The sequence below is a fragment of the Oceanobacillus halotolerans genome (genome assembly GCF_010993955.1).
GTDB lineage: Bacteria > Bacillota > Bacilli > Bacillales > Amphibacillaceae > Oceanibacillus_A > Oceanibacillus_A halotolerans.
The window spans coordinates 574249-689591 of record NZ_WIXL01000001.1 but is presented as its reverse complement, the minus strand read 5'-3'; the positions used below and the strand labels follow the sequence as shown (position 1 = coordinate 689591).

At 38.6% G+C, this 115343-nt stretch carries 103 protein-coding genes and 1 pseudogene (2 of these 104 only partly in view); 31 read left to right on the top strand and 73 right to left on the bottom strand.

Annotation, left to right across the window (positions count from 1 at the left end; genetic code table 11):
• The 3 genes from GHC26_RS02955 to GHC26_RS02945 form a co-directional block, all read right to left on the bottom strand.
• Positions 1-1243, bottom strand: partial view of an APC family permease gene (locus GHC26_RS02955; protein ID WP_163969740.1) — the 5' portion only. 164 nt of this gene lie to the left of the window's left edge; the window shows 1243 of its 1407 coding nt (coding positions 1-1243); the start codon lies at positions 1241-1243; the stop codon falls past the left edge of the window.
• A gap of 31 nt (positions 1244-1274) precedes the next feature.
• A complete protein-coding gene (locus GHC26_RS02950; protein ID WP_163969739.1) occupies positions 1275-2615 on the bottom strand; it encodes an aminotransferase family protein in 1341 nt (446 codons plus the stop codon).
• 433 nt (positions 2616-3048) lie between these two features.
• Positions 3049-3393 (bottom strand): DUF3006 domain-containing protein, encoded by a 345-nt coding sequence (locus GHC26_RS02945; protein ID WP_163969738.1) that lies wholly within the window; start codon positions 3391-3393, stop codon positions 3049-3051.
• Between the two features lie 545 nt (positions 3394-3938).
• Between GHC26_RS02945 and GHC26_RS15845 the strand changes: the two genes are divergently transcribed.
• From GHC26_RS15845 to GHC26_RS02935, 3 genes are read left to right on the top strand one after another with little or no spacing between them, the layout of a single operon-like run.
• A complete protein-coding gene (locus GHC26_RS15845) occupies positions 3939-4289 on the top strand; it encodes an MBL fold metallo-hydrolase (RefSeq protein WP_226376828.1) in 351 nt (116 codons plus the stop codon).
• Between the two features lie 3 nt (positions 4290-4292).
• Positions 4293-5183 carry a helix-hairpin-helix domain-containing protein gene (locus GHC26_RS02940; RefSeq protein WP_226376836.1) on the top strand — a complete coding sequence of 297 codons (891 nt, stop codon included), beginning with the start codon at positions 4293-4295 and terminating at the stop codon, positions 5181-5183.
• A 2-nt stretch (positions 5184-5185) separates the two neighbouring features.
• Positions 5186-5452, top strand: coding sequence for a DUF3006 domain-containing protein (locus tag GHC26_RS02935; protein ID WP_163969737.1), 267 nt, complete (start codon positions 5186-5188; stop codon positions 5450-5452).
• Positions 5453-5496: 44 nt separating this feature from the next.
• Here the strand turns inward: GHC26_RS02935 and GHC26_RS02930 are convergent, their stop codons facing one another.
• The 10 genes from GHC26_RS02930 to GHC26_RS02885 all read right to left on the bottom strand — a co-directional run bounded on the left by GHC26_RS02930 (position 5497) and on the right by GHC26_RS02885 (position 19451).
• The gene (locus tag GHC26_RS02930) at positions 5497-6759 is read right to left on the bottom strand and encodes a metal-dependent hydrolase family protein (RefSeq protein ID WP_163969736.1); all 1263 of its coding nucleotides are present in this window, start codon (positions 6757-6759) and stop codon (positions 5497-5499) included.
• Between the two features lie 28 nt (positions 6760-6787).
• On the bottom strand, positions 6788-7990 hold the full coding sequence (locus tag GHC26_RS02925) for a hypothetical protein (RefSeq protein WP_163969735.1): 1203 nt from the start codon (positions 7988-7990) through the stop codon (positions 6788-6790).
• A gap of 396 nt (positions 7991-8386) precedes the next feature.
• Positions 8387-9178, bottom strand: coding sequence for a putative hydro-lyase (locus GHC26_RS02920; RefSeq protein WP_163969734.1), 792 nt, complete (start codon positions 9176-9178; stop codon positions 8387-8389).
• A 340-nt stretch (positions 9179-9518) separates the two neighbouring features.
• Positions 9519-10646, bottom strand: a complete 1128-nt coding sequence (locus GHC26_RS02915; protein ID WP_163969733.1) for an NAD(P)/FAD-dependent oxidoreductase — start codon at positions 10644-10646, stop codon at positions 9519-9521.
• A 474-nt stretch (positions 10647-11120) separates the two neighbouring features.
• Positions 11121-12914 (bottom strand): S9 family peptidase, encoded by a 1794-nt coding sequence (locus GHC26_RS02910; RefSeq protein ID WP_163969732.1) that lies wholly within the window; start codon positions 12912-12914, stop codon positions 11121-11123.
• Positions 12915-12999: 85 nt separating this feature from the next.
• Positions 13000-14610 (bottom strand): glutathione ABC transporter substrate-binding protein, encoded by a 1611-nt coding sequence (locus tag GHC26_RS02905; protein WP_163969780.1) that lies wholly within the window; start codon positions 14608-14610, stop codon positions 13000-13002.
• 28 nt (positions 14611-14638) lie between these two features.
• Positions 14639-15925: an amidohydrolase gene (locus tag GHC26_RS02900; RefSeq protein ID WP_163969731.1), complete on the bottom strand. Its 1287-nt coding sequence runs from the start codon at positions 15923-15925 to the stop codon at positions 14639-14641.
• Between the two features lie 296 nt (positions 15926-16221).
• Complete coding sequence (locus GHC26_RS02895) at positions 16222-17658, bottom strand: M20 family metallopeptidase (protein WP_163969730.1); 1437 nt, start codon at positions 17656-17658, stop codon at positions 16222-16224.
• Positions 17659-17684: 26 nt separating this feature from the next.
• A complete protein-coding gene (locus GHC26_RS02890) occupies positions 17685-18935 on the bottom strand; it encodes a M20 family metallo-hydrolase (protein WP_163969729.1) in 1251 nt (416 codons plus the stop codon).
• Positions 18936-19007: 72 nt separating this feature from the next.
• Entirely contained in the window at positions 19008-19451 is a 444-nt protein-coding gene (locus tag GHC26_RS02885; RefSeq protein WP_163969728.1) for an Lrp/AsnC family transcriptional regulator, read from the bottom strand.
• A 181-nt stretch (positions 19452-19632) separates the two neighbouring features.
• Here GHC26_RS02885 and GHC26_RS02880 point away from each other — a divergent pair, with 181 nt between their 5' ends.
• Positions 19633-20772 carry an amidohydrolase gene (locus GHC26_RS02880; protein WP_163969727.1) on the top strand — a complete coding sequence of 380 codons (1140 nt, stop codon included), beginning with the start codon at positions 19633-19635 and terminating at the stop codon, positions 20770-20772.
• A 574-nt stretch (positions 20773-21346) separates the two neighbouring features.
• On the opposite strand, the gene GHC26_RS02875 is transcribed toward GHC26_RS02880, so the two are convergent.
• The 5 genes from GHC26_RS02875 to GHC26_RS02855 form a co-directional block, all read right to left on the bottom strand.
• Complete coding sequence (locus tag GHC26_RS02875) at positions 21347-22051, bottom strand: LutC/YkgG family protein (protein WP_163969726.1); 705 nt, start codon at positions 22049-22051, stop codon at positions 21347-21349.
• On the bottom strand, positions 22048-23475 hold the full coding sequence (locus tag GHC26_RS02870; RefSeq protein ID WP_163969725.1) for a LutB/LldF family L-lactate oxidation iron-sulfur protein: 1428 nt from the start codon (positions 23473-23475) through the stop codon (positions 22048-22050). Before GHC26_RS02870 ends, GHC26_RS02875 begins: the two co-directional genes overlap by 4 nt.
• Positions 23476-23512: 37 nt before the next feature.
• A complete protein-coding gene (locus GHC26_RS02865; RefSeq protein ID WP_163969724.1) occupies positions 23513-24232 on the bottom strand; it encodes a (Fe-S)-binding protein in 720 nt (239 codons plus the stop codon).
• Between the two features lie 664 nt (positions 24233-24896).
• Complete coding sequence (gene nhaC / locus GHC26_RS02860; protein WP_163969723.1) at positions 24897-26300, bottom strand: Na+/H+ antiporter NhaC; 1404 nt, start codon at positions 26298-26300, stop codon at positions 24897-24899.
• A gap of 398 nt (positions 26301-26698) precedes the next feature.
• Complete coding sequence (locus GHC26_RS02855; RefSeq protein ID WP_163969722.1) at positions 26699-26938, bottom strand: 2-oxo acid dehydrogenase subunit E2; 240 nt, start codon at positions 26936-26938, stop codon at positions 26699-26701.
• Here GHC26_RS02855 and GHC26_RS02850 point away from each other — a divergent pair.
• A complete protein-coding gene (locus tag GHC26_RS02850) occupies positions 26923-27111 on the top strand; it encodes a TetR-like C-terminal domain-containing protein (protein WP_163969721.1) in 189 nt (62 codons plus the stop codon). The genes GHC26_RS02855 and GHC26_RS02850 overlap by 16 nt on opposite strands.
• Before the next feature lie 54 nt (positions 27112-27165).
• Here GHC26_RS02850 and GHC26_RS02845 read toward each other — a convergent pair whose 3' ends face one another.
• The 14 genes from GHC26_RS02845 to GHC26_RS02785 form a co-directional block, all read right to left on the bottom strand.
• Positions 27166-27543 carry a hypothetical protein gene (locus GHC26_RS02845; protein WP_163969720.1) on the bottom strand — a complete coding sequence of 126 codons (378 nt, stop codon included), beginning with the start codon at positions 27541-27543 and terminating at the stop codon, positions 27166-27168.
• Entirely contained in the window at positions 27522-27740 is a 219-nt protein-coding gene (locus GHC26_RS16160; protein WP_404821758.1) for a hypothetical protein, read from the bottom strand. Before GHC26_RS16160 ends, GHC26_RS02845 begins: the two co-directional genes overlap by 22 nt.
• Positions 27741-28080: 340 nt before the next feature.
• Positions 28081-29487, bottom strand: a complete 1407-nt coding sequence (locus tag GHC26_RS02840) for a hypothetical protein (protein WP_163969719.1) — start codon at positions 29485-29487, stop codon at positions 28081-28083.
• Between the two features lie 181 nt (positions 29488-29668).
• Positions 29669-31021 (bottom strand): M20/M25/M40 family metallo-hydrolase, encoded by a 1353-nt coding sequence (locus GHC26_RS02835; RefSeq protein ID WP_163969718.1) that lies wholly within the window; start codon positions 31019-31021, stop codon positions 29669-29671.
• Positions 31022-31072: 51 nt separating this feature from the next.
• Entirely contained in the window at positions 31073-31840 is a 768-nt protein-coding gene (locus GHC26_RS02830) for an SDR family NAD(P)-dependent oxidoreductase (protein WP_163969717.1), read from the bottom strand.
• 86 nt (positions 31841-31926) lie between these two features.
• On the bottom strand, positions 31927-32808 hold the full coding sequence (locus GHC26_RS02825; protein WP_163969716.1) for an alpha/beta fold hydrolase: 882 nt from the start codon (positions 32806-32808) through the stop codon (positions 31927-31929).
• 60 nt (positions 32809-32868) lie between these two features.
• On the bottom strand, positions 32869-33714 hold the full coding sequence (locus GHC26_RS02820) for a M55 family metallopeptidase (RefSeq protein ID WP_163969715.1): 846 nt from the start codon (positions 33712-33714) through the stop codon (positions 32869-32871).
• Between the two features lie 108 nt (positions 33715-33822).
• The gene (locus GHC26_RS02815; RefSeq protein ID WP_163969714.1) at positions 33823-35001 is read right to left on the bottom strand and encodes a M24 family metallopeptidase; all 1179 of its coding nucleotides are present in this window, start codon (positions 34999-35001) and stop codon (positions 33823-33825) included.
• A complete protein-coding gene (locus GHC26_RS02810) occupies positions 34979-35989 on the bottom strand; it encodes an ABC transporter ATP-binding protein (RefSeq protein ID WP_163969713.1) in 1011 nt (336 codons plus the stop codon). Before GHC26_RS02810 ends, GHC26_RS02815 begins: the two co-directional genes overlap by 23 nt.
• Entirely contained in the window at positions 35990-36976 is a 987-nt protein-coding gene (locus tag GHC26_RS02805) for an ABC transporter ATP-binding protein (protein WP_163969712.1), read from the bottom strand. It abuts the gene before it with no gap.
• Positions 36977-36993: 17 nt separating this feature from the next.
• Positions 36994-37899: an ABC transporter permease gene (locus GHC26_RS02800; RefSeq protein WP_163969711.1), complete on the bottom strand. Its 906-nt coding sequence runs from the start codon at positions 37897-37899 to the stop codon at positions 36994-36996.
• Between the two features lie 9 nt (positions 37900-37908).
• On the bottom strand, positions 37909-38826 hold the full coding sequence (locus GHC26_RS02795; RefSeq protein ID WP_163969710.1) for an ABC transporter permease: 918 nt from the start codon (positions 38824-38826) through the stop codon (positions 37909-37911).
• Positions 38827-38917: 91 nt separating this feature from the next.
• Positions 38918-40477 carry an ABC transporter substrate-binding protein gene (locus GHC26_RS02790; RefSeq protein WP_163969709.1) on the bottom strand — a complete coding sequence of 520 codons (1560 nt, stop codon included), beginning with the start codon at positions 40475-40477 and terminating at the stop codon, positions 38918-38920.
• A gap of 14 nt (positions 40478-40491) precedes the next feature.
• The gene (locus GHC26_RS02785) at positions 40492-40923 is read right to left on the bottom strand and encodes a MarR family winged helix-turn-helix transcriptional regulator (protein WP_163969708.1); all 432 of its coding nucleotides are present in this window, start codon (positions 40921-40923) and stop codon (positions 40492-40494) included.
• Between the two features lie 211 nt (positions 40924-41134).
• Between GHC26_RS02785 and GHC26_RS02780 the strand changes: the two genes are divergently transcribed.
• The 3 genes from GHC26_RS02780 to GHC26_RS02770 are packed head-to-tail and all read left to right on the top strand — an operon-like array spanning position 41135 to position 45016.
• Positions 41135-42658: a spore germination protein gene (locus tag GHC26_RS02780; RefSeq protein ID WP_163969707.1), complete on the top strand. Its 1524-nt coding sequence runs from the start codon at positions 41135-41137 to the stop codon at positions 42656-42658.
• An 11-nt stretch (positions 42659-42669) separates the two neighbouring features.
• Positions 42670-43779 carry a GerAB/ArcD/ProY family transporter gene (locus tag GHC26_RS02775; RefSeq protein WP_163969706.1) on the top strand — a complete coding sequence of 370 codons (1110 nt, stop codon included), beginning with the start codon at positions 42670-42672 and terminating at the stop codon, positions 43777-43779.
• The gene (locus GHC26_RS02770; RefSeq protein WP_163969705.1) at positions 43754-45016 is read left to right on the top strand and encodes a Ger(x)C family spore germination protein; all 1263 of its coding nucleotides are present in this window, start codon (positions 43754-43756) and stop codon (positions 45014-45016) included. The genes GHC26_RS02775 and GHC26_RS02770 overlap by 26 nt, the downstream gene beginning before the upstream one ends.
• Positions 45017-45335: 319 nt before the next feature.
• Here the strand turns inward: GHC26_RS02770 and GHC26_RS02765 are convergent, their stop codons facing one another.
• Positions 45336-46415, bottom strand: a complete 1080-nt coding sequence (locus tag GHC26_RS02765) for an AbrB family transcriptional regulator (RefSeq protein WP_163969704.1) — start codon at positions 46413-46415, stop codon at positions 45336-45338.
• An 875-nt stretch (positions 46416-47290) separates the two neighbouring features.
• Between GHC26_RS02765 and GHC26_RS02760 the strand changes: the two genes are divergently transcribed.
• Complete coding sequence (locus tag GHC26_RS02760) at positions 47291-48088, top strand: carbon-nitrogen family hydrolase (RefSeq protein WP_163969703.1); 798 nt, start codon at positions 47291-47293, stop codon at positions 48086-48088.
• A gap of 122 nt (positions 48089-48210) precedes the next feature.
• Here the strand turns inward: GHC26_RS02760 and GHC26_RS02755 are convergent, their stop codons facing one another.
• Genes GHC26_RS02755 through GHC26_RS02745 form a run of 3 tightly spaced genes read right to left on the bottom strand, consistent with a single transcriptional unit; the run spans position 48211 to position 50703 of the window.
• A complete protein-coding gene (locus GHC26_RS02755) occupies positions 48211-49332 on the bottom strand; it encodes a PIN domain-containing protein (protein WP_163969702.1) in 1122 nt (373 codons plus the stop codon).
• 43 nt (positions 49333-49375) lie between these two features.
• Positions 49376-50203: a PIN domain-containing protein gene (locus tag GHC26_RS02750; RefSeq protein WP_163969701.1), complete on the bottom strand. Its 828-nt coding sequence runs from the start codon at positions 50201-50203 to the stop codon at positions 49376-49378.
• Positions 50204-50220: 17 nt separating this feature from the next.
• Complete coding sequence (locus GHC26_RS02745) at positions 50221-50703, bottom strand: hypothetical protein (RefSeq protein WP_163969700.1); 483 nt, start codon at positions 50701-50703, stop codon at positions 50221-50223.
• Positions 50704-50986: 283 nt separating this feature from the next.
• Here GHC26_RS02745 and GHC26_RS02740 point away from each other — a divergent pair, with 283 nt between their 5' ends.
• Complete coding sequence (locus GHC26_RS02740; protein ID WP_163969699.1) at positions 50987-51550, top strand: hypothetical protein; 564 nt, start codon at positions 50987-50989, stop codon at positions 51548-51550.
• A gap of 125 nt (positions 51551-51675) precedes the next feature.
• Here GHC26_RS02740 and GHC26_RS02735 read toward each other — a convergent pair whose 3' ends face one another.
• The 3 genes from GHC26_RS02735 to GHC26_RS02725 form a co-directional block, all read right to left on the bottom strand.
• Positions 51676-52830, bottom strand: a complete 1155-nt coding sequence (locus tag GHC26_RS02735) for a PrsW family glutamic-type intramembrane protease (protein ID WP_226376827.1) — start codon at positions 52828-52830, stop codon at positions 51676-51678.
• Positions 52831-52960: 130 nt separating this feature from the next.
• Positions 52961-55144, bottom strand: a complete 2184-nt coding sequence (gene flgK / locus GHC26_RS02730) for a flagellar hook-associated protein FlgK (RefSeq protein ID WP_226376835.1) — start codon at positions 55142-55144, stop codon at positions 52961-52963.
• A gap of 137 nt (positions 55145-55281) precedes the next feature.
• A complete protein-coding gene (locus GHC26_RS02725) occupies positions 55282-56043 on the bottom strand; it encodes a WxL domain-containing protein (protein WP_163969697.1) in 762 nt (253 codons plus the stop codon).
• Positions 56044-56141: 98 nt separating this feature from the next.
• On the opposite strand from GHC26_RS02725, the gene GHC26_RS02720 reads away from it, so the two are divergent.
• Positions 56142-57182, top strand: a complete 1041-nt coding sequence (locus GHC26_RS02720; RefSeq protein ID WP_163969696.1) for a DUF916 domain-containing protein — start codon at positions 56142-56144, stop codon at positions 57180-57182.
• 173 nt (positions 57183-57355) lie between these two features.
• Here GHC26_RS02720 and GHC26_RS02715 read toward each other — a convergent pair whose 3' ends face one another.
• Positions 57356-58393 carry a zinc-binding dehydrogenase gene (locus GHC26_RS02715; RefSeq protein ID WP_163969695.1) on the bottom strand — a complete coding sequence of 346 codons (1038 nt, stop codon included), beginning with the start codon at positions 58391-58393 and terminating at the stop codon, positions 57356-57358.
• Between the two features lie 188 nt (positions 58394-58581).
• Between GHC26_RS02715 and GHC26_RS02710 the strand changes: the two genes are divergently transcribed.
• From GHC26_RS02710 to GHC26_RS02700, 3 genes are read left to right on the top strand one after another with little or no spacing between them, the layout of a single operon-like run.
• Positions 58582-58908, top strand: coding sequence for a hypothetical protein (locus GHC26_RS02710; protein WP_163969694.1), 327 nt, complete (start codon positions 58582-58584; stop codon positions 58906-58908).
• A gap of 37 nt (positions 58909-58945) precedes the next feature.
• On the top strand, positions 58946-59113 hold the full coding sequence (locus GHC26_RS02705; protein ID WP_163969693.1) for a hypothetical protein: 168 nt from the start codon (positions 58946-58948) through the stop codon (positions 59111-59113).
• Positions 59110-59271 carry a LuxR C-terminal-related transcriptional regulator gene (locus GHC26_RS02700; protein WP_163969692.1) on the top strand — a complete coding sequence of 54 codons (162 nt, stop codon included), beginning with the start codon at positions 59110-59112 and terminating at the stop codon, positions 59269-59271. Before GHC26_RS02705 ends, GHC26_RS02700 begins: the two co-directional genes overlap by 4 nt.
• A 70-nt stretch (positions 59272-59341) precedes the next feature.
• Here the strand turns inward: GHC26_RS02700 and GHC26_RS02695 are convergent, their stop codons facing one another.
• The 3 genes from GHC26_RS02695 to GHC26_RS02685 all read right to left on the bottom strand — a co-directional run bounded on the left by GHC26_RS02695 (position 59342) and on the right by GHC26_RS02685 (position 63248).
• Positions 59342-60805 carry a zinc ribbon domain-containing protein gene (locus tag GHC26_RS02695; RefSeq protein ID WP_163969691.1) on the bottom strand — a complete coding sequence of 488 codons (1464 nt, stop codon included), beginning with the start codon at positions 60803-60805 and terminating at the stop codon, positions 59342-59344.
• Positions 60806-61438: 633 nt separating this feature from the next.
• Positions 61439-62446, bottom strand: coding sequence for an ABC transporter substrate-binding protein (locus tag GHC26_RS02690; RefSeq protein ID WP_226376826.1), 1008 nt, complete (start codon positions 62444-62446; stop codon positions 61439-61441).
• A gap of 16 nt (positions 62447-62462) precedes the next feature.
• Positions 62463-63248, bottom strand: a complete 786-nt coding sequence (locus GHC26_RS02685) for a carbon-nitrogen hydrolase family protein (RefSeq protein WP_163969690.1) — start codon at positions 63246-63248, stop codon at positions 62463-62465.
• A gap of 368 nt (positions 63249-63616) precedes the next feature.
• Between GHC26_RS02685 and GHC26_RS02680 the strand changes: the two genes are divergently transcribed.
• From GHC26_RS02680 to GHC26_RS02660, 5 genes are all read left to right on the top strand, one after another.
• Positions 63617-64867 (top strand): Nramp family divalent metal transporter, encoded by a 1251-nt coding sequence (locus tag GHC26_RS02680; protein ID WP_163969689.1) that lies wholly within the window; start codon positions 63617-63619, stop codon positions 64865-64867.
• 20 nt (positions 64868-64887) lie between these two features.
• Positions 64888-65904 (top strand): NAD-dependent epimerase/dehydratase family protein, encoded by a 1017-nt coding sequence (locus tag GHC26_RS02675; protein ID WP_163969688.1) that lies wholly within the window; start codon positions 64888-64890, stop codon positions 65902-65904.
• A 1-nt stretch (position 65905) separates the two neighbouring features.
• The gene (locus GHC26_RS02670) at positions 65906-66964 is read left to right on the top strand and encodes a dihydrodipicolinate synthase family protein (protein WP_163969687.1); all 1059 of its coding nucleotides are present in this window, start codon (positions 65906-65908) and stop codon (positions 66962-66964) included.
• 161 nt (positions 66965-67125) lie between these two features.
• The gene (locus GHC26_RS02665) at positions 67126-68427 is read left to right on the top strand and encodes a GGDEF domain-containing protein (protein ID WP_163969686.1); all 1302 of its coding nucleotides are present in this window, start codon (positions 67126-67128) and stop codon (positions 68425-68427) included.
• Between the two features lie 5 nt (positions 68428-68432).
• Positions 68433-69326: a Gfo/Idh/MocA family oxidoreductase gene (locus tag GHC26_RS02660; protein ID WP_163969685.1), complete on the top strand. Its 894-nt coding sequence runs from the start codon at positions 68433-68435 to the stop codon at positions 69324-69326.
• A 106-nt stretch (positions 69327-69432) separates the two neighbouring features.
• On the opposite strand, the gene GHC26_RS02655 is transcribed toward GHC26_RS02660, so the two are convergent.
• The 4 genes and pseudogenes from GHC26_RS02655 to GHC26_RS02640 all read right to left on the bottom strand — a co-directional run bounded on the left by GHC26_RS02655 (position 69433) and on the right by GHC26_RS02640 (position 73554).
• Positions 69433-70251 (bottom strand): creatininase family protein, encoded by an 819-nt coding sequence (locus tag GHC26_RS02655; RefSeq protein ID WP_163969684.1) that lies wholly within the window; start codon positions 70249-70251, stop codon positions 69433-69435.
• A gap of 24 nt (positions 70252-70275) precedes the next feature.
• Positions 70276-71688: an APC family permease gene (locus GHC26_RS02650; protein ID WP_163969683.1), complete on the bottom strand. Its 1413-nt coding sequence runs from the start codon at positions 71686-71688 to the stop codon at positions 70276-70278.
• A 104-nt stretch (positions 71689-71792) separates the two neighbouring features.
• The gene (locus tag GHC26_RS02645; RefSeq protein WP_163969682.1) at positions 71793-72563 is read right to left on the bottom strand and encodes an IclR family transcriptional regulator; all 771 of its coding nucleotides are present in this window, start codon (positions 72561-72563) and stop codon (positions 71793-71795) included.
• A 251-nt stretch (positions 72564-72814) separates the two neighbouring features.
• Positions 72815-73554, bottom strand: a pseudogene (locus tag GHC26_RS02640) (glucose 1-dehydrogenase).
• 289 nt (positions 73555-73843) lie between these two features.
• Between GHC26_RS02640 and GHC26_RS02635 the strand changes: the two are divergent.
• From GHC26_RS02635 to GHC26_RS02615, 5 genes are all read left to right on the top strand, one after another.
• A complete protein-coding gene (locus GHC26_RS02635; RefSeq protein WP_163969681.1) occupies positions 73844-74764 on the top strand; it encodes a DMT family transporter in 921 nt (306 codons plus the stop codon).
• Between the two features lie 251 nt (positions 74765-75015).
• Positions 75016-76326, top strand: coding sequence for an aspartate aminotransferase family protein (locus GHC26_RS02630; protein WP_163969680.1), 1311 nt, complete (start codon positions 75016-75018; stop codon positions 76324-76326).
• A gap of 92 nt (positions 76327-76418) precedes the next feature.
• The gene (locus GHC26_RS02625) at positions 76419-77795 is read left to right on the top strand and encodes a YjiH family protein (protein WP_163969679.1); all 1377 of its coding nucleotides are present in this window, start codon (positions 76419-76421) and stop codon (positions 77793-77795) included.
• A gap of 285 nt (positions 77796-78080) precedes the next feature.
• On the top strand, positions 78081-79439 hold the full coding sequence (locus GHC26_RS02620; protein WP_163969678.1) for an FAD-binding oxidoreductase: 1359 nt from the start codon (positions 78081-78083) through the stop codon (positions 79437-79439).
• Positions 79440-79778: 339 nt separating this feature from the next.
• Positions 79779-80564 carry a S16 family serine protease gene (locus GHC26_RS02615; protein WP_163969677.1) on the top strand — a complete coding sequence of 262 codons (786 nt, stop codon included), beginning with the start codon at positions 79779-79781 and terminating at the stop codon, positions 80562-80564.
• A gap of 84 nt (positions 80565-80648) precedes the next feature.
• Here GHC26_RS02615 and GHC26_RS02610 read toward each other — a convergent pair whose 3' ends face one another.
• The gene (locus tag GHC26_RS02610; protein WP_163969676.1) at positions 80649-81689 is read right to left on the bottom strand and encodes an FUSC family protein; all 1041 of its coding nucleotides are present in this window, start codon (positions 81687-81689) and stop codon (positions 80649-80651) included.
• Positions 81690-81874: 185 nt separating this feature from the next.
• Here GHC26_RS02610 and GHC26_RS02605 point away from each other — a divergent pair, with 185 nt between their 5' ends.
• Positions 81875-83065 carry a M20 family metallopeptidase gene (locus tag GHC26_RS02605; RefSeq protein WP_163969675.1) on the top strand — a complete coding sequence of 397 codons (1191 nt, stop codon included), beginning with the start codon at positions 81875-81877 and terminating at the stop codon, positions 83063-83065.
• Positions 83066-83405: 340 nt separating this feature from the next.
• Here the strand turns inward: GHC26_RS02605 and GHC26_RS02600 are convergent, their stop codons facing one another.
• The 9 genes from GHC26_RS02600 to GHC26_RS02560 all read right to left on the bottom strand — a co-directional run bounded on the left by GHC26_RS02600 (position 83406) and on the right by GHC26_RS02560 (position 93179).
• Positions 83406-83972: a transposase gene (locus tag GHC26_RS02600; protein ID WP_163969674.1), complete on the bottom strand. Its 567-nt coding sequence runs from the start codon at positions 83970-83972 to the stop codon at positions 83406-83408.
• Between the two features lie 339 nt (positions 83973-84311).
• The gene (locus GHC26_RS02595; RefSeq protein ID WP_163969673.1) at positions 84312-84671 is read right to left on the bottom strand and encodes a hypothetical protein; all 360 of its coding nucleotides are present in this window, start codon (positions 84669-84671) and stop codon (positions 84312-84314) included.
• Positions 84672-84803: 132 nt separating this feature from the next.
• Positions 84804-86156: an FAD-binding oxidoreductase gene (locus tag GHC26_RS02590; RefSeq protein ID WP_163969672.1), complete on the bottom strand. Its 1353-nt coding sequence runs from the start codon at positions 86154-86156 to the stop codon at positions 84804-84806.
• Between the two features lie 577 nt (positions 86157-86733).
• Positions 86734-87846 (bottom strand): aminotransferase class V-fold PLP-dependent enzyme, encoded by a 1113-nt coding sequence (locus GHC26_RS02585; RefSeq protein WP_163969671.1) that lies wholly within the window; start codon positions 87844-87846, stop codon positions 86734-86736.
• 251 nt (positions 87847-88097) lie between these two features.
• Positions 88098-89369: a kynureninase gene (kynU, locus tag GHC26_RS02580; protein WP_163969670.1), complete on the bottom strand. Its 1272-nt coding sequence runs from the start codon at positions 89367-89369 to the stop codon at positions 88098-88100.
• 114 nt (positions 89370-89483) lie between these two features.
• Complete coding sequence (gene mhpA / locus GHC26_RS02575) at positions 89484-91070, bottom strand: bifunctional 3-(3-hydroxy-phenyl)propionate/3-hydroxycinnamic acid hydroxylase MhpA (protein ID WP_163969669.1); 1587 nt, start codon at positions 91068-91070, stop codon at positions 89484-89486.
• 130 nt (positions 91071-91200) lie between these two features.
• Positions 91201-91935: a FadR/GntR family transcriptional regulator gene (locus GHC26_RS02570; RefSeq protein ID WP_163969668.1), complete on the bottom strand. Its 735-nt coding sequence runs from the start codon at positions 91933-91935 to the stop codon at positions 91201-91203.
• A gap of 490 nt (positions 91936-92425) precedes the next feature.
• Positions 92426-92713 carry a DUF6933 domain-containing protein gene (locus tag GHC26_RS02565; protein ID WP_163969667.1) on the bottom strand — a complete coding sequence of 96 codons (288 nt, stop codon included), beginning with the start codon at positions 92711-92713 and terminating at the stop codon, positions 92426-92428.
• A 13-nt stretch (positions 92714-92726) separates the two neighbouring features.
• Positions 92727-93179 (bottom strand): hypothetical protein, encoded by a 453-nt coding sequence (locus GHC26_RS02560; RefSeq protein ID WP_163969666.1) that lies wholly within the window; start codon positions 93177-93179, stop codon positions 92727-92729.
• A gap of 195 nt (positions 93180-93374) precedes the next feature.
• On the opposite strand from GHC26_RS02560, the gene GHC26_RS02555 reads away from it, so the two are divergent.
• Both GHC26_RS02555 and GHC26_RS02550 read left to right on the top strand, forming a co-directional pair.
• Complete coding sequence (locus tag GHC26_RS02555) at positions 93375-93854, top strand: divergent PAP2 family protein (RefSeq protein ID WP_163969665.1); 480 nt, start codon at positions 93375-93377, stop codon at positions 93852-93854.
• Positions 93855-94373: 519 nt separating this feature from the next.
• Positions 94374-95219, top strand: a complete 846-nt coding sequence (locus GHC26_RS02550) for an STAS domain-containing protein (protein ID WP_163969664.1) — start codon at positions 94374-94376, stop codon at positions 95217-95219.
• Positions 95220-95563: 344 nt separating this feature from the next.
• On the opposite strand, the gene GHC26_RS02545 is transcribed toward GHC26_RS02550, so the two are convergent.
• From GHC26_RS02545 to GHC26_RS02525, 6 genes are all read right to left on the bottom strand, one after another.
• A complete protein-coding gene (locus tag GHC26_RS02545; RefSeq protein ID WP_163969663.1) occupies positions 95564-96475 on the bottom strand; it encodes a DMT family transporter in 912 nt (303 codons plus the stop codon).
• Positions 96476-96731: 256 nt separating this feature from the next.
• Entirely contained in the window at positions 96732-99200 is a 2469-nt protein-coding gene (locus GHC26_RS02540) for a molybdopterin oxidoreductase family protein (protein ID WP_163969662.1), read from the bottom strand.
• A 3-nt stretch (positions 99201-99203) separates the two neighbouring features.
• Entirely contained in the window at positions 99204-99620 is a 417-nt protein-coding gene (locus tag GHC26_RS02535; protein WP_163969661.1) for a hypothetical protein, read from the bottom strand.
• Positions 99621-100202: 582 nt separating this feature from the next.
• On the bottom strand, positions 100203-100454 hold the full coding sequence (locus GHC26_RS16155; RefSeq protein ID WP_404821763.1) for an HIRAN domain-containing protein: 252 nt from the start codon (positions 100452-100454) through the stop codon (positions 100203-100205).
• Between the two features lie 107 nt (positions 100455-100561).
• A complete protein-coding gene (locus GHC26_RS02530; RefSeq protein WP_163969660.1) occupies positions 100562-100963 on the bottom strand; it encodes a hypothetical protein in 402 nt (133 codons plus the stop codon).
• A 129-nt stretch (positions 100964-101092) separates the two neighbouring features.
• On the bottom strand, positions 101093-102019 hold the full coding sequence (locus GHC26_RS02525; protein ID WP_163969659.1) for an LCP family glycopolymer transferase: 927 nt from the start codon (positions 102017-102019) through the stop codon (positions 101093-101095).
• Positions 102020-102745: 726 nt separating this feature from the next.
• Between GHC26_RS02525 and GHC26_RS02520 the strand changes: the two genes are divergently transcribed.
• Both GHC26_RS02520 and GHC26_RS02515 read left to right on the top strand, forming a co-directional pair.
• The gene (locus GHC26_RS02520; protein ID WP_226376825.1) at positions 102746-103327 is read left to right on the top strand and encodes a sigma-70 family RNA polymerase sigma factor; all 582 of its coding nucleotides are present in this window, start codon (positions 102746-102748) and stop codon (positions 103325-103327) included.
• A gap of 82 nt (positions 103328-103409) precedes the next feature.
• Positions 103410-104441, top strand: a complete 1032-nt coding sequence (locus GHC26_RS02515; protein ID WP_163969658.1) for a DnaD domain-containing protein — start codon at positions 103410-103412, stop codon at positions 104439-104441.
• Between the two features lie 963 nt (positions 104442-105404).
• Here GHC26_RS02515 and GHC26_RS16150 read toward each other — a convergent pair.
• Entirely contained in the window at positions 105405-105605 is a 201-nt protein-coding gene (locus GHC26_RS16150) for a sigma factor-like helix-turn-helix DNA-binding protein (RefSeq protein WP_404821762.1), read from the bottom strand.
• Positions 105606-105638: 33 nt separating this feature from the next.
• A complete protein-coding gene (locus tag GHC26_RS16105; RefSeq protein ID WP_318936965.1) occupies positions 105639-105929 on the bottom strand; it encodes a sigma factor in 291 nt (96 codons plus the stop codon).
• A 293-nt stretch (positions 105930-106222) separates the two neighbouring features.
• Between GHC26_RS16105 and GHC26_RS02505 the strand changes: the two genes are divergently transcribed.
• On the top strand, positions 106223-106636 hold the full coding sequence (locus tag GHC26_RS02505) for a helix-turn-helix domain-containing protein (protein WP_163969657.1): 414 nt from the start codon (positions 106223-106225) through the stop codon (positions 106634-106636).
• Positions 106637-106929: 293 nt separating this feature from the next.
• On the opposite strand, the gene GHC26_RS02500 is transcribed toward GHC26_RS02505, so the two are convergent.
• The 8 genes from GHC26_RS02500 to GHC26_RS02460 all read right to left on the bottom strand — a co-directional run bounded on the left by GHC26_RS02500 (position 106930) and on the right by GHC26_RS02460 (position 115080).
• On the bottom strand, positions 106930-107637 hold the full coding sequence (locus GHC26_RS02500; RefSeq protein WP_163969656.1) for a cysteate racemase: 708 nt from the start codon (positions 107635-107637) through the stop codon (positions 106930-106932).
• A 197-nt stretch (positions 107638-107834) separates the two neighbouring features.
• Positions 107835-108290 (bottom strand): nucleoside 2-deoxyribosyltransferase, encoded by a 456-nt coding sequence (locus GHC26_RS02495; RefSeq protein WP_163969655.1) that lies wholly within the window; start codon positions 108288-108290, stop codon positions 107835-107837.
• A 604-nt stretch (positions 108291-108894) separates the two neighbouring features.
• Entirely contained in the window at positions 108895-108978 is an 84-nt protein-coding gene (locus GHC26_RS02485) for a hypothetical protein (RefSeq protein WP_264175947.1), read from the bottom strand.
• A gap of 657 nt (positions 108979-109635) precedes the next feature.
• The gene (locus tag GHC26_RS02480; protein WP_163969654.1) at positions 109636-110658 is read right to left on the bottom strand and encodes a carbon-nitrogen hydrolase family protein; all 1023 of its coding nucleotides are present in this window, start codon (positions 110656-110658) and stop codon (positions 109636-109638) included.
• A gap of 23 nt (positions 110659-110681) precedes the next feature.
• Complete coding sequence (locus GHC26_RS02475; RefSeq protein WP_163969653.1) at positions 110682-112190, bottom strand: sodium:solute symporter family protein; 1509 nt, start codon at positions 112188-112190, stop codon at positions 110682-110684.
• Positions 112190-112444, bottom strand: coding sequence for a hypothetical protein (locus GHC26_RS02470; RefSeq protein WP_163969216.1), 255 nt, complete (start codon positions 112442-112444; stop codon positions 112190-112192). Before GHC26_RS02470 ends, GHC26_RS02475 begins: the two co-directional genes overlap by 1 nt.
• A gap of 303 nt (positions 112445-112747) precedes the next feature.
• Positions 112748-114307, bottom strand: a complete 1560-nt coding sequence (locus GHC26_RS02465) for a sigma-54 interaction domain-containing protein (RefSeq protein WP_163969652.1) — start codon at positions 114305-114307, stop codon at positions 112748-112750.
• A gap of 515 nt (positions 114308-114822) precedes the next feature.
• Positions 114823-115080 (bottom strand): nucleoside 2-deoxyribosyltransferase, encoded by a 258-nt coding sequence (locus GHC26_RS02460; protein ID WP_163969651.1) that lies wholly within the window; start codon positions 115078-115080, stop codon positions 114823-114825.
• Positions 115081-115261: 181 nt separating this feature from the next.
• On the opposite strand from GHC26_RS02460, the gene GHC26_RS02455 reads away from it, so the two are divergent.
• Positions 115262-115343: the 5' portion of a SulP family inorganic anion transporter gene (locus GHC26_RS02455; RefSeq protein WP_163969650.1), read on the top strand. Its footprint extends 1181 nt past the window's final position; 82 of the gene's 1263 nt are visible here — the first part of the coding sequence; its start codon is at positions 115262-115264; its stop codon lies off the right edge, out of view.

The following is a 115343-nucleotide window of genomic DNA, read 5'->3' as shown; positions in this document are numbered from 1 at the left end:
AAAGCGTAACTCCTGCTGCCATCACAACCGCTACCCAGCCAATTGTTGCGCCACCTGCAAGTTTGAACGGTCGTTTCATTTCTGGCGCTTTTTTCCGTAAGATAATAAAGGAAATCGCAACCATTAACCAAGCTACCACCAATCCAAGTCCACCTGCATCAACAAGCCAAACAAGTGCTGGTCGACCAAACAATGGAGCAATGGTTGAGAGAATTCCGATTAGCAATATTGCCTTATGTGGTGTATTGTATTTTGGGTGTAACTCACCTAATGATTTCGGGAGCATTCCAGCACGTGCTAAAGCATAAATTGCACGACTTCCACCAACAAAGAAACCAATCCAGCTCGTTAAAATACCACCAATACCACCTAATACTAAAATATTCCCCATCATTCTACTGTCTCCAAATGCTTTAGCCATAGCATCTGCTGTTACCAACTCTGAGCCGCTAACCTCGCCAGGGGTCATAACACGGGAAACACCAAATATGATGGCTATATACCAAACTACAGCTAATATGACAGATATAATCAGTAACTGACCAATTTTCTTTTGTGGTAAATCAATCTCTTCTGCTGCCTGTGGAATGACATCAAATCCGACAAACATAAATGGTGTCATGATGACAACTGTTAACAATCCTGCCATACCATTTTCCACTAATGGTTGCATATTACTCGCGTTACCAGATGCAGTACTTCCCGTAATCAAAAGTACTCCTGCGATTAAAATTAGTAACGTCAAAATAAACGTAATGGCTGTCGAAAGTTTAATGCCTCGATAATTAATCCACGTAATGAGAATGGAACCTGCCATTCCGATCCCAACCCATGTCGCTGTTACATCCCAACCTGATATGGTATACATATAACCTTGACTGTAATTAGGGATCAAATATTCAAATACTGTCGGAAGAGCAACTGCCTCAAAGGCTACAACTGATACATATCCAAGTATGACCGCCCACGTTGTAATAAATGAGGCCACTCTCCCCATTGCCTTATAACTATAGACATGCTCCCCACCTGCTAATGGTAGAGCTGAGGCAAGTTCAGCATAGGTAAGACCTACTAATATCACCAGTAATCCACCGACAGCAAATGCAAGTATTGCGCCAAGTGATCCAGCCTCAGTAATCCATAAACCGGCTGTCACCACCCAGCCCCAGCCAATCATTGCACCAAAAGCAAGTGCAATAACATCCTTGTTGCCGAGGATTTTTACTAATTTTTGATCAATCATACTTCTCCCCCTATTTTCCTCTATTCTATTTTTAGTTTGTAACTAGTTGTGTTTGCACAGCTTTGATTGCATCATATAATTTTTCGATCATGGTATCGATTTCGGATTCAGTCATAATCAAAGGCGGTGCAAAACAAATAATATCGGTGCTATCATAGGTAACTGGTCGGCATATTACACCTCGTTGGTGCAGTCCCTCAATCACTTTAGGTGCTACGTTTAATGATGAAGAAAAATGTTTATTGGTTTCAGGGTCTTCCACTAATTCAACAGCACCTAAAAGACCTTTAGCTCGAACATCACCAACAATATTTAGACCTGACTTTACTTTCTGAAACCCTTTTAGCATCTGTTTACCCATCTTTTGGGAGTTTTCGACTAGACCTTCACGTTCTATTATTTCAATATTTTTTAGTGCCACTGCAGCTGCAGTTGGATGACCACTATAAGTAAAGCCGTGGAATAGCGTACCTTTTGACTTTTCTTTTAGAACATCGTGAATGGCATCAGATACAACAACACCACCTAATGGGATATATCCACTAGTTACCCCTTTCGCAAACGTTATTAGGTCTGGTAGTACATCCCAATGTTCTACCCCAAACATTTTTCCAGTACGGCCAAAACCAGTAATCACTTCATCAGCAATAAATAAGATGCCATATTGATCACACACTTTTCGTACTTCATTAAAGTAATCGACTGGTGGGATTAAAACACCACCCGCACCTTGGACAGGCTCGGCAAGAATGGCAGCGACATTTTCTGCACCATTCTCCTCAATGACCTGAATTAAGGATTCGATTGCTTCTTTTGTTCCTATTTCATATGGAGGTTTTGCATGGATGAAATCTGTCATCATATGACCTGCCATATCCCAAAATTCAGGAATACCTGTAGCACTAGTTGATGCTGCTGCCACCCCATGGTATCCCCGTTTAAGTGAAATGATCTTACGGCGATTTGATTTCCCTTGAATTTTCCAATAGTGGCGAACTAATTTAACAGCGGAATCATTAGACTCTGAACCGCCTGATGTAAAAAAGGTCGCATTGAACCCTTCAGGTGTAATAGAAGCTATTTTCTTTGCTAATTGTATTGCTGGTTCATGACTAAAAGTAGAAAACGCAGAACTGAATGCTAATTTTTCCATTTGTTCTGCTGCTACTTCCGCTAATTCTTTTCGTCCATGACCAATATTTACATTCCACAAGGATGACATCGCATCAATGTATACGCTTCCGTTTTTGTCCGTTAAGTAAATCCCTTCTCCTTTTTCTACAATTAATTTAGGCCCTTTTTCCTGCTGTTGCTGGATCGATGACGTTGGATGAAGAAAGTGTTTTTTGTCTAATTCGATTAAGTTTTTCATTTCGATTCCTCCCTAACATTGTCTTCATTTTCTCTTCAACACATAAAAAATCAGTCATGAAGACAAGAAAGACACAGATAAAGCCTCCTAATCGATAACTGGATTTAATCTAAGAATTGCTCTACTTCTCCAGTAAAGTCATTTAGATTTAGCAGTTAGTAATATAATTTTTTAATTATTTATAATTTAACAAAAATTTTAAACAGAGTCAAGCACATTTGGAAGCTTAACTCATTCGTTGGGGTTTTCGACTCGACAGGATATGGAAAGCTACGACAGCAATACATCGCACAAAGCAAAAGTGCTTTTCTTTTGCGAGGACGTGCCAATACTGACGTTGCGATTGACATGACGTTCTTAGTCAGCCTGCCAGTTAATATGTGATAAATTAGCTATTTCATGATCTTTATTCTTTCACTACAAAATTTCTCCTCTAGTTAGCTATTTCATCTATTAATTTTTTAATTATCTCTTTCCTATTTTCTGTTAATGTATCATCAATAGAAACAACCTTATATTCCCCATTCTCTATTGTTAAGTGGAACCATGTGTTTACTTTACTTCCAGCTGGTAATTGTTCCTTTCTTACGGTAAACTCTGTCTTAAACTCCTCTACTAAAATAACAGCATATCCACCTTCAAAACGGTCTAATACTCCTCTTTGATCACTTGTTATATGGGAAGTATTATCAATGACTATGGGAGAACTACTATTTAATAGAAGTAAGATGGCCAAAACGATAATTCGGAAACGGCGTTTATCTAAATGTATTTTCATTGGCATTTTCCTCTATATTTTTAGGCTGTTTTCTAAAAGATTATTGACGCATTATATAGATGTTGCGACTGCAAAAACAACAAAGAATACGAAAAGGAGCCTATTTTTTATCTTCATTTAAACATCTTTCTGTAATACATGCACATCCATAAAAGATTAAAATACACCTAGTAAATTAGTCCAAAAATAGTATTTTCCAACACAAAAAATAAAAATGAACCTCTTATAAATAGGAAGAACTACATTATATATCAATGTAAAATCGCCAAACCAGACAATATTGTGCCTAGCATTTTTTCCATACATTTGATAAGCTGATGGGTGATAAAGCCCAACTCTGATGAGGGCTCGACGCTCAGGACGTGCTAGTACTGGTGTGGCGATTGATGTGGCGGTTTTAGCCAGTGAGACTCGACAGGTCAAGGAAAGCTACAACAGCGACACATCGCACGAAGGAAAAGTGCTTTTCTTTTGTGAGCATGTCACGTTTTCGTCAGTCTGCCAGTTAACATGGGATAAAATTACAGCTTAGGGGAAGTGTAACCATGCATAAACGTTTTATAGTAGTGTTTCTTTTCACCTTATTATTAGCTGCATGTGGTAGCGGAACATCTGATAATTCGGGGGACGAGCACTCACAATTAGATACATCTACAAATGAAAAAGAAACTATTGAAATAGAAGAGAATGAAACAGAAGCAACAAACGAATCAGATGAAGATGATGAAGCCAAAGAGGTACCGAAACCCTCATCCGATTTAACCGTTCATTATATCGCTGTCGGTCAAGCAGACGCCACACTTTTCCAATATGCAGATGAGGAAAGTTCCTACAATATTTTATTTGATACAGGAGATTGGCGTCGGAATGATGTTATAAACTATTTGGATGCATAAAACATTTCGTCAATAGACTTAATCATCAATAGTCATCCTGATGCTGATCACATTGGTCAATTAGCCGAAATCGTGAATAATTACGAGGTCGGAGAAGTTTGGTTGTCTGGAAATGAGAGCACCTCCCAGACGTTCCAACGCGCACTTGAAGCTGTTTTAGCAAGTGATGCCAGCTACCATGAGCCGAGAACAGGGGAAACATTTGACATTGGTCCGATGCAAATTGATATTTTACATCCTGGGAGCATTTCAGGAAAAGCTAATGAAGAATCGATTGCTGCTAAATTTACGTATGGCGATGTTTCCTTTGTTTTCACAGGGGATGCTGAAAAAAGTGGTGAAAAACAAATGATGGCAAGTGGTATTAATGTGGAGGCAGATATCTTGCAACTTGGTCACCATGGTTCTAATACTTCGAGTGATCCAACCTTTATTGATACAGTTAATCCATCTATTGCCATTTATAGTGCCGGAGCTGATAACACCTATGGTCACCCACATGCTGAAGTGATCTCCTACTTACAAGATTCGGGAATTACCGTATATGGAACTGATGTCCATGGCACAATTGTTGTAGAGACAGACGGAAGTGAGTTTTCTATATTAACAAATAAAGATGGTACGATCAGTCCAGAAAGCACTGGTTCTTCTAATAACGACAGCAGCTCAACCCAGTCAAACGATGGGGAGTCATCAATCGATGGATGTGTCAATATTAATGAAGCAACTGTAGAAGAATTACAGGAAATTACACATATTGGACCTGCTCGTGCTGAAGCTTTAGTAGAACTACGACCATTTCAATCACTAGATGAGCTAACTAATATCAATGGGATTGGACCTGCTCGTATAAAGGACATAAAAGCAGAAGGAATCGCTTGTATAGGAGGATAAGAATGAAAGGCATTGTAGATCGGATAGAAGATAACAATCAAGCTGTTATTTTAATAGAAGAAAAAAACGAACAATTCACTGTTCCTGTGGAGCAGCTTCCACCAGGGGCTAACGTCAACACCTATTTGGAAATAGTAGAACAACATGGTACTTATACCATCCAAGGCATTGATAAAGCTGCAACGGAAAACGAAACGGCCAAAACGAAAGACTTAATGGAAAAACTCCGTGCCAAAGGGAAAGGCAGTAAGTTTAAACGACATGAATAAAAGCCTGTATGGTGTTATCCCACCATACAGGCTTTCTTTTGCAATTATGCCGTCACAGCAGCTTGTGTTTTTTCTTCTTTGACTACTTTTCCGTCTTTGACAACCGTTACAATATTTGCAATGTCTTCTAACGAACTAATGTCAGCAATTGGATCTTCTTTCGTAATCACAATATCGGCTAATTTTCCTTCTTCCACTGTGCCAATACGATCATCCCATCCCATACATTCTGCGGCAACTTTTGTTGTGGCAACAATGGATTCCATCGGTGTCATTCCAATTTTACACATTAGGTCTAGTTCACGTAAGTTTGTACCATGTGGCATGACGCCAGCATCTGTCCCCATGGCTATTTTCACACCTGCTTCATAGGCCTTTGCTGCGCTTTCCTGATGAATTTCAATAACATCACGAGCCTTTTGCACCGCATATTCTGGTAAGTGATTACTGGATTCTGCCGCTTCTAAGACTGAAACAGGAGCCAGTAATGTTGGTACAAGGTATGTTCCATTTTCTAGCATTAGTTCAATTGCTTCATCATCTATGAAAATACCATGTTCAATAGAATGGATGCCTGCACGTACAGCGTTTTTAATCCCTTCATAGCCTTGTGCATGTGCCATTACTTTTACCCCAGCACGATACTCCGCTTCTCGGACAATAATTTCTAATTCTTCTGGGGAGAATTGTGTGAACTCCGGACGATCAGTTGGACTCATCACACCACCTGTCGCATGGACTTTAATAATATCTGCACCAGCACGAAGCATTTCTCTTACTTTTTGATGAACTTGGTCTGGACCATCACATACACCACTCGGCATAGAAGGATAGCTGACCCTTGTAATATCTGTTCCAGAACGCATCCAGGAATCACCATGTCCTCCAGTGATCGTAAGCGGGTTAATACTTACTTGCATTCGAGGACCTTCTACATGTCCGCGCTCAACTGCTTCTTTTACACCAACATCTGTAAATCCTGCATCTCGGACTGTTGTAACACCAGCATTCAATGTATTGCGCATATAGTCAATCGTCTCATAAAACTTCAATGAAAATGGCGTTTCCAACGTTTCTTGGGTTGATTTTTTCTGCATCGTCATGTGTACGTGCGTATCAATCAATCCTGGAAGAATAAACCCATCATTTGCATCAATCACGTTCACATCGCCATCAACTGTTGGCATATCTTCCGCTTTTCCAACCGCGTCAATTTTATTATCCTTCAGTAGTACAGCAGCTCCTTTTACGGGATCTCCACCATTTCCATCAATTAATGTTCCATTTTTGATCAATGTGTAACTCATCAATTATTCACGCTCCGTTTCGATTTTTTTAGATTGTGCCTATTAGAATACTGGCAACAACAATTGATGCGATCGTTACTGTTGTAAAACCACCAACCAACATTGGGGTTAATAATTCATTAAAGATAGCCTTTTCTTCTTTTTCGTCTTTTCCAACACTTCTTGCTACTTCCTCACAAAGAATATAGTCACCAGGAAAACCAAATAACGCTGTCAATGCGACTGGAATTCCTTTGTTTGTATCCCACTTACATAACTTAGAGGCGACATAACCACCAATCATAATCCCTGTTACCCCAACTGCTAAAATAAGAAGAACAGGTGGTAAATAGCCAACAAACATTCCTGGTGTTACATCATTCATAGATGACATAACAAAAACGATTAACAGTGCCATGGTGATTCCAAATGAATTAGCACGTTCCATAATGCTTCCAGTAAAAAATCCAAAGTACGTTCCTGTAATACCAATAGCAAGTGCCCACAGACTATAGCTCAATCCAGTTAAGTTTTCCAGTCCAATTGCCAACGATGCACCGAGAAATACTTGAAATAACAAAATAATATGGGTTTGATATTTCTCAGGCAGTAATGTTTTAGCAGTTGTTTCTTCTTTCTCTTTTTCTTTCTTTTTCACCGTAGTTGCAGCATCTGCCGTTGCCGTCGTTGCAGCTGTCTCTGATTGACTGCGAAGCATTTCTTTTACGGTGTTTCCACGTTTACGTAAGAAATGAGTCGCTAATGGCATCCCTATAAACTTTTGCAATGCGAGAACTAATACTGGAATCGTCACTAAACTTACCATTCCAAGTTCCTGCAAACGTTCAGAAGTTATAATAAATGCAATGATTCCTCCTGTTAATGGTCCAATTCCTACGACTGACTCGGTATAGCCAATAAACGGTGTAACAATTAGGATAACGAGAATAGCCGCAATTGTAATTCCAGATAGTGCAATCAATACTGCCTTATACTGTTCCTTAATTTGTTTAAACGGAATTAATGTTCCCATGTGTGTGATTAATACAGCAGGTAACATCGCAGCAAACGCTGTTAAATTTGCTCGATCTGCTATATCAGCAGGAAATACTCCCGTCCAGAGTAAAATTAAATAACCAAATGCAACAACAAATAGCATTGGGACTCTTGCTCTTGTAATTATCGAAATAAATTCACCAAGTGCGAAAAGTCCGAAAATTAACATTGCAGCAAAAATAGGTTCATCAAACACAATACCACTTCTTTCTCTTATCGTTTTTTATTAAATCCCTCTCTCTACTCTCCTACACGACGACGACAGGCTATCCGTTACAAATTACCTAATTACATTGGTTCACCTCCGTTTCCTAAGTGGAATGGTATTATTTTATATGAAAAGAAAACTCTTTCATATCCTCCTCAATATGCTAAGATGATAAGATTAGAAGTGTTAACTTTCGTTTGCTAATTAACTAAATTGTTAAATGATTTGGATAAATTAGTAATCATTCTATTACTTTCAAATTGGAGTGTCAACCAGATTTTAGTACTTTTTTCAAAAAATTTTGATGAAAGCGTTTTATTCTAATTATTGTCCGATTTGAGTCAGTAGAATAAAAAAATGGAACAAGTATTTGCTCCATTTTTTCTACATCACACCTAATTTTTCATCTTTCCAATCGGTAATAAACATATGTCCTGGTGCATGTGTGATCATAATTTCTGGTCTAGCATGCATGGCAACAGCTTGTGGGGTCACACCACAGGCCCAAAATACGGGGACTTCTCCTTCTTTCACCGTAACACGATCCCCAAAATCTGGCTGGTCCAAATCACTGATCCCTATTGTTTCTGGATTTCCAATATGAATGGGTGCACCATGCACAGATGGAAATCGGCTAGTTACTTGAACCGCACGCGCTATATCTTTTTCCGGGATTGGCCTCATGCTGACGACCATTGGCCCCGAAAAGACACCAGCTGGTTCACAGGAAAGGCACGTTTGGTACATCGGGACATTGCCGTTTTCTTCTATATTGCGAATCTCAATCCCATTTTTCATTAACGCATTCTCAAATGTAAAACTGCAACCCACTAAAAATCCTACCATATCTTGATCCCATAGATCGGTTATATCATATGTTTCTTCAGTTAACACACCATTTCGATATACTCGATACCTTGGAAGATCTGTTCGTAAATCAGCATTAGGTGCAACAATAGGCGGTGTGGAGGAGCCCGGATCTGTGACATCCAGTACTGGACAAGGCTTTGGATTACGCTGGCAAAATAACAAAAAGTCAAACGCTTCTGTTCTCGGTAAAACGACTAAGTTGGCTTGAGTATAGCCACTGCAAACACCTGTCGTTGGTTTGGTCCAATGTCCCTTGCGAATTTTTTCTCGAATGGATGCTGGACTACTAACTTGAACTTGTTGCATCCGTTTCACTCCTATCTTTCATAAAATTTTTCACTACAAAAATTATTATTTATAATGTTACTACATCCATAAGTGCCACTCTTTTCAATATAAGTAACTTTCCTATAATTGTTAATACAAACGATAATAACAAAACAGGAAAAACCCTGGAACTGTATGCCGGGGTTTTTGTGTTTTACTTTTTAATAATAAATATGTTTAGTAAGATGCCAACTAACAGCAGCATGCCTTATAAAGCTAACTCATTCGGTGGGGTTTCCGACTCAACAGGACGTGCTAGTGCTGACGTGGCGATTTTAGTCAGCCTGCCAGTTAACACGTGATAAACTAACCCTATTGATTATACTTTTTCTTGGATTGTAATGGCGCGCATCGGGTCATATGGTGATAGATCAAAAGATACTGATTCATCATTTGCTAAGGAAGCTGCTATTTTTCCAACATATGGTCCCATCGTAAGTCCAGAAGCACCTAGCCCATTTGCCATAATTATGTTTTCCTGATTCGTGATGCTGCCCACTAATGGTAAACGATCTGGACCCATTGGACGAAAGCCGATACGAACCTCTTTTAAGGTGCTATCCTCTAGTCCTGGAGCAACATCTAACGCATGGTCTAGTACCTCAGAAATTCCACCAGGTGTCAGGCGATAATCAAATCCGGCCCCTGTCTCTCGGGTCGCACCTGCTACTACACGTGAGTCATCAAATGCTAACATATAATGACTCGTATGTGGCAGGACAACTGGCCAACTGGACGTATCTGTATGTGATAATGTCATATGCGCGATTTGTCCGCGCTGTGGCTCAATGTTAACTTGAACCCCAATTGGAGTTAACAGTGAGTTGACCCAAGCTCCTGCAGCAACAACAAGTTTATCTGCTTTGATCACCTCACCATTAACCTCAATCCCTGTCACTCTATCTTTTTGTTGTGTAAGTGTTGCCTCACCATTTATACATTTTGCACCATGCTTTTCAGCTGCACGCTTCAAAGACGCTCGCATTAACCTGCCATCGACACGAGCAGCACCAGTTATATAAACAGCTTCAAGTTCTGGATTCAGAGGTGGAAATAAGGCTTGAGCCTCCTCTCCAGTTAGTCTTTCTATATCCCCTGCTTCTGGTGATGATTTCCGTTTTTGTCGTACACGCTCCTCGACATCATCGAGTAACTTTTTGTCTGAACTAACACTTAATGCACCAACTTTTTTATAGCCAACGTTTACTTCTCCATCTGCTTCTAATTGAGCGATAAGATCTGGATAATAAATCGCACCTCGTTTGGCGAGCTCATAGTGATTCTCATCCTCTACCCTTGATATCCAAGGACAAACAATCCCCGCACCTGCTGCTGTTGCATTGCCTTCATGTTGTTTATCTACAAGAACAACTTCTACTTGCTTTTTAGCCAAGTGATAGGCAGCACTTGCTCCAACAATTCCACTTCCAATCACAACAACCTTCATTTTTTCACCCCAATAGTAATTTTCAAAAAATTATAAAGGTTATTATAAAAGGTGTCAAATAATTGATTCAGACTTTTTTGATGCGAGTTTTCTTACACTAAATAATTAAAAAAGCTGCCGAGTGTAGCTTGACATCCTGAAGTTTAATAGAAGACGTCTAAAAAGTGTCCTTATTCCGCTAAATGGGAAAATTAAGCAGGATTTTAAAGGGGTATGAATCCTAGTTCCGTTATATGGCCTAAAACAGTGAAAAATAGAAGGAAAATAGAGTAATAGTGGAATGAGGATTCATCCGAGGCTAAATATGAGGTGTTTTCATTGGAATAGCGGAATGTAGAACCACCTTTATTTTCTGGTAGATCGTCATTCCGCTATTTTATATCAAACTAGTATTTGGTGTGGAAGGAGAGACCAACGAACAACTTTATAATGGTTCCTCCTTCTGTTAACTGCAATCAACAGTTACAATCGAAGTTACAATTTTTCGGACATGAACGACACAATTTTACTGTTCATTTCGATATGGTTTTCGATTTTTTCAGTCTGGTGTCCTTCATCTTCAAATATCATTAATTCAACTTCTTTACCTTGTTCTTTTAAGTCAGCGGTTAGCTGTTCTGCTTCACTTACTGGTACACGTGTATCATTACGGCCATGGAATACTAGAAGTGGTGCCGTGATTTTATCCGTGTGATTTAATGGCGCAATTTCCTCAAAGAAATTCACATCATTCTCTAGGGAACCATATTCTGCTTCACGAAGTTTGCGGCGCCATGGACCTGTATTCTCCAGGAATGTCTTGAAGTGAGAGATCCCTACAATATCGACGCCAGCAGCCCATACTTCAGGGTAATGGGTAACAGCTGCAAGGACCATAAATCCACCATAGCTTCGGCCCATAATGCCGACTTTATCACGCGCTGCACCATGACTCTCGACAAGGTCTTCCACAAGCCACTTCAAATCAGCAACAGCATCCATTCGTTTTCGAACATCATCTAATTGAACATATTTTCGGCCATATCCCATACTCCCGCGTACATTTGGTGCAACCACAGCAAATCCTTGTGCTGCTAAATATTGAATGACAGGATTATACTCGGCCCGGATTTGGTGTTCTGGTCCACCATGTACATACACAACCACTGGCTGTGATTCTCGCTCTTCTCCATAATAAAAGTAAGGAACTTCTAAGCCATCAAAAGATTTGAAATGGTATAATGCTGGCTCAAACCATTGCTTTTCAATCGACTCTGCCTGACCAACATACGTGATTCGTTCTGCCGTATTGGGGCTGATTGCTATTTTATAGACATCCCCAGGCAATACTGGACTTTTTACCCCGACGATAAACTCCTCATCTGTCAGCCAAGAAATTGATGCATAAACACCTTTGGGCAGTACTTCTATCGTTTGAGTAGTCTTTTTCGTAAAGTCAAAAAGACCTAGCGTGGAGTATCCACCTTCATTTACAGTAAACGCAAGCTTTCCTTCACTCGGAGAAAGTTTAATCTCCTCTATATCCCAGTTCTCGACAGTATACACTTCTTTTAATGTAGATGGATTCTCAAAGGTAAATTGGAAGATTCCCATCGTGTCACGGCCAATATCAGAGACTAGGAAACCTCCTTTTCCATCTTTGGTCAGCTGGACAGAGTGGTGTCTTGCCACTACATCATCCGTTCCGATTTTGAAGCGATCTTTTGTGTGGACATCAATAACATAGATGGAGTTGTCGATATTGGAATCAGCAATACTGACGATGATTGCTTTTCCATCTTTTGTCCAGGAGATCGGTGTGCATTTCCCATCATATTCGTAAATGACTTCTTCTTTTTTCGTTTCAACATCAACAACATATAAATCAAAATACCCTAAGTGACGACGATTACTCGTAAATGCGATGCTTTTCTCATCAGGTGACCATCCACCGAATTCATGGAAATGCTCTGTTGAGATCACTAATTCTTCTACATTGGTACCATCATCGGTTAGTAAATAAAATTGTTGTTTTTCATTTCCTTTATGGTCCATTCCGACAATAGTCTTCTCACCAGATGGCGAATGGTAAACGGAAAGAATACGGTCTTCTAAATCAGTATATTGTTTAACCTTTTTCGCAGTTTCATCCCATTTCCAAACTTGTGGTATTCCTGTTTCTTTGGATAAAAAGGTAAAAGCTTGTCTGTTTGGAATAACCGATGGCTGGTATGCACCATGTACGGTTAAATAGTTTAATAGTGTTTCATCTTTCGATTGCTTGGTCATTAAAACACTCCTCTATTAGAATAGATAGATTGATAAAAACTATCACTCCCCGTATTCGACAAAATTCGGGGAGTGACAGGCACCATTATTCTTCGATGTAGGCGTCTTTTAGGTATAGGTATTTGGTTGGTAGTTGAACGAGATCTTTGACTTTCTCACTGACACCTAACAGGTACTCTTGATGAAGCATATAGATCATTGGGGATTCTTCTACCAATAATTCCTGTGCCTCTTTATAAATGCCAAGACGTTCTTCTTCGTCTTGTGCAGTACGTCCATTTTCAATTAGCTCATCTAATTCTGGATTATCGATAAATGTTCTGTTTCCAGGAGGTCCATGATTATCAGAGTGGAATAATGGATACAATCCGTTATCCGCATCAGCTGTTGCATTGGACCAGCCTAGTACAAACATATCATGCTCCCCATTACCAATCTCTTCAAGGTATGCACCCCATTCAAATACTTCTACCTCGATATCGATACCAAATTCATCCAGCTGTGCTTGAACATTCGTTGCCATGTCAATACGTTCACGGCTGTCATTTGTCCAAATCGTTGTAGAGAATCCATCTTCATAGCCGGCCTCTGCAAGCAATTCTTTTGCCTTTTTTGGGTCATATTCAATCCCTTCTATACCATCATCATAGCCAAAGACAGTTGGTGGTAAAGGTCCTTTTGCAGGAAGGCCTACCCCATTGTAAATTCCTTCTAAAATTTGCTCTTTATCAATTGCCATTGAAATCGCCTTACGTACACGTATATCATTAAATGGCTCTTGGTTTACGTTAAATCCAATATAATCTAGAGATACACTATCGGTACGACTTGCATATAATCCCTCCGTTCCTTCAACACGTTCTAAATCTGAAGGACTTAATGGGTTGGAAACATGGGAATCTCCTGTTTCTAACTCAGCAATACGTGTTAAATCCTCTTTTACCACTTTAAAGGTAACAGAATCTAGTTTTGCCTCACCATTCCAGTAGTCTTCATTTTTTACAAGTTTTACATGCTGGCCTGGTGACCATTCTTCAAACTTAAAGTACCCTGTTCCAATTGGGTGCTCATTAATGACACTTCCTGGTTCAGCTCCATCTTCCATTGCTGCATAATCTTCTTCAATTTGTTCTAATGAGACCATGGATGCAACTGGATGCCCAAGATGTGCTGGCAGGCCCCCAAATGGATATTCCGTAATAAAACAAACAGTATAATCATCCACAATTTGCACCTCTGAAATCATATCAACTAAATAGGCTGTAGGTGCAGAAACGTCTGGGTTTTGAATACGCTCAATGTTCGCTTTTACTACTTCTGCATTGAAGTCGGATCCATCATGAAATTTAACCCCTTCTTGCAGTTTAAATTCCCATGTTGTTTCATCAATTGCTTCCCAGCTCTCGGCTAGACCTGGCTGCAGTTCCATATTTTCATCTTGCCAAACTAGTTTTTCAAATATATTAAACTGTACATCAAATGACGGAACATCATTTACCCCAGTAGGATCTAGGGCTACAGCATCTGAAAGCACCGCAACAACTAAGTCGCCGCCAGCTTGTCCTTCACTACTTCCACTATCTCCATCACTGTCTGAACTTGCACTTTCATCTGGTTCACTCGCACAAGCAACTAAGGCTATGCTCAATAAAACGGTTAATATCATCAGCAAAAATGGTTTGTTGAATTTTTTCATCATGTCACGATCCTCTCTATTTGTTTTTTCATGATTGTTTAGCTAATGCTACAATCGTTTCATATAAAAGAGCTGATGTTGGATAAAGCGTACGTTCATTAATATCAAATTTTTCATTATGGTGTCCGGCTGCTAAGTCCGTCCCAAACGCACAATAGGTTGCTTGTCCACCTTTATCCTTGACGCGGTCCATAAAGTACGTAGCATCTTCTGAACCAGCTGCACTATCATCTATTAAAATACTTTTCTCAAAGTATGGAGATTGTTCAGCACATTGATGAACAATTGCTGCTAACTCTTCTGAACAGTTACTACTTAACGCTTCCCCTACTGTTTCAATCTCATAATCTACTTGATACATAGCTGCTGCGCCAGCAATAACCGATTTAACGTGTTGTTTCACCTCCTCATTAATGGACGAAACCTCTCCACGTGTCTCTACTTTTAATGTTGCCGTATCGGCAATAATATTTCTGCCTGTTCCAGCGTGAAATTCCCCAACATTAATTCTCGTAGCACCTTCTGAATGTCTTGGTGTTGCATAAATATTCAGAGCTGCAGAGGCAGCGGCTAATAATGCATTTTTTCCTTCTTCTGGTTTGCCACCTGCATGACTGGAGACTCCTTTAAACGTGACATCTAACTTCGATGTAGCTAAAAAGCCGTTTTTTGCTGCGACGATGTGATCTTGTGGAACACCTACCCCGATATGTGTGGCAATAAAATAGTTCACATCATCCACAACACCTTTTTCAGCCATGGATTTAGCACCACGCGTTCCTTCTTCAGCAGGTTGAAAGATAATTTTAATTTTACCTGTTAACTCATCAGGGTTTTCCGCAATTAATGTCGCCAGTCCAAGTCCCATGGAAGTATGGGCATCATGTCCACACGCATGCATGGTATATGGTTGTGTCGATTTAAATCCTTTTTGCTGTGGAAAATGGTCTGCATCAGCCGATTCATCAATAGGAAGTGCATCCATATCAAAGCGAAATGCAGTGGTTGGGCCAGCCTTTTTTGTATCCCATGTTGCCACAATTCCTGTATACCCCTCTGAAAAACGATCGACATATTTTGGATGAGCTCCATTTTCAATAGCCCACTCGTAATGTTCTTTTGTTTCCTCATCATTCGGTTTTCCCATACAATAGGCAGGATCCATCACGTCTAGACCCATTTCCAATTCAAACCCAAGTTCATCTAAGATTGACGCGACAATCGAAGCAGTTCGCATCTCCAAAAATCCTGTTTCAGGAAATCGATGAAAATCCCGTCTCCATTCAATCATTTGATTCGTTAACGCCTCTGTCATGCTAGACACTCCTTATATTACTAGTTGTAGATATGATGGAGTTCCATCAACATCATTGTTATTTGGTAATACCACTTCTTTCTTTTCGTAATGATAGAAATAATAAAAAGATTAAAAAAATATTTTTTAGAAAAACTCACATTCGCTCGGTCTTTAGCGAAGGTGTTCGTTTCTCTTATACTTGGAACAATAAAAATTTTAGCAACGTCAAGTCTACTTCTTACCCTTTATATTTTCCTAACGTGTAAAAAAATAGGAGTGGCACCATCTACCCATGGCAATCCACCCCCAAATCTTTACCCTTGATTTAATGGAGATGGTTTTACATCTTTTGGAATTGGGCATGTGTATGGATTTTTCGCTTTAAATGCCTCAAATTCTTGTTTAATTTCTGCTAATTTATCTTTATCATTCAACACATCAATCCCAGTTAAAGCCATGGATTCAGCTGCACGCAACATGCCTTTATGGGCATAACTGCTAATCCCTTGGCTAGTCATTTGCCAAGTGTGTAAAGGAGTACCTAATGTAGATGTAGAGGCTGATAATTGGGCAGTTGGTACAACCCAGCTAACATCTGCTACATCAGTTGATCCAGCTAAAATTTTATCAGATTCCACGTATGGAGAAATAACATCAGATAGATATTTTCCGTTAAATTCTTCTCCATCTCCTTCGTATCCGAATCCCTTCATGACCCCTAAGTAAGCTTCCTGTTCACCTGCTGATAGGGACTCCCAAATTCCTTTTGCAAATGTTTTTTCTTCTTCAGTTGGTTCTTCAATACCTGCTTCTTCCAAATTCTCATACAGAATTCGTTCTAGATGTCGATTTGGAATATAATTCGAGCAAGCTTTATCAAATTCCATCGATAGCTCGGTTTCTGTCATCAATGCAGCACCTTCCGCTATTTTACAAACACGTTTAAATATATCATCCACTTGGTTCACTTTTGGTGCACGAATCAAATATAAAACCTCTGCATCAGCTTGCACGACATTTGGCGAAATTCCTCCTGTATTCGTAACAGCATAATGCATACGTGCTTCTGGAATAACATGCTCACGTAAATAGTTAACACCTGTATTCATCAATTCAACAGCATCTAATGCACTTCGACCTAAATGTGGTGAATTAGCTGCATGGGAAGGAGTTCCTCTAAACCGGAAATACACTTGGTAGTTTGCTAGACTCGACAAACTCATAATGCTATTTGTTGGGGATGGATGCCAGCATAAAGCAACATCTACGCCATCAAATACGCCTTCTCGTACCATGAACGTTTTTCCTGATCCACCCTCTTCACCAGGACACCCAAAGAATTTTACTGTTCCTGGTAAATTATTTTCCTCTAAGTATTTCTTTGTTGCGCACGCTGCTGCAAACGCACCAGTTCCTAATAGATTATGACCACAACCATGTCCGACATCATTTTCCCATGGTTCATATGCCGTTTTATTTGGTTCCTGACTTAAGCCAGACAACGCATCAAATTCCCCTAAAAAACCAATCACTGGGGACCCGCTTCCAAATGTTCCAACAAATGCAGTTTCAATACCACCAATACCACGTTCTACCGTAAATCCTTGCTGTTCACATTGTTCTGCTAAATATTTAGCTGAGGTATACTCTTCAAATCTTGTTTCTGGATGTCGGTAAATATATTCACTTACCTCTTCAAAATAGCCTTTTTGATCTGCTAAATATTTTTTCGCGATCGTTTTATCGCTCATTACTAAACCCTCCTTTAGAATGTTTATCATGCTTTACTAGTCTGTTGTTGTAGATAAGTTGCAAACACAGTTGTTCCCTTTTCAATATCCTCAATTGCTGCATACTCATCTGGGTGATGACTAACTCCATCTTTACAACGAATAAAAATAAGACCAGATGGCCATTTACTTGCCATGTTCATGACATCATGACCTGCCCCACTATCCATCTCATGAGCACTCAATCCTACTGTTTTACAAGCTTCTTGGAGTTTCCCCTGGATAATTGGATCTAATGCAACAGAATCATTATCAACTAAAGTGGTAATCGAAATAGTGACATCCTGTTTCGTTTCTATTTCCTTACAAAAAGTCTCAATTGTTTTAGCAAATTGTCGTTTTAAATCATCATCAACACTTCTTATATCGATCCCCAACTCGATTTCACCTGGAATCACGTTCATTGCATTTGGTTTTAATTGCATCGTGCTAACTGTTGCTACAAGTGGGCTTGTTGCGGTTTCATTTGCCTTCAGCGCCTCTTCTTGTACAAAATTAACGAGTGGCGCAATCGAAACAAAAGCATCTTGTCGATTATGCATAGGCGTGGTACCAGTGTGATTAGCCATCCCTTTGACGTGAACTTTTAAACGTACAGGACAGGCAACACCATTTATAATCCCAATATCGGCATTTTGTTCTACCAATTGGGTACTTTGTTCAATATGTAATTCTAAAAAGGATTCTAACTTCTGAACGGGTAATGTTACGTTATCAAGTGTTTGCCAGTTGACACCAAAATCTTCCATCGCTTGTTTAATCGTGATACCATCTCGATCCGTAACATCCGCTATTTCTTCTTTATTTAATTTACTAGAAATAGCCTTACTTCCAATCGTCGATACACCAAAACGAGCGGATTCTTCGGATACAAAGCAAACCACTGCAATATTTTTAGTAGGCTGGAAGTTTTGATCTTTTAACATTTTCACAGCACCGAGGGCACTTAACACCCCTGCAACACCATCATATCCGCCACCATTATCGACGGTATCCAAATGAGAACCAATAGCAATAGTTGGTGCACTTGGATCAACTTCCCACACCGCCCACTGGTTGCAAACCTCATCCTCATAAACAGATAACCCTAACTCTCGTGCTACCCGTTGAAATGCATGATGCGCACTTTTTTCTTCATTGGTAAAACTTAACCGTGTAAATCCATTTGGTACATCCATTGTTTTTGTTAGATTTAACGTACACAACGTCTCCTCTAACCACGTTGTTAAAGTAGACATACTACTCCCCCTTTTTAAAGATAGCAAAGACACGCTGTAGCATTCGAATAAACTTCGGGAAGTAACAAGCGCTTATAATTCAAATGTATTTTTGTAGACTTCGAGTTGGACGATAGAGTTGACTTCTGTTACACCCTTGATTTCATTGATATCGTGTAGTACTTCGGTGATTTGACTTTGGTCTTCAACAGTAATTTGTGTGAGAAGCTGATAGTTTCCCGTGGTAAGTGTAATGTAGCGAATACGTTTTATTGCTCTTAATTCCTCAATAACAGAGGTGATAGATCCAGCGTGTACTTTTAATTGGATTAGTGCTTCCGATTTCATTCCTAGTGCTACGGGGTTAGCAACCCCAACAACACGCAACACATCTTTATCAATTAAATTTTTATAGCGGAGACGCACTGTCTTTTCCGTTACACCTAATCTTGATGCAAGCTCGGTAAACGACATACGCCCGTCTTTAGACAAGTTTTTTATGATACCATGATCTAGTTCATCAATTTCATAACCCATACTACTACCTACTTTCCATTGGAGTATACTTACATGCTATATAATAAAGGTAGTGTTTACAAATATATTTCTGTTTTACAATATTCGCAAATTAAGCTATTATCAAAAAAAGGATTAATTAGATTATAATGCATTCTTTTTCCAAAATCAATAATTTTTTAAATATTAAGGAGGATTTCGTATGAAAAATGTAGCAATTAAAGGTGCAACAATTTATGATGGAAATGGACAAGTGTTGCACAACCAAACAATATTTGTAGAAAATGGGAAGTTTTCATCGATTGCAGAAAATGCAACCATCCCAGCAGATTATGATGTCATCGATGCAAATAGGAAAATAGTGACACCTGGCCTTATCGATGTACATACACACTTAGGCGTTTCTGAAGAAGGTGTCGGAAATGAAGGTGCTGATTTTAATGAAACAAGTGACCCAGTAACACCCGAAGTTCGTGCAATAGATGGTATTAATCCATTAGAGCAGGGCTTTGGCGATGCAAGAAAAGCTGGCATAACAACAGTACAAGTAATGCCTGGAAGTGCAAATGTTATTGGTGGTGAAATGGTTGTTTTAAAAACGGTTGGAACCATTGTGGATGAAATGGTTATTAAATCACCTTCTGGCATGAAAGCAGCAACTGGGGAAAATCCAAAACGTTTCCATGGCGAAAAAGGGAGAATGCCATCTACACGAATGGGAGTTGCAGCTACCATCCGCAGAAAGCTTATTGAAGCACAAAACTATATTAATCGTGGAGAAGTAAATACAGATCGAAAACTAGATATGGAAAACTTAGCTAAAGTATTGAAAAAAGAAATACCACTACGGGTTCATGCACACCGTGCTGATGACATTGCCACCGTTCTTCGTATTAAACGAGAATTTGATATTGACGTAACGATTGAGCATTGTACAGAAGGACACAAAATTGCAGACTTCATTGCCACACAAGGTGTCCGTGTTTCCTCTGGTCCAACAATGTCAACCCGTTCAAAAGTAGAGCTAAAGGATAAAGGATGGCATACGATCAAAGCATTAACAGATGCTGGTGTGAACTGTTCGATTACAACAGATCACCCTGTAGTTGGAATTGAATATTTACGAGCTAGTGCCATCTATACGATTAAATATGGATTAACGGAACAACAGGCATTACAGGCAATCACACTTAATGCTGCTAAACACCTTGGGATAGATGATCGTGTTGGTTCAATTGAGACCGGAAAAGATGCCGATTTTGTTATTTGGAATGGCAATCCGTTTGATTTACGGAGTGAAGTCGAACAAGTATATATTAATGGACAAGCAATTTCCGAATAACCATATAGGCATGTAAAAGTGCGTCACTGGAATAGCCTTTCTCCAATGTACGCACTTTTTTTACGAGCAACTTTTCTTATTTGTGTGTTTTTTAATGGCGCATCTTCTATATTATGCGCAATAAATTTAGAGCGTTTACCGTTCCGGAAATACACTTCGCTTTCCGCGGACTTCCCACGAGCCTCCTCGTGAAAACCACACTGCGGGGTCTCTTAGGCTCGTTTTTCCGCAGGAGTCTGCGTGTATTTCCTCCACTGAAATGACCAACATTTCCTATTATATATATTGTTTATACAATAGTTGATTGGAGGATAGGACAGTCGACTCCTGCAGGAACAGCACGTGACCAAAGACCTGAGCAGGAAGCGGTTTCTTCCAAGGAGACTGAGACTGTGCCCGCGGCGAAGAAGACACTGTGAAACGAACAGTTGAACAGATGTAGCACTTGTGCCCATGGTGAAAGCAACTGTCCGAAGCGGAAATCAATGGCTTTAATTTACTACACATAACACATCAACTATGGATTTAGCGACATTATTTTGAAAACAGCCTGTTACAATGACCGAATTTCTTTTTAATCAACAACAATATAGGTGACATTTATCGGGCCATGTACCCCTACAATGAGGTTCATTTCAATATCAGCACTGTTACTAGGACCAGTCACAAAACTAACACAAGAGGAAACAGCATCCCCACGCTGGTTGGCCTCATGGATTTGCTTTGTCGCTTGTGTCATACGTGGTACAATTGTCTCTTTTGGAATGATTGCAATATACGATTTAGGCAACAAGCTAATCAAGCGACCATTATATTTATTATTAAATAAAACAACGGTACCAGACTCAGCCAATGTTACATCACTAAACGTAATCCCAACATCTGCACGTTCTGCAAATGTTTTATTTTCTTCTTCTTGGATTTCGTCCCACAAATGTACTTCTGATCCATTTGCCTTTAATTTGCGATAGAACTGATCTAATCCATAAGTAACATTTCGTTCATCACTTGATGCAACAATTGATGTAGCTTGATATCCTTCCAATGTTTCCTGTAATACACGTTGTAATTGTTCCTTAGTGGTTCGCCTAAAATCTGTATGGATGACAGCACAATGATTGTGTAAAACCGACACTAGCTTCTCTTGGGGCAGGCCAGCTAACACTTCTTCTTGTGGTTTTACACTCCACGTTGGTCGCTGCACCCCTTCTGTTCGGCGCGGTCTTCCAAGTTCACCAGCCAATCGGTCTAAGAATGCTTCACGATTGTGTATCGTCATGAGGATGCTCCTCCTTTTTGTCGATCTTTAAACCAAGCACGAAACGATTGTTTTGCTGGAGCTGGAAACTCACGGTGAGCAGTCCACCCTTTTAACGGACCAGGCCCATTTGAAATTGTTTCCTCCTTCGACCATGGCTTCATAGCAGTCCGTGCCATTTTTGTACTCATTTTATAGGCAGCTGGATTAGATGCCCATTTAGCAAATCCTTTCATAGCCATCTTTTCAGAACGAGGTGCCATCCCTTTTTCCTCAACCATGATTTGTCGATGACGAATTAATTGCTCATGTAGTGGAATTTTTACGGGACAGACTTCTGTACAAGCACCACATAACGAAGAGGCATATGGTAGTTCCTCATGCTCTTCATATCCACCAAGTAGCGGTGTTAACACAGCTCCAATTGGTCCAGGATAAATAGAACCATATGCATGGCCGCCTACATGTCGATAAACGGGACAAACATTAATACAAGCAGCACAACGAATGCAATGCAAAGCCGATTGAAATTCTGTTCCTAATATTTTTGAACGACCATTATCAATGATGACGAGATGGTATTCTTCAGGTCCATCTGTTTCCCCCTCTAAACGAGTGCCTGTAATCGAGGTAATGTAGCTTGTCAATTTTTGACCAACTGCTGCTCGTGTCAACAAACTTACTAACACATCTAACTCTTCCCAAGTCGGTACAATCCTTTCCATTCCCATTACTGAGATTTGGGTATCAGGTAAGGATGTCACCATTCGCGCATTTCCTTCATTCGTCACAAATGTTACAGCACCTGACTCAGCTACAGCAAAATTGCATCCCGTAATTCCGACATCTGCTGCTAAAAATTCCTGTCGTAACTGTTCACGCGCAAATAATGCAAGTTCCTCTGGTTGATCGGACTTTGTGTAACCCCGTTTTGCTGCAAACGTCTCACGTACTTGCTCTTTATTTTTATGTAATGCTGGTGTCACGATATGGGATGGTGGATCTTCATCTAATTGTAAAATCCATTCTCCTAAGTCAGATTCGACAACGTCCGCACCAATCTCTTCCAATGCATCGTTTAACCCAATTTCCTCTGATACCATAGATTTTGATTTCACTACTTTTTTTGCATTTTTTTGTTTTACAACACGTTGAATATAACGATTTGCCTCTTCCGCATCTTTTGCAAAAAAGACATTCCCACCACGTTTGGAGACATTTTCACTCAATTCCTGTAGATAGTAATCAATGTTTTCTAATGTATGGGTACGTATTTCTTCCCCTAACGTGCGCCAGTCTTCCCAGTTCCCTAGTTCCTCTGCTTGGTGTTCTCTTCCACTACGAAAACGACCTTGTGCAGATGCTACCGCTTGTCGCATGAAGTCATTTTCGACACCATCCTGCACCCTTTCTTCATAAGGTGCTTTACTTATCTTTAAACTCATCTAGCAAACCCTCCTTGATTAAATCTGAACTCTTAATCTATTCGTGCTGGTTTAAGATTTCTGTAATATGAGCGATTTTTACGTCTTTTCCTTCTCGCTGCATTCTCCCACCAATGTTGAGCAGGCACCCCATATCACCACCAACTAAATAGGTCGCACCCGTTTCCGACACATGTTGCGACTTTTCTTTCACCATTTCCCGGGAAATTACGTCATTTTTCACGGAAAATGTCCCCCCAAATCCACAACAATCTTCCTTTATCGGGAGTTCGACAAATTCAGCTCCTGCTACATTTTGCAGGAGTGTTAGGGGTTGATCCTTTACGCCAAGTATTCGTGTCATATGACAAGATGGGTGATAAGTTATTTTTCCTTGGAAGGTTGACCCAACATCGACAATACCCATCACATCTACTAAAAACTGTGTGATTTCGTAGGATTTCGATGCTAATGCTTTAGCTTCCTGTTCCCATTTCGGATCCCCCTCAAATATAGCTGGATATTCTTGAAGCATTCCCACACATGACCCAGAAGGTCCCACGACATACTCTGAGTCTTTGAAAGCAACCATCATTTGTTTCATAGCTTCCTTGGATTCCTGCAAATAACCACTATTAAAGGCAGGTTGACCACAACACGTTTGTGCTTCTGGAAAATCCACCTCACACCCGACTCGTTCTAATATTTCCACCGTGTCTTTCCCTACATTTGATGTAAAAATATCACACATGCACGTAATGAATAAGGATACTTTCATTTGTATGCCTCCTAATTTATTCTTACTAGCAACTAACTTTTGTAGCGTGTATTCTTTAAGCCATATTTCTTACGTGTTAAACAGAATAAACCTTACTTTTAAAAAACGTTTTTCTTAATTATATATTTTATAGCAATTTTCATTCATTTCCTAGACCAATGAACAAAATTGCAAAAAACTATTTGCCTCCACGGAATAATTTATATAAATTACAGGTGGATACAAATAGTCTTCTTCTTACTTCAGAATTATTGATCTAAAATGATTTTTAGTGCGTGTACAAAAAGGAGGATAAAAAGGACCGAGTCGGCTGAAGTCTAAGGCGTCCTGTTGCAACGCCTCACGCTAGCGTCCTGTCGAGTCTCACTGGCTAAAACCGTCACGTCAATCGCAACGCCAGTACTAGCACGTCCTGTCGAGTCTCACTGGGTAAAACCGTCACGTCAATCGCAACGCCAGTACTAGCACGTCCTGTCGAGTCGACAGTTCGAGGCGGCGAAGCTCCCTGCAGCGGAGCGTATGCAATTAATACGTGAGCACAAGGAATGCTCCCGAATCTACATCGCACGCAGGAAAAGTGTAGTTCTTTTCCAAGGAGCTAAAAAAGCAAGCCAACGAAAAAATTAGATGTGTCATTTTTACCGGACTTTTTGAACATCCTCTTTTAAGAAATTTGTTTTGTATCGTCTATATTTTTATTATTGGTTTTCGAAATTCCATATCCAGTAAATATATAGATTAATGCAAAGATGATTCCAAGATAAGTGATTGGTGCGAACAAAATAAATTGACCAGTTGATACTTGTAGTGTTTCAGCTACAAATGCTCCAGTAACACTCCAAGGTATAATAGGTGCTAAAGCTGTCCCTGTATCCTCTAATGTCCGAGACCAATTTTTTCGGTGTAATCCATATTTATCATATAATGGACTAATCATTGGTCCAAGCACCGCATATGTAACATAGTAACTCCCTGTAATGGTGAAAAACAAAGCATGTAAAGATAGGCTTGATGTCATCATTGTTTTAGCATTTCTAGAAATTTCTATAATCTTATCTAACATAATTTGGATAACGCCAGCTGTTTTTAATGGGGACCCAAAAATTGCAGCTCCTATTAAAAGTGATACTGTCCCTAACATACTAGATAGACCGCCTCTTTGTAATATTTCATCAACAACTGCCACACCAGTAGAATCGGTAAAACCAGTATCTAACACACTTGTAACGTCAAAAAGATCTCTCCCTTGGAAAATCATCGCTAATAGACACCCAACTAATATACCTAACCCAAAAACCGGTAAAGTTGGTTTTCTAACATAAATAAGTACTAAGACAAGAATTGGTGGGAGAATTAAGATTGGATTTAAGTTGAAATTTTGTTGAAGGGTTTGTAAGATACTATCTACATTTTCCCTTTGTTGAATTTCACCACCGTATTGAAGACCCAATATGATATATAAAACAAGTGATATAATAAAGCCTGGTATTGTAGTCCATAATAAATGTTTTATATGATCAATAAGATTAACATCGGCCATTGCAGATCCCATTACGGTTGTATCAGATAATGGAGATAATTTATCCCCAAAGAAAGCACCTACAACAATAGCGCCAGCAGTATAATGTGCAGGAATCCCTAACCCTAGGGAAACACCCATTAATGCAACACCAACTGTTCCAATCGTTCCCCATGATGTCCCAACCATAATAGACATAACAGCACAAATTATGGCGGTAATAAATAAGAAATAAATAGGATCAATGATTAATAGCCCATAATGTATAATGAGTGGAATCGTACCAGACATAATCCAAGAACCTGTTATCATTCCAACTGCAAGCAAAATTAAAATTGGTTTAAACATTGCCTTTAACGTATCCATTAAGTCCGCTTCAATATCATCCCATTTTATACCCCAGATTAAAGATAAAATTATAACCGCTATTCCCGCTAAAATTAAAACGACATTGGTTGGAGCTCCTATCAGCAATACTCCTCCCAATATAACTGTAAAAGAAATGATTAATAACAATACGGCCTTTGCTGCTGTTAACGTCGATTTCATTAAATTCACTCCTTGTAATATTTTAATAATTCCTAATTATCATAAATATATCTTACCATAGTAGTCAAATTATTCCTACATTATTTAACTCAAAGCAAATTAGAAAAACTCACCTTCGCTTGTCTTTTAGCGAAGGTGAGTTTTTCTTATACTTGGGAATTTAAAATTTTAACAAAGTCGAGTCCACTGCTTGGTTAATATTTTATACTTTTCTAACGTGAAAAAAGCACTCTCTAATCATAGAGAATGCTTTTTTTCTTCCTATATTAGGTTGCAAGGGAGCCTCCATCTACTGGATAGGTAGCACCTGTTACAAATGACGTTTCATCTGCTGTAATCGTAAGGAGTCTATCATACACAAATGATAGACTCCGCAGTTTACTATAAACGTTATAATGTTAAACCATTTCCACTAACATGGATGGCTGCTTTAGGATTTGTTCTAATTCTTGTAAAAACGCAGCGCCTGGTGCACCATCTACCGCTCGATGGTCAATAGTTAAGGAAAAGTGAATAACTGGAACAGCTTCTATACGCTCTTCTACTACTCTTGGCAATGATTGAATTCTGCCAATACCTAATAAAGCAACTTGTGGTTGATTTAATATAGGTGTAAAGCCAAATGGAATTATTAGCAAGACAAAATGAAGCAATTAATGAAGATATGCTTGTTATTTATCGTGCTTATGGACTTGTGGGCTTAATCCTTGAATGGATCAAGTCTGACTTTGCGGCATCTCCACGCTATATGGCACATCAAGCAATAAACATCCTTAATTATCAACCATTGGAAAAATATTTAATTAGATAAGAGCCAAGTGTAACATTATTCGACAAAATCCAGGGAGTGACAGGCACCAAATAGCTAAATTGGTTTCAACGTCTCTTCATCATAAAATACATTTCGTATGGAAAATTCCCGTGATGCAAATAGAATTCTTTTCACTCTTGCTACACTATCTTTCGGAACACCTGGTGTGTATGGGTTCTCTAGTTTTAATTGATCGGCATAGATCCAATCATATAAAACCGCACCAGGTTGTCTATTCCCTACATATTCGATTACTGCAGCTACTTTTGTTAGCTTATCCAACTCATCATTGCTCAAATGACCGATTTCCTTCACATCAAAATAGAGTTCCTTAAAATACTTTTCATAATCACTCGAATATAAATCCATCAGAAGGTTTGTTAGTGCCATATTAAAATCTTCTGCTTTTACTATATGGAGAACTTTTTCCATGACTTTTTTAAATCCTCCCCAACATAATTTAGAAATACTTTTTGCCGGTCCTGTAAATATCTCCGCCCAATGTACTTCTCAAAAATGCTCATTACTTCATCAAGCGTGTCTATATCCAAATATTGTATTAAGTATTCTACATCCTCAAAATCGCGAAATGGCTCTGGTCTTGCAGATAATATTTTCATTGCCAGCATTTGTTCTGCACTAGGAGCAAGGACATTAAGATTTTTAAATGTATATAGTTCCCTCAAATTTTCATTTTTTATATAGTTCAGCGGTTCCTTAATATCTTGGTTTAACCAGTTTTCATACAGTCCATATGTTTCAGAGATATCCGTTAAAATACGTTACCTCCCTACCTCTAATCCTCAATACAATTATACCAATATTTTAGAGGACCTTTACAGGATGAGGAGTTGCCAACTTTATAACTGAAAGTCCGTTAGCACATAACCCCCCCACTAGAACTAACAACCTTTCACCATTCGACAAAATCCGGGGAGTGACAGGCACCTCACCAGGCACCTCACCACACTACCATACCATCACCTGGACATAGAGTTGGACGATGAGATAAAATACAATGGCAAATTTCCAGTTAAATTTGATGCCATTTTTAATTGGACTTAGCCCATTGGACCCGCTCAAAACAATAGTCGGCATGATTAATGGAGAAAGTAAAATGGAAATGACACTGCCAGATGTCACGGTTAAGACAACTAATTCTGGTGGATATGGTAAATCAATACTCTGTAAAATTCCAGCTACTAAAACCATCACCGTTAATGGTCCTAACCCCATAAAACCTAAGATAATTACAATAAACGGGAGAACATATAAAAAGTTTATAAATGGAATATGTTCTTGTAAGCTATAAATACCATCTACGACATAGGAAGCAAAGTTCGTCTGATTCAATCCATATATAAGCATACCAGCACCTAACATGACATTCAGTTGGTAGGACTGTTTGGCCATATCTTCTTGCATATATTCTTTCGCCTCTGTAAGAAACTTTTTCGGTTTCCTTTTCACAAGATAATAGATTGCCGTCCAACCAATGATGACAAGTGGAATTAAAAGCATTAACTCCATTCCAAATAATGCATGGAGTAAAAAAATAGACCCAAAAAGGGATACGAACAAGATGGCAAACTCAGCCACATATTGTTTTTGATGACCATTACTTGCATCATGCTCTAAAACGGCACTAATTTCATCTCTTATATCTGTTGTGAGATTCACACCATATCGTTTTTCTTCAAACTGCGAAAATAAAACGGCAATGATCACACCAATCACGGAAATACCCAGTCCTTGCAAAATGGAAATCCACAACGAAGCTTCCATCGTTTCAACTGCATAGACAAAGCTTGGAATACTAATTACCCATAATGAGGAAAATGCAAATCCACGTAATGTTGCGGTTCCTTTGAAGTTTTCCCATTCCTCTCCACGCTCATGACTTAAAAAGTTACTAATAAACTGATACATCATCGGAATAGCACCAAATAACAAAAAATAAGAAATAATTTGCGTAAATGAGATCATGCCGACATATAATTTCCGACTAGAATCAATCATGTTGTGAGCAAAACTTAAAATAGCATCTATGTATGGTTCCTCCCGTAAAACCCAGCTGATCATCGGAACAATAACTAATAACCCAATTACATTACGCATTTGTAAAAAGCCATGTAATAATCCATCAATTGGGGTGCCTCCAGAAAAAATAAACGTTAAAAAGCCGATTAGAAATAACATGATGGGAAGCTTAAAGCGGCGGGCTGTAAAATGAATGCATGCTAAGAGGATCAACCCAAATCCTGTAATCGATAATAGATTTGTGAGTAGATTTAATGGTACAAATGCTGTAACAAAGTGCAACAGTGCATAAATGATGATAGCTATGGTTAATCCTCTCGTGATCCAAGGTTTCATGCTACGTACTCCCCTTCATAGTATCTAATAACTACAAGTCATTTTTTACCCTTTATCTTATCATAAGCAATACTTGTATGAACATATCTAACAATCTTTGAACACGAAAAGTCGTTAACACAACTGTGCTAACGACTTTTCTCGCCATTCGATAAAATCAGGCATCAGAATTAACGTTACACTACTTCTCACTCCCTAAATCTTGAATGACTTGGCATGTACAAATAATACCATTTAGGAAGTTATCGACACCCATGTTTTCATTTGGTGAATGATTTGCTTCATCAAAATTAGCATATGGGACGACAACAGATGGGATCCCTAAGATTTTCGTCCAAACATAATCTGGCAAACTACCACCTAGGCTTGGCTGTAAAATGGGTTGTTGCTGATAGGCTTTTTCCACTGATTTCCTTACTACACCTACTACTTCGGTATCTGCCGGTGTACGAGAAGGCTGCATCGCACCAAGGTGTTTAACTTCTATGTTTGGTGCATGTTTTTTAACATGTGCCTTAAACTTTTCAAAAATATCTTCTGGATCTTGATCAACTACTAAACGCATGTCCATTTTTAACATCGCAGTCGATGGGATAATCGTCTTTGATCCTTCCCCACCATAGCCACTATGAAAACCTGCTATATTAAAGGTTGGCTCCATTGTCAACTTACGATAATATTCCTCTTTCGTCATATCTAAATCTTCATAGCCGATTTGCTTGCCTAATGTTTCTTTATCGTACGGCAGCGTGTGGATGATTTCCAATTCCTCTTCTGTTGGCTTACGAATATTATCATAAAAACCATCAATCAACACATTCCCATTCTCGTCTTTCATCGTACGCAACAAATCGACTAGTTGCCAGGCTGGGTTTGGGACGATATTTCCTTTATTCCCTGAATGATTATCCCAGTCTGCACCCTTTGCCTGTAATTCAACATACAGCATGCCACGTACCCCTAACAGAACGAAAGGAGCGCCACTATCATGCATTGGACCATCAGAAGTATAGACGAGATCCGCTTTTAGTAGATCTTTATGGGTTTCCACAAACTTTGCTAGATTGGGACTACCATTTTCTTCTTCTCCTTCAAATACGAGTTTAATATTTATTGGCAGTTCTCCAAATACATCCTGATAGCTTTTGATCGCTAAAAGCTGTGCCATTAACTGGCCTTTGTTATCACCAGCACCACGGCAAAAGATTTTCCCATCACGGATCGTTGGCTCAAATGGTGGAGACACCCATTCATCAATTGGATCTGGTGGCTGGACATCATAATGACCATAGATTAATAGAGTGAAATCATTTTCATCCTTTATCTTTTCTCCATAAACAACGGGATAGCCATCTGTTTCGATAAAACGAGCATCCATTCCGACTTCTTGCATCATTTGTTTTACCAGCTCACCCGTTTCCTCCATACCAATGTTCTGTGCACTAATACTTTTCTGCTTCAATAACGTAAACAACTGTTCCAAATATGCGTCTTTCCGCTCACTAACTAACTCACGAACCTGCTCCATACTCATAAATAACCCTCTCCCTTCTCCCATTCGACAAAATTCGGGTGGTGACAGGCACTACCCCGCTACCATTCCTCCATCTACGGGGATGGTGACTCCGTTCACATATGTAGATTTATCACTTGCTAAGAATAATGCGGTTCCTGCGATTTCTTCTGGTTTCCCCAATCTTCCTGTTGGGTTCCCTTTCGCAATTTCCGCTTCCACTTCTTTATTACCTTGTGTTATATTGGTCACCATTTGTGTATCAATTGTTCCTGGCGCAATCGCATTTACTCGTATATTTTCTGCACCATACCCAACAGCCCAAGAACGTGTAAGTGCTACAATCGCACCTTTTGATGCAGTATAAGCATCGGCACCAGGCTGACCCATTAACGCTGCTGTGGATGCATTATTGATAATCGATCCTGACTGTTGTTCACGCATAATTGGCACCGTGTATTTCGTGAAAAAGAATACACTGTTTAAATTGATTTCCAACACTTTTCCCCAATTAAAGGAATCCGTTTCCTCAGCAGAACCCATATCATACTTCGCACCAAATCCAATACCTGCATTATTGAATAAAACATCAATCCGACCGAAGCGACCCTGCACATCTTCTACAACACGTTTTACGCCTTCTTCTTCTGACACATCCTGATTATAAAATACTACTTGGTAGCCTTCATTTGTCAGTGATTCTTCAAGTTCCTTTCCTGCTTGTTCGTTTACATCTACAAATGCAACAGATGCACCTTCCTCAGCGAATAACTGGACAGTAGCCTTTCCTTGTCCACTTGCGCCACCTGTTACAATCGCAACTTTATTCTGTAGTTCCATCTCCATCCCCTTCTTTCATATAAATATTTTCATTATCCTTAATATAAAGATAATTCAACATAATAATGAAGTAAAGAAGATCAACCTCATTCGACAAAATTCGGGTGGTGACAGGCACCTAAAAATTCTCGGATGAGGGACAGGGTTTCTTCATGCTGGTCCACAAATACACTATGGCTGCTGTCTTCTAAAATATGAAATTTACTATTTGGGATACCTTCATGGATTGATTCATTTTCACTAACAGGGGTAATCCAGTCATGGCGACCTGCTATGATCAAAGTAGGAACCTTGATCATCGGCAGTTGATCCACAATGTCGTACGTACGCAGAAAACCACCAAACCCTTTGTTTAACGCCTGATAAGAACGTTTAGCATTCACTTTTTTACCATTTGCTGCTTCGTTTCGTTGTGCCGTAACCGAGTAAAGTGGACTCATCGCTTCATAATACTTCTGCAATTCCTCTTCTGATTGAAAATCCCCATTCCAAAGCTTATTGGCATAATATTGTTGATCTTCATTGCCATTTTCTTCAATGAACTTTTTTGCCTTTTCCATAAATCGATAAGAAGGAGAGGTTGTTACTAATAATAACCCTGCCAAATTTTCCTGATAGGTCAGTGCATATTGCATGGCTACCATTCCACCATAGGAGTGACCTAATATCCACACTTTCTCCACTCCAAGGTGTTTGCGTAATGTCTCTAAATCCTCTACATTTTGACGAAATGTATATGTATCTGGATCTCCTTCTGCTGAAAAACCACATCCACGCTGATCGACATAAACGAGTTGCGCACCCCTAGTTAAATCATCTAAATGAGATTTAAAACTCAAATGAGAACCACCAGGACCGCCATGAATGACAAACACGACTGGTTTTTCCACTAATTCGCCATCTCGAACCACTACACCAGCACCATCAACATCATAAAAAAGTTTCGTTCCATTAATCGTTGCAAACACATTCCCTCATCCTTTCACATTGGAATATTATTCGACAAAATTCGGGTGGTGACAGGCACCTTAAGCATTCACGCTTCCTGTTACTCCATTGGTACAAGCAATGGCAATGATGACACATGCCCACATCTGTTTATAAGCTGTAACTATATCTTCACATGTAAAGGTAATCCGTGTTGGTGTTAGCATTTCTACACTAGGAATTGTCGATGTCATTTGCGCTTGCTGTGGCCCTTTAAAATCCACTTCAAATGTGACGGGTCCATCCACTATAAATGGTTTAAAATCTGCAATACGTCTAACAACTCCCTCCACTTTTTCCTGAATTTCCTGTTGTACTACCTCAGGATGAATGAGTTCAGCCGCAATTCGGTTACGTGCAAATTTCGTGACAACAGACTCCACGTTTGGCAAAGTTTCTTTCACCTCATCTACATAGATGTCATCTCCACTAATAAATAAAGAAGGAACGCCATATGCACCTGCAACCATTCCATTCATTTCGGTTTCACCAACGATCCTTCCATTGATCTTCATTTCATTCACACAAATCCCTGCTAATGTATGTGAAATAACAGCGTCCGAATCCCCTTCACGACCATGGTGTCCAATAAAAATGATTCCATCGAACGAATCATCCAAACCCTCAAGTTGTGCCATCACTCGGTTATTCCCAGAAACCAGTCGAGCACGCTTGTCCAACTCTTCAATAATGATATTAGACATATTTCCATGTCCATCTGCTACCACCACTTCATCTGCTCCTCCAGTAAATGCACCACGAATCGCTGCATTCACTTCACTTGTCATCAACTTACGAAAGCGTTGATACTCTCCATTTGTTTTCAATTGCTGAATTGTAGCAACACCTGCAATTCCTTCAATATCTGCTGAAATAAACAACTTCATTTACTCTCACTGTCCTCTCTTTAACCATTTTTTCGACAAAATTCGGGTGGTGACAGGCACCAAAAAGAAGCGCTTGGCAGAGGATACTGCCAAGCACTCCATCATTAATTAGCAAATAAGGGATGCTAAGTCTCTTGGGTAATAAGTAAGCATTTCGATGCCATCTTCTGTTACTAATACGGTATCCGAATGTCTGAAGCCACCTAGACCTCTTACATAAATACCAGGTTCAACGGTAACGACCATGCCAGGCTCAATCACTGTTTGATCTCCTAAATCAAAGAATGGTGCTTCATGGCCTAATAATCCAATGTTATGGCCTGTGTGGTGTTTCGTTAACTCTGTAATTCCTTCTTGTTTAAAGTATGCTTGCACTTTTTCCTCTACAGAAGCATATGTCGCACCAGGTTTAATTGCTGAAAAAGCAACATCTTGTGCTTCATACATATAGTTGAAGTATTTTTCCTGCTCTTTTGAAACTTCTTCTACAAACATCGTTCTTTCTAACTCACTATGATAACCAAACACATCAGATGCTGCACCTGTTACCAATGTATCACCTTTTTTAAAGATCGCATTTTGCGTTACCGCATGTGGAAAAGCAGATTCTGGTCCAATTTGTCCACGGTAAATGGCGTACGCTGTTTTCCCGTGTGGCTTATAATCAGGACCTAATGTCTCAATCATCGCCATTGTTGCTTCATTTGATGCCTTACTAGTAACTTCAATCTCACTCAAGCCCGCCTTTGTATATTTTTGCAATAGACGATGAGCCAAGTTACCCCATCGGCAAGACTCTTTAATCAATTCGATTTCATTAGATGATTTAATAAATCGCATTTCTTCCACTAACCCATGAATGGAAACAAAGTCTTTTCCATCAATTAATGTATCGATTGTTGGTCCACGATATCCATTTGGAGAGCCATATCCAATCGAATCATAGCCGATCGTTTTTCCTTCAAAACCATTTTCCTTCATGACATTTTTAAAGTATTCCATTGGATGAGTGGTACCCGGATATTCTGGATACGAATGGACAAAATCAATGGCACCATATTGCTCAGCATGCTCATGCTCTAATGCAGGTACAAATAAATGCACTTTCTGATTTGGGTCTATTAAAATCCCCATTGGACGCTCAGTTGCATGGAAGTGAAATCCTGTTAAATAGAAAATGTCAGTCACAGAAAACACAACTGCTGCATCCACATTTTTCTCACTTAACTTTGCAAAAAATTTCTCCTGACGTGCTATAAATTCTTCATTTGGAATCGCTAGTAACATATTTTTGTTCCTCCTCTGATTTTGTATATAAATGGCAACTTGCCGTATGCCCATCGCTAAATGTTTTTGTTTCTGGTGCTACTTGACGACAGATATCCATTGCAAACGGACATCTCGTATGGAATGCACACCCTGATGGTGGATTTGCCGGACTTGGTACATCCCCTTTTAAAATAACGCGTTCCTTGTTCTCAGCTGGATGCGAAATTGGTACCGCAGAAATCAATGCTTGTGTATATGGATGTTTCGGATCTTTAAACAATGTTTCGGTATCGGCAACCTCCACGATTTTCCCCAAGTACATCACCGCAACACGATCTGTCATATGTTCGATGACACTTAAGTCATGGGAAATAAATAAATACGTTAACCCAAATTCTTTCTGCAAATCTAGCATTAGGTTAATTACCTGCGATTGTACTGACACATCCAATGCCGATACAGGTTCGTCTGCCACAATAAAATCGGGCTGTAAGATAACGGCTCGTGCAATCCCGATACGCTGGCGCTGACCACCAGAAAACTCGTGTGGATATCGATCTAAGTAATCCTTGCTTAACCCAACAATCTCAAGCATATCCTTGATTTTTTGAAGCCGATCTTTTTCATCAAATTGATTATGAACACGTAATGGCTCCATTAAAATTTGCTTGATCGTTTTCTTTGGATTTAAGGATGCATATGGGTCTTGAAACACCATTTGCAATTGTTTGCGCAATGATCGCATCTCGTTATATTCCAATCCAGCAACATCTGTTCCATTGAAAATAACTTGTCCTTCTGTTGGGTCTGTTAAGCGCAAAATGGTTTTTCCAGTAGTTGATTTTCCACATCCTGATTCCCCAACAAGTGCAAAAGTTTCGCCACGATTGACGGTAAAACTAACATCATCTACTGCACGCACTATAATGTCCTTTTTAAACAAGCCTTGTGGAATCTCGTAATACTTTTTTAAGTGTTTCACTTGTAGTAATGCTTCTTCTACCATTTACACCACCTCCCCCTCTTTTGAATCTTGAAGCCAGCATTTACTAATGTGATCACCTTTTTCAAAGACAGGGGGTGCTTCCTCAAAGCACTTATCAAAAGCGAGCGGACACCGGTTGGCAAAGACACACCCTTTTGTAATTTCGTTTGGTTTTGGTACCTGTCCACTAATGGAATACAATCGTTCTTTTCGCGCATTCTGGGTTGGCATGGAATCGATCAACCCGCGTGTATATGGGTGTCGTGGTTCATCAAATAATTCATTAATTTCAGCAACCTCCACAATTTCACCCGCATACATAACAACGACACGGTCGCACATTTCGGCTACAACACCTAAATCATGGGTAATTAATAGTAGACTCATATCGTTTTTATCTTTTATATCTTTCATTAATTCCAAAATTTGTGCCTGAATCGTAACATCTAGGGCTGTGGTTGGTTCATCGGCAATCATCAACTCTGGCTGGCATAGTAAGGCTAGTGAAATCATCACACGTTGGCGCATCCCACCAGATAATTGGTGTGGATATTCATTTATAATTTGTTCCGCACGTGGAATTCCAACTTGATTTAAGACATCAATGATCTCTTTTTCGATCTCTTTTTTAGACATGTTCCGATGCTGTCTTAGTGGTTCACTCAACTGCTGCCCAATGGTAAAAACAGGATTTAACGATGTCATTGGTTCTTGGAAAATCATCGAAATCTCGTTTCCTCTAATTTTACGAAACTGCTTTTCTTTCATTTTCGTTAAATCTTTCCCATTAAAGTTTATTTCTCCATCCACAATTTCACTCGACGTCTCAGGGAGAAGTCCCATCACTGCAAGGGAAGTAACACTTTTTCCACTGCCTGACTCTCCCACAACACCTAATGTTTCTCCTTTTTTTAAGGTGAAATCGACACCTCGAATCGGTTGAACGGTCTCTTTTCCACTTTTAAATTGAATTTTTAAATTTTTCACTTCAAGGATCGCATCAGACATCTCTACTTCTCCTCCAATCATTCTCCTTTTAATTCAGGGTCTAACGTATCTCGTAGCCAGTCCCCAAACAGGTTAACCCCAAGTGCTGTTAACACAATGGCTATTCCAGGAAATGTAATTAACCACCAGGAGCTAAAAATATAGTCTTTTCCTTCATTTAACATATTGCCCCATGCTGGTGTTGGCGGTTGCACACCAAAGCCTAGGAAACTGATAGATGCCTCTGCAATGATATACGTGCCAATTTGCAAGGATGCTAGAATAATCATAGGTGTAAATAGATTTGGCACAATATGTTTGACGAGAATTTCAAGACGCGATACTCCTGTTGCAATACAGGATGTAATAAATTCTTTTTCACGTAATGCAAGCACTTCACTTCGGATAACACGGGCAAAAATAACCCAACCACCAATCGCAAGTGAAATGATAATGTTCCGTAAACCAGTTCCAATAATTGCATTGATAACAAGTACCAATAAGATAAATGGAAAGCTTAACTGAACATCTACAATACGCATTAATACAATATCGATCCACCCTCTAAAATAACCGGCAATAATACCAACAATGGTTCCAATTAAGCCGGCAATACAGACAGTTGCAACCCCGATAATCACCGATACCCTGGCTCCCATAATAATACGAGAGAAGATATCTCTACCGAGCTGATCGGTTCCCAATAAATGGCCATCTGTCATTGGTGGCAATAACTTTTTACCAAATTCAGCATGTTCTGGATCATACGGAGTAATCCATGGACCAAATATACTGAGAAGTACTAGCAAGATAATGATTGAAAATCCTAACATTCCAGTCCAACTTCTTGATAGATTGGAAAAGAATTCTGCTATTTTAGAAGGTTGTTTCGGCTTTACTGATTGATCTAGCGCTTGTTCACCTTGCGGAAGACTAGAAGCCATATTTTTCACCTACTTCACTCGTATTTGCGGATTTACATATGCATACAATATATCAGCAACAAAATTAATAATGGCGTAGATTAAAGCAATAATGAATACGCCAGCAAGCACAATTGGGAAGTCACGATTCATTAACGATTGCATTAATAACCTACCAACGCCAGGCCATGAGAATACTACTTCTGTAATAACCGCGCCACCTAGCAAAACACCTAAATCTAATGCCACTAATGTAATGATAGGAATTAGTGAGTTACGTAATGCATAACGCATGATCAGACGCATCGTTGGAACACCTGATGCTTTTGCCGTTCGAATATAATCTTTTCTTAATACATCCAACATGGCGGACCTTGTGAAACGGGTAAAACGCGCCACACTATAAGCTGCTAAGGTTAAGGTTGGGAGTATCATATGTACTGGTGTCCCACCACCACCTGATGGCAATACCTTTAATTGTGCGGCAAAGAAAAAGATTAATAATAACCCGAGCCAAAAACTAGGTACAGCTTGTCCAACCACAGTAAGTCCTACACCAATTCGGTCAAACACCGTATTTCGTTTATATGCGGACAACACACCTAATGGAATTGCAATTAACAGTGCTAGAACTAAAGCTGAAATCGCCAATTGGAATGTTGCTGGTAATCGACTAAGTACAATTCCTAATGCATCTTCTTGACTTCGTAATGATTCCCCGAAATCACCTTGGACGGCACTAGACACAAAATCACCGTACTGGACATAAAGCGGTCGATTATATCCAAGTAATTCGCGGTATTCTTCAATCTGTTCTCTTGGTGCATCTGGTGGTAAAAATAATGTCGTTGGATCCCCTGCTAGTCGTATAAGGAAAAAGACGACGGTTAATGCTAAGAAAACAACCACGATGACCTGTAAGAACCGTTTAATGATAAAATCCAGCATGAAAGGAACTCCCCTTTCTATCCATATCCCTAATGTTCTTAATTTTTAGAGGAGAGGTTATTCAGCCTCTCCTCCATGTATTCCGTATTTCTTATTCCCAAGACATTTCATGTACTTGGAATTTCTCATCAACACGTGGATTGAAATTCAAATCTCCACGTACTGCATATAAATCAGCTTGTTGCCAAAGCGGTACCCATGCTGCTTGTTCCACTAACACATGTTGCAACTCTGCATATCCTTCCATTCTCTCTTCATCGTCAAATGTTGTATTTACTTCGTGGATGCGTTCTTCGATTTCTGGATCATGGAAACTACTGTATGGAGCGTTTTCTGTAAATAGGTTTTCAATGGTTGATTGTGGTGTGAATGCTGGACCCCAACCAAGGATAAACATGTCACCCATTTCACGATTTTGAATGCGTTCTAGGTGGTTCCCCCACTCATTCACTTGTACTTCTACTTCAATCCCAATTTCAGATAATTGTGCTGCAATTCCTTGTGCAACGTGAGAATCCATTGGATAACGACCATTTGGTGTATCTAAGGATAAGGTCATTGATTCTGGATCATAACCTGCTTCTTCAATTAACTCAACTGCTTTATCTGGATCATATCCATAGTCATCTGTTTCAACATAACCAGAATTGATTTCAGCTAAAGGACCTGTCATTTTTGTACCATAGCCGTTTAAAACAGATTCTAGTAATTCATCAACATCTACAGCATAATTAATCGCTTGACGGACTTTCACATCTTGTAATGGTCCATCATGGAAGGTGTTTAATGTTAAGTAGTTAATACGGGAAGATGATACTTCTTCAATCTTCGCATTGTCTGAGCTTTCAATTTCCTCTACAGAATCAACTGGAATGTTTTTGAATAGATCAATTTCACCACTTAAGAATGCTGACATTCTAGAACTAAATTCTGGAATGTAACGAAATTCTAAGTTTTTAATAGACGGTTCGCCTCTCCAATGATCTTCAAATGCTTCCAATTGTAAATAGTTATCGCGTGACCATTCCACAAATTGATAGGCTCCAGTACCAATTGGTTCTTTCGCGGCTTGCTCTGTCCCGACTTCTTCCACATACCCAGGTTCCATAATCAATAAATCTTCTGTAATACGATCTAATAAACTTGGAAATGGCTCAGATGTTTTAATTTCTACTTCATAGTCTGAAAGTACAATTACTTCTTCTACATTTACCCATCTAGAACGGTAAGCAGAGTTATTGGCCTCGTCCAAAATATAGTCGATGCTGAATTTAACAGACTCGGCATTAAAATCGGCACCATTATGGAATTTTACTCCCTCTTTTAGGGTAAGGCGCCATGTTAATTCATCAACATTCTCCCAATCCTCTGCTAATACGGGAACTAAGTCACCATTTTGTGCATCTCGTTCAATTAACGGATCATAAATATTACGAATCTGTGTATCCGTTACATAGTTAACATCATTATTAGCAATTAGAGTAGCGGCATCAGATTCAAATCCAATTACAAGACTATCCTTTTCGCCACCATCATCACTGCCTGATCCATCACTGCTTGTGCCGTCATCTCCTCCAGCTGTTCCTTCAGTACAAGCTGCCATGACTACTAATAAGCCAATGGTCATTAATAGGACTAAGTACTTTTTCATTGTTACCACCCTTTTTATTCATCATTTTTTTGTAAAGCGGATTCAATTTGTTTCATTGACTGAATCACGACTCCTATATCTTCTTCTGAGATGCCAGCAATCATTTTTTCTACACTTTTGTCTGCGTTTTTTTCTAAGTCATGAAGTTCTTTCTCTCCTTTCTCTGTCATTACTAAATATTGCAAACGACGATCTTCTGTCGAAGGTATTTTTTCGATCAGGCCTTTTCTTTCAAATTTTTTAATGATACGGCTTATATACCCTTTATCGAACAAATAATACTCCGACAGAAAAGAAGCTGTACAATTCTCGGTTGCATGAATCTGAAACAAAATCATCGCTTCTGTAGCTGAATAAGGACTCTTATCATTGTAGAGGGAAAGAAGTCCCATCATTCTGACGTAAAACCGGTTGAATTGCTTGATCTCCTGGATGTTTTTTTTCATATTCGCCATTTTCCTTTTTTTCAGTAATTGAATTTTATTTTAATTGTGAAAGTTGCTCTTGTCAACTACTTTTTAATAATTTTCTAATATTTTTCAACAATCTAAATGATGGTTCGACAAAATTCGGGGAGTGACAGGCACCACACAGCACTACATATTTTTTGTTTTTCGTGGAAAGGTAAGGGAAATTGGTTTAGGAGTGTGGTATGACATGATCGGAAAATTTCTCCGTAAAGCCTATAAAAGTGTTCCGCCTTATTCAGAGGAATCATCAAAAGAAGACATTAAACAAAAGGAACAGGATATTGGTAAAAAATTACAAAAAAATACGCAAACGTTTCAATCCATTTACTCCTATCCAGATAATCAGGATGTCAAAATTCGGGAATTACATATCGGCGGTCTCAATAAAAAGGCCACTGTTATTTTTATTAGTACCATTACAGATACAAATATAATAGAACAGCATATTATTAGACCACTAATTGAAAATAGTGCTGAATCAAAATCAATCAAAGACATTGTCTCTGTTCAAACTGTCGCAACAGAAAGTCAGATAAAGAAGATTTTATCCAAAATCAATTCTGGGAACGCTGCTCTATTGATTGATGGCGAAGAACAAGCGCAGATTTTTAATGTTTCTAGTTTTGAAGGTAGAGGAGTTGAAAAATCACAGAACGAGTCTCTCGTTAAAGGACCAAAAGAAGCATTTAATGAAATGGTATTTACCAACATATCGCTAATAAGGAAAAAAATTAAAAATGAAAATTTAGTAGTGGAATCCACCACCGCCTCTGTACGATCGAAAAATGAGGTATATATGGTTTATGTAAAGGACTTAGCCAATGACAAACTTGTTGATAATGTACGAAATAGGATAAAGAGCTTAAATACCGATGTATTACAAAACCTAGGCCTACTAGAGCAACGGATTGAAGAACGGCCAAGATCCGTTTTTCCAACCATTCTATATACAGAAAGACCAGACCGAGCTGCATCCTTTGCTGAAGATGGCTACATCGTCTTACTCATGGACAATTCACCAGATGCATTGATTTTACCAGCAACCTTTTGGTCCTTTTATCACTCATCTGAAGATCATTATTTGCGATTTCTTTACGGTAATTTCACAAGAATGTTACGTATAGCTGCCATGTTTATTACACTATTTAGCTCAGCAATTTACATTTCGATCGTAACTTTTCATGCGGAAATGATACCACCTGATTTACTCCTGGCCATCGCAGCATCCCGGGAAAAAGTGCCATTCCCCGCAGCGATTGAAATCATCATCATGGAAATTGCGTTTGAATTAATTCGGGAAGCCGGTTTGCGCGTGCCAAGCCCGATTGGACCAACCATTGGGATAGTTGGTGCCCTTATCTTAGGTCAAGCGGCCGTACAAGCCAATATTGTCAGCCCGATTGTTGTCATCGTTGTTGCTTTAGGTGGGCTCAGTTCATTTGCAATTGCCGATATAAGCATGAACTTTGCTATCCGTTTATGCCGTTTTTTATTAGTACTTTCGGCTGCATTCTTTGGCATATATGGGATGGCTGCCTTATTTACCATTGGACTATTTTATTTAGTGTCCATCAAATCATTTGGGGTTCCATACTTATCCCCTCTCTCACCAAAATATATTTCATCTGGGGATACTGTTTTTCGGAGATTATTAAGGAATGAGTTTTACCGTCCTGGTTACCTAAAACCGAAAGATATGAAAAAGCAATAGGGAGTTTTCACATGGGCCAATCACAAGAGAAAATCGGTATAAAAGAATACCTAGCAATCATGATTCTCATGGTTGGTACAAAACTTACAGATGATACACCTGCAATTTTGTTTGATAACCTACGAAATGCTGGATGGATGGGTCCATTAATCAATGGATTCATTGCACTCATTCTCACCTATTTATTAATGCGGGTCGTCTTAAGTTACGAAAATAAGAATTTAATAGAAGTCATTACCCATTTATTTGGGAAATACCTTGGTTATGTTGTCTTATTTATATTATGGATCATTTCATTTGGTGCGCTTACCGTCGATACGGCAATCTATACAGATATTATTGGAACCATGTATTTCACTAACACCCCCACCATTGTCTCGTATGGTGTTTTAATGATGGTATGTGCCTATGGAGCCAAAAGGGGATTAGAACAAATTGGGTCTGTTGCTTGGGCAGTTTTTCCTTATTTGCAATTCATCTTATTCGTGATATTGGTTTTAACGTTGACACAAGGAGAATATGCTTTTCTCACTCCCATCTTAGGTCCAGGTGGGTGGGAAGTTGTGAAAGAAAGCTCCTTTAGACTTTCTATTTATTTTGATATCCTTTATTTATTTCTGCTTGTACCTTTTGTGAAAAGCAAAAAGGATTTCAAAAAAGGAACATGGATTGCCTTTATTGTTATTGTCGTACAACTCACTATTACAATGATAGGTTACTTGGTCCTATTTGATTATGTATCTGTTGAACAATTAAATTACCCCTTTCATGAGCTTATTCGCTTTATTCAAATTGGCATTTTCGGAAGGGTCGAATCGTTCTTCTTCCCATTTTGGTTAATTGCATCCTTTGTTCGTTTTGCTGCTTATTTGTATCTTAGTGCCATGCTATTTGGTTGGTTATTTAAGATTGAGGAATTTGAATATGTCATCCCTACATTTGCTACCCTTATTGTACTTGTAGGCTTAATTCCAGAAAGTCCGACTTTTGCTATATTTCAACTAAGAGAGGCCATCCTTAAGTTTTCAACACCAGTCTTTTTCATGTTGCCTATTTTATTATGGATGATGGCAAAGCTTAAAGGAGACTTGAAACATGCGGACAACACGAATAAAAAATAAAGTTATTTTACTGATTAGCATGCTACTATTCCTTACTGGGTGCTGGGATCAAAGAGAAGTGGAGCTAAGTGCATATGTCGTAGCAATAGGCATTGATAAATCGGAAACCGATGAAGGTAGTATAAGGTTAACCTATCTTATTTCTAACCCAGAAGCTGGGATACAGGCACAAGGTAGTGCTAGTGACGAGCCACCCAGAGAAACTATTACATTTGAAGTAGATGACTTTCTTACTGCTACAAATTTAGCAAATACCGTTGTTGCAAAAGAGGTAACGTATGACCTCTTAAATGTCATCATTGTTTCGGAAGAACTCGCACGTGATGACAGATTCATTAGATGGATGTATGATGCCACAAAAGGAGAAGATATTAGAAGAAACGCCAAGTTGTTGGTGTCAAAAGAGAATGCTGCCACCTTCATTCAAAATACGCAACCAAGTATAGAAACCCGACCACATCAATATTTTAATTTGATCTTTGAACGTGGGAACGAAATAGGTACATTGACCGTATCAGATCTTTTAACCTTCTTCCGAAAGACAGAGGCAGATAGTAGTTTATTTTTATCCTTTTATGGATCAACGGAAAAACCCGAAAGACCAAAACAAGGAGAGGATCAGGACAGATTTAAAGCAGGTGAATTTTATTATGAAGGGGAAACAAATACGTCACAATTTGCAGGCTCGGCCATTTTTAAAGAGGGGAAAATGATTGGTGCCCTTACAGCAGAACAAACACGACTTTCCTATTTATTAAACGATACCATGGAAGCGCGTGATATTTATACCACCTTACCTGATCCATTTAATGAAGATTACCAACTTGGAATAAAACTAAACAAAGAAGGAAAACTTGATATGCAAATGGATTTAAAAAGGGAAACGCCAACAATCGATGTTACCGTTCCCTTAAAAGTAGACGTACTGACCAATCATAGTATGGCAGAATACCCAAGAAACCCAGAAAATAGAGAAAAGCTTAAGAAGACATTCAAAAATCGTTTTGAAAAAAAGTTCGAGAAATTAATCACAAAAACACAGGATGAGTTTAAAGGAGACCCATTTGCTTGGTCATTGCATGCTCGAAAACATTTTTTAACGATTCCCGAATATGAGAAATTTGATTGGATGAAAACATATCCAGAGATGGATATCTCTGTTTCCGTTGATGTCCGGTTAGGTACTTTTGGTAGACAAGGGGAAGTACCAGATATGGAAAAATTGCGTGAGGATTGAATTTGAACGGGAGTGATTGGTTATACGGGTATGTAAGGCGTTTAGGTAGGGGTTACTGCGATTAGTCGAAAAATTCCTTAAAGAAGGAGTTAATGTAACATGACAATCATAATATGGTCGATAATCACGATAATGTGCCTATATTCAGTTGGATTTGCAATTAAACTATGGATGGATAACAGTAAAATTGGCTCATTCGTTATGTTCCTACTCGTAGCGGGAATTATCATTGTACCGTTTTTTTCCGAGCTACGGTAGGTAAAAATAATGGAGTAGGTTATACGGCGGCGGCAATACTAATAGAGCCGCCTTTTTTTCATTAACCTTCTCCTCTTACTGCCGTTACACTTCGTCTTGATCCTCGTGTAAACCACCATTTCAAAAAGGAAGGAACAACCATCACAATTAGTAGGATTCGGACTAGCTGCAATGCACTAACGATAGCAGGGTCCCCACCAATATTATAGGCGGTTAACACCATTTCAAAGAAGCCACCAGGTGCAATGGCTAAAATGGCAGTCGCATTATTTAATACCGTAAATTGTGCCAGCATATATCCTAATCCAAAGGAAACACTAATCACTAACATTGCAATAACGAAATAGATCAAACAATATTTACCGCCGATTTTTAAATCCTTAAACAAAATATTTTTCCCAAGTCCAGCACCAACCGCAACTTGAGCAGCATTCATTAAAGGAGATGGAATTTGCGCTAACTCAGCAGGACTAACATTCAAAAGAGCTGTTACACCGAGTGCACCAATAATGATCCCAGCAGGAATTTTGTGGCGAATCAACACAGCTACTGCAACTGGTAAAATAAACCACAAATAACTCCACATGCCACCACTTGAAACTTCATTTACCACTTGTCCTACACCAGCTTGTGCATCCCCTGAGAAAATAAAGGTCATAACAGGTGGAATCGTAAAGAGAACGGCAATCAGTCGTATTGTTTGAAAAATAACAACAAGCGAAACCTTGGCACCCAGTGATTCCGAGGCAATCGCCATTTCCGACAGACCACCAGGAATTAACGAAAAAACACTGGTTACTTGGTCCACATCAATCCATTTCGTGACAATTAGCCCAAAAAAGATACATGCTGCGATTAAAATAAACGTTATGAAAATATATGGAAGGATATAAGGTGCAACGGTTTGAAATGTTTCCGTCGTAAAATACAACCCAAAATAAATACCGAGAACAATAAATCCGCCATTACTAACTGCAATGGGAACAAAAGCCTTTCGATCAGTTATCCCCTGCCAAACCATGACAAATGTAAGTGCTCCTAGTACCCATGGTAGTGGTACATTTACTAAACTAAATACATAACCACCAATCGCTGCAATAACTAGTGATTCTACTAACCGTAACCCAGACTGTGACTGCATGAAGAGGACTCCCTTATTTCCATTCTACTACATCTATATGGATAGACTGGGCACTAATTAAGTACCCCTCTCCACCCCAATGACTTAGAAAAACTCGCATTCGCTCGCCTTTTAGCGAATGTGTTCGTTTTCTTATACTTGGGACATTAAAATTTTAGCAACGTCGAGTCTACTTCTAAGCTAAAATTTTATACTTTCCTAACGTGGAACAAAAGCTAGAAGCGCCTTGATCACCCCCGATTAGAAAACTTGGCTTGTCGCCAAGTGGCAAAAGCCTTAGTTGCACTTATGCAGTAAGAACGTTTTCTTTCTTACCTGCCAAGCATAAGCCAAGCCTCGACGTGGCAGCTTTTGCGCGTAATGTGGATTGACTTATGACATCGCGGGGGTAGGCGCTGGCCGATGAAAACTCGTGCTTCCTTATGTCTATTGGCACAAGGACGTCAATCGCTCTCACTGGCTAAAATCGTCACGTCCTGTGACAACGCCAGTACTAGGACGTCAATCGCTCGAAGCTGGACGTGGCCTTTCCTATAAAGTGATGAGGCCAACTTTTTTATGCCTTTCCTTACGAAAACATACTTTTTCTTACTATAACACGAATTCGCTAAAAAGTCAGAAAAAAAATTGTGTTTCATATGACACGCGCCACTAAAAAAAGCTATCTGGCCAGTGTTTCAGATGGGAGTTGGCACAATAAGTGTTTAATTTTATGAAACAATTAATTTATTTTTTAAAATATATTTACACCTTCTATACGCTAGTTGTATGATGGAATCAACTATTATAACAGTGAGTAATTCAGCTTGTACTAACCATTACCCATAAATGCTGCGGTGCAGAAAGAAAATAGTTTGATAACAGGAGGGGGAACGATGAAATATTCAATCTATCAAATGGATGTCATACCTGGAAATCCAGAGAAGAACCGTCAAAAGGTAAAAGCATGGATGGAACAGGAAGTAGCAAAAAACAATCCTGACACAATAGTCCTGCCAGAAATGTGGACTACTGCCTACACGTTAAATGATTTACAAAAAATAGCCGACCATGAGGCAGAACCGACGAAAGGCTTTTTAGGAGAGCTTTCGAAAAAACTAAATGTTAATATAATTGGAGGTTCTGTAGCGAATAAAGTAAATGGGAAAATTTATAATACGGCACTTGTTCTTAATCGACGAGGAGAACTAGTATATCAGTATGACAAAATACATTTAGTGCCAATGTTGAATGAACATAAATACTTAACAGGTGGAAAAAAAGCACCAGACGTGTTTGAGTTAGATGGTGTGAAAATGGGGATGGTAATTTGTTATGATTTACGTTTTCCAGAAATAATCCGACCACTTGCTGTGCAAGGTGCAGAAGTTTTACACGTTTTAGCAGAATGGCCTACCCCTCGTCTAAGTCATTGGACTCCATTACACATAGCACGGGCTATAGAAAACCAACTCTATGTAGTCTCTGCAAATCGTGTTGGTTCATATGACGGTGTAACATTTTGTGGGACATCAATGGTGGTTAATCCGAATGGAGATATTATCGTGCGTGGAACAGAAGAAAACGAGGAGACATTACAGACAACTATGGATTTTGATCTTGTAAAACAGGTAAGAAGAGCAGTTCCTATGTTTGATGACCGAGTTCCTCATCTCTATCCATCCAGATTTTAAGGGATTTTATGAAGGAAAACCCCTTTCAGTCATAGCGAGGCTCCCACTTCCAATAAAAAAATGCAACAAGGGTTATCGTACCCATTGTTGCATTTTTATGGCTGGGACTAGACATCCTTCACCTACAATTCAAATACCCATTCTCTCACCTCATCACTAGCAGGATCATACATCAGCGCTGTGATGGATGCTAAATTTTCTAGTGGCTGCTGACCCATGATCGTGATGGTCTCCACTTGGTTCGGCAATAATTCTCGTCTTCCTGCTGGATATTCCACGGTATCATCCTTATACCGTAAAATAAGCTGGCCATTGTTTTCTTTCATACCGATTAAGGTCTTTTCATTTGCTAACTTAATAGATGGGTCATCCGTATTTTTCGCTTCTATCTCCTCTAATTCCTCACTTAAATCCAAGTAGCCAAAAATAATTTCGGAATCATTGAGATTGACAGCTTCATATTCCAGGCGAAAGGAAGATTCATTTTCCTGCATATTAGTTAATTCCACTTCAATATTATCAAATGGAAATTCAAAATCACTCATCGCATCTTTCTTCTCTTCTTCGTCCTCTTGCTGGCCAATAATACCAGCAATAAAGATAAAGATGATAATCCCGACAACAGAAGAACCAATTAATTTCCCAACAGGGATCTTCAACTTTGGAGCACGCACTTTGATTGGCCGCTTCGTTTTGGACCGATTTGCCATCCCAGTCTTCCCTTTTTCCAACTGAACTGTTCCGGGCTGACTGGATGTCTTGTTCGATTGCAATTTCCAGTCAGGTTGATTTTTAGTTGGCAATTCATATGTAGGTACATTTGCAGATCTAGCTGCAAGCCGTGCTCCACGATCATACGTGACAAACAATGGTTTCATGTTTTCTCTTTTTTGCACCACAATACAAGTTGCTACAATCTTTTCATCATTACTTCCATCCATCTGCAGTTCACGCAAAACAGAAGCCTTTGGGACAGGCTCCATCTTCAATTTCGCTTCATCAATAAAGCTGAGGGCCTGACGTGCACGATAGGCCACTTCCCTTTCCTCTTCACTAGATGAGTCATCCGATTTTTTTAATCCATCCAACTCCCGAAATACGACTTGACTAACGATAATTAAATGCGCAGGTAATCGTTTTAAAACATCTAAAGAACTAATAAAGAAATTTGTATCTGGAATAATTGGCCGCACGCCTTGTGCAGCCTCACTAATTCCCCGAAAAATCTGTTCCTCACCTTGCATCATTCTCTCCCCCTATTCGACAAAATTCGGGTGGTGACAGGCACTACGACATGGTTTGGATGGGGACGCCGCTGTTTCGTGCTAAGAGTCGTGCACCTTTATCATTGGACAAGAACACGATTGGAACTTGTTTTTCATGAAGCTGCTGCAGACAGGAAGCTATTATCTTCTCATCTGGTCCACCGGTTAACTTATGTTTTTTCAAATAGTTGTAGTGTGGTACTTCGATAAAAACAATCCGATTAGCCTCCTGGTATAGCTCCAACACATCAAAGGCATATTGCGCTCGCTTTCGTACAGACGCATCTGAGTTGTTTTTGAGCCCATCCAGCTCTTTAATCACCTGCTTACTAATATACAGTTTAGCATTACTGTCATAATAAGCGGCAATTAATGCCAATTGTTCATGCATTAAAATATTCGTATCTGGTGCAAAAACAGCACCAAGCTCAATCGACGGAACAAGTCGTCGATATTTCGCAACTGCTAACTTTTGCAAGGCTTCTTTGGCAAGCCGTTCATTTAATCCACCAGCAACTAGATTGGCATGAATGATCGACACAATCATCAAGAGCAACCAGCCAATTAGGACATGTGTCCCTTCCATCATCTCTGTCCTGCCTAATCCTAATATAATTAAATGTAAGACTGTATAAATAATACCAAATACGGTTTGTTTGGAATAAACTTGTCCTAACCCAGCAACAAGTGCAGACAACCAGCCTGCCTTTCCGCCATCAATATATGTAACACGTTTCACTCGGTAATAATTGGTTAACAGCACAATGCTTAATAGGTAGATAAAGAAGACAGTAGCATCCGAAATGTCCAGCCAGTTTGCTGCGATTCCTAATAAAATAAATAAGATCATTGCTGTGACTCCTCTCGTTAGAATTGATGCGGATCTCCTGTGTCATGTGTACCCATATCATGGTCGATTGTACCCAGACCTCGGTCAATTCCATGGTACCCTTCATCAACCACTGCATCTGTACCAGGATTTAGATAGGGGTCACTATGGTCCCAATGGTCCATCGCATCATCCATATATCCACCATGACTATAGTGATCATCTCTGACCCCATTTGTACTGGAATAGATGGTCTCCCCTTTTGTACCATCTCGGTTCATTTTCATTACACGGGTCCGCTTATACGTTTTCCCAATTTGATTCATTCTTGCATTACTACTTACTCCAAGATTTCGTCCCATCTTTTCCGTTTGCATTGACTTCTCCGTCCATTCATCATAGACATCTGGAAATATGGATTTATACTCAATTTGTTTGCCTTTACTATGTTTTTCCCAAAAAATTGTCCCAATAATTCCAGCAACTAATACACCAATAATAATCAACTCAATGTTATCCATTCTCCTACTCCTTTCCTGCTTTAGTATGATAAAGTGAAACTTCAGTCAGTGGGGGTTTCCTTTCCTCCCCCACTTATCTTTCTTGGATCTCCTCGAAATCTTGAAGTGGGGGTCTTACTACCCGTTACATGCGGGATAAAAATAATTATAGCATTTTTTTGCGAAAATTGGCTAAAGATGTTGAAAATAATCATTAAAATTACGTTTATTCCATCTCTTTGCTCTTAGTCAGGAATTTATCCTTAAAACTTAGGTTAAACTGATTTTTAAAGGGAGGGGTTGGATGACAAACGATTTCTTTAACCAATTTTACCGAACAGATCCAGAATCAGGTTACTGTATACTAGAAATTACGTTAAAGAATTATGATGACGTATTTGCCAATTGGGACTCCTCTATATACAAAATCAGGGATTTAAATGCTAATTTAAAATCATTCCTTGAAGAATTTTCTTATGAAATTGATCCCCGAACTAATATAAAGCTACTATTTCATATGCAAGATGAGGTAAAAGATACGAATATGGAAACACACATTAAAAAGGGGATTAGTAACTATTTCAATTACCGACATCACTTCGTAGCGAAGAAAACAAAACAAAGCAGAAAAAAATCTCTTTTTTACTTTTCAGTTTCCATTTTGTTTACGATATTATCTACCTATTTTCAACCCTCTGAAGAGAATAAGTTCATCCAAGAATTTATCATCCTTAACGTAACTGTTGGTAGTTGGGTTTTTTTATGGGAAGCTTTCTCGCTTCTTTTCATGCGTAGTAGAGACTTATCTAAGAAAAAGAAGCATTACGAGCGGATTGTTTCTGCACCGATACTATTCAAATATTATTAAGCTAAAGATTAGAAATGTGAGTTTTTCTTATACTTGGGACATTAAAATTTTATACTTTCCTAACTTGCAAAAAAGCAAGAGCCCCTCAGAACACGGAGCTCTTGCTTTTTATGGCTGAAACTAACTTATGCATTCCATCGCGAAATTTGCTTTAATCCCGCATTAATAAGGGTAAAAATAAAAATCCATGCAATGATTATTAGAGCAATGAACAGCAGATTGAAATTGTGTAACGAATATAATGGCATATCCCATACAGCATGTAAGCCAATTGCTACTACAAATAAACGGATAAATTTCCCATCAAAAAAGTGATCGGTTTTCAGTGGTTGATCCCCTTTTACATAGACAAGTGCTGCACCTGCAATAGCCGACCAGACCACATGGGTGCCAATTGCCATCCATCCGCGCATAAATAATGTGGAGAACATTCCTTGATCACCAAGTGCCATCCCACTGTATAAGGCATAACCAGCTGATTCAAATGCTGCAAATCCTGCACCAATTGCTGCACCAATTAGTAATCCATTTAAAATATACTTGCTTTTCAATTTATGAATAAAGTATGCGATTATAACCAGTTTCCCTACTTCTTCTACAACGCCTACTATGATAGCCCCCATATAATCTAGTTCATTAACAGGAAAAATAGAATACAAGAATAGCGTCATGACAAGGGATGACGCGCCACCTATAAATAGCATTTTTGCTAATTCGTATATACTAATATTTCTAGGTGCATTCGTTTCCCAAAAGAAAATGAGTAGAGAAAACGGAACAGCAAAAGAACCGACCGTAATCAGGCCTGGCAGTGCAAAGAGATTTTCAAACGAATAGGTTGCAATATATAACAAAATATACGTAACCATTAAGACAAGAAATACACGTGCGAACAACCATGGCTTTGGCCAAGAGGATGAAATTTCATTTTCTGAAGGGGTTGTTACACTGGTACCAGCAATAAATAGCAGTTCCCCTTCTTCTTTTGTATGTTTTTTCGTAACATCTGAGAACACATCACGTAACTTCAAATCAATATTCCCTTTTTCCCCGACCATTCCATTGATTTTCTCAGTCGCCTGTAAAAATGTCCCTTTCACTTGATTAGAGAACTCTTTTCCTGTCGTTTCTGTCGTTGCGGAAAACTCGGCATGAATTCCACCCTGCTGTTGCTGATTCTGGAGTGATTGCTCCTCAGGGTATTCAAGTTTCACACCACAGGATGGACAAAATCTACTTTCGGCATCATCTATCGCAAAACCGCAATTATAACAAAACAAATGAACACGCCCTATCTATTTTGATATTTACGTAAAAGCCCAAACAAAAATACATCACTACCTATAGTATACGACAGAACATCATACTAGACTAGTAGTCATTCGACAAAATTCGGGTAGTGACAGGCACCTACATTTGGTTGATGATGCGGTCGAGCATTTCATCGACAAGGGTCATGCTTCGTGCGGCTGCATTATAGGCATGTTGAAACTGAATAAGGTTTGCCATTTCTTCATCAAGGGAAACGGAACTGACGGACTGGCGTCTTTCATTAACTGTCTGCTTTAGTGTTTCAGTATTTCGCTGCATGCGTTGTACTTCTTGGGAGGCAACACCTAAATCTCCGATAACACGTTGATAATATTCTCGAAAACTAGTAATATCTTCTGCATCACTAGGAGAATAGGAAAAAGCTTCATCAAATACATCGGCTAAATCAGATACATTTTCACTGTCGCCAATATGTGCTGCTCCACCTTCTGGCTGTGCGGAAGCAATATTATCGATAGTGGTGAGCACCTCTTCTGATACTTTAATACGACTTGCATAACCATCCCTACCAAATTCACCAGTACCTGCACTTTCTATATACTCACCGATTGATGTCCCCATCACATTTATTAAGTCATCAGCCCAGTTGTCATCCTTTATGTCTAAGCTAACTCCTCCACTTCCTTCGACAATATTTTCCAAATCCTTCACATTCCCATCTGAAGTACCTGGGTCAAATATACCATGGACTTGTATTCCTCTCTCTTTAAACTGTTCGATAATATCACTTGATGACAGTTCACCATGATCCCCTTCATCAGTAAGAAATACGATATGCTTAAAGGTCTCATTTTGACCATATACTGGGAGAATACCCTCTAAGGCATTCATTAAATTTTCATGTCCATAAAAATTAGCTGGTAATCCTAAATCCGTTAAACCAGGTGATTCTCTTAAAGCAGTTATAATTTCCTGCAAATTTTCATTAATATCCTCGTCAGAACCCCATACGTTTTCATTTGAAAATATAGTATTTTCATATCCACCTATATATTTAACTAAACCGAACTGAATATCTTTCACAGATGATGAATCTTTAATTTCATCGGCAAAAGCAGCTAAGTTTTTGGATATTGTTTCAATATCATCATCCATGCTACCACTAATATCGAGAACAAAGACAATGTCAGTAGTATCTTTAGGATAGGTTGCAACCCTTTCATCGACCGTATCCGCGAAAAAAGGAATTTCCCTAAACCCATTTTCTATTTCATTCGGACTCATCCCATTCTGATGCACGGTATTAAACTCTCTAGCAAATGTGTATGCCATATTGTCTAATGCCTTTAACATGTCTGGGTAAATCCCTGTCGTCTCCCCTTCTTCATTTTCAAAACCGAATCCTTCCATTAATGCTTTTAACTCACCCATAGATGTGAATTCAGTCGCTTGAATAGACATATCCCCTAAGATTAGCTCACTAATCGAGCCTTTAGGACCATCATCATGAACCGTTAATGATTCAACTGTATTCGTATTACCATTAACAAGCTTTGTACTACCAAATAATGAATGACCATCATCCCCGATAATATCAATCGTATAGACACCATCTGCCATGGCCATTGCAGCATTCCCACTTTTCGTAGCTGTAACTTTTATATCTACTATTTCGGATAACTCGTCTACCAAACGATCACGATCATCATATAAATCATTCGGCAAGTAATCATTATTTTCCAAATGGCTAATTTCCATATTCAACTTATTTATTTTCTGTGCAATTGTATTAATGGTAGTGACTTTTGTATCAATCTCATCTTTTAAATCTTGTTGAATGGCTTGTAATGATTCAGTTAAATAATTAAATGTATCAGCAACCGCTTTTCCCCGTTCTCGCACAACAGATCGTGTACCACTATGTTCTGGATCTACTGCTAGATCTTGTAATGACTGCCAAAAACGGTCCATCGTTTTCCCTAAACCTTGCTCGGATGGTTCATTTAGCAAATTCTCCATGCGGGACAAGCTTTCAGATCGCGCTTCGTAATAGCCAACCTTACTCATCTCCATCCGGTATTGGAAATCAAAAAAGCGGTCCCGTATCCGTTCGACAGACCCTGCTTCAACACCAGTTCCAATTTGACCTGGAAGATCCAAACGATTCCGTGACACACCAGAGATTGGTGCTGTTTGACTCATGTTGACGCGTTGCCGACTAAAACCTTCTGTGTTTGCATTCGAAATATTATGCCCTGCTGTATGTATTGCCGATTGTTGTGAAAACAACGCACGCTTTGCTGTTTCTAATCCCTGTAACATCGATCCCACCGTAGGACCTCCCCTATGTAACCTTTATCTATAAAAACGGACAAATCCAATAAATTGATTATAGCCCAAACGCCTTTATCTGTTAAGCCACAAGAACAAAAATCGAGGGGTAATAAGCCCCCCGATTTTTATGGTCCATTATTGATGGTGACGGTTATGGTAGATGTATAGGTTCCAGTGTAGGCACCCGCTGGAATTCTTAGGTCTAAGTCTTCTGGATTAAAGGAAACACTGTATCTTCCTAACCCTTCTCCAACTGGGGCACTTAAAATAGTTGTACCAGTATTATCCACTGTTCCACCAGTTTTTTGTATATTATCAGTTGATGTAGATTCATTAAGTGCAGTAAGAGTCGGTGCTTCTACCGTCAATGCATCAACTGGTAACTCATTACCTTCTCCATCTGTGCTAACAAACGGACTGGCGGTCATCACAACATTCCACCCAGCACCTGAACCTCTTGGATCTGTAATCTCAAAGGAATCAATTTGTGCTTGTGTATTTTGCACTTCCCCATTTAGTGTCACTGCTGAGAATGTTCCAACCGATAATCTATCAACTAATACCGATTCGCCACCTGTTTCAACACCAACCTCGGTTTCAGCAGTGGCCGCATGTGCCAAATTACCTCCACCAGGTGCAACAAGTGCCATTCCTAACATACTTGCAATGACCATACCACCAACCATAACCTTAATCTTCTTATACTTTACGTTTGGTAAATGTTTATTGACATAATCTTGAGCAGCCTTTTCCACTTGACCATTGTTTTTCGTACCAAGCTCCGCAGAAAACTCTTCCAACGCATTGGGTGAAGTATCTAAGTGGAGCACAACTTCAATATATCCATTCGGTTGTTCATGAACCTCATGCCCTTTAAAACGAACCATTTTTTGATATCACTCCTTTCTTTCTCCTTTACTATTTGTTAATGTCATACTTTTATACAGCTTGGATACACTAAATCCTAAGAAAGGTGGTCTTTTTTATGACAAGAATGATAATTATTTACTTATTTGCCGTTATAATATGTCTTTATCCAGGAACCTTATTTGCACAAGAAAATGAGGAGAACAGTGGTCCACCACTCATTGTCGAGCCACTTTATCCCGATAACCAAGTAGACAACATTCGAGGGTATTTTCGAATGAATGTAGAGCCAGAACAGGAGCAAACGCTTAACGTAAAATTAACGAATAACCTTGATGCAGAGTTAACAGTTCGTATAGAAGGTGCAAATGCTTATACAAATCCTACTGGTGAAATCTTGTATGGAAAAGATATTGAATCAGAAAAAACCACTTTACTAAATGATGCGATACAACTGGAACGCTATATAACCGTCCGGCCAGAAATTACACTAGCTCCAAATGAATCACAAGAGGTCCCTGTTGAAATTGTTGTTCCTGACACAAATGAAGGGACCATCTTAGGCGGCATTCGCTTTATAACGGGGGGAACTGATGAAAATAATGTTGAAGAAGCAGGGGAAGATGAAGCGAATTTTATTTTAAAAACCGAAACCGTTCACGCGGTTGCCATTCAGTTAGATCTACCGAATAAAACAGAACCACGTTTTGAACTGGGAAATGCAGATTTTACACCTGAAGGACCAAGTGTATACATCGAAATGATTAACAATGCACAGATGATTCAAGAGGATATTACGGCTGAATACACCGTAGAAGATGGGGAAGGAAACCAGCTGTTTGAAGGGACAACCAATACATTTAAGATGGCACCTAAAACGCAAATTCGCTATCCCCTTTCATGGGATTATGAGACGTTAGAAGAAGGGGATTATCAAGTATATGTGAAAGCAAATGTCAATAATAATGAAATCGTTGCTGAAGAGGAGTTTACGATTGGGGATGACGCGATTGATGACTATGTGGAAAGAACCCAACCAACCGTAAACCGTGATACAGATGAGGCAGGATTCCCAACATGGATTTTATACGTTATTGGCGGAGCACTAATTGCTGGTACCATGTATTTAATTGGAAGACGGAAAGGACAGGGAACATGATCAGTTATCATTAATGAAGGAATGAGGGGCCAACTTGCTGAATTGATGGCAATCTTTTCGTCTTTATACGTATAACCCTCCAAATTTTGGTAATAATTCAAAGCTGAATAATAATAAGAGAAAGAAAAACCCCACATCGTATCGGATACGATAGCGTGTGGAGTTTTCTTTCATTAATTAGCGTAGTCCGTTACAATAAAAGTTCCCGTTGTTTTATAGTTACTCATATCTTCAAAAATATTTTCTACCTGTGAAAGAGAAATTTCATCAGTAACCATTTTTCCTGGTTGAAGTTTTCCTTGAGATACAAGCGACAGCATTGAATCAAAACGATGCGCTGGCATACCAAGTGTCGTAATAAAGGACTTTTCTGCCATAACCATGTCATCTATTGGAATCGCAATCTTCCCAGCCTCTTTTTTCGTCGTTACACCAACTTGCAGATGACGTCCACCTTTTTTCAAGCTATTAATCCCGCTCACACATGTTTGCGTAATACCTAATGCGTCAACTGAAACATCAGCACCACCTTTGGTAATTTCCTTGACTGCTTCAACAGGGTCTACATCTTTACTATTAATCGTGTGAGCAGCTCCCATTTGTTTTGCCAGTTCTAAATTCGCATTATTAATATCAACACCGATAACCTCTGCTCCCATTGCTGTTGCAATATGGATGGCAGATAACCCAATACCACCACATCCATAGACAACAACTTTTTCACCTGGTAATACGTTCACCCGATCAATTACACCGTGATAGCTCGTCATAAAACGACAGCCCATTGCAGCTGCATCACGAAAACTAACATTTTCTGGAATATGCACAACATTTCGGTCACCATGTGGTACTCCCACATATTCCCCATAACCACCTGTATATGCTAGTCCAGGTACTAGAAATGAATCACAAAGGTGTGTATCTCCGCTCAAACAATGCGGACATGTCCCATCACTACCTGAAAAAGGGACAATAACACGATCACCTTTTTTAAAATTTTTTATCTCACTTCCGACTTCCTCTACAATTCCAGCCAGCTCATGTCCTATAATTGGCTGTGGTATAGCTTGATCACCTACCCACATATGCCAATCACTTCGACATACACCATTTGCCATCGTTTTAACCAAAATACCATCCTTATCAATGGTTGGGTCTGGTACCTCTTGTACAGACATTTTTTTCACATCTTCTAAAACTAATGCTCTCATGTAAAAAACTCCTTCCCCAATTTTTTTACCCAAATTGCCAATTTCCCTTATATCGCTAAGGAAAGCGATTACAAAATAAATCCCTTCAAACCTTCTAATAGGTATATTTTAATGATATAATTTTCTGTATAATGATGAAATTCCCAATTTTGTATAGTTGACTTCCCTCAAAAGGAGATGATACGAAAATGCTAACTTATACCATTCAGGAGAAATTGGCAAAAATCGAACAAACATCTACACAAGAAAAACAACTGATTAAAATCTTAGATGTATTTCTAGAAACGTTTCCCGTCCAAAACGCGTTCTTATTTCGTTACTCCCATATTGGGTACCTTGGTGAAGGGATTATTTCGATGGATGAAAGTGGCCAAGTAATTTACTTGAATGAGCGTGATGATATACGTTCCTTACCAACCATTGAAGCAGCTATTCAAGACCGAAAAGCGATGTACTATACTGGAAGAGAAATTTTTGAGAAAACAAGTATGATATTTAATCGACCCCACTGTTAAGTCATTTCTAATTGTCCCGATTACATTTGGCTCTGTTGTGATTGGGTATATTTATAGTAATCAGATGGAGGATGAAGCCTTTTTTAGTGAAGAAATGCTAACAGACATTACCACATATGGACATGCAGTGGGTGAAATCTTACAACATACCACTATTAACCAAAAAGAAGATAACCTTAGTAATCGGGAACGACAAGTAATATGAAAATAGGACAGGAGGAAACAACAAAATTAATAGCAGCAGCATTATCTATTAGTGAATTCACAGCAAAGCAATATGTGAAACAAGCCTTACAAAAATTAAACGCACAAAATCGTGCATATGCAGTGGCTATACTATTTCGAAAAGGAATTATTTCATAACACTACTATCAATCGCAACAAGCACTCCAAAAAAACTGCTAGAACAACAAGTTGTCCTAACAGTTATAAGTTACTGCTCATTCGTCCAGATTAGTTCCCAAACTTGATAGTATTCATCCGAGATTCGGGATACGGTATAACGGGATTCAAAGGTTTTTCGTTGTGTACTATCATCGGCATAATGAATGTCATACACTTCAATTGTATCGACTATAAAATCATCACCATCTACTTCAATATTTTCAACACTGACGGATATAACATCCTCTGTAATTCCTTCCTCATACACATAATTGATATAGTCTCTTGACTCAGGGTAAGCCTTCCCTTCTGGATGTAACATCGGCTCTACAATTGAAAAATCACCTAGATTCATAGCTGTTACACTAGTAGTTGCATAGACTTCCATAAAATCTACTAATGCTGGATATTTTGCTACATTGTCCCGTGCCACATCTTCATTATTCGATCCATTATTTGAGCCTGAGCGATCAGCACTTTCTTTTTCAGCGAAGTTCAAATGAATGGTTTTTTCATCCGTAATCGCTACTTCCTCTGTTTTTTCGTCATCAAATTCAGCATGAACAACGAGTGAACCATCTGTTGCGACCGGTCCTAGTTCAAATCCACCACCAATCGCTCCGGTTTCTTCTCCATTAATAAAGAGGGTACTATCCCTTTCATTCGAGCGGACTTTTACATGATGGTCATCAAAATCGAGAAATACCGCTAATACATTTTGCTTGGCTTCCAGAAAATCGAGTTCCATTTCTTTTGATAGATCGGTATATTCCCCTTCATAGCTCCCTTTTATTGTATAAGCACCTGGTAGTATGTGTTTTAAGGTAACAGGTTCTGTTAAGGTATGTGTTTCCCCTTGTAACGTTACCGCTGCTCCTTTTAAATCAGCTTCCATTTCTACCTCAAATGGAATAGCTTTTATTCGATAATCATCATATAATCCGAACTTTTTACCTGATTGAATTAATTCTATTAGTTCATTTCCACTATTTTCAATTAGGACTCGTTGGGAAGTTATCGTGTTTTGCGCAGCATGATAGGCTTTTGTTAGGTCTGATGCATAATCTATTTCAAGACCTTTTAAAAAGGATAAGTACGTTTGGATCGTCTCATCAGATAAATCATTAGGAAAAGCCGTAAATTGCATGACTGATTTAGCTAGTTCGGCATCTTCATTAGCAACTGCCTTATCAAATGTTTCGGCTATGCTTTCCGGTGAATAGCGATGTTCTAGTACTTTATGTCCTCCAAACCCTGCTACTACTAGTAGAAGGACTAGGACAAATAATACTTTTGTTTTAATAGACATTTTTTTCTTTGGTTTAGCCTGTTTTGGTGTTGATGATTGATTTAAACGACGTGATTGTTGTGGTTGGGGCTTGATTGTTTTGTTTTCAGCTAGAGCCTTATTCTCCGTATTACTCTCAGACTCTTGTGTTACAGGATGACCACATGATGTACAAAAAGAATGGTCATTTTTTACCTTTGAACCACAATTCTTACAAAATTCCACCCTCGTCATTCCCTTCCTTTGTTTATGGTTTAGAAAAACTCACATTCGCTCGTCCTTTAGCGAGGGTGTTAGTTTTTCTTATACTTGGGACGTAAAAATTTTTGCTATGTCGAGTCCACTTCTTGGCTAAAACTTTATACTTTCCTAACGTGGAACAAAAGCTAGAAGCACCTTGGTCACCCCCGATTAGAAAACTTGGCTTGTCGCCAAGTGGCGAAAGCCTTAGTTGCACTTATGCAGTAAGAAGGTTCTCTTATCTGCCAAGCATAAGCCAAGCCTTGTCGTGGCGCTTTTTGCGCGTAGTGTGGATTGACTTATGACCTCGAGGGGTAGGCGCTAGAGCTGGACGTGGCCTTTCCTATACAAGGCAGCAATGATGCCAACTCTTTTATACTTTCCTTTTAAGCCTTGTCTGACTTAACTTCTCATGGTTATGTAGTTCACTTTTCAAATCTAACAATCTACTTTTCACTCCTACAATAGTACCATAATTCCTAGTAGAATTCTTCATACTTTTTAGCTCCAGAGGGAAAATTTACCCTTTCCACTTAACTACTATAATTGCAGTAAAAAGCTGTTCGCAATACACTGCGAACAGCTTTCATTCGACAAAATTCGGGTGGTGACAGGCACCTATTCGATTTCTGCTTTTACTTTTTCCACTACGTCTTCGGATACCCATTCGGTCCATAGATCTTCATTTTCTTGTAAGAATTTCACTGCTGCGTCATAAGCAGATGCACCATTGTCTTGAATATAGGCTAATGCTTCATTTGCAATAGCACTGGAAGTTTGATAATTACTTAGAAAATCGGTTACTTCTGGTGCACGATCAGACAAACCTGATGTAGCCACGATCTCAATATCTTGTGTTGCAATGGAAGCTAATGGACCTTCTTCTTTTTCAACAAGAGGCGTCATATCATATTTACCCATAATCCAGTTTGGTTCATAGTTATATCCAACCCATGGCTCTCCTTTTTCATAAGCATCTGTTAACGATGTATTAATTGCCGCTTCAGAGCCTGGACGGAAATAATTAAATGTTTCATCTAAATTATATTCTTCATATGCCTCAAAAAGAATCTCATCGACAGTCCAACCTGAAATGGAACCAATAATACGTCCTTTAGAAGGATCTTCAGGGTCCTCAAACAGATCTTTATATTCTGGTAAATCCGATACATACTTTAAATCCAGTGTCATTGGGTCAATGCCACGCTCACTATCCCCTTCAATCATATAAGTAGGTACATAAAAACCTTGGTAATTATCATCGAAATTTAAAGAAAGTACTTCAAAGTGGCCATTTTCAATTCCATCATTATAAATATCTGTCAAATTATCTTTCCAGACTTCCATGTGGACATCTATATCGCCTTCTTCAATACCAGCGAAAATAGCTGTACTAGAACCTGTACGTTGTTCTGATTCATATCCATAGCCTGCATCAAGAATAATTCCTGCTATTTCGTTATGAAAACGAAGACTATCCCAACCTGCATCAGCAAAAATAATTGGTTCTTTATCTTCGGCTTCTTCTCCATCACCAGAAGCTGATGAATCTCCACAACCTGCCATAAATACCAATACAGCAAGTAATAAAATACTTGTTACCCATCTCGTCATTTTTTTGTTCAACCTAATTCCCCTCCAGTTATGATTTCAAAAGCTGACCATATAATTTGGGAGCACGATTTTCTCGGTATTGTAATTGCTTGTCTCTCGGTTGATGAATACCGACTTCTATCGTCTCTGTTTTCTCGCTGCTCCTTAGCTTGGTAACCTGTCGTCCAAATGCGTCATAAGCTGCACTTTCACCAAAAAATGTCAAATCCCGTTCTCCCCCAACACGATTGCACAATACAATAGGAATCTCATTTTCCATCGATCTACTTTTCAAGAAGGTATCTTGATAGACTTGGTATGGCTCCATATTATTCGTTGGGCTGACAATGATATCTGCACCCTTCAATTGCAGTGTGCGTGCTGTTTCAGGAAAATCCAGATCAAAGCAAATCATGATGCCAATCTTTCCTATTGCACTGTCAAACACGAAAAAGTCATCACCTGGAGTGAATACTTCCTTTTCTTTATCATACAAGTGGACCTTCCGATAAGTGCCAATGATTTCACCATGATTGGAGATCAGACATGCCGCATTATAAATCCTTCCATCTTCACTCAACTCTGGCCAAGGCAAAACAACATGTACATTATAATGCTTACATTGCTGTTGTATGTAACGAATACTGTCTCCATCAATCGGCTCAGCCATTTGCGAATCAACGTCTTGAATGAAATAGCCCGTTAAACCCAATTCAGGAAATACAACAAGCTCAGAATCCTCATTAGAAGCCTGTTCCATGATTCTAGTAATCTTATTCAAATTCGCTTGTTTATTTCCTAGACTCGGTTCAAACTGACCAAGTGTAACCTTCATAAGACACGCTCCCCTCGACAAAATTCGGGAAGTGACAGGCACCTCCTTATTAAGGATAGGGTAATCTACCATCGAAAACAAATACTGGTTGATGGTGATATCACTCGATATACATCATCTTTTGGAGTTATTTATTGTTTTTAGTATGTTAATGATCATTAATACTGTTATTTTTCAGAATTTACGGGTTAATGGGGAAATATGTATTTGACTATACGTTTCCTTTTATAAAAGGGGATAGATAGTGTTCATTCTAGGAATTAAAAAAGATCCACTTAAAGACATATTTAAGACATTTTCTTTAATTTTAATATGGAATATAATGAATTCAATTAATATTTTAAAAAATATTTGTTAGGAGGGATTTGATGGAAACGCAACTAAGAGATGATGTAACAAATGAAAGCGGTAACAAAAAGCGTGGTGGCAAGAGAAACATTCTATTATTTTTAGGTCCTGCACTAATTACTTCTGCGCTAGTCTTAGGACCAGGAAGTTTAACAACCTCTTCATCGATGGGAGCACTTTTTGGAAATGATTTAATTTGGGTAATTGTTGCAACAGTCATTTTCATGATGATTTATACCGAAATGAGTACAAGAATTGGTATAGCATCTGACATTAGTTTCATTCAAGTGATCAAACAGAAATGGGGTAAATTGGGAGGCATATTAATTGGGTTAGGAGCTTTCCTAGTAACTTCCTCATTCCAGGCAGGGAACTCCATTGGAATTGGTGTTGCTGCATCCAATATTTTTGGACTTAATCCTGAATTTTGGGTTGCTGCCTTCACCATCGTGGGAGCTTCCTTATTATTTGCGAAAGACTTCTACTCAGCATTAGAAAAATTAATGATTGCTCTTGTCGCAATGATGTTAATTTCCTTTTTAGTAACAGTCTTTTTAGCAAAACCATCCATTGGATCAATGGCTAGCGGACTAATTCCATCTATTCCAGATGGTTCTATGGGATTAATCATTGCATTTACTGCTACATGTTTTTCCATCGTTGGAGCTAGTTACCAATCCTATCTTGTACAAGAGAAGGGATGGACGAAAGATATCGTAAAACAAGGGATGAAAGAATCTTATCTAGGTATCTTCTTATTAGGATTAATTTCACTACTAGTGATGATTACTGCAGCAGCAGTATTAAAACCTGCAGGCATTCAAATTAATTCCATTGAAGACATGGGTCTAGCACTTGAACCTCTGTATGGATCATGGGCAACTATTATCTTCATGATAGGTCTATTTGGAGCAGCATTTTCTTCCCTAATGGGGAATTCCACGATTGGCGGTGCAATGATATCGGATAGTTTTGGATTTGGAAGCAAACTAACCAATGTAAAAGTAAAAATCGCGATTATTGCTGTGATGTTATTTGGTTCGATTATTGCCATTATTTTTGGTGGCGCACCAGTTAATATGATAATTTTCGCACAGGCCATAACTATTATTGCTGTACCATTTATTGCAATAGCACTATTAGTTGTTGCCAATGATGAAGAAATTATGGGAGATCTAAAAAATACGTTATTCAAAAATATACTCGCAATATCAGGGTTAATCGTATTAATTCTATTAGCTATTAATAACATCAACAATATTTTTCTATAAAACTACAATGAGGTGATTACATGCAAACAATCGAAGAATTAAATGAAATCATGACTAAACCTACTTCCCGTTTGATACAGGATATGAAAAAAATCGAAGGGGATATCATGATTCTAGGTGTAGGTGGAAAAATGGGACCATCCATGGCAAAGCTTGCAAAACGAGCCATTAATGAAGCAAATGTAACGAAACGAGTTATTGGAGTTTCTCGTTTTTCCTCAGGTACATTAAAAGAAGAATTAGAGTCCTGTGGCATTGAAACTATTGCAGCTGACTTACTAAATGACGAAGAACTTCAATCATTACCAGACGTCGAAAATATTATTTTTATGGCTGGAAAGAAATTTGGAACCGTCGGCAATGAACATCAAACCTGGGCCATGAATGCGTACCTACCAGGAAGAGTTGCTGATAAGTTTCCTAATGCAAATATTGTGGTCTTTTCATCAGGAAATATCTATCCATTTGTCGATATTACAAAAGCAGGCTGTATAGAGGAAACTCCAACCAATCCAGTAGGAGAATATGCACAATCTTGCTTAGGAAGAGAGCGCATGTTTACGTATTTTTCTAAACAAAACAATACACCTATTTTATTATTTCGCTTAAGCTATGCGATCGACATGCGATATGGCGTGCTATTAGAAATTGCAAAACAAGTCTATCAGGAAAAACCGGTCGACTTAACAACTGGACATGTTAATGTTATTTGGCAAGGGGATGCCAATGAATATGCCATTCGCTCATTGCTTCATTGCAGTACGGATCCGGCCATTTTAAATATTACAGGCCCAGAAACAATTTCTGTGCGTTGGGTAGCAGAAGAATTTGGCAGACACTTTGACAAAGAGGTCTTCTTTAGAAATGACGAAGAACAAAGTGCACTTCTCAATAATGCAAGCAAGGCACATAAACTTTTTGGTTACCCTAGTGTACCTTTACAGCAAATGATTGAATGGACAGCCGATTGGCTAAAACATGATGGGGAAATGATAGATAAACCAACTCACTTCCAAGAAAGACAAGGAGCGTTTTAACATGTTAAAAACAACTATAAAAGATCTATTATTTGAGGGAACCGTTATTCCTGCGCATCCACTTGCTATTACAAAAGATAAAAAATTAGATGAACAACGTCAACGTGCCTTAACAAACTATTATATGGATGCTGGTGCCGGTGGGATTGCAGTCGGTGTCCATACAACACAATTTGAAATTCGCGACCCTGAATTTCAGCTATTTGAAAAAGTATTATCGCTTGCTGCAGAAGAAGTCAGAAATCGTGATTTGAAACGGCCATTTATCAAGATAGCAGGTATTTGTGGACCGACAAACCAAGCTATTCAAGAGGCGAAAACTGCTAAAACATTAGGCTATGATTTAGGGTTATTAAGCTTTGGGGGCCTAAACGATTGGTCAGAAGAAGAATTACTGGCTCATGCTAAACGAGTATCAGAAGAGATTCCGATCTTTGGCTTTTACTTACAATCAGCTGTTGGTGGAAGAGTCCTAAGCTATAATTTTTGGAGACAATTCGCGGAAATACCGAATGTACACGCGATTAAAATTGCACCATTTGATCGTTATAAAACACTGGATGTCGTAAGAGCGGTATGTCACTCGAGTAGAAAGGATGAAATTACACTTTACACTGGGAATGATGATAATATCATCCACGATTTACTAACAACCTATGACATAAAAGTAGGAAACAAGACGGTAACCAAAAACATTGTAGGTGGATTATTAGGACACTGGGCAGTCTGGACGAAAACGGCCGTAGAACATTTTAACCAAATTAAAAAAATACGTGAGGAAAATGGCGATGTATCACAACTTTTCCCATTGGCTCACCAAGTAACCGATGCAAATGCGGCCTTTTTCGATGCAGCTAATCAATTTAAAGGATGTATCGCTGGCATTAATGAAGTACTAACACGTCAAGGACTCTTGCAAGGGAATTGGTGTCTGCGAGATAAAGAAACCTTAAGTCCAGGCCAATCTACAGAAATAGATCGTGTTTATGAGGACTATCCACATTTAGCTGATGATGACTTTATCAAAGAAAATCTATCAAAATGGTTGAAACAAGTTTAATTCAACCAAATAAATGAAGTTAATCGATGGGGTTTCTTCTACTCTCCGTCGATTACTTCGTGCTCTTATTAGCCTTTTCTATATTATGCCTTTTACTTTGATATGATAGAATTAATGATAATTTAAATATTCATTTCTTTTTGGATAAAGGAGATAGACAGATGATAACAATAGGAATAATTGGACCAAGCTGGACAAATGATCGAATTAAGCGGTCAATGGATATGTTTCCAAATTTTGATCCAATCTATCAAACTTCCAATAATATATATGATGCACCAAAATTCACAAAGGCACTAATCGCCAAGTGTGATGTACTCCTATATTCTGGTTTTATCCCTTACTCCATTTCCAAAAAAGAAATACCAAAAAATCTCCCAGCACATTTTATCCCAATAAAAGGTGGTTCCTTGTATCGCTCTTTTTATAAATTACAAAAGAGATTAAATCACTTCCACACTATTTCTATTGACACTTTATCGAAATACGAAATTAACCGTCTTAACCAGGAATTGAATGAATCAATAACAAGCATTCATTATGATTCCAGATTATCGCTAGCAAAAACAGAGGAAATCATATCCTTTCATGAGACAGCCTATAAGGAGCAAGACACCGATTGTGCACTAACTGGATTAAAAGTGGTATCTGAAGCATTAACAGAAATAGGAATACCGAACGAATGGATTGTTCCGACAGAAGAAGATATTATTGTAACCTTAGAACGGGCACTTTTATCAACAGAACAACGAAAGAAATTGGAGTCCCAAATTGTTTTTGGCATTGTACATATCGATAACATTGATCAGTTAAAACGACAATTTACATCAGAACAACACATACAGCGCCTTTATCTAGATGTACAAAAATCAATCCTGGATTATGTAGAAACATTGGAAGGCTATTTAACCGCCTTAAGTGGAAATGAATATATGTTTGTTACTACACGAGGAACATTTGAGCGTGTAACACAGGGGTATAAATATTTTCCACTTATTTCAGATATGAAGCAACAACAAGTACAAATTTCAGTTGGAATTGGATTTGGCGTATCAGCAAATGAGGCTGGTTCGCATGCACGAATGGCTTTGACACAAGCCATTGATTTTGGAGGAGAAGAATGCTTTATCGTAAAAGAAGATCGTAGTGTAATTGGTCCAATCGATAAGGAAGCACCACTTACCTATCCATTGAACATTACGGATGAGGAATTATTAGAGCTAACTGAACAAACGAATATATCTCCTTATTATTTGAGGAAGGTCCTTTCTCTTATCCAACGACAGCATATTGACACGTTTACAGCTCAGGAGCTTGCTGCATCATTAGGTGTAACCACTAGAAGTGCACACCGAATATTATTAGCGTGGTTGGATGCCAATATAGTCGAAATCGTGGGGATCGAAAAACAGCAGACAAAGGGACGACCCCGACAAGTTTATAAAATGCTTTTAACGAGGTGATACGATTGACGTTAAAAATTGGAATGATCGGGTTAGATACTTCTCATGTGGAAATTTTCACAAGCTTATTACACAATCAAAGTAATCAATATAAACAGGCAAAAGTAGTACTAGGATGTCCCTCTCCTTCTAAACAAGTAGCGTTAAGTCGAGAGAGAGTAGATCAATACACGACGAGCGCAAAGGACACTTATCACGTGAAGATCACGGAATCTATCACAGAACTAGCCGAACATACAGATGCCATCATGATAACTGCTGTAGATGGGCAAAAACATTTAGAGCTATTTAAACAAGTAGCAGCATATCAGAAACCTGTCTTTATTGATAAACCTTTTGCTACAACATTGCAAGAAGCATACGAGATATTTGCCATAAGCGAACACTACAATACGCCAATTATGAGCTCGTCCTCTCTCCGTTATGCAGAATCACTACAAAACGAATTAACAAGAATTGAAAAATCTGAACAAAAGCCAACTGGAATTTATGTCAATGGTCCACTCCCTTTTATTAAAGAAATGCCGTATTATTTTTGGTATGGCATTCATATGATCGAAATGCTTGTGACTGTTTTAGGACCACACTATCAAAACGTTCATGTCCATGGAAACGATCAAAATGATGTTATTACTACCGAATGGGAGGATGGCCGTTTTGGGATTATACGTGGTGATCGAAAATGGCATGGAAAATTTGAAGCAGTACTACATTATGAAGAAAATTCGATCCACCTACCAATCTATAAAGATAAAACCCCCTATTATGCTTGTTTACTAAAAGAGATCATTTCCTTTTTTATAACAGGAAAAAACCCTATACCAAAAGAAGAAACACTAGGAATTATTAAAATAATTGAAGATGCGAATCAAAAGCGTAAAATAATTGAACTAACTTAATTATAGGAGAGCTTCTGTTGAATTCAAAGAAAAAAGTGAGGTGGCGCCTAGACTGAGCTCCATCTCACCTTCATTAACAAAAGTTTATGAGTAACGAATCTTCCTTTTACAACGGAATATCTTGATTACGTAGCGACACTTCCACTTCTCCATCACAATAGTCAATAAACTCAGCGATATTATTTACGACCGCTTCATGATACGCTTTTCCTTTTTCTGGGTTCGCTTTCGTTGCATCCCCCATAACACCAATTCCTTTAGTTGCCTCTTTATACGTCGCCACATCACTTGCTGTTATCATCTTATCCCCTTGAACGAGTGGGTCATGTTGCATGAAACGATGATGACTTGGAATATTTTTAACAGAAGCAGATGGCTCACATAAATATGGTAGCAAATGATACATTTGCGATGCTTCTAGTTCTTCTGCATGGCCAATACCGCCTTCTTCTACCTCGCTTAGTTCTTTTCCTTTTTCCGCATTAATATAGAAAGGATCGGCAATTGCCATGAATGCGCCAGTTTTATTGCGCACTTTAGTCATGCCAATTTTAATCGGTGGCAGATTCGCTTCACGATGACCGTTAATCAAAATAATCTTTTCAAACCCATGATAAATTAAACTTTCACACATATCTTCCACCATTGACGTAAGTGTCTCAGGCCGTAATGTAATGGTTCCCGTATAAGCCATGTGATGGGGTGCCCAACCAACCCATAATGGTGGTGCAATCAATGTATTCGTTTTCTTTGCTACATCCTCTGCAATAAGCTGTGATAGGAAAGCATCGGTCCCTAATGGAAGGTGTTTGGCATGCTGCTCCACACTACCAAACGGAACAATAATCGTCTTCTTCTTTTGTAAATAGTTTTCCACATCTTCCCATTTATTTTCCTGTAACCATACATGTTTTAATTGAGCCATTGAACATCCCTCTTTCGATTAAAGTTAGTTTTCATTAGAATTTGCAATTTCTTCCATATCGTTTTCATCTAGGAAATCCCAACGATCCTTTGCATATACATAATACCAGATTGTTAGAATGACAATCCAAGAAATACCTATCAATAAAGGAAGTGTATCGATATACGTAAGAATCCATATACATGCTACTGTCGCTAACACTGCCAAAATAGGTATGTTTTTAATATTGAACGGATAGCGAAAAGAAGGTTTCAGATCTTTTCTTGTCAACCTTACTACGATCAGTGCAACGTTCATAAGAGCCATCATCAACCAGTTGGCAAAAACGGCTGCACTCACTAATAAACTAATCGCTGCTGCATACCCAATTGCACTTGTAAATGTTGCAGCCAAGGCAATAATTCCAGTGAAAATAACAGCATTAGTTGGAACACCAGTTTTGGAGTCTACCTTTCCAAACATAGCAGGAAATGCTTTTTCCCTTGCCCCAGCATATAGCATTCTTGATGACCCTAGTAAACAGCCTATCGTTGAAGTACCGGTTGCGGTTAATGCAGCAATCGCAATTAAGACAGCACCAATTCCTGGTAAAACGCTTTCAACGGCTAGTGATAAAGGTGCACTTGAAGCTGCTAAATCCGCTGGTGATGAAGACGCAACAACACCAAACCCTGTGATCACATATAAAATAACGACTGTAACTAGTGCCGAGACCTGTGCCAGTGGTAAATTACGTCGAGGATTCTTTGCCTCTTCTCCTAAAGTAAGTACTGCTTCCACTTGCATTTGACCGAAAGCAATTAGTGCAGTAGCAGCAAAAACGCCTGTCCATCCATTAGGCAAAAATTCCGAATACTGAAATGGACCAGTTGGGTTAGCAAAAAATGCAATAATCGCAATAGCAAATAAGGCGATTACTTGAATAATCGAAAAAATCGTATTCACTTTTCCGGTTGCTTTAATTCCAATTAATAACAACCCAGTAATAACAACCGAAACAACTGGTGCCACTATCCCTGGTGGTAATCCTGGAAATATAAAATTAAAGTATCCTGCAAACCCTAGATTCACTGCACCTGCAGCAAATGCAAAGGATAGAAAATATAATCCTGCACACCATAAAGCAATGAGTTTCCCTAAATTAGGGGAAATAGCACTAAAAGCATACTTAGAATAAGCATACGATGCTCCTTGATACGGCCAAATGGATGCCAATTCCGCATAGCTCATAGAAGATAGAATAGCGACAACCCCTGCAATCACAAAAGCGACAAACAATGCTGGACCAGCTTCTGCAACGGCAGGACCAATAACCGTAAATATGCCCCCTCCAATTAAAGCACCTACACCAATACTCCATAAATCAACGAATCCTAATCCCCGCTTTAACTTACTCGATTGGACTGTATTCGTATTCATTGTTGCATTTGAACTCAATTTACGTCTCCTCCATCCCATATAATGAAATTTGTAATCCACTATATTAGATGATTCGACAAACAATTCATAATTCCTTCTATAAATTAAAATTTCTAAAAAAATTATTGTTTTATTTTTCCAGAAATTTCTAAAGCTGCTTCTTTTAGCTTGGATATATAGTAAGATTGATCCTCCTCAAAGTCGGATTCTAACCCCACGATACTTAACGCAGCTATAATATATTTTGTGTCTGGATAAAAAACTGGAACAGCTAAGGCAATCGTCCCCTCAAATAATTCGCCATAACTATAACTAAAACCATGAATTGTTATCTTTTTTAATTCATTTTTTATATCATGCAAATCCGTTGGTGTGTTTGGTGTGAACTGCTTCATAGGGGACTGCTCAAGGATCCTATTCTGTTCTGCCTCATCTAAGTAGGCTAGGAGTACTCTTGGACAAGCCGCAGCATATAAAGGCGCTCTTCTTCCAATTGATGGATATAAACGAATTGGACGCCATGATTGGATTTGTTCAATATATAATGCATCTAAACGGTCCTGAATGGCTAGCTGTACATTTAAATTTAATTCATTTCGTAATGCCATCATGCTTTCCCTAGCATATTCCCGAATATCTAAATTCCGATGCACCATTAAGCCTTTTTCAAGAAAAGCATACCCTAAACTATACCAAGTCTTATTCGATAATTTAATCCGTTTCACATACCCAGCGCTTTCCAATGACGTTAACATTCGAAATATCGTTGACCGAGGAATACCAGTTTGCTTGGCAAGATCTTCGAGTGTTAAATTAAATCTCTTTTCCGTAAAACAATTTAATAACAAAAGTGCCTTATCAATACTTGAACTTCTAGTCGTTTTCTCCGACATTCCCATTCCTCCCAATTTTTTTCAGACTAAAACACATCATTATAGAAAAATATAACCAAATACCAAGTTACACTACTAATGTTCTCTATTTCCTGAATCTATGTATACTACTAATTTATCACTTTTAATAAGGAAGAAAAACAATAACTAAACTGTAAGCGGAAAGTCATTTCATCCCATACAAAAAAGCTTGTAGAGAAAAGATCCACTTTCTCCACCAGCTATAGAAAACCTCAATTAGCCAACTACTATTAAATTGCAGAAGCTCCCCCATCAATTACAAAATCGGATCCAGTAGAGTAACTAGATTCATCTGAAGCTAGGAATAAAACAAGGTTCGTTGCTTCTTCCACTTCAGCCACTCGTCCTAAAGGAGTGGATGCTTCAAGTTGTTTAATAATTTATTCGTTTTCAGGAAGATCAATCATCGGCGTTCAAATAGCACCTGGATGCAGAGAGTTCACACGAATATTATGTTATGCGAGTTCTGCAAGCAGATGCCTTGGTCATCCCACGTCCCGCAAACTTGGACGTGCCATATGCCATTTACCCCATGCCACCAACAAGACCAGCCATAGAGGATATATTGACAATAGAGCCACCATCTGTTTTCTTCATTGATGATAGAACAGCTTTAGTACCTAAAAATACGGACACCTGATTCACATCAATCACTTTTCTATATTGGTCTTCTGTCATTTCATCTATTGGTATGGAAACACTAATACTGGCATTGTTAACCAAAATATCGATAGGACCAAATGTTTCTTCTGTTTTTTGTACAACATTTTCCCAATCACTAGCATTACTTACATCGTGTTTAATAAATAGTCGTTATCTCCAAGTTCTTTTGCTAGTTTTTCCCCTTCTTCTTCAAGCAAATCGGTGAAACTACCTTCGCACCTTCCTTCACAAATCGTTTCGTATGTGCAGCTCCTTGTCCACGTGCAGCACCTGTCACAATTGCCACTTTACCTTCTAATCTACTCATTTTGATTCCTTCCCTACTAATTTAAAGTGCTTATATTAACCTTGTATTACTATTCAAACTACTCGCTCACTTAATGAAATCTCTCACTTGTGAACGATACATAAATGAAAAGCATACACTACAAAATAAGAGAAATACTTTCACTGACAAGGTTTTGACAAAAAAAGAAAGCGGATAAAACATCTTTTTCTTTCATCATCTCGACACTAGCTAGCATACATGTTATATATAGAGAGCAAGGAGTAGTACTGAATCCTTTGACAATATAGAGAGAAAAGAAGGTGAAAGTATGAAACAATCATTTGCTTACTTTGTAACGATCTTGGGAGCGAGCTTTTGGGGTCTTACAGGTCTTTTTGTGGAATCACTGTATCAGTTTGGGTTCACACCATGGGAAGTCGTAACCATCCGCTTAACAAGTGCAACGATTATCCTACTATTTTTTATTTGTCTATTTTCGCCAAAGCACTTAAAAATCAAGCTAAAACACCTCCCCCATTTCTTTGGGTTAGGTGTTGGAAGTATCGTTCTATTTAATTGGCTTTACTTCACGGTCATGGAGCAAACATCCTTGTCCATTGCGGTAGTCCTATTGTACACATCACCGATCTTTGTATCGATTTTATCTAAAATCTTTTTCAATGAAACGATCACACGCAAAAAAGTAGCCGCATTAATCATGACCGTTGTAGGGTGTTCCATGGTCATTAAGTTATTTCCACTGGGGGATACGAATATTCCAATCATTAGCGTTATCCTAGGATTACTTTCCGCCTTTTTCTGTGGCCTATACAGCGTTATTGGAAAGTCCGTCAGTGCCAATTATAATTTCCTGACTATTACGTTGTACACCTTGCTAACAGGATCCGTATTTATCTTTCCAACGAGTCAGATTTGGCAAAAGGCGCAAGTGTTCCAAATTCCTGAGGTATGGATGAACGTGATTGGAGTTGCAGTTATTTCAACTGTGTTAGCCTATATTTTATACACGTTTGGCCTTTCTTATATTGAATCAAGCAAAGCATCCATTCTCGGATCAGTGGAGCCAATTATTGCAATCCTTGTTGGTGTCATCGTTTTCGGCGATTCATTCAGTATCTGGCAATTCTTTGGAATCGTGATGGTTATTTCTTCAGCGTTTATTACAGTATTTCACAAAAAACGCAAAATCAGAATACGAGGTGAACGACTCAAATGGCGCAAAGCGTAGCCTGAAAACCTGCCTAGCTTATCGTATAAAAAACGATCTAGGCAGGTTTTTCTAATTCGACAAAATTCGGGTAGTGACAGGCACCAATCTTTTATGTATAATATTTATGCATAAAGGTTTATACTTATTCATTCATGGAAGTGACAGACATATACATATTTATATAAGGAAACAGGAATCTTTCATAACCTCAAAGGGAAGATAAAATGCATAAACAATACTCGAGAAGTCAAAAGGAGCGTTGACATTTTATGGAACAACATTCAAATCAAGATTGGCAGCAACTAGTAGGTTCGATAGGGAATTTTCTAGCACCTAGTATGGCAAAGGACCACCCGAATTTACCTGTCACAAAGGCAGAAGGATGTTATTACTATGGCGCAGATGGAACGAAATATTTGGATTTCACATCAGGAATTGCGGTGGAAAACGTTGGTCACCGGCACCCGAAAGTAGTAGAAGCGATTAAAGATAGTGCAGATCATTTAGTCCATGGGCCGTCTGGTGTCATTATCTATGAATCTATCTTAAAACTGGCCGAAGAATTGCAAGCCATCCTACCACCAAAACTGGATAATTTCTTTTTTGCCAATAGTGGAACAGAGGCAATTGAAGGTGGATTGAAACTTGCTAAGCACGTGACAAAACGACCATATGTTGTATCTTTCACTGGTAATTTCCATGGTCGCTCTATCGGAGCATTAAGTGTATCGACATCCAAAAGCAAATATCGTAAATACCAACAACCTTCCTGGCTAACCTATCAATTACCATATGCATTACCTGAGTATTGTCCAGAAGGCGTGGATCCAGAAACCTTTTTCCCGGAAAAACTAGAACAAGATGCTGCATCCTTATTTAAACACCAAGTAGATCCCGAGGAAGTTGCTTGTATGATCCTTGAACCAATCATGGGAGAAGGCGGTTATATTATCCCACCAAAAGCATGGCTGGAAAAGGTTCGTGAAATTTGTGATCGCCATGGGATCCTACTAATTTTTGATGAGGTACAGACTGGATTTGGTCGTACTGGCGAATGGTTTGCTGCACAAACATTTGACGTTAAACCGGATATTATGGCGATTGCCAAAGGGATTGCAGCAGGATTGCCATTAAGTGCGACTGTCGCATCCAAGGAGCTTATGGAACAGTGGCCACTCGGTTCTCATGGGACAACGTTTGGTGGAAATCCAATCGCATGTGCAGCTGCACGCGCTTCCCTTTCTGTCATCCAAGAAGAAAGATTGCTAGATAATGCGAAAGAAATGGGACAATATGCGCTAACTCACCTAAACGAACTAAAAGAAAAATATGACGCGATTAGTGATGTACGTGGCATCGGCCTCATGATTGGTATTGAATTAAAAAATCCAAAAACAGGGGAACCAGATGGTGATGCTGTGATGGATGTTCTAAACAAATCGTTAGAAAAAGGCGTTCTCTTCTACTTATGTGGAAATGAAGGAGAAGTCATTCGCATGATTCCACCTTTAACTATAAACAAAGAACAAATTGACCAAGGAATCAACGTACTGGATGAAGTGTTCGCATCCTTGTCCTAAAAAGTAACGGGGGAAAACCATTTTATATCCCCCTCTCTTAATTTACTTTTAAAGATGACTGAATTTTAAAAAATACGAGGAGGTTTTATCTATTGAGTAGTCCATTAAAGGAATCAACTGAATCGTCAGTGGAAACGCAACAGATTGATAAAAAAGGGTTAATGAAGTTTTTGCTTCCATCCCTATTTGGGGTATTAATCTTTCTTTTTCCCATTTTTGATGGGGATGCCTTTAACATCCCGCTAGGCATTATCACAGAATATGTCATTGATTCACTTGCCGCATGGCTTCCAGCAATTGTTACATTCGTCATGATTATTTCTACCGTATTTACCATTATTTCGGCACTTTTTAAACCAGCATTTATCAAAAATTCAGAGTTATTACAGTCATTATTTGATGTGTCTTTATTTTGGACGATTACAAGAATACTTGGTACCATTTTCGCAGTGATGACGTTTTATGGTGTAGGGATTGAAATTGTGTATTCAGCCATCACTGGACAAGTCATGTTTGATTTATTAACAAGCTTAATTGTATGGTTCTTTGTGGCATCTTTCTTAATGCCATATCTAATTAATTTCGGAGCAATGGAATTTATCGGCACACTACTAAGAGGTGTCACCAAACCACTATTTACATTGCCAGGTCGTTCTGCGATTGATTTATTATCATCCTGGATCGGCAATGTGAATGTAGGTGTGGTAATCACGCGTGAACAATATCAAAGTGGTTTTTATACAGGACGAGAAGCTGCAGCGATTTCTACATGTTTTTCAACGGTGTCCCTTCCCTTCTGTCTTGTCATTGCAGGCATGCTAGAAGTGGATCACTTATTCCCTATCTTTTATTTAACGATTGTAATCGCAGGTATTGTTAGTGCTGTCATCATCCCAAGAATTCCACCTATTTCAAAAATACCAGATACTTATTATACAGAAAATCAATATCAAGAAGATGTTCCAGAAAATATGTCTAAATTACAGTGGGCACTTCAACAAGCCGTAAAACGTGCGAAAGGTGCCGGATCTTTAGCTGATCAACTAAAACAAGGATTGAGTATTTTCCTAGGGATTGCCTTTGTGTTAATCCCACAAGTGATGGCTATCGGAACATTCGCACTCATCATTGCTGAGTTTACATCTGTTTTCCAAATACTAGCTCAACCAATGGTACCACTGTTACAATTAATGCAGATTCCAGAGGCAGTAGAAGCTGCTCCAGCAACCATTGTCGGATTTATCGATATGTTCATGCCGGCCGTATTGGCAAGTGGAATTGAAGCAGAGATTACGAGATTTGTGATTGGCGCATTATCACTAGTTCAAATTATATACTTAACCGAGATGGGAACCCTTTTAATTATTTCGAAAATCCCAGTAACCATTTGGCACTTATTCTTAATTTTTCTAGAACGTACATTAATTTCATTACCAATTATTGTACTAATTGCACATATGATTTTTTAATTAGTTGTGTGTTAGTTTGCACGAGTTTGGGTGCTCCTCACATGACTTTGGCGGTGCGCTGCACGAGTTTGGCTGCTTCTCGCATGACTTTGAAGGTGCGCTGCACGAGTTTGGCTGCTTCCCGCATGACTTTGGGGGTGCGCTGCACGAAGATTCATACTTGAAAATGCAACAACCTTTTAGAAAACAGCCTTTTTTAATTAACTATTAATAGGCATGCTCGCATTCTTTTAGTGCGAGCATCCTTTCATGTAACAGAAAAATAAGATAAAGGTGGTCTTTCCATTGTATAAACAACAGCTTATAGAAAAACTCGGAAAGGAAAATGTTAGTCAAAGTGAGAGTGAGCGATATCGCCACAGTCATGATGAGTCACCACATGAGGCTGTCGAACCAGATGTCGTTTGTTTTCCAACAAGTCGGGAAGATGTGGAGGTCATTCTGGAAATCGCACGAACCTATAATATTCCAGTTACTCCCTTTGGAACAGGGTCAGGATTAGAAGGACAAGCTATTCCAGTTCAAAAAGGAATTAGTATAAACTTTGAAAATATGAACGCCATAATTGATTTTTCTCCAGAAGATATGACGATCACTGTACAGCCTGGCGTTACACGTATGCAACTCAATAAATACACGAACAGACATGGACTTATGTTTCCGATTGATCCTGGTGCTGATGCTTCAATTGGTGGGATGGTCGCAACAAACGCTAGTGGCACAACCGCTGTCCGTTATGGTGCCATGAAAGATCAATTGCTTGATGTAGAAGTCGTCTTAGCTGATGGCCGCGTCATTCATACTGGTACACATGCAAAAAAATCATCATCTGGTTACCATTTAACAAGTCTTTTTGCTGGATCAGAAGGAACATTAGGAATCATTACGGAAATTACATTAAAATTACATGGCATTCCTGAAAAGACAATCATGGCAAGATGTACATTTGATTCCACCGAAAACTGTGCAATTGCCGCACAAACACTACTGCTTAGTGGGATCCCAATGATGCGTATGGAGCTCATGGATGCAGCGAGTATTGCCGAAGTTAATTTGCAAAATGGCTATGACTTTCCCATCAAACATTCGCTCTTTTTAGAGTTTGCTGGTACAGAAGGTGCAGTAACAGAAGAGGTAGCACTTGCAGAAGAACTATTAAACGATCTTGGTTGTGAAAACTGGACGGTCGCAGATAACCCGACCGAACAAAAAGAGATTTGGAAAGCACGACATGATTTGTCCTTATCTTTTGTTCATACTTCTGGATTGGACGAAGTAGGTGCTGATGTTTGTGTTCCAATCTCACGCTTACCAGAGCTCATCACCTATGCTCGCCAACTTATTGGTGAAAGTGGCTTAAAAGGTGGAATTTGGGGCCATATTGGGGATGGTAATTTCCATACAATCGTCATGTTCAACTCAAAGATGGAAGGCGAACGCGAAAAAGCGGAGTATACAAATGAGGCACTTGCTAAGCGCGCCATTGAAGTTGGTGGCACATGTACAGGTGAACATGGCGTTGGACTTGGGAAGCGAAAATACCAAGAACAGGAACACGGCGTTGCACTTGATGTCATGAAAAGCATCAAGCAACTATTTGACCCACAAGGAATATTAAATCCTGGGAAAATATTTTTGCCGTAACATTAGTCGAGCCTATGATTCTAGGATTATAAATTGGTGTTAAGAGGTTTTGAGACAGAATGGAGGATCAATTGATTCCAAGGTATTCACAGATTGATTGATTAAGTTCCCTTGAGCACTGTCAGTTTATATCCTAAATAAATTACATTTTTAGACAAGGGGTGACAGAAAATCCAAAAAAGGATATGATAATCTAGTGTAAAGGTTGAATCTAGTTACATCACCCTTTTCATTATGGACTTTATTTTGTTTACATACCTTTTGCTACAAGTTTAGTAGAATTTCAACAAGACTGTAATGCTCTTGAAGCACAAGTTATTAATGAATGTAGGTGAGAGTTTGAAGAAATTTTTCACAAAACTGTTTGACATCATCACAAAAGATACGAAGTCGATTATCATTACAGGCATCCTTTTCTTATTCTTATACACCGTCTTTATGATTGGTACCTTCTATTTCACTATTCCATTAAATTCAATCGTATCTGTACCTGGCAAGACCCATGATCTATCAGAAGAAATAGAAAGTATAAGCGACAACACAAACCTTCACATCGTCAGTGTAAAATCATTCTATGCCGAAAACCGCTCTGATATCTTTCGTTTTATGTGGCGTCAGAAAGAAATATTCGAAAGCTATCATGCTAGTATTTTTGGCTCACAAGAAGAGGCTCGTGAAGGATACATCGAACGGGGCACAATCTCCATCGAGGCTGATGTCGAAAAAGAAGGAGTCCTCAAGACATATCTTGTCAATGAATATGGAGAAGAGAAAGGACCCTCCCTTTATGAGGACATTGTATTTTCCGAAGATACAGTAGGAAATTCCGATACCTTAGCAATTGCGTTAATGATTAAACAACTCGCTGAAAATAGAAACCAAAGTACGTTAAACAAAAATGTTGCCATTACAGGAAACATGGATAAACAAGGAAATGCGCTTCCCGTCGGCTCAGTCCCGATAAAGGCCATTACCGCAGCTAAAAATGATGCAGATTATTTTATCGTACCTCAGGAACATTATAAAGAAGCAGTCAATGCAAAAGAAGAAAACAATCTGTCCCTAGAAATTATTGGAGTTGAAAGCGTCGGTGAAGCCTATGAATTTCTCCAGGACCTCCAATAACATGAAGCATCAGAATCAAATCAAAGCCAGCCATTCTACCTTGAATGACCGGCTTTTGACAAAATTCGGGTGGTGACAGGCACCTCAAAATTGTTTTTCTTGCTTGCGGATGTATTTATCCAATTTTTCCAGTTCAACCATCAGTTTAACGATGCTGCTTGCAACTGGAAAGATTTTAATCCACTTTTCAATTTCCGACTGCTGAAGTTCATTAATTAAATCATTAATCGTCAAGTTCATTGCAGTAAAGCTATCTTTTTGCAGTTCTTTTTGTACTAAAATCTTATCTTCATAGGTCAAAATAATATTTTCATGATACTCCACAATACTAGCTACCAATTTTTTGACTAGAAACGATTGATTTGGTGATATTTCTTCGATGTTATCTATTTTTACCTCAAGATTTTCAATTAAATCAGATTCAAGCTGCACGACTCTCAGCATCTGTTTAAAAATCACAATATCTCGCATAAAGTGATAGCGATTGCGGATAAACATCCGACTCTTTTCATCATTAATGATATCGAGGTAATCGGTAATTTCCTTGATATCTTTTTTCAGTTCCTCTTCCCGCTTCTTTAACTCTCTTACTTTCATCGTTTTATTTGGTATCACACGTAGTAGAAAACTCGTTTTATCCAAGGCTTTCTTGATCATATTGTATAGAAGTTTTTGATGATTTGGCGGGAAAATAAATGCGTTAATTAAAAATGCAGATGAAATCCCGATGAATATTAACGACAATCGTTCCAGTAAATAGGTTAAATGGATCCCTTCTTCTCCAGATAACATAATGATGGCAATCGTTAATATCGTAATGTTGACGGTTTTGACCCACCCCATTTTAATGTTAAAAGCAATTGCAAGAATGACGGTTATCCCAATTGATACGGGATGTAAGCCTAAAGTAAAGGCGCCAGCAAGAGCAAATCCAACCCCAATTAGTGTCGATAATGCCGTTTCCTTAATATAAGAAACGGATCGCATAATCGATGGCTGCATCGCCACAACCGCTGTAATCACCGCCACCATTCCCAGCTCAAACTGAAAGCTTTCCGTAATTAAAATGGCTAATGCCACCGCCAAGCCAGTTTTCATCATCCGCGGACCAATATGAAAATTCAATGTCTGTTTCCTCCTAGTATCATGCGAGTTTTCATCCCCCCACTACCTCCCTTTATCATAACACGCTCCCACCCTGCAATCCATTGACATCATTCGACAAAAAACGGGTGGTGACAGGCACCAGAATTTGTGGTAAATTACTTATAATACATTATTTTCTAAATTTTTTAAAAGGAGTTGTGTTCATGGAGAAGTTATTTACCAGCCTAGACGGTATTTATGATGAGATAGTAGAGATTCGCCGTCATTTGCACAAACACCCTGAGCTTTCGTTTGAAGAGGTGAATACAGCAAACTACATTGCTGCATATCATGAAAAATTAGGCCATGAGATTCGCACAAATGTTGGTGGTAATGGAGTTGTTGCCTATTTAAAAGGAGACAAACCTGGTCCAACAGTCGCATTACGAGCAGATTTTGACGCACTGCCAATTCACGAAGAAACAGACGTCCCATTTAAATCTGTTAACGATGGGGTGATGCATGCGTGTGGTCATGATGGTCATACCGCGACACTATTAGGACTCGCAAAGGTCTTAAACGGGATGAAAACAGATATAGAAGGTACTGTTGTCTTTATTCATCAGCATGCCGAAGAACTACCACCAGGTGGTGCAAAAGCAATGATTGAAGATGGCTGCCTTGATGGGGTTGACGTTATTTTCGGAACACACTTACAGGCGCAAAAACCACTTTACGAAATCGGCTATCGTTCTGGTCCACTTCAAGCAGCACCAGACGTCTTTGATATCAAAATTCAAGGTAAAGGCGGCCATGGCGCAATGCCACATAACACAAAAGACAGTATTGTGATCGCCGGACAGCTCATCAATAATTTACAGCAGATCGTCAGTCGTGGAGTGGATCCATTAGACTCTGCGGTCGTATCGGTTTGTTCTTTTGAGGCAAAAGGACCATACAATGTCATCCAAGATACGGCTTCCCTTTCTGGTACAGTCCGCACATTCAAAGAAGAAACACGCTCCTTTGTCGAAAAAGAAATTGAACGAATCGTTAAAGGGACTTGCCTTGTCTCTAATGCTGGCTATGAATATAAATACACAAGAGGTTATCCAACAACGGTCAACCATAAAGAGGAAACAGAATTTGTCGCAGAACTAGCGAAATCGGTTCCTGGTGTAGAAACCGTAAAAGAAACAGAGCCAATCATGGGCGGCGAAGACTTTTCCTATTATCTGCAAAATGTAAAAGGATGCTTTTTCTTTACTGGAGCACAAAATCCAGATTGGGAGGAAGCATATCCACATCATCATCCGAAATTTGACATAGATGAACGTGCCTTGTTAATTGCGGCTAAAGTACTCGGAAAAGCAACATTAGAATACATGAAAGTAAATGCAAAGACATTAGCTTAAATTTGAATGGGTCACCATATGCTTGGTGATCCTTATTTCCAAAAAAGGAGCTGATAAATGTGAGTGACCAAGTCCAAGGATTGTGGAAAGATTGGCGTGTTCATGCACTTGTTTTATGGGTTGTCATTGTCACCCTGCTAATCGGAACACACGAAATATCACTTGGACCATGAGTAATTTTACTCTTGCCAATGCTTTCGCTGACTGCTTATAGCAAAATAGCTTCAGTACCATCTATAACACAACCAGAAGAATGAGTAACTGGTACTATGACACCGAAACAGAAACCCAATCATAACCGTAGAACCCCCATACGACAAAATTCGCGTGGTGAAAACACCTACAGACATTTATCATAGGTACCTTTTTCTGCATTTACATACTGCTCGTACTGGATCTGCTTTTCTTTTCGGTTACCCGCAAAACATCCCATTATTTCCTCCATATTCAATAACTCATGTGGCGATTGATAGTAATAATACCGATAACTGCTCCACTGATAATCTTCAGGCCTTTTAACAATGCCTGCCCCGATTGGATTCAAATGAATATACCGGCTGACTTCAAGCATCCCTTGTTTCGTTTCTACAAGTTTATCGTGGAACCGCTTTTCAAATACATGTCCTGTGTAACCGTTTTTCGTATTAAAATAATCTGCATATCTTTTATTTAAACGAGCCATGATTTTGGAAACAGGTTGATCGGTGGAACGAATTTGCAAATGATAGTGGTTCATCATGAGGCAGTAAGAGGCCATGTCAAAGGGGAGATCTTGCTTGATCTTGCTTAACATATAAAGAAATACATTAAAATCCTCCGCTTCCTTAAAAAGCGTATCGCGCCTGTTTCCGCGGCAAACAACATGGTAAAAAGAGTTGGGAATCCAAATCCGTTTCTTTCTGGCCATAAGTTTCACAATCCTTTCTTCAAAAAATGGGAGTAAGGTGGAGAAAGAGGGGCAAGGATGAAAGATAAGGACCTTGTTCCTTACACGTTTTATACATACACGATAATCGAATACTTAAAATAAATCAAGTTGGTATAAAACCGTATGAAATTACCATTTCGCAGGAAAATTCAGTAGAAATTTCACTTTTTCATTATCAAAAATACATTTTCCCGCTATCATTAGACTTAAAAAATTAATTCACATCCTATACCAAAAATATTATTCGACAAAATTCGGGTGGTGACAGGCACCACGAAAAAGCCTCCAATTTCCTTTTTTCGGGATTGGAGGCCTGCTTTATCTTCTTCTTTTTCTTCGATGTCTTCCGGGTTTCGAGCGAAATATAGACTTAAAAAATGAAATAGTCTCCAACCAAATAATAGAGACAACTATAAAAACAATCTTTAAAATGTATAGAAGAACAAAAAATAATAGCAATCCGACAAAAAGAATAAAAGACCATTTTAAAATGCTTAGCAACACACTGCCAACGATTCCGTATAATGCCTCATTTCCAGTAATAGATACAATGCCTTTCAAAATCATAAAACCAACAGCAACCACACCAAATAACATTAATAAATACTTTCCTGCGCCCGAGTTATCCCCCCTGCTTGTTGCCTTATAGGCACCATACGTGTACAATAAATTTTTCATATAATCCCCCTCTGTCTAAGCTGAACTGATCTCAACATTAAAACGATCACTGTAAAATAATAGCATAACCAGCTCAAGATTCGACAGCATGACGAAGGTGATTCGACAAAATTCGGGTGGTGACAGGCACCATTACCATATCTTGCCCGGATTGAGGAGGCCTTGTGGATCGAGCAGTCCTTTAATGGATTTCATCAACTCCATTGAGGTGCCATGTTCTTTTGCTTGGAATTTTTTCTTGCCTAAGCCTACTCCATGCTCACCAGTACAGGTTCCACCAACATCAATCGCACGATTCACAATCATTTCATTGATTTGCAACGCCCTGTTCCGTTCCTCCTCACTAGTAGCATCAAATGTCATCAAGGTATGAAAGTTCCCATCTCCAACATGGCCGAATATACCAGCTTTCAATGAATATTTTTCCAATAGGGAGCTTGCATAATTAATCATGCCAGGTAACTTCGATATTGGCACACACACATCTGCACTAAATGCTTTGACTCCTTTTATATGACGAAATGCATAAGACATCTCTTTCCGTGCTCGCCATAATTCCTGTCTTGCTTCTGGATCTTCAGCAGCCTCCCAGTGATCACACCCTAAATCGTTCATCAGCTCTTTTGTGAATGATACTTCTTCCTCGACTGCTTTTGAAGACCCAGCAAACTCGAAAAATAGCGAATGCTTTTCTGGATAATCATAACTACCATACTCATTCACCCGTTTTATCGTGTTGGCATTCACAAATTCCATCCGCATCACATTAATCCCGCTAAGTAAAACCGTTTGTGCAGCTTCTCCACACAAGACTGGACTATCAAACGTGCACCTTGCAACGACAGTGGATTCTGGAATACCGTGCAATTTCAGTGTAATTTCGGTAATGACACCTAACGTCCCCTCTGAACCGATAAATAAGCCATTTAAATGATAGCCAGATGATGACTTTTTCGCCTTTGTTCCTGTCTTGATAATTGTTCCATCAGCCAACACAATCGTCATCGTTAAAATTTGCTCCCGCATTGAACCATATCGTACTGCCGTTGTTCCACTGGCATTTGTCGCAGTCATTCCACCAATTGATGCATCTGCTCCAGGATCAATTGGGAACATCATGCCGTGCCGGTTAACATACTTATTCAATTGCAACCGTGTCACTCCAGGCTGAACCGAAATTGTTAAATCTTCTGGGGCAAAATCTACAATTTGATTCATTTGTTCGAAACTTATCGTAATTCCGTGTTGAACTGGAATGGCCTGACCTTCCAAACCAGATCCTGCTCCAAATGGTGTCACTGGTACCTCATACTGTCGGGATATTTCAAGAATTGTCACGACTTCCTCCGTCGTTTTTGGGAAACAAACGACTTCTGGTTTACTAGCTACGTGCATGGATTCATCCCGACTATGGCGTAATAATTCCGTTTCATTGATCGTTACGTTATCTTTTCCAAGTTTCTCCCTCAACAACTCAATATACATAATGTCCCCTCCATCACATTAATTTCAATCATACGTGGCTTTCGTAAACCCCTACATATTCATTGCGCATCTCATAACAAAAGTGATACCTATTTTTATGATAGGAAGACCTCGCTATCTATTAAACTAAATATACCATTTTTCACAAAATTGAACCCCTAATCTTCCGCTTATACATAGACATTCTACATCGGACCCCATATGATAACATTCAAGCAGTACCGAAAAAGGAATGCCAAATAGAGATAACAACCTCTATCAGACACTCCATTTCTATCAAAAAATCGCTTCTTCCTTATAGAGGTTGTTCAAAAAGTCCGGTGAAATAGACACATCGAATTTCTTCGTTAGCTTGCTTTTCCGTTGCTCATGTATTAAATGAACTAAGGAACTTCTACTAAAACCGTCCACGTCCTGTGACCAACGTAGAAGTCACCACATCCTGTGGAAGTCCGTTACTCAAAGCTACGCTGCCTCGAACTTCCGACGTACAGGACGTACTAGTGTCGGCGTTGTAACAGGACGCCTGAGACCTTAGCCGACTCGGTCCTTTTAATCCTCCTTTTTGAACACGCACTTAAACCAACACTTCCACCATAGTATCAACTGCTTTTCGGATATCATCTTTCGTGTTGTAAAAATGTGGTGCTAGACGAATGACATCATTTCGTGCTGATAACAGAATTCCTCTTTTTTTCAACTCCGCTTCAAGTGCACTCGCATCAGGCACCCTAATCGCAGTATTAGAACCTTTTTCGCCAACATCAAGTGGACTTGCGATTTCTAAGTTTTTGCTTTGACAGTACTCAATCGTAAACTGTGATAATTCACGTAAATAAGACTGGATTTCCGGAACACCTATATCAAGGATTACATCTAATGCTGCATCTTGAGCAAAACCATTAATCATCGGAAATGTTCCTGTATCGAATCGTCTAGTACCTTCTGCATATTCCACGTTCTGACTATCAAAAGCAAAAGGATTAGCCTGTCCGAACCAGCCTGTCACTCTTGGTGTTAACGTATCTGCTATTTCTTTCTTCACATATAAAAAGGCAATCCCCGGAATTCCAAGCATGTACTTTTGCATGCCAGCTGCTAAAAAGTCGATATCAAGTGCCTTTACATCAATGTCCACCTGGCCTGCACTTTGATAGGCATCGACAAACATATAGCTATCATTATCATGTGCTAGTTTCGTAATTTCACGTAACTTTTGGATTTTTCCATTATAAAAAGATACATGTGGTGTTGAGGTTAAAATCGTCTTTTCACTGATTTTTTTCGCATAACTTGCTAACTCAGGTGGTGTATAAACGACATCACACCCACTTTGCGACAATGCAGCATGACCAATACACGGAAATTCAGTTTCGGCTAACAAAAATTCATTCTTCTTACTAGTAGTTGGTAAACTCGTCAAAACTGCTGAAATGGCATGAGAAACAGATGAAACTATCGCAATTTCACTTGAATCCGCATTAATTAACCGTGCAAACTTGGACCGAGCCTTTTCACAAACCTCCATCCAATATCCCCAATCCATTCCATCATATTGCCATGTATCCATATACCCATCTATCGCTTTTTTCACATCGACATGCATTGCACTTTGTGAACAACTCGATAATTGAACTTTCTCCTGTAAAATAGGAAACTTCCCACGAATTGCCTCTAGATCTCGTTTCATTATGTATCCCCCTCTAAATAAGCTACTACATCCATTATACCAGTAAAAACAAGTCAGGAGAGCATCACCTCCATGGCATTCTTCCAACTGGCTTCATCCAAATTATAGATTGATAAAACAATAAAGTTTAACTCATCCGATGGGGAGTTTCCAACGCTCAGGACGTGGTGTCTTAGTCAGCCTGCCAGTTAACACGTGATGATTGATTTTAGTAGAGGAGTGACAGCGCTGTAGCTGTCACTCCTCTTTTTTTATGCAATAACGCTACGTTTGTTTTCATATTTTTCATAGTGTTTCTGGTCCATGACTGTTTTCAAGATTTGCACCATGCGCCACACTTCCTCAAATGTATTATATAGTGCCACTGGTGCAAGTCGAATACCATTTGGGTTTCGAAAATCTGGCACAACTCCTTCCGCTTTTAATGCTTTACAAATCCGTGCTGCTTCTGGGTGTTCTAAGAAAATATGTCCGCCACGTTCGTCATCATTTCGTGGGTTGGCAATGTGAAACCCAAAATCTTTCAATTCTGCATCAATCAATTCCATCAAATATTGTGTTAGGCGCAACGACTTTTCCCGGATTTTAGTCATCCCAATTTCAGCAAATATTTGTAAAGACCCCAATAATGGTGCAGCACTTAGGATATGTGGTGATCCAATTTGGTAAGCACCCACATCAGGTGCAGGTGTTAACGTATGCTCCATATCAAACTGCTTTTCTTTGGACGAGCTAAACCAGCCAGCCAAGCCTGGTTCTTTTCCAAAATGCTTTTCATTCACATAAAGTCCGCCAACACTGCCAGGTCCGCCATTCAAATGCTTATAGGTACACCAAAATGCAAAGTCAACTCCCCACGCTGACAATTCATGCGGGATAGACCCAATCGAATGACACAAGTCAAAGCCAATCAGGATGTCTCTGTCATGCGCAGCTTTGGTTAATGTTTCCATATCTAACACTTGGCCACTTCGATACAACACACCAGGCAACACAATTAAGGCAATGTCATCCGTCATCGCTTTAATAATGTCTTCTGTATCCAAATTGTTCCCATCTTTACTTTTCACTCGAACAAGATGTTCATCTCGATCAAGGCCTCTCAACTGAAGCTGGCTTTTCAATGCGTAAATATCAGATGGAAAATTCAACTCATCTGCTAAAACTTTTGTCTTTTTTCCTTCTGGTTTGAAAAAAGTCGCCAGAAGCTGATGCAGATTCGTCGTGGTGGATCCAGTGACTATCACTTCTCCAGACTTTGCACCAATTAATGAAGCGGACATATCGCCTAACCTTTCCGAAACATAAAACCACGGATGCTCCCCTTCTGACCAACCATCTATTGCATATTGCTTCCAAGCATCCAACATATCTTGCACTGCCAGTTCCGCACGTTTAGATAAAAGACCTAGCGAATTGCCATCAAAATAAATCTGATCATCTGAAACATAAAACTCCTGCCGCATATGACGTAATGGATCCTGTTGATCTAATTCTTGTGCATAGGATCGTTCTACTTTCATTGTTTTAGCCACCACCTAAAATATTTTAATAGTTCTATTGTATCATGAATTTTCCGAACAAAAAGCTGCTAGCGGGAAACTAGCAGCATCCTATCATAAGAAAATATTACCATTTTACTGTTTAACTACAACTTCTTTTTTGCTTAATAAATTAGAAAGAGAATCTACCATTACAGATAACTCCTCATCTGTTGTTGCTCCGCCAAAAAGATAATAATCTGGTCGCACCACGATAGACTTAAATCCATTCTTGCTAAAATACTCACTATATTTTCCTTCCACATCCCCTGCTACCGAATCTGGTAAATTTTCTTGGTTAGCTGAAATTTGCACAAACTGAGCTCCAATTTGCTGCATAAATCGTATTTGCTCACCACTTAATCCTGTTTTTGGATTATGGTCTAAGCCAATTACCGTCCAACTTTTACCTACAACATTATCAAATAACCCTACTTTACCTTGGTAGTTGACAACCGCTTGGAGAGATACTTCTCCTGCACCATTTTTCCCCTCACCATTATCATCCTTAAAAATAACGCCATCTGTTATAATCGGAAACTCAGGAAACTCAGGTACATTCCCGGAAAGGAAGGCCTCATCCCTTTTTTTCGCCTCTTCTAAATCAGTAACACAAATCATTTTACCTAAATAGATTGCGGCATCAATCAACTTCTTCATATGTGGCTTTCTTTCATCTGTGTACGTATCCAAAAGTGCCTCATCTGCTAAACCGTTTAAAACAAGATCTAGCTTCCAAGCAATATTTTTAGCGTCACGGATTCCAGAAGACATGCCTTGCCCCATAAATGGAGGAGTTAAGTGTGCAGCATCACCTGCTAACATTAATCTTCCTTTACGCCATTCCTCTACCCATCTAGCTTTAAAAGTATACACCGTGTATCGCTCCAATGTGGCATTTTCTGGTGTAATATTCCAAGATTTGAGCATTTCCCATGCTACTTCTTCTTTATTAAATTCCTCCATGGTCTCCCCAGGGAGTAACATGAATTCCCACCTTCTTCTACCTGGTCCACCTGATACAACGGTAGTCGGACGCTCTGGATCACATACTTGTAGATTCATTGGATCAAATTCCATATCTTCTTTCGGAATAATATCTGTGATAAGGAAATTAGAATAGAACCCAAGATCTGTTGTGGTATGCTCCATATTGTCTCGAACAAAACTATTTGCACCATCACAACCAATTACATACTTTGCATTAACCTGAATAGTTTCCTGTTTATCCTCACGTTGTTTAAGAATAAGAGATACTTGATCAGTTTGCTCAGTAAGATAAACCGCTTCATATCCTAAGTGAATATCTACTGTTGGATATTTTTTACAAGCCTTATCCATGATTACTTCTAAATCTGCTTGATTAAAAAACATATCTGCAGGCCAGCCTGAAATCCCATCCTGAGACCAATCAATTTTTAATAATGTTTTGCGATCCGCATTACACCATTCGTAATAATCGTGTACCTTTTGAGATACTTGTTTAATTTCGTCATCTGGAATAACTGTTTGCAAAGCTCTTGTCACTTCATGATCATATTTAACAGCACGAGGTAAACCATAAGGTGTAGTATATTTTTCAAATACACCTACTTTCCAACCTTTTTGTCCTAACAAACTAGCAACTAACTTCCCAATGGGACCATAACCAATAATGGCCACATCATAATTAACAATACTCAATGATATTCCTCCTCCTTTAAAATTGTAAACGCATACAAAATAATGAAAATCTATGTCTTCTATACATGGTTGAACCATTATCAGGCAAAGCGAATTCAAAAAAACGATTCCTTCTATTCTCCCGTTTCGACTAATTTCCCAACCTGTCTTTCCCAAGACTTTGCCTTAGCAATTCTTTCGCACGCAAAATCATACTCGTCATAATTTCCTGTGCATTTTTGTCATCACCACTTAAGATTGCATCATATAGTGCTCTATGGCGTTTCAATACTTCTAATGTTGGTTTTTCTGACTGTAAATTCGCATCATCATGTAAAGTAGAAAAGCTTTTTTCACGGCTTATAATCAACCCTTTATGCAACAATTGCAGCAAACTGATCATTAAGTTATTGTGTGATGCTTCAATAACACTTAAGTGGAATTCATAATCGGCTTTCGCCCACTGTTTTGTATCTTGAATCGTGTTTTCTAAATTTCGATAACAAGCAGTAATGTATTCTTGATCAGATTCGGTTGCATTTTGAGCAGCAAGTGCTGCTGCGATCGGCTCTATACCTAGCCGGACATCAGTTAATTCAAGAAGGATTTCACCATCCGCTTCTTGAAATTCACTTAACCAGGTCATGACATCCAAATCCCACCACTGCCACTCCTTTGGTTGTAATACAACTGTACCTGAACGCTTATTTGACCTGACAATTTTTCGGGCAGACAATCCTTTTAGCGCTTCCCGCACTACAGTTCGACTGACATTGTAATCCTCACTAAGTATTTCTACTTTTGGTAATACCTCACCTGGCCTTATTACACCACTAACAACTTTCCGGCCTATTTTATGGAGAATTTCTTCACTTCTGTTTTTCAATGCTATATCCCCTTTTCGTTCTGCTAGTGCTTTATGCTAAAGGTTAATAATCAATCACAAATATGATTTATTTATATTTTCAGATAAATATTATTTATTTATATTCTAAATGGTGATATTCTCGTTGTCAACTAACTTTTAGAATTTTTTATATATTATAAATACCATAAAAAAAGAGAGACCTATCATTTCAATAAATGATTAAGTCTCTCAAATAACGGAAGGAGGATCCTACCAAATCAGCTATGCAGTTCCTCTTTCTGCTATTACACGGAAAGTAGTGCTTTTGAAGTCGAAGTGGAATCCTCGTTCCGATAATGGTGTTAAATCTATGGATTGGGAGTGGAAAAATGGGGGATAGTGGAATGTCGATTACGTATCATGCTATAAACAAGGGATTTTTGGCATATAGCGGAAGGAGGATCCTACTAAATCAGCTTATTCAACGAATTTCGGCATCAATCTTTAATAAAAATAACTGTTCAATAACCTATTTACATATTCCATGTTTGATTACGTCTTCTTTTATTCCTTCTTCTTGAAATGTTTTTTGAATGGCATCGAAAATAAGCTCATCTAGCTTGTTAAAATCCTTTGCACGTAATCCATACAAAACAATAACATAGCGGTTTTTGTCGTTCATCAGCACCACTGCATTTCGACGATTTACGGTCACTACATTCGCATGCCATGAGAAAAGTGCATCTTCTCCTGAATGATGTGCTCCAGGTTTTACGTTTAACTTGTCTAACAGTTTTTTTGTACATTGTATAAGCATAATGTATAGCTCCTTAATATGTTTCTTCTACTCCACCGCGACTTGACATAGGGTGATCTTTTGGTTTACTACTCAATGCCGCTAAAATAAAAAAGATAACAAATGTTAAAAAAGCTCCCTCTTTCGCCGAATCTATCCAATTAAAATATACTGGATGCATAAACCAATCATAAGCTATTTTTAAAGAGGCGCCTATCCCCAAGATAATCAAAATACCTAGTATTCCTTTACAAATCCCATAAATAAGCTGAACCAATTTCCATAATGGATGTTTAGGCTTCCTTTTTTTGATAGGTTCTGTCGTTTTACGTCTATACTTGTTTCTGTTAAACGTCTGGTTAACGTTTATTTCACCATTTTGAAGCTTTTCTAATCGGTCTGTATATTTTTCACTTAATAAAGGATCTGTTTCATAATGAATCGCTCGTTCCAGTCGTTCTATTTCCTGTTGTTGTTTCGTTTTCATTGGAACTTCTCCCTCCATCCTCATGTTAAGTATACTACAACTTACGAAAAGGTAGTCAATGGAAGAAATGTTACATACAATTTCATCCTGTATGTTTTATGAATGGAATGGAGGAAAATAAGCTAACGCAACCACCACAATGATCCTATGTATAAAATTCCACTTCTGTCTCACCCTAATAGTTGAGGTGAAATTATGTGGAATCGAGCGATTACGACAGCATTAGCGGGGATTGGGACAGCACAGTTATTGAAGGTCCCCCTGAATTATATGGAAACTGGCACATGGGATTGGAAAAAACTTTTCGGTTCTGGCGATATGCCGAGTTCTCATTCCGCTGCTGTGACATCCCTTACTACATATGTCGCATTGCGAAGAGGGGTCCCATCCATTGATTTTGGTGTCAGTAGTATTTTTAGTTTAATTGTCATGTATGATGCAATGGGAATTCGCTGGCAGGCTGGCCAAACCGCGATCGCTGTAAACGATATGTATGAGCAGTTGGAAAAGCTAGCAGACAAGCATCCCGACTTCGCGTATAAAAAGCGAGAAAATGAACTAAAGGAAATGCTTGGTCACATGCCAATCGAAGTACTTGGTGGTGCAGCATTAGGCATTGCCGTTGGCGCAGTATGTTATCTAACAGAAGGTAACGAAAAAAAGAAGAAAGCATAATAAACGGACAAGATGCTAAGCCTTGTCCACTTTTTCCATTAATTGCGGTAACTCTTAAAATGCACCCTAGTTCTGATGTTATTTGAATGAAAAATTACTATTGCACTGATGTACGTGTCTCACGAGTTTCTCAATCCTTGCACGAGTTTGTGGTGATGTCGCATGACTTTATGTGGTTCTCGCACGAGTTTATGCTCATGTCGCACGAGTTTCTGCCGGTGTTGCACGAAATTTTGCCACTCTCGCACGAGCTGGACCTGTTCTCGCACAAGTTTAGGTTATCTTCGCACGAGCTTCCACAACCCTTGCACTACTTTGTGCTGACTGCCTCCCACCTAGGTCATATCCATCCTCTAAATACATAACCTTAAAAACCATCCATAAGACCTATACCATTTCAATCAACTTCAAGGCGAAAATATGATAAAATAATATAAACTATTTCCACTAATTGGAAATGTTACGTATCTAACCATATGGCGATTAAATCTAATATTTAAAAAAAGAGGGTAAAAGTGAATGAATAAACTAGATAAGGCGCTATACGACTATTTAACGGACAGCATTCCTGCCATTACAACTAAATGGTTAAATAAAAGACAGAAATCGGAGGGCTCCATTTATTCTGTTGATTCTGATAAAAGTGTAGAAGAGATGTTGAGAAAACAAAATCACTTAACAAATAAAACCGTGATTAGCGCGTTTCTAGATGAACAGGAAGTCTTTGATCAAAATGTAGAAGAATGGGCTAGTATTGTTGCGGAAAGTAGAGTAAAATCCGATACCCCCATTTTTGAAGTCATTCATGCTCTCAATGTCGCACAGGAAACATTTATGGAATTTGTAATCGACTTTATTGAACAACAGGATAACCAGGTCTCCAAAGAAGATGTCATCAAGTGGCATTCGAAAATTAATACTGCCTTTAACCAGTTAAATACACGCTTTGCAAAATTATACTATGTTATTACGAGACAACAATTATCTAGTCAACAAGTGCTGATCGCTGAACTAAGTACACCCATTATTCCGATTTCTGATTCTATTGCGATCTTGCCATTAAGTGGAGGCGTAGATACACTCCGCATGAAAAAAATCTATGAATCTCTCCCACAAAAAATTGTGGAAACAAAAGTAGAATTTTTGTTTATCGATTTATCTGGAATCACCGTTATGGATACATATATAGCACAACAAATCTACCAAGTTATTAAACTCCTCAGCTTATTAGGGATTAAACCCGCTGTTTCTGGGATACAACCAGATGTTGCACAAACGTTCGGTCAATTAAATGATACCTTTAAAAACATTGATACATATAGCACCTTAAAACAAGCATTAAAAACGATGCCTTTGATTGAGTAGGTGTCATTCTTGCTGACATATCATATTATATCGAAAAACGACCGATTTTAAAAATCAGTCGTTTTTTATGTTGCATGAGTTGTGAGAGATACTGCACAAGTTTATGTGGATGGTGCGTGACATTGGCTAGCTGTTGCATGACCTAAGCCTGTTCTTGCACGAGTTCTCTTCACTGTCGCACGACCTGAGATGCAATTGCACGACTTTACGCAGGTCTCGCACAAGTCCACCTCACCACGACCCGACCTAGCGTCCCGTCGACAGCATCACCACACTCCACTCGCATACCGCCCGCATGGCATGTGACCTGAGCCCACTCACGCACGATCAAACCCTAACCTTCTCTATGCCGCTCCTCGCTCTGTTTTTCGTTTTCGGATAATATGTTCCAACGCACCAGTACCAATAAATACCCCACACAAAATCAAGAAGAATCCGACAATGTGATTTACGGTAATTGTTTCATTTAGGAAAATAGCCGACCCGCTAATGGCAAATAGGGTATTCAAATTAATGAATATCGCCGATTCAGCTGGTCCTACCTTTTTAATAGCGTAATTATACGTCATATGACCAAATGCCGTCGCTAATACAGCACTAAATAAAAAGACAGATACTAAATGCCAGTCAAACAAATTGGTGATTTCTTGGATACCTGATCCAAATGCCTGACTTAATAAAAAGATGAAAACCGATCCGATGACGAGCATATATCCCGTTGCGAGACGTGGATCAAACGTTGGCTTCAATTTACTAATCAACACAAAGCTAAATCCTTGCACAAGAACTCCTAAAAACACGAACAAGTCACCTAGGGATACAGCGGCCAAGCCATCCGCACCAGTTAGCGTTGTCACCACAACACCGATAAAGCCTAAGATAAAACCACAAACCCGCAGCCATGTAACCCGTTGCCTTAAGATAAGAAATGCCATCATGACGGTAACAAGTGGCATCATTCCGAGAATCAATGATCCATTTATCCCTGATGTCATCTCCAGGCCAACCGCAACAAAAGAATGATGTAAAATAACATTAAAAATAGCGATGGAGAAAATAACGAGCCACTCGTGCTTCATAGGCAAGCGGAGAATCCCCATCACCCAACAAATAAGTAGTACCGCAATCCCGGCGGTCATGACGCGAAATGATGTTAACAACATCGGATCAACCGCATCAACGAGTACCTTAATCGCCGAAACATTTAACCCCCACATCAACATCACAAGTAACAAAAGAACGTAAATCTTAACCATATAGTGCCTGTCACCACCCGAATTTTGTCTAATTTTGTCGGAAAGATATACTACCCAGTAGCTTATTCCGATTTGAAACTATATCATAAGATTATATCATTCTTTTAATCCGATTTGGCACGAATTTTATTATTTTCCCTTTAATAGGATATATTAATTCTTCTCTCTTTATATATCAACTGCCTCCTTCTATATCCTTATCAATTCCTACAATCCAGAGCACAGGCACCACTGCTTAACATCATCTCCACCTCACTTAATCATCATCAGGTGAGCGATAGGCTTGATTAAAATGTGGAAACGTTTCTATATTTCGGTATGGCATATATGGTGGAATATCAACATTTACTCGGGAAAGTGGCACTTCAATTTGATCCCCGATATCCGCTCGATATGGTGGTGTTAATTGATTAACACGAGCAAGATCCTCCAAGGTTAACCCATTCAATTCAGCGATTTCCTCCAATGATCCACTCTCTGAGACCGTTACTTGATTTCGTAATGGTTTTATCCTACATGAGCTCTGCTTAAATGTAGGCTGCTTGGATAATGGGTCTGTGAAATCGACGGTTAGCTCATTAGCAGACTGATTATTTTCCCATGTCCCATAATGAAATGGAATAAAGACTAAACCCGGTTGGACAGTGTCTACCACCCTAGCGGGAACGTTGATTGAGCCTCTTGGTGTCGCTATATTGACAAGCTCCCCTGGTAAAATCCCCAATTGTTCTGCATCCACTATATTGATTTCCACATACCCCTCTGGTGCAATCATTTGTAAATAGGGAGATCTACCTGTCTTGGTTCTTGTATGCCAATGCCAAACCAATCTTCCTGTCGTTAACCAAAATGGGTATTCATGCCTTGGCTGCTCCACTGGTGGTACATAATGCGTATCATATATGATGGCTCTCCCATTTGCTTGAATTGCTTCAAATTCACTCTTTGTCCTCGGCCTTCCTGTGTAAAGATCCTTCCCGTAGCTCTGCGCATCATCAGGGTATGTGTGAAAATTAAAATCTGTATATAACCGCGTAGTCCCCATTGGATGTTCTTCATTGACTGGCCACCGCAGGCCATTATAGTATCTTAACTTTTCATACGTAATCCCACTCATATCACTTGGTCTACCTTTAGAAACGTTCTTCCATTCCTCAAAACATTCCTCTGGAGTAGTATAATCAATAAGAGGATTTCCATCTTTATCTTTCAATTCCATCCGTTCGGCAAAATCTAATAAAATATCAAAATCACTTTTCACACCATTCGGGGGATCAACCGCCTTTGTTAATAGATTTATCGTTCGGTCCGCATTTTCCAATGTCCCCTCCTTCTCCCCCCAAATTGCTGGAGGAAGAACGACATCCGCTACTTCTGTCGTTTCCGTTAAAAACGGATCCTGTACGACAACAAAAGTTTTCTCAAATGCCTTTCGAGCTCTCTCCCTATTCGGCAAGGATGCCATTGGATTCGTGTTAATGTTCCAAAATAAACCAATTTTCTCCTGCTCCATCAAATGAATGATTTCCTCAATTCCTTTTTCAGGTCCAACCTCAAGATCAGACGTTTCGACATTCCACAGTTTAGCCATTTCCTCAATATGCTTTGGATTAGAGGGATTTCGGTTTCCAGGATATGTACCAACTCCCCCAACCGTTCGATTACCAGACGAACTTGGCTGACCAGCCATATGTAATGGCCCATTACCAGGTTTTCCGATTAACCCTCGAATCAAGTGAATATTATTGATGGCAACACAGGAACTCGTTGCATCTGCACTTTGATAGGTTCCCTGTAATGTCGTACATACCAAAGAATTTGTTTTCCCTATAATTTGTGCTGCTTGCCGAATGTTTTCCTCAGGTACTCCTGTCACTTCCACTGTATTACTTAGTGTCCACGGCTCCACTGCATGCTTCATACGTTCGTATCCAACCGTATGATTCTTAATAAAACTTTCGTCGACCCATCCGTTTTTCACCATAAGATGTTGGATCCCATTTAATAGTGCGAGATTCGTACCAGGTTTTAGTTGTAAAAATAAATCTGCTTCCTTTGCCGTCAAGGTTTTTCTAACATCAACGACAATTATGTAAGGTTTACCTGTACGACGTTTTCTCTCCATAATACGCTCGAAAAATACGGTCCCTGTTTCAGCAGGATTATGACCAAAAAACATCATCGTATCCGTTAGATCTACGTCATCAAAGGAAGCAGGTACACCATCTGCACCAAATGATTCAAACAGGCACCATTCTGTTGTTGCCGTGCATAATCTTGTGTTCGCATCCAATAAATGAGACCGAAGACCAGCTCTCCCGATTTTGGCGATTGTATAATATGTTTCCAATGTTCCCTGTCCAGTAGAATAAAATGAAATCCCATCAGAACCAATTGTTTGGAGGGTCTCCTTCGTCTTTTCCACAATGAGATTCATCGCTTCATCCCAACTAGCAGCTACTAACTGACCTTCTTTTCGTATCAGTGGGGTTACTAAACGATCAGGACTATTGTTTGCATACCATTGATTTTCCCCTTTAGGATCAAGTCTCCCACGGTTAATGGAGTGATCTTCATTTCCTTTAATTCCAACAATTTTATTATCCTTTACCCCAATATAACACCCACATCCAATAGAACAAATATTGCATGTACTATATTTCCAGTCATCAACATCTCCTTGACTATACAGATTGACATCTACCCTTGGTTTTTTCCATGACATGATTTATGCACCAACCTCCTTCCGATATAATGGCGGAACAATATACCTTGCTTCTTCCTCTCCATAAAGGGATTTAACATTTGGCACCAGTTGCTCGAGCTCCTTTTTATACGCTTTATACCATTTCAGCCTTTCATGTATTACGGTAGGTGAAGCACTATCCATCCATAGCGATGCTCTTCCCCATGCACGTGTCAGCGGATCTAATGCTTCATCATTTCGATAAATCACGGATAAAAGATACTTCAGATGGTGTTCGTTCACTTGGGGTTGTTGGATTAATTGTAGGGTTGTTAGCAGCGTATTATTTGCCTCGGATAAAAGTGGAGAAATTCGCAGTTCCAGTGGGTTATTGTTAACGGGGAAATTAGCTAATAAACGCTGAATGATTAAATAGGCTTGATAAAGTTGATAATACACGTCACTCCTCCTTATTGAAAACGTCATTATAAATACGTTTATGATACCGGGAGTGAAATTATGCTGTGGGATTATATAGAAATGATGGGGCCATTCCGTAGTACTATCGTGGAAATATTAGAAAACTTGGCATTCGCCAAGCCTTTAATGGCGAATGCCCTAGTTGCACTTATGCAGTAGGAAAATTTTTAATACTTTCCTATCTGCGAACAAAAGCGCAAGCGCCTTGTTCACCCCCGACAAGCATAAGCCAAGCCTCGACGTGGCGCTTTTTGCCACAAAGAGGATTGACTTATGACCTCGAGGGGGTAGGCGCTGGAGCTGGACGTGGCTATTCCTGTATATGAACAAAATAAAGCCAACTTTTATTAGAAAAACTCGCATTCGCTCGTCCTTTAGCAAATGTGTTAGTTTTTCTTATACTTGGGACATTAAAATTTTAGCTATGTCGAGTCCACTTCTTAGCTAAAATTTTATACTTTCCTAACGTGCAAAAAAGCTGTAATTATCTAAAAATCACAGCTTCATGCATCATTATATTTAAGATGATTCCAATTTTATAAATGTCACTAATTTCTTCAATTAAGCTACTCTATAAATTAGGTCATCTAAGTTATTTTCTGTAAATATATTCTTTTGGTTCATGTTTAAATTACCCTTTAATGTAACTTGTAACCACCACTGTGGGGCTATAGTTGGTTGAACTTTTTTGACACTCAATGTTAGCGATATATTGTTTTTCAACATCGTACTAACTACTTGAGCATGAACACCAGGAACATACCCTAACTTTTGACCATCACTTGTTTCAATACGAACAGCATATGGGTCAATTTTATGTCAGGCTCTGAAATAGCTACAAGTGTACTTCCTTCTACCACAAAGGAGTTCCAGTTATGTGGTAAATTCTGATGGCTTATCCCGTTTACATAAAAGTTCGCCTAAACAAGATCATCCTTATATAAACGAAGGGGTTCTTCAAATGAATAGGAATCTCTAGCTAATATCCCTCTAGTCTCTCGTAATATATCCATTCGATCAGCTTCAGGTGGTAGCCCTAAACTATTCAATATACCTTGATAATCTACACGATCATGAGAAGGAATTCGTCGATCAAATGCTGGAAATAAGGTACTTGACTCATATTTTTTTTCTAACTTTGGAAAAGCTGGATGAAGACGATATCCATTTCTTAATGCATCATGTACTTTTCGATAGGTATCCGTATGAAATGTATACTGAAAAACATACACTTCCCCATTAAATGTAAGTGTTCCAATATGATAATACACATTTGTGTGTTTACTTTTCCATAACACAAGTAGACTTTTCACGAATTTCATTTTGGGTCCTCCTCAAAGAACTTGTAGGATTTTCTCCCTTCGAAAGCCTTTTAAAAATTCCTTCCTAATATCTGATATAAGGGGAAACTGATTAATATATTGATATAAATTAATCAAGTTTTTCTCCATCTACCCTTTGCCTTCAATCATATCATGTACTTTCGAAATTTCTTCATCTGGTACTTGAAGATAGTAGATGCCATCAATATTCGTTCCACTGCCTTTCATTTGATAGCTTTCCACGTTTTTTCGTGTGTCTTTATACCCTGTCAGTAGCTTCTGCATGTCGGAAAACTCCATATTGGTTGCCATGTTATTTCCGAGAATATCCATTAAACCACCTACTTTTGTAATGGTACCAACAGATGCACCACGTTGCACGATGCCTTCAATCACTTGTCGTTGACGTTTTGTTCGTCCAAAATCACCATTTGGATCTTGTTTACGCATACGCACAAAGCGCATGGTTTTCTCTCCATCCATCTCAATTGGGCCTTTCGTAAAGTGATACTTTCCATCTTCCCATTCAATTTCATTATTCACTGTAATGGTTCCAAGCTCGTCTACTAGTTCCTTTAACCCTTCCATATTCATTCGAACATAGTAGTCTAGTTCAATATCTAGGAAATTTTCCACCGTTTCAACAGCCATATCTGTTCCACCAAAAGCATAAGCATGATTAATCTTATCTTCAAAACCCTTACCAACAATCGTTGTACGTGTATCTCGGGGGATACTAATCAATTGCATTTTGTCACCTTTTGGTTCTAACGACAATACCATTAACGCATCAGACCTACCTGAATCGTTTTCACGTGCATCCACACCTAAAAGCAAGATATTTAATGGCTCGGATGCTTTCACCTTTTTCTTGGTTACCGTATGATCAATAGAAGAAACAGGTTCGTTCATCTGCTCATTCACAGTCTTTTTGGCACCATTATAAACAGAAAATGCATAGGCACCAACACCTATTCCAATAACCAATAAAATGATAAGTGAAATCAAAATCCAACGTTTTTTGGCTTTTTTTGGTTTCAATCTCTTCTCTTCCATTATGTACTCTCCCCACATTCCTATCCTATTATCGTTTCAAAGATATTTATACTACTAACTTACTATAATCCCTTCTGCTAGAAAAGCACACACGAGAAAAATATGACAATTTTAAACAAAAAGTGACTAAAACATGTACCAAGTAGCTCACTTATGATGAGAAAATATAAATTATCGAAATAGCATATCAAATCATGTGATTAGTGGTTGGTATTGCTATTTTAGTTGATATGTAAATAACCTCCCTTTCCATTAAAAATGGACTCAAATTAACACATTGCTAATAAGTATTAGTAGGGTGAAAATTAGAATATCACTTTAATTGCTGAAAGGTTTGTCCTTCATACAATGTCATGGCCGATTTCATCGATTAATAAGAGAGAATCAACCGATAGACTGGCTGTCACGGCCGCCTTGAATACAATAATAAAAAGCAATCAACCGATAGACTGGCTGTCAATACGATGAGATGATTCCTATATTCTAAAAACACCCCCGAAAGTTAGATTTATTACTCTAACTTTCGGGGGTCGGTACCTAAGATGCTATTTCTATCCAAGCGTTTTTGTATGTTAATTTGCTGACATCACCAGCAGCTAAATAAATACTAGTCTGTCGAAATAAGTCATATATATAAAAATGGATATTACAATATAAAAATTTTCCATTTCCATGCCACCTTTTGTCGAGTCTTTTCGATTATAGAGGTAAAAGGGAGGTTAGGGAATGGCTACTAATAATGATAAACACGAGATCGATATGTTTGATACGATTTTTAAGCAAAATGAACGACGAATCCACTATCACATTCACAAGCTGCACATCCAAGATCCACATAATGAATTTTATCAAGAGGGATTATATGCCTTATGGAAGGCTTACGAGACATACGAGCCAACCAAAGGTCCAATGGCTACCTATTTCAATTACACCATTCGCAACCAGCTAATCGATATGATACGAAAGCGTAATCGGGAGGGAGAAAATCAGGAAAAGATCGTACTAGAGCACAAAACACAAACAACCGACGGCAATCATATTCGGAAAGAGGGAAGTGCCGTCGACTTACAACATATGTCAGATATCCTACTAGATGATACCGAGCTTTGGCAGAACCTCCAGCACTACCTCACCGATAAAGAGTGGAACTGGATCTATTTTTATATTATCGGAAACATGTCAGTGAAGGATATTGCGATTCAGGAGAACACCACAGAGAACGCTGTGAAAAGCTGGGGAAAACAAGTAAGGAAAAAGCTTCGAGATCCAGCATTTCGAGAAAAAATTGCGTGGGATATTAGCCTATAACCAAACGTTAGCGTAGCCTTCACAAAAGGGTGCGCTCTTAACTTATTAAAAAATTCGAGATACATAGAAAGGGATGGAAATCATGAATTATATTAAGCAAATTAATGCATTTTATATGGAACTTGAGGTAAACCCATTATCTGGACCAGCCATTTCCTTGTGGCATAGCTTAATGCATATCAATAATCGATCTCGCTGGATAGAAACATTTTCGGTTGCGATGATTACGCTGCGAATGAAGTCTGGATTAACAACATCTACCTTTAAACGTGCTCGTGCAGAATTAGCGGCAAAAGGGTATATCCATGTCCAAAATCAGGGTGGAAATCAGTCTCCAATTTATCGTGTTACAAACTTAACAGGCCCAATCGATACAAACAGCGCACAAACAGCTACAACGATTGAAGATCCACAACCTGAACCAGACCAAAAAGCAATCTCCCTGAACGACAAAACCGACCATAATCTGGACCATAAACAGGACAACCTAAACATCATGGACCACAACCTAGTCCGCAATCCAGACCAGTCTATGGACCAAAATATAGACTCAAATCCCTTTTTGGACCACAACATGACCCACAACACAATCCATAACATAAACCACAATCCAGCCCCATTAATTAAACAGAAAGAAAAACAAAAAAAGAAACATCATAATACTGCAGATGCATTTGTGTTTTACCAGGAAAATTTTGGCTTAACCAGTCCATACGTTTCTGATGCGATTCAAAATTGGGTACATGACATCGGGGATGCTCTCGTTGTGGAAGCAATGAAACGTGCGTTGGAGCGTAATAAAATGAATTGGAACTATGTCAAAGGCATCCTACAAGATTGGGCTAGAAAAGGGATTACCTCGGTTGACGAAGCTGGTGCAGAGGAAGTCGCATATCGAAACCAGTACTACCCAAAGCAGCCTAATCGCGATGAGCAGAAAAGGACGGAAGTATTGCCAGATTGGTTTCTCGAACGACAGCACAAACATCAGGAAAGAATGGCTGCACAACAGTCCCCGATAAGACCAAAGATGGATCAAGCTGCTTTGGAGGCAGAACGCGAAGAACTTGCAAAACTCTTGGCTGAGTTCTCTAGTGAAACAAGTGAAGCATAGACAACCAGCATATCCAAACAACAGGCACCATTAGAAAAACTCGCATTCGCTTGTCCTTTAGCGAATGAGTTCGTTTTTCTTATACTTGGGACAATAAAATTTTGCAACGTCGCGTCTTCTTCTTAGCTAAAATTTTATACTTTCCTAACGTGGAACAAAAGCTAGAAGCGCCTTGATCACCCCCGATTAGAAAACTAGGCTTTTCGCCGAGTTCTTATGGCAAAAGCCTTAGTTGCACTTATGCAGTAAGAACGTTTTGTTTCTTATCTGCCAAGCATAAGCCAAGCCTCGACGTGGCGTTTTTTGCTCGTAATGAGGATTGGCTTATGACCTCGAGGGGGTAGGCGCTGGAGCTGGACGTGGCCTTTCCTATATTAAGACAGTAATGAGGCCAACTTTTTATGCTTTCTTACCTTTTTAGAAAAACTCGCATTCGCTCGTCCTTTAGCGAATGTGTTCGTTTTTCTTATACTTGGGACATTAAAATGTTAGCAACGCCGAGTCTTCTTCTTAGCTAAAATTTTATGCTTTCCTAACGTGGTACAAAAGCTAGAAGTGCCTTGATTACCCCGATTAGAAAGCTTGGCTTGTCGCCAAGTTCTTATGGTGAAAGCCTTAGCTGCACTTATGCAGTAAGAAAGTTTTATACTTTTTTGTCTGCCAAGCATAAGCCAAGCCTCGACGTGGCGTTTTTTGCTCGTAGTGAGGATTGGCTTATGACCTCGAGGGGGTAGCACTGGCCGATGAAAACTCGGGCGTCCTTATGACTATCAGCACTAGGAAGTCAATCGCTCTCACTGGTAAAATCGTCACGTCCTGTGACAACGCCAGTACTAGGACGTCAATCGTTCGAAGCTGGACGTGGCCTTTCCTATAGGAGACAGTAATGACACCAACTTTTTTCTTACTTTATGAAAAAAGCGTCTTTTCGACAAAAGACGCTTAACTTTCTCCCTATAGTGTTTAACCATTTAATACGAGTAGTTTTTCTTTGAAGTGATCTTGTTGGAGTTTCTTCCTTGCTTGTCTTCCCCAGCTTTTAACGGCATCAATGGATACGCCTTCCTGGTTGGCTATCTCCTTTATCGACAAGTTCTGCCGAATAAAGGAATCAACCCATTTCCATTGATTTTTGGTTAATTGGGATTGAAGCTCAGTCCATATATATGGATCATCTGCTATATCGACATCGACATTTCACATTGTTGCTTCTTGTTGAATAAGTAAGTTATGATGGCACTGTTCTTTCGCCTTTAGCCGGATTAAATCGATTAAACGATAACGAATCATGTAATTGAGATAGGTAGCCAACGGGACTTTGTCTGGCTGGTATGTTCTATATGCATTCCACATGGCACAAAGGCCTTCCTGGAAAAACTCTTGGTCAGGGTCACTAATCTTCAGTTGCTGGATATGGTAATGTATTCTTCTTTCATTTTGTTCGACAATATCCTCAAAAGTCATTTGTAAATCCTGATTTTGATTCATGCTTCCCCCTCATTTCCTATTCATTTAAAGCTGTTTTCAAACTGCATTGATTACCATTAACAAAACACCCCAACCAAAACCCATTAAAAATAAGCATTCACTTATTTTGCCACTACAAATTGTTATGCATCGAAAGTCCCTCCTTTGTCATGGTGATTACAGCCTATTTACATTTTACAGATTTTTCGTAAAAATTCACTAAAAATACACAAAATGGGTGCTTTTTTCCTATATTTTTACAATATAATAATCTTAATTAAGTCCTATATTTTAGAAGGGGGAATGGTTGGTTTATGGAGGGATTAGGATTACGTTTGGAGAAGCTGCGTGAAAAGGATGGGTATAAACGCAGGGAGGTAAGTATCAAGTTAGGCTACTCCATCAATACATACGGAAATTATGAAAATGAAAAAAGAAGACCAACGACAGAAACACTCGTAAAATTAGCTGATTTATATGATGTTTCAGTTGATTATTTACTCCGTGGTACCGTATCTGAAGCAAAGGCAACATATAGTACCAACCTTGATAAAGCGGAACAAGTACTTGCCGTATTTGAAAAGCATGGAATGGAAAAACCTTATATACTCCAGCATGAAAAATGGGAGATGTTAACATGTGAAGATCTGAAGGAAATGAATGATCACTTTGAGCAAGTAGTCCAGAAGGCGAAAGTACGCAGCGGGCAGGAACCAGATCACCTATAATAAAAAGAAGCTATCTCAAACGTAAATGTATTTGGGATAGCTTCCTCGGATTTATATCATCCATTGGACAACTTCTGTTCTTGCTCCATGAATAAAGGCCAATATTCAGTTAAAATACTATATATTATTCTATAACGATGCACAAAAACCTCTCGTCACATCTTTTATCACGCATGTAACTGGCAGGCCGGCTCAGAACCCACGTCCTATGTGTAATACCCCCACTTCAAGCCTATGAGGTGAAACGGATTTGACAATAATCATGACAGTAGGTGCTGACCCCTAAACTCCTGCTAGAGCAACTCTCTTTTCTTTTCACGTATAACTCGTTTGGCTAATTCAAGGGTTGGATCGATCTTAGATAAGGATGTTTTTAAATACGGAAAAATTAATGGAATTTCCGTACAGGCTCCAATAATTCCTTTTACTCCTTGGAGTTGATAATGATGTAGAAGATCCTCCAATTTATCTAGGGAAATACTGCTCACGTCTTGTTTTTCCTTCACATGCTGGATAACCTCTGTAATGACATCCTGTTCCGCTTCACTTGGTTCCACTAACATAACATTTGCGTTTTCAAATAATTCGCGATAAAGTCCTGATTTCAACGTCATGCGTGAAGAAAGCAATAATATCTTTTCTTTAAAAAATGTAGGATCATTATTCACTACACGAAACGTATTCTCAATCAAACTGATCATTCTTGTGTTCAGGTTAGATTGCAACTCATCAAACCACAAATGTGCCGTATGACATGGCATAACTAAAAAATCTGTTCCCACCAATTCGAGCTTCTTGCCAGTTGCAATTAAATCCTTAATCGGGGAAGGGCCTTCACCAAATATTGCGTCTGCCCTAGAAGGAATTTGTGGATGATTATAAATAATGACTGGTATATGATCCTGTTCCTTTTTTGTGTTGGTATGATGGATAATCTTGTTGAAAAGGTCAGAAGTAGCAAAAGGACCCATCCCTCCGATAATGCCGACTGGTTTTTCCATACTATCACTACTTTCTTAAAGGTAAAAAACGTGAACATTCTTCATCATTATACGTCTTAGGAAAACAAAATAACCCACTATTCAGAAATATCATAATATAAAAACGTCGTTAATTAAATGGATTAATCCCCAACTAGTGACTATAGCCACAATTGCCTATATCATTATGGGGATTGGATTTTATTTGCTGTAATGGTTCACTTAATCTCGTCCCCATCTTCACCGAAGTATTCAAATACCGCATCTACCACTTCATCTAATGTATGACACACTTGATTTACCGTTTTTATTAAAAATAAATTTTCCGCTTTATAATCTGGATCATATAAAATGGTTGGCTTTCCGCTCTTAGCCATCCAGCCAATTTCCACATATGTTCCAGGATCGTCATTGATTAACACGGCAACCAGAAGGGAACATTTCTGTAAGAGCTGAATATCTTTTTCGTAAATCGCTAACTTCTCTTCTTCCGTTTCCTCGCCAGTAAACAAACCATTTTCTTTTATTGGCCTATGCGGGGAAAAATTTTGTTCGTCCAGGGCAATATGTACATCCTCAATTGGTTTCGTATCAATATGCGGAAAATCTGGTCCCGCAATATAAATATGATAGTCACGTCTATCTTCCCAATTCAACTGGGATTTGGTCTGCATTTTAATTCACCTAACCTTGTTGTTATCGTTGATTCTACTTCTAATCATATTCCAATAAAAGTAGCTATGCAATGATGCAAGCTTCCTATTGTGATACGAATTTGGGGGAGCAATTTCTGTTCAGATATTCCATCTATATGATGGAATACGAGGTGATACATATTTTTGAGGTAACAGTATAGAGGCCTATATTAAAAATCTAAATAAAATCTTGATATATTTTTCTGGCATACAAAATGCGCATGATATAAACCTCTTTTTCTGCTTCTTTAACTAAATAAAAAACAACATAGTTCCCATTACTAGCTTACGATATCCTTTAGCTTTTAAAGTATCATCCGTTACAAAACTACCTGAAAACGGGAAATCCTTTAGTCTCATAATGTTCGTTTCCATTTTCTTTAAAATGCCATCCGATGCACCTTCATTGGATAGTTCCTTATAAATGAAGTTATAAATCTCATCTATATCTTTAAAAGCTTTTGATATAAACTTAATCGTTAACTTATTTCCCTTTATATTTCTTCTTTAAATCCCTAAAAATTTCTTCTCCATCTATCAGTTCTTCCCCATTTTTAACTTCTGCTTCCGCTTCAAATAATTTTTAATATAACTCTAACTTTTCTAAGCACCTTTCATACGTTTCCATACTCATGACAACTAAATCCCCATAACCATTTTTTGTAATAAATAGCGGTTCCCTACGTTTCGCGGCACAGTTCAGAAATTTCTGTTGTATTTCTCAAATCCTTTATAGGCAGAATTTGAGGCATCATAACAACTCCTTTATTTTTATTACTGAATTATAGCATTATTAAGGATACCAACTGAGTAATTTAATCATTTAAATCAATCCTAATTCAGACCATAGTCCAGCTTTTTCCTAAAATGTATAATGATGGTAACGACACTATACAGAAGGAGAATGGTACTGTTTGTCATAAGCCTATATTAGAAAAAGTATAAGCAAAGGGACGGCTCTTTTGCTTCCGCGTTTCATTTTTGCATTAAGCTTTAAAAATAAGATTCTCTGAAACTCCTAAAACCCCTGCAGCCTGCGTTGTGATAGACCAGTGATATTTCATGGATATTTCTAAAAATGCAAACAATTAACCACTATATGGCTATCAAGATCCTCATCAGAATCTCATTTAATTAATAACTTATCAGGAACATTGTGTATTAAGAAGAGCACCAACTATTTAGGTGAAAATAGCTAAAATCTATCAGTAAATAAAATTCTCCATTTGCTCAGGTAATCTGCTTTTTAACTTTTGGAGAATATAAAAAAAGCTGTTAGAACCCATACTAAATAAGTTCTAACAGCTAAAGCCATATATCCCTACTACTTATTAACATCCTGAGTGCTACTCAAAACCTCGATCCCTTCTCTCGCTTCTGTAAGATCACTAGTGTCATTATTTTTTATTTTGACTGGATTCGCATCCTCCTTATTAAGCAACAGTTTAGCAACATCACCTCTTGCATAGTGACCAACACTATCAAGCAAATGTTTACTGTCTAAAACAGCTTCTAAATCAATCTCACCATATGCGATTCCCTCCTCATCTTGAAGTGGGCGAGATACATACTCACCAAATGGAGAAATAATACCAGCGATACCTCCCCCTACGGTTAAAGAATCACCTAATGAAGGATCTAACTCTTTATAAAAAGCTAGTTCTTCTTCTCCTAAATATGAGGAAGAGGCAATTACAAACATCTGACCTTCGAAAGCAGCAAATCTTGATGTTAAATCAATTATTTTGGTCCGGTCCCGAGGCTGACTTTTAAAATTTGATCCAGGCCAATTCGCAATGTGAATTTGCGCTCCCATTGAATATAGTGCATAACGAGATAGTGGCATAGAATTTTCATAGCATACAAGGCCAGATAACTTACCAATATCTGTATCACAAACAAATAGATCACTACCATCGCCGCGTCCCCAGATAGTTCTTTCTTCTCCTGTAGGAACTAATTTTCTTCTTTTCCCGATTATTTCTCCTTGATCATTAATAAAAACTTGTGAATTATATAACGTCATACTATTAATCTCATTAATCCCAACAACAACATAGACATTGCATTCACTAGCTTTATCACGTATTTTTTTAAATTCTGATCCATGGATATCAACTGAATTTTTATATAAATCCTTATACAATTCTAATTTCTTCACATTGTTTACACTCATCCAGATCCACCAAGGATACATTGGAATAAAAGTCTCTGGAAAAACGACTAGTTTTGCACCATTTTCAGAGGCTTCTTCAATATAGGAACAGCATTTATTAACCGTCCCACTCAAATCAAACATAGCAGGTGATGCAATAACTGATGCAGCAGTAAATTTAGGAAAATTCATTATTACTCATCCTTTCTTATTTTTTAAGAAATAGCCTTATGGCTATCTTCCTCACCTTTTTCATTCAAAGCAATCTTAAGGATTCGCTGGTACTTATCTCGACGTTCTCTATTTTGGTTTTGTTCAAATTGGGCGATAGTAAAAAACAATATCCACTGTCCCAACAAAGCGTAAGCACCTCCATATACCCCAAGTGGATCTGGATATACATAGCTGGTTAATAATAAAATGGCAAATCCTACCGCCATGCTGACATTCGCTGCATACTTACCAGCCTTCGGATAAAACATCGCACCAAACATGGGGGTAAATAAGATTGCAGCACAAGTAAAGGATATCATTGAAAGTGCTACTATCGATCCTTCTGCCACGAAAGTCCATATAACCGATATAGCCATTAAGATTAGTGTCGCGATTCTGCCAACCCATACTAGACGGTTTTCACTTTCATCTGGTTTTATAAAACTTTTCCACACATCTCTTGTAAAAATAGTACCTAAAGCAAACATTTGCGAGTCAACAGTAGACATCGCAGCACCAAATGCAGCAGCAACAAAAATAGCTGCTAAAATTGGCGAGTACTCTAATACTAATGTCGGGAATACTTGATCTGGATTTGCTATTTCTGGTAAGAATAATCTACCGAGCATTGCAACAATAATAATAGGTATGAATCCCCAACTTGCAAAGAATATATGACCAATTGATACTGTTTTAAACGATTTGATATCCTTTGCCATATAGTACCGGGTCCACAGATGTGGAAAACAAATACCAGCCATTACGTAAATTACAATATATGCAAACCAGTTGGCAGCCGTAAAGTAGCCAGAAGGTCCTGGATAAGAAAGAAACTCAGGTAATTCACTTTGTACACCAATAAATAAATCCTTTAAGCTTCCAATTCCTGTTACACCGTTCCCTAGTAACCAAAAGGCTAATCCCCAGCTAAGCAGCATATAAAACAGTCCCTGAACTGCATCGGTCCATGCAACCGCTTTCAAACCACCGGCAACACTGTATATTGTCACTAAGATAAGCATCGTCACAATCCCCAGCCAGAAGGGACTCCCCATTACTTCAAATGCTACACCAGCACCCAGTAATTGAATACCAATATAAGGGAATAATAGATAAACACCAATAATGCTTGAAATTAACCTTGTCATTTTGCTGTCATAATAATGACCCAATAAATCACCAGGTGTTACATAACCATATATCTTCCCTAGTACCCAGAGTCTTCTGCCAAATATAAACATAAACATTGCCAATACAATATTTAAAATAAAAAATGAATTAAATCCCACACCGTGAGTAAAAAATGATCCAGTTGCTCCTAATAAAAACCACATACTAAACCAAGAGGCTCCGACCGTCAAAAATAATACAAAGCCACCTAGACTTCTTCCTGCCAAATAAAAGTCATCAACAGAACCTTGATTTGTCTTTTTGTATCCCAAATAACAAATCGTTAAATAGACAAAAACAGATATAAATAAAACCAGATAAACCAATGTTGTTATACTCATTATTTATTAACCTCCAATCCGTCCTTTTTAACCAATTGCTTCACTTCATCCCAATCCGTATTTGGGTTTTTCCGACGTGCCAAATAAACAATAATTAGGATCGTAATGAGTAAGTTTGGTACCCAAATCCAAACCATATTAAAAGGAATACCTAAAATAAAAGGTTCGATTCGATTTAATGATGGAACAAATTGTGGCAAATTGACGATCACAAACCATAAACCAAACAACGTATAAAATAACTTTTTATTCATCCAAATACCTCCTTTTTTGAATGCGCTTACTTTTATATTCGCAAAAAACATGCCAAAAATTAAAAATTCTTCTTTATCACCCTCTAGGCATTGTTTAAAAGGGTGCTTTCTTATTTTTCTATATTAATCGCATACTAAAAAACATGCTTGTCCAACGGATCCGATAACCCATTTTTGCATCACCTACCATAACAAACTGGTTCATAACATTAAACCCTGCTGGGTAATTACTGATCTATAACCAAACGATGCATCAATGGGTTGTGATTCAAATTTGAATTAATGTATAAAGGTGTACAACTATTAATCATGTGTCTTACAGCCATACTTTCTTGCTTTTCGTGACATCGTTGACTGACTAATCCCTAATGAAGCTGCAGCCTTATATGTGCTTTTGTATTGTTTCAGTGTACTTTTAATAATTTCTTTTTCCGTACTTTCTAATATTTCTTTCAGTGAGTTTCCTTTGATTGTTACGGAAGCCTTATGGATATGTTCTGGTAAGTCCTCGACCTTTATTGTTGCACTTTCTGTTGTGACAATCAGCCTCTCCACAATGTTTTTAAGTTCACGGACATTTCCTGGCCAACTATAATTAATGAGTGACTTCATTACATCTGAAGAAAAATGTTTACTTATGTTATACTTCTTATTTACAACTTTAATAAAATGTTTAATGAGAATAGGAATATCATCTGTCCGTTTTCTTAATGGTGGGATTGTGATTGGAACAACATTTAAACGATAATATAAATCCTCCCGAAATGAGCCTTCCCGCACCATCTCACTTAAGTTTCTGTTTGTAGCTACAATCACTCGTGTATTAATGTTAATTGGTTTAGATCCACCTACTCTTAATACATTTCTTTCCTGCAGAACTCGAAGCAGTTTAACCTGAATATGTAAAGGGAGTTCGCCTATTTCATCGAGGAATATGGTGCCTTCATCTGCTAATTCAAATAAACCTGCTTTACCTTTTGGATTTGCACCTGTGAAAGCACCACCCTCATACCCGAATAATTCGGATTCCAGTAAACTATCTGGCAACGCAGTACAGTTAATTCGAATAAAGGATCCAGTTTCTTTTCTCGTGCTAGATTCGTGAATTAACTCTGCAATGACTTCTTTTCCAACTCCTGTTTCTCCCATTAAAAGAACCGTTGTGTCAAATTTTGCAAGTCTCAGCGCCTGATCAATCACTGTACTCATTTCTTCACTCTTAAATACAACATTATTAAGCTCTTCTAATTTTAGTTTTAGATTGTTTAATTCAATATGGTATTTTTGATTCTTTTCCTCTATATGCTTAATTTGTTCTCTAAGGTAATTTAATTCGGTAATATCTCTTACATTGGATATAATCCGAAAAATTTGTCCGTTTTCATCAAATGAAAGATTTCCAGTAACAATTGTTTCTATTCCTGTATTCACTTTTTGCATCACCGTTACCGTTTTCTTTTCTTTCATTGCCTCTAGAGTGGCACTTATATTAAATACACCTTTATCAACCAGTTCGCGCATATTCTTCCCTATAACATCATCAGTACTTAATCCGGTAATACGCTCTACTGCCTTATTTACAAATAATGTATAACCTTCACCGTCTGTTATCCATATCCCATCGTATGATGAATCAATTGCTGCCTGAAACTCTTCAATTTGTTGTTTCAATTTATAAGAATGATTTCTTATCTCATCTGATACCGCTTCTTTGCCATTTTGGAACATTGCATTAAAGCTGCCAATGATATTATTAATTTCAAACAAATCTAGGTCATATTTTTTACTTACTTCTTCAATCTTTTCCCCTTTTAGAAAATCTACCAGCGCTTTGGTTTCTATAGAACTAGCTTTTATAGACATTTTTATACCTCCTTATCGGACTTGTTATGTCTTATACAAATCTAATACATCACTACTATTAGATATATCTTAATAGAACTATTATTTTAAATTATCAGTTATTAAAGTATAAACTTAACTTTAACTAACATCAACACATTTTCTTTAAACCTATTTATATACATTAGGAATAATGAGCAAAATACCACTTCCACAAATAAATACCAGTTAGTCTGTATGTCAAAATAAATACACTAATCTGACCCACCAAGTACAAAACTATTATAAAAGAACTTACTAGCTATGTATTTTGCTGCTCGTAAGTTCCTAGTTATACTCTATGTGTAGATACTATTTTCGGTACGGTGAGTCTAATTACCTATTATACCTAATCCCCCAGCATAATCTTTCACACAATCCACCGTTTTCACTAAAAACAAATTCTCTGCCTAGTGGAAAGGGTCATATAAGGATGGTTTGCTTGCCATTATTTACCATCAAGCCGATTTCCACGTAGGTTCCAGGATCATCATTAATCAGCACACAACAAGCATGGAACATTCCTCCTGAAGACGAATGTCCTTTTCGTAAATGGCCAGCTTCTCTTCTTCTGTTTCCTCGCCAGTGACCAATCCATTTTCCTGGATTGGTCTGCGTGGCGTGAAGTGCTGTTTGGCGAGTGCTTCATAAATGTCATCAATTGGTTTTGTATCAATTTGGGGAAAATCTGGTCCTGCAATGTAGATATGTTCATTTCGTCTTTCTTCCCGCTTTGATTTGGATGTTGTTTTCATTGTGTTCACCTTTATTATGTATGGCGGTTCGAGTTTCTTTATAAAAATTCTCCCCCTAAGTTAGTCAATCATACCGCACGTTTACTCACCCGCTACCAACTACCCTTCAAACACCGAGTCATATTTCATAAGACAACTAATATATTTAATCGTATAGCCTGTACATAGTAAGGAGAAATCGATGTTGAAGATCTACAAACTCATGCCTGGATTAAAGCATCTCGCAAACTATAAACAGTCCAATTTAATAGGGGATCTTACTG

What these genes read in the sequence shown, in the direction of transcription:
- GHC26_RS02950 (WP_163969739.1), bottom strand. Translation starts at nt 2,615, where the DNA reads ATGAAAAACTTAATCGAATTAGACAAAAAACACTTTCTTCATCCAACG.
- GHC26_RS02945 (WP_163969738.1), bottom strand. Translation starts at nt 3,393, where the DNA reads ATGAAAATACATTTAGATAAACGCCGTTTCCGAATTATCGTTTTGGCC.
- GHC26_RS15845 (WP_226376828.1), top strand. Translation starts at nt 3,939, where the DNA reads ATGCATAAACGTTTTATAGTAGTGTTTCTTTTCACCTTATTATTAGCT.
- GHC26_RS02935 (WP_163969737.1), top strand. Translation starts at nt 5,186, where the DNA reads ATGAAAGGCATTGTAGATCGGATAGAAGATAACAATCAAGCTGTTATT.
- GHC26_RS02930 (WP_163969736.1), bottom strand. Translation starts at nt 6,759, where the DNA reads ATGAGTTACACATTGATCAAAAATGGAACATTAATTGATGGAAATGGT.
- GHC26_RS02920 (WP_163969734.1), bottom strand. Translation starts at nt 9,178, where the DNA reads ATGCAACAAGTTCAAGTTAGTAGTCCAGCATCCATTCGAGAAAAAATT.
- GHC26_RS02915 (WP_163969733.1), bottom strand. Translation starts at nt 10,646, where the DNA reads ATGAAGGTTGTTGTGATTGGAAGTGGAATTGTTGGAGCAAGTGCTGCC.
- GHC26_RS02910 (WP_163969732.1), bottom strand. Translation starts at nt 12,914, where the DNA reads ATGACCAAGCAATCGAAAGATGAAACACTATTAAACTATTTAACCGTA.
- GHC26_RS02905 (WP_163969780.1), bottom strand. Translation starts at nt 14,610, where the DNA reads ATGAAAAAATTCAACAAACCATTTTTGCTGATGATATTAACCGTTTTA.
- GHC26_RS02900 (WP_163969731.1), bottom strand. Translation starts at nt 15,925, where the DNA reads ATGACAGAGGCGTTAACGAATCAAATGATTGAATGGAGACGGGATTTT.
- GHC26_RS02895 (WP_163969730.1), bottom strand. Translation starts at nt 17,658, where the DNA reads ATGAGCGATAAAACGATCGCGAAAAAATATTTAGCAGATCAAAAAGGC.
- GHC26_RS02890 (WP_163969729.1), bottom strand. Translation starts at nt 18,935, where the DNA reads ATGTCTACTTTAACAACGTGGTTAGAGGAGACGTTGTGTACGTTAAAT.
- GHC26_RS02885 (WP_163969728.1), bottom strand. Translation starts at nt 19,451, where the DNA reads ATGGGTTATGAAATTGATGAACTAGATCATGGTATCATAAAAAACTTG.
- GHC26_RS02880 (WP_163969727.1), top strand. Translation starts at nt 19,633, where the DNA reads ATGAAAAATGTAGCAATTAAAGGTGCAACAATTTATGATGGAAATGGA.
- GHC26_RS02875 (WP_163969726.1), bottom strand. Translation starts at nt 22,051, where the DNA reads ATGACGATACACAATCGTGAAGCATTCTTAGACCGATTGGCTGGTGAA.
- GHC26_RS02870 (WP_163969725.1), bottom strand. Translation starts at nt 23,475, where the DNA reads ATGAGTTTAAAGATAAGTAAAGCACCTTATGAAGAAAGGGTGCAGGAT.
- GHC26_RS02865 (WP_163969724.1), bottom strand. Translation starts at nt 24,232, where the DNA reads ATGAAAGTATCCTTATTCATTACGTGCATGTGTGATATTTTTACATCA.
- nhaC (WP_163969723.1), bottom strand. Translation starts at nt 26,300, where the DNA reads ATGAAATCGACGTTAACAGCAGCAAAGGCCGTATTGTTATTAATCATT.
- GHC26_RS02850 (WP_163969721.1), top strand. Translation starts at nt 26,923, where the DNA reads ATGGAATTATTAGCAAGACAAAATGAAGCAATTAATGAAGATATGCTT.
- GHC26_RS02845 (WP_163969720.1), bottom strand. Translation starts at nt 27,543, where the DNA reads ATGGAAAAAGTTCTCCATATAGTAAAAGCAGAAGATTTTAATATGGCA.
- GHC26_RS16160 (WP_404821758.1), bottom strand. Translation starts at nt 27,740, where the DNA reads ATGCTGGCAATGAAAATATTATCTGCAAGACCAGAGCCATTTCGCGAT.
- GHC26_RS02840 (WP_163969719.1), bottom strand. Translation starts at nt 29,487, where the DNA reads ATGAAACCTTGGATCACGAGAGGATTAACCATAGCTATCATCATTTAT.
- GHC26_RS02835 (WP_163969718.1), bottom strand. Translation starts at nt 31,021, where the DNA reads ATGAGTATGGAGCAGGTTCGTGAGTTAGTTAGTGAGCGGAAAGACGCA.
- GHC26_RS02830 (WP_163969717.1), bottom strand. Translation starts at nt 31,840, where the DNA reads ATGGAACTACAGAATAAAGTTGCGATTGTAACAGGTGGCGCAAGTGGA.
- GHC26_RS02820 (WP_163969715.1), bottom strand. Translation starts at nt 33,714, where the DNA reads ATGAAGTTGTTTATTTCAGCAGATATTGAAGGAATTGCAGGTGTTGCT.
- GHC26_RS02815 (WP_163969714.1), bottom strand. Translation starts at nt 35,001, where the DNA reads ATGTTACTAGCGATTCCAAATGAAGAATTTATAGCACGTCAGGAGAAA.
- GHC26_RS02810 (WP_163969713.1), bottom strand. Translation starts at nt 35,989, where the DNA reads ATGGTAGAAGAAGCATTACTACAAGTGAAACACTTAAAAAAGTATTAC.
- GHC26_RS02805 (WP_163969712.1), bottom strand. Translation starts at nt 36,976, where the DNA reads ATGTCTGATGCGATCCTTGAAGTGAAAAATTTAAAAATTCAATTTAAA.
- GHC26_RS02800 (WP_163969711.1), bottom strand. Translation starts at nt 37,899, where the DNA reads ATGGCTTCTAGTCTTCCGCAAGGTGAACAAGCGCTAGATCAATCAGTA.
- GHC26_RS02795 (WP_163969710.1), bottom strand. Translation starts at nt 38,826, where the DNA reads ATGCTGGATTTTATCATTAAACGGTTCTTACAGGTCATCGTGGTTGTT.
- GHC26_RS02790 (WP_163969709.1), bottom strand. Translation starts at nt 40,477, where the DNA reads ATGAAAAAGTACTTAGTCCTATTAATGACCATTGGCTTATTAGTAGTC.
- GHC26_RS02785 (WP_163969708.1), bottom strand. Translation starts at nt 40,923, where the DNA reads ATGAAAAAAAACATCCAGGAGATCAAGCAATTCAACCGGTTTTACGTC.
- GHC26_RS02780 (WP_163969707.1), top strand. Translation starts at nt 41,135, where the DNA reads ATGATCGGAAAATTTCTCCGTAAAGCCTATAAAAGTGTTCCGCCTTAT.
- GHC26_RS02775 (WP_163969706.1), top strand. Translation starts at nt 42,670, where the DNA reads ATGGGCCAATCACAAGAGAAAATCGGTATAAAAGAATACCTAGCAATC.
- GHC26_RS02770 (WP_163969705.1), top strand. Translation starts at nt 43,754, where the DNA reads ATGCGGACAACACGAATAAAAAATAAAGTTATTTTACTGATTAGCATG.
- GHC26_RS02765 (WP_163969704.1), bottom strand. Translation starts at nt 46,415, where the DNA reads ATGCAGTCACAGTCTGGGTTACGGTTAGTAGAATCACTAGTTATTGCA.
- GHC26_RS02760 (WP_163969703.1), top strand. Translation starts at nt 47,291, where the DNA reads ATGAAATATTCAATCTATCAAATGGATGTCATACCTGGAAATCCAGAG.
- GHC26_RS02755 (WP_163969702.1), bottom strand. Translation starts at nt 49,332, where the DNA reads ATGCAAGGTGAGGAACAGATTTTTCGGGGAATTAGTGAGGCTGCACAA.
- GHC26_RS02750 (WP_163969701.1), bottom strand. Translation starts at nt 50,203, where the DNA reads ATGATCTTATTTATTTTATTAGGAATCGCAGCAAACTGGCTGGACATT.
- GHC26_RS02745 (WP_163969700.1), bottom strand. Translation starts at nt 50,703, where the DNA reads ATGGATAACATTGAGTTGATTATTATTGGTGTATTAGTTGCTGGAATT.
- GHC26_RS02740 (WP_163969699.1), top strand. Translation starts at nt 50,987, where the DNA reads ATGACAAACGATTTCTTTAACCAATTTTACCGAACAGATCCAGAATCA.
- flgK (WP_226376835.1), bottom strand. Translation starts at nt 55,144, where the DNA reads ATGTTACAGGGATTAGAAACAGCAAAGCGTGCGTTGTTTTCACAACAA.
- GHC26_RS02725 (WP_163969697.1), bottom strand. Translation starts at nt 56,043, where the DNA reads ATGGTTCGTTTTAAAGGGCATGAGGTTCATGAACAACCGAATGGATAT.
- GHC26_RS02720 (WP_163969696.1), top strand. Translation starts at nt 56,142, where the DNA reads ATGACAAGAATGATAATTATTTACTTATTTGCCGTTATAATATGTCTT.
- GHC26_RS02715 (WP_163969695.1), bottom strand. Translation starts at nt 58,393, where the DNA reads ATGAGAGCATTAGTTTTAGAAGATGTGAAAAAAATGTCTGTACAAGAG.
- GHC26_RS02710 (WP_163969694.1), top strand. Translation starts at nt 58,582, where the DNA reads ATGCTAACTTATACCATTCAGGAGAAATTGGCAAAAATCGAACAAACA.
- GHC26_RS02700 (WP_163969692.1), top strand. Translation starts at nt 59,110, where the DNA reads ATGAAAATAGGACAGGAGGAAACAACAAAATTAATAGCAGCAGCATTA.
- GHC26_RS02685 (WP_163969690.1), bottom strand. Translation starts at nt 63,248, where the DNA reads ATGAAGGTTACACTTGGTCAGTTTGAACCGAGTCTAGGAAATAAACAA.
- GHC26_RS02680 (WP_163969689.1), top strand. Translation starts at nt 63,617, where the DNA reads ATGGAAACGCAACTAAGAGATGATGTAACAAATGAAAGCGGTAACAAA.
- GHC26_RS02675 (WP_163969688.1), top strand. Translation starts at nt 64,888, where the DNA reads ATGCAAACAATCGAAGAATTAAATGAAATCATGACTAAACCTACTTCC.
- GHC26_RS02670 (WP_163969687.1), top strand. Translation starts at nt 65,906, where the DNA reads ATGTTAAAAACAACTATAAAAGATCTATTATTTGAGGGAACCGTTATT.
- GHC26_RS02665 (WP_163969686.1), top strand. Translation starts at nt 67,126, where the DNA reads ATGATAACAATAGGAATAATTGGACCAAGCTGGACAAATGATCGAATT.
- GHC26_RS02655 (WP_163969684.1), bottom strand. Translation starts at nt 70,251, where the DNA reads ATGGCTCAATTAAAACATGTATGGTTACAGGAAAATAAATGGGAAGAT.
- GHC26_RS02645 (WP_163969682.1), bottom strand. Translation starts at nt 72,563, where the DNA reads ATGTCGGAGAAAACGACTAGAAGTTCAAGTATTGATAAGGCACTTTTG.
- GHC26_RS02635 (WP_163969681.1), top strand. Translation starts at nt 73,844, where the DNA reads ATGAAACAATCATTTGCTTACTTTGTAACGATCTTGGGAGCGAGCTTT.
- GHC26_RS02630 (WP_163969680.1), top strand. Translation starts at nt 75,016, where the DNA reads ATGGAACAACATTCAAATCAAGATTGGCAGCAACTAGTAGGTTCGATA.
- GHC26_RS02605 (WP_163969675.1), top strand. Translation starts at nt 81,875, where the DNA reads ATGGAGAAGTTATTTACCAGCCTAGACGGTATTTATGATGAGATAGTA.
- GHC26_RS02600 (WP_163969674.1), bottom strand. Translation starts at nt 83,972, where the DNA reads ATGGCCAGAAAGAAACGGATTTGGATTCCCAACTCTTTTTACCATGTT.
- GHC26_RS02595 (WP_163969673.1), bottom strand. Translation starts at nt 84,671, where the DNA reads ATGAAAAATTTATTGTACACGTATGGTGCCTATAAGGCAACAAGCAGG.
- GHC26_RS02590 (WP_163969672.1), bottom strand. Translation starts at nt 86,156, where the DNA reads ATGTATATTGAGTTGTTGAGGGAGAAACTTGGAAAAGATAACGTAACG.
- GHC26_RS02585 (WP_163969671.1), bottom strand. Translation starts at nt 87,846, where the DNA reads ATGAAACGAGATCTAGAGGCAATTCGTGGGAAGTTTCCTATTTTACAG.
- kynU (WP_163969670.1), bottom strand. Translation starts at nt 89,369, where the DNA reads ATGAAAGTAGAACGATCCTATGCACAAGAATTAGATCAACAGGATCCA.
- GHC26_RS02565 (WP_163969667.1), bottom strand. Translation starts at nt 92,713, where the DNA reads ATGCTTATACAATGTACAAAAAAACTGTTAGACAAGTTAAACGTAAAA.
- GHC26_RS02560 (WP_163969666.1), bottom strand. Translation starts at nt 93,179, where the DNA reads ATGAAAACGAAACAACAACAGGAAATAGAACGACTGGAACGAGCGATT.
- GHC26_RS02555 (WP_163969665.1), top strand. Translation starts at nt 93,375, where the DNA reads ATGTGGAATCGAGCGATTACGACAGCATTAGCGGGGATTGGGACAGCA.
- GHC26_RS02550 (WP_163969664.1), top strand. Translation starts at nt 94,374, where the DNA reads ATGAATAAACTAGATAAGGCGCTATACGACTATTTAACGGACAGCATT.
- GHC26_RS02545 (WP_163969663.1), bottom strand. Translation starts at nt 96,475, where the DNA reads ATGGTTAAGATTTACGTTCTTTTGTTACTTGTGATGTTGATGTGGGGG.
- GHC26_RS02540 (WP_163969662.1), bottom strand. Translation starts at nt 99,200, where the DNA reads ATGTCATGGAAAAAACCAAGGGTAGATGTCAATCTGTATAGTCAAGGA.
- GHC26_RS02530 (WP_163969660.1), bottom strand. Translation starts at nt 100,963, where the DNA reads ATGAAATTCGTGAAAAGTCTACTTGTGTTATGGAAAAGTAAACACACA.
- GHC26_RS02525 (WP_163969659.1), bottom strand. Translation starts at nt 102,019, where the DNA reads ATGGAAGAGAAGAGATTGAAACCAAAAAAAGCCAAAAAACGTTGGATT.
- GHC26_RS02520 (WP_226376825.1), top strand. Translation starts at nt 102,746, where the DNA reads ATGGCTACTAATAATGATAAACACGAGATCGATATGTTTGATACGATT.
- GHC26_RS02515 (WP_163969658.1), top strand. Translation starts at nt 103,410, where the DNA reads ATGAATTATATTAAGCAAATTAATGCATTTTATATGGAACTTGAGGTA.
- GHC26_RS16105 (WP_318936965.1), bottom strand. Translation starts at nt 105,929, where the DNA reads ATGAATCAAAATCAGGATTTACAAATGACTTTTGAGGATATTGTCGAA.
- GHC26_RS02505 (WP_163969657.1), top strand. Translation starts at nt 106,223, where the DNA reads ATGGAGGGATTAGGATTACGTTTGGAGAAGCTGCGTGAAAAGGATGGG.
- GHC26_RS02500 (WP_163969656.1), bottom strand. Translation starts at nt 107,637, where the DNA reads ATGGAAAAACCAGTCGGCATTATCGGAGGGATGGGTCCTTTTGCTACT.
- GHC26_RS02495 (WP_163969655.1), bottom strand. Translation starts at nt 108,290, where the DNA reads ATGCAGACCAAATCCCAGTTGAATTGGGAAGATAGACGTGACTATCAT.
- GHC26_RS02480 (WP_163969654.1), bottom strand. Translation starts at nt 110,658, where the DNA reads ATGAATTTTCCTAAATTTACTGCTGCATCAGTTATTGCATCACCTGCT.
- GHC26_RS02475 (WP_163969653.1), bottom strand. Translation starts at nt 112,190, where the DNA reads ATGAGTATAACAACATTGGTTTATCTGGTTTTATTTATATCTGTTTTT.
- GHC26_RS02470 (WP_163969216.1), bottom strand. Translation starts at nt 112,444, where the DNA reads ATGAATAAAAAGTTATTTTATACGTTGTTTGGTTTATGGTTTGTGATC.
- GHC26_RS02465 (WP_163969652.1), bottom strand. Translation starts at nt 114,307, where the DNA reads ATGTCTATAAAAGCTAGTTCTATAGAAACCAAAGCGCTGGTAGATTTT.
- GHC26_RS02460 (WP_163969651.1), bottom strand. Translation starts at nt 115,080, where the DNA reads ATGAAAACAACATCCAAATCAAAGCGGGAAGAAAGACGAAATGAACAT.